Annotated in this window: 113 protein-coding genes, 2 tRNA genes, 3 other RNA genes and 3 pseudogenes; 66 read left to right on the top strand and 55 right to left on the bottom strand. The window is 31.7% G+C overall.

Features of this window, described 5'->3' with window-relative positions; translation table 11 throughout:
- Positions 1–61 precede the first annotated feature (61 nt).
- The gene (locus AACL09_RS01960) at positions 62–1,312 is read left to right on the top strand and encodes a hypothetical protein (protein WP_339048504.1); all 1,251 of its coding nucleotides are present in this window, start codon (positions 62–64) and stop codon (positions 1,310–1,312) included.
- A 147-nt stretch (positions 1,313–1,459) separates the two neighbouring features.
- On the opposite strand, the gene AACL09_RS01955 is transcribed toward AACL09_RS01960, so the two are convergent.
- The gene (locus AACL09_RS01955) at positions 1,460–2,617 is read right to left on the bottom strand and encodes a winged helix-turn-helix domain-containing protein (RefSeq protein ID WP_339048502.1); all 1,158 of its coding nucleotides are present in this window, start codon (positions 2,615–2,617) and stop codon (positions 1,460–1,462) included.
- 313 nt (positions 2,618–2,930) lie between these two features.
- On the opposite strand from AACL09_RS01955, the gene AACL09_RS01950 reads away from it, so the two are divergent.
- From AACL09_RS01950 to AACL09_RS01910, 9 genes are all read left to right on the top strand, one after another.
- Positions 2,931–3,917 carry an NAD(P)H-dependent glycerol-3-phosphate dehydrogenase gene (locus tag AACL09_RS01950; protein WP_339048500.1) on the top strand — a complete coding sequence of 329 codons (987 nt, stop codon included), beginning with the start codon at positions 2,931–2,933 and terminating at the stop codon, positions 3,915–3,917.
- A 46-nt stretch (positions 3,918–3,963) separates the two neighbouring features.
- Positions 3,964–4,398 carry a phosphatidylglycerophosphatase A gene (locus tag AACL09_RS01945; RefSeq protein WP_339048498.1) on the top strand — a complete coding sequence of 145 codons (435 nt, stop codon included), beginning with the start codon at positions 3,964–3,966 and terminating at the stop codon, positions 4,396–4,398.
- Positions 4,395–5,177, top strand: coding sequence for a GNAT family N-acetyltransferase (locus AACL09_RS01940; RefSeq protein WP_339048496.1), 783 nt, complete (start codon positions 4,395–4,397; stop codon positions 5,175–5,177). Before AACL09_RS01945 ends, AACL09_RS01940 begins: the two co-directional genes overlap by 4 nt.
- Before the next feature lie 67 nt (positions 5,178–5,244).
- Positions 5,245–6,408, top strand: coding sequence for a PAS-domain containing protein (locus tag AACL09_RS01935; RefSeq protein WP_339048494.1), 1,164 nt, complete (start codon positions 5,245–5,247; stop codon positions 6,406–6,408).
- Between the two features lie 113 nt (positions 6,409–6,521).
- Positions 6,522–6,613, top strand: an RNA gene (ffs, locus tag AACL09_RS01930) — signal recognition particle sRNA small type.
- A 9-nt stretch (positions 6,614–6,622) separates the two neighbouring features.
- Positions 6,623–8,095 (top strand): DNA polymerase III subunit gamma/tau, encoded by a 1,473-nt coding sequence (gene dnaX, locus AACL09_RS01925; protein WP_339048492.1) that lies wholly within the window; start codon positions 6,623–6,625, stop codon positions 8,093–8,095.
- A 2-nt stretch (positions 8,096–8,097) separates the two neighbouring features.
- Positions 8,098–8,430, top strand: a complete 333-nt coding sequence (locus AACL09_RS01920; protein ID WP_339048489.1) for a YbaB/EbfC family nucleoid-associated protein — start codon at positions 8,098–8,100, stop codon at positions 8,428–8,430.
- Between the two features lie 118 nt (positions 8,431–8,548).
- Positions 8,549–8,983: a helix-turn-helix transcriptional regulator gene (locus AACL09_RS01915; protein WP_339048486.1), complete on the top strand. Its 435-nt coding sequence runs from the start codon at positions 8,549–8,551 to the stop codon at positions 8,981–8,983.
- 146 nt (positions 8,984–9,129) lie between these two features.
- Positions 9,130–10,095: a P44/Msp2 family outer membrane protein gene (locus AACL09_RS01910; RefSeq protein ID WP_339048484.1), complete on the top strand. Its 966-nt coding sequence runs from the start codon at positions 9,130–9,132 to the stop codon at positions 10,093–10,095.
- A 297-nt stretch (positions 10,096–10,392) separates the two neighbouring features.
- Here the strand turns inward: AACL09_RS01910 and AACL09_RS01905 are convergent, their stop codons facing one another.
- The 5 genes from AACL09_RS01905 to AACL09_RS01885 form a co-directional block, all read right to left on the bottom strand.
- A complete protein-coding gene (locus AACL09_RS01905) occupies positions 10,393–11,004 on the bottom strand; it encodes a ribonuclease HII (protein WP_339048973.1) in 612 nt (203 codons plus the stop codon).
- Positions 11,005–11,112: 108 nt separating this feature from the next.
- On the bottom strand, positions 11,113–15,951 hold the full coding sequence (locus AACL09_RS01900) for a hypothetical protein (RefSeq protein WP_339048482.1): 4,839 nt from the start codon (positions 15,949–15,951) through the stop codon (positions 11,113–11,115).
- Positions 15,952–16,077: 126 nt separating this feature from the next.
- Positions 16,078–16,572, bottom strand: a complete 495-nt coding sequence (locus AACL09_RS01895) for an RDD family protein (protein WP_339048480.1) — start codon at positions 16,570–16,572, stop codon at positions 16,078–16,080.
- Positions 16,573–16,633: 61 nt separating this feature from the next.
- On the bottom strand, positions 16,634–17,206 hold the full coding sequence (locus AACL09_RS01890; protein WP_339048478.1) for an RDD family protein: 573 nt from the start codon (positions 17,204–17,206) through the stop codon (positions 16,634–16,636).
- Positions 17,199–17,846 (bottom strand): HAD family hydrolase, encoded by a 648-nt coding sequence (locus AACL09_RS01885; protein ID WP_339048475.1) that lies wholly within the window; start codon positions 17,844–17,846, stop codon positions 17,199–17,201. Before AACL09_RS01885 ends, AACL09_RS01890 begins: the two co-directional genes overlap by 8 nt.
- A gap of 93 nt (positions 17,847–17,939) precedes the next feature.
- On the opposite strand from AACL09_RS01885, the gene dnaN reads away from it, so the two are divergent.
- A complete protein-coding gene (dnaN, locus tag AACL09_RS01880; protein WP_339048472.1) occupies positions 17,940–19,046 on the top strand; it encodes a DNA polymerase III subunit beta in 1,107 nt (368 codons plus the stop codon).
- Between the two features lie 359 nt (positions 19,047–19,405).
- On the opposite strand, the gene AACL09_RS01875 is transcribed toward dnaN, so the two are convergent.
- The 3 genes from AACL09_RS01875 to AACL09_RS01865 form a co-directional block, all read right to left on the bottom strand.
- Complete coding sequence (locus AACL09_RS01875) at positions 19,406–19,453, bottom strand: hypothetical protein (protein WP_339048971.1); 48 nt, start codon at positions 19,451–19,453, stop codon at positions 19,406–19,408.
- A 1,664-nt stretch (positions 19,454–21,117) separates the two neighbouring features.
- Positions 21,118–22,374: an ankyrin repeat domain-containing protein gene (locus AACL09_RS01870; protein ID WP_339048470.1), complete on the bottom strand. Its 1,257-nt coding sequence runs from the start codon at positions 22,372–22,374 to the stop codon at positions 21,118–21,120.
- A 186-nt stretch (positions 22,375–22,560) separates the two neighbouring features.
- Complete coding sequence (locus AACL09_RS01865; protein ID WP_339048468.1) at positions 22,561–24,066, bottom strand: UbiD family decarboxylase; 1,506 nt, start codon at positions 24,064–24,066, stop codon at positions 22,561–22,563.
- Between the two features lie 153 nt (positions 24,067–24,219).
- Between AACL09_RS01865 and purD the strand changes: the two genes are divergently transcribed.
- From purD to rpmG, 3 genes are all read left to right on the top strand, one after another.
- Positions 24,220–25,485 (top strand): phosphoribosylamine--glycine ligase, encoded by a 1,266-nt coding sequence (gene purD / locus AACL09_RS01860; RefSeq protein ID WP_339048969.1) that lies wholly within the window; start codon positions 24,220–24,222, stop codon positions 25,483–25,485.
- Positions 25,486–25,825: 340 nt separating this feature from the next.
- Complete coding sequence (locus AACL09_RS01855; protein ID WP_339048466.1) at positions 25,826–26,686, top strand: hypothetical protein; 861 nt, start codon at positions 25,826–25,828, stop codon at positions 26,684–26,686.
- Between the two features lie 126 nt (positions 26,687–26,812).
- Positions 26,813–27,028 (top strand): 50S ribosomal protein L33, encoded by a 216-nt coding sequence (gene rpmG, locus AACL09_RS01850; protein WP_339048464.1) that lies wholly within the window; start codon positions 26,813–26,815, stop codon positions 27,026–27,028.
- A gap of 16 nt (positions 27,029–27,044) precedes the next feature.
- Here rpmG and AACL09_RS01845 read toward each other — a convergent pair whose 3' ends face one another.
- Positions 27,045–28,766 carry a monovalent cation:proton antiporter-2 (CPA2) family protein gene (locus tag AACL09_RS01845; protein WP_339048462.1) on the bottom strand — a complete coding sequence of 574 codons (1,722 nt, stop codon included), beginning with the start codon at positions 28,764–28,766 and terminating at the stop codon, positions 27,045–27,047.
- A 10-nt stretch (positions 28,767–28,776) separates the two neighbouring features.
- The gene (locus AACL09_RS01840) at positions 28,777–29,337 is read right to left on the bottom strand and encodes a thioredoxin family protein (protein ID WP_339048460.1); all 561 of its coding nucleotides are present in this window, start codon (positions 29,335–29,337) and stop codon (positions 28,777–28,779) included.
- 109 nt (positions 29,338–29,446) lie between these two features.
- Here AACL09_RS01840 and tmk point away from each other — a divergent pair, with 109 nt between their 5' ends.
- Positions 29,447–30,061, top strand: coding sequence for a dTMP kinase (gene tmk, locus AACL09_RS01835; protein WP_339048458.1), 615 nt, complete (start codon positions 29,447–29,449; stop codon positions 30,059–30,061).
- Here tmk and AACL09_RS01830 read toward each other — a convergent pair.
- From AACL09_RS01830 to typA, 3 genes are all read right to left on the bottom strand, one after another.
- Entirely contained in the window at positions 30,032–31,024 is a 993-nt protein-coding gene (locus AACL09_RS01830) for a P44/Msp2 family outer membrane protein (protein ID WP_339048456.1), read from the bottom strand. The two genes, tmk and AACL09_RS01830, sit on opposite strands and share 30 nt — an antisense overlap.
- A 71-nt stretch (positions 31,025–31,095) precedes the next feature.
- A complete protein-coding gene (locus AACL09_RS01825; protein WP_339048454.1) occupies positions 31,096–32,094 on the bottom strand; it encodes a P44/Msp2 family outer membrane protein in 999 nt (332 codons plus the stop codon).
- Positions 32,095–32,210: 116 nt separating this feature from the next.
- The gene (gene typA / locus AACL09_RS01820) at positions 32,211–34,025 is read right to left on the bottom strand and encodes a translational GTPase TypA (protein ID WP_339048452.1); all 1,815 of its coding nucleotides are present in this window, start codon (positions 34,023–34,025) and stop codon (positions 32,211–32,213) included.
- Between the two features lie 350 nt (positions 34,026–34,375).
- Here typA and AACL09_RS01815 point away from each other — a divergent pair, with 350 nt between their 5' ends.
- Entirely contained in the window at positions 34,376–35,233 is an 858-nt protein-coding gene (locus AACL09_RS01815) for a hypothetical protein (RefSeq protein WP_339048450.1), read from the top strand.
- A 24-nt stretch (positions 35,234–35,257) separates the two neighbouring features.
- Here the strand turns inward: AACL09_RS01815 and AACL09_RS01810 are convergent, their stop codons facing one another.
- Positions 35,258–35,890, bottom strand: coding sequence for a heme exporter protein CcmB (locus AACL09_RS01810; RefSeq protein WP_339048448.1), 633 nt, complete (start codon positions 35,888–35,890; stop codon positions 35,258–35,260).
- A 128-nt stretch (positions 35,891–36,018) separates the two neighbouring features.
- On the opposite strand from AACL09_RS01810, the gene AACL09_RS01805 reads away from it, so the two are divergent.
- Complete coding sequence (locus AACL09_RS01805; RefSeq protein ID WP_339048446.1) at positions 36,019–36,285, top strand: hypothetical protein; 267 nt, start codon at positions 36,019–36,021, stop codon at positions 36,283–36,285.
- Positions 36,258–36,422 carry a TraR/DksA family transcriptional regulator gene (locus tag AACL09_RS01800; protein WP_339048967.1) on the top strand — a complete coding sequence of 55 codons (165 nt, stop codon included), beginning with the start codon at positions 36,258–36,260 and terminating at the stop codon, positions 36,420–36,422. The genes AACL09_RS01805 and AACL09_RS01800 overlap by 28 nt, the downstream gene beginning before the upstream one ends.
- A 41-nt stretch (positions 36,423–36,463) precedes the next feature.
- On the opposite strand, the gene AACL09_RS01795 is transcribed toward AACL09_RS01800, so the two are convergent.
- Positions 36,464–36,733: a succinate dehydrogenase assembly factor 2 gene (locus AACL09_RS01795; protein ID WP_339048444.1), complete on the bottom strand. Its 270-nt coding sequence runs from the start codon at positions 36,731–36,733 to the stop codon at positions 36,464–36,466.
- 90 nt (positions 36,734–36,823) lie between these two features.
- Here AACL09_RS01795 and rseP point away from each other — a divergent pair, with 90 nt between their 5' ends.
- The 8 genes from rseP (at position 36,824) to AACL09_RS01755 (ending at position 44,422) form a co-directional block, all read left to right on the top strand.
- A complete protein-coding gene (gene rseP, locus AACL09_RS01790; RefSeq protein WP_339048442.1) occupies positions 36,824–37,939 on the top strand; it encodes an RIP metalloprotease RseP in 1,116 nt (371 codons plus the stop codon).
- Complete coding sequence (gene bamA, locus AACL09_RS01785; RefSeq protein WP_339048440.1) at positions 37,936–40,227, top strand: outer membrane protein assembly factor BamA; 2,292 nt, start codon at positions 37,936–37,938, stop codon at positions 40,225–40,227. Before rseP ends, bamA begins: the two co-directional genes overlap by 4 nt.
- A gap of 1 nt (position 40,228) precedes the next feature.
- The gene (locus AACL09_RS01780) at positions 40,229–40,783 is read left to right on the top strand and encodes an OmpH family outer membrane protein (RefSeq protein WP_339048438.1); all 555 of its coding nucleotides are present in this window, start codon (positions 40,229–40,231) and stop codon (positions 40,781–40,783) included.
- 5 nt (positions 40,784–40,788) lie between these two features.
- The gene (gene fabZ / locus AACL09_RS01775) at positions 40,789–41,241 is read left to right on the top strand and encodes a 3-hydroxyacyl-ACP dehydratase FabZ (protein ID WP_339048965.1); all 453 of its coding nucleotides are present in this window, start codon (positions 40,789–40,791) and stop codon (positions 41,239–41,241) included.
- A complete protein-coding gene (purH, locus tag AACL09_RS01770; protein WP_339048436.1) occupies positions 41,207–42,718 on the top strand; it encodes a bifunctional phosphoribosylaminoimidazolecarboxamide formyltransferase/IMP cyclohydrolase in 1,512 nt (503 codons plus the stop codon). Before fabZ ends, purH begins: the two co-directional genes overlap by 35 nt.
- 291 nt (positions 42,719–43,009) lie before the next feature.
- Positions 43,010–43,321 carry an IS630 transposase-related protein gene (locus AACL09_RS01765; protein WP_339048434.1) on the top strand — a complete coding sequence of 104 codons (312 nt, stop codon included), beginning with the start codon at positions 43,010–43,012 and terminating at the stop codon, positions 43,319–43,321.
- 24 nt (positions 43,322–43,345) lie between these two features.
- On the top strand, positions 43,346–43,885 hold the full coding sequence (locus AACL09_RS01760; RefSeq protein ID WP_339048963.1) for an IS630 family transposase: 540 nt from the start codon (positions 43,346–43,348) through the stop codon (positions 43,883–43,885).
- Between the two features lie 198 nt (positions 43,886–44,083).
- Positions 44,084–44,422, top strand: a complete 339-nt coding sequence (locus tag AACL09_RS01755; protein ID WP_339048433.1) for a hypothetical protein — start codon at positions 44,084–44,086, stop codon at positions 44,420–44,422.
- Between the two features lie 108 nt (positions 44,423–44,530).
- Here AACL09_RS01755 and AACL09_RS01750 read toward each other — a convergent pair whose 3' ends face one another.
- Complete coding sequence (locus AACL09_RS01750; protein WP_339048431.1) at positions 44,531–45,721, bottom strand: dicarboxylate/amino acid:cation symporter; 1,191 nt, start codon at positions 45,719–45,721, stop codon at positions 44,531–44,533.
- Between the two features lie 76 nt (positions 45,722–45,797).
- Here AACL09_RS01750 and AACL09_RS01745 point away from each other — a divergent pair, with 76 nt between their 5' ends.
- The 3 genes from AACL09_RS01745 (at position 45,798) to AACL09_RS01735 (ending at position 48,515) form a co-directional block, all read left to right on the top strand.
- A complete protein-coding gene (locus AACL09_RS01745) occupies positions 45,798–47,177 on the top strand; it encodes a type II secretion system F family protein (RefSeq protein ID WP_339048429.1) in 1,380 nt (459 codons plus the stop codon).
- Positions 47,178–47,347: 170 nt separating this feature from the next.
- The gene (locus AACL09_RS01740; RefSeq protein WP_339048427.1) at positions 47,348–47,710 is read left to right on the top strand and encodes an Mth938-like domain-containing protein; all 363 of its coding nucleotides are present in this window, start codon (positions 47,348–47,350) and stop codon (positions 47,708–47,710) included.
- Positions 47,711–47,714: 4 nt separating this feature from the next.
- A complete protein-coding gene (locus AACL09_RS01735; RefSeq protein ID WP_339048961.1) occupies positions 47,715–48,515 on the top strand; it encodes a metal ABC transporter permease in 801 nt (266 codons plus the stop codon).
- A gap of 552 nt (positions 48,516–49,067) precedes the next feature.
- Here the strand turns inward: AACL09_RS01735 and AACL09_RS01730 are convergent.
- Positions 49,068–50,276 (bottom strand): MFS transporter, encoded by a 1,209-nt coding sequence (locus AACL09_RS01730; protein ID WP_339048425.1) that lies wholly within the window; start codon positions 50,274–50,276, stop codon positions 49,068–49,070.
- Between the two features lie 67 nt (positions 50,277–50,343).
- On the bottom strand, positions 50,344–51,591 hold the full coding sequence (gene hisS / locus AACL09_RS01725) for a histidine--tRNA ligase (RefSeq protein ID WP_339048423.1): 1,248 nt from the start codon (positions 51,589–51,591) through the stop codon (positions 50,344–50,346).
- 136 nt (positions 51,592–51,727) lie between these two features.
- On the opposite strand from hisS, the gene secF reads away from it, so the two are divergent.
- The 4 genes from secF to AACL09_RS01705 all read left to right on the top strand — a co-directional run bounded on the left by secF (position 51,728) and on the right by AACL09_RS01705 (position 57,008).
- Positions 51,728–52,615 carry a protein translocase subunit SecF gene (secF, locus tag AACL09_RS01720; protein ID WP_339048421.1) on the top strand — a complete coding sequence of 296 codons (888 nt, stop codon included), beginning with the start codon at positions 51,728–51,730 and terminating at the stop codon, positions 52,613–52,615.
- Between the two features lie 109 nt (positions 52,616–52,724).
- Positions 52,725–55,028, top strand: a complete 2,304-nt coding sequence (locus tag AACL09_RS01715; RefSeq protein WP_339048419.1) for an ankyrin repeat domain-containing protein — start codon at positions 52,725–52,727, stop codon at positions 55,026–55,028.
- Between the two features lie 70 nt (positions 55,029–55,098).
- Positions 55,099–55,398 carry a preprotein translocase subunit SecG gene (secG, locus tag AACL09_RS01710; RefSeq protein WP_339048417.1) on the top strand — a complete coding sequence of 100 codons (300 nt, stop codon included), beginning with the start codon at positions 55,099–55,101 and terminating at the stop codon, positions 55,396–55,398.
- Positions 55,395–57,008 (top strand): CTP synthase, encoded by a 1,614-nt coding sequence (locus tag AACL09_RS01705; protein ID WP_339048415.1) that lies wholly within the window; start codon positions 55,395–55,397, stop codon positions 57,006–57,008. Before secG ends, AACL09_RS01705 begins: the two co-directional genes overlap by 4 nt.
- A 151-nt stretch (positions 57,009–57,159) precedes the next feature.
- On the opposite strand, the gene AACL09_RS01700 is transcribed toward AACL09_RS01705, so the two are convergent.
- Genes AACL09_RS01700 through AACL09_RS01690 form a run of 3 tightly spaced genes read right to left on the bottom strand, consistent with a single transcriptional unit; the run spans position 57,160 to position 58,306 of the window.
- The gene (locus tag AACL09_RS01700; protein ID WP_339048413.1) at positions 57,160–57,396 is read right to left on the bottom strand and encodes a hypothetical protein; all 237 of its coding nucleotides are present in this window, start codon (positions 57,394–57,396) and stop codon (positions 57,160–57,162) included.
- Positions 57,397–57,456: 60 nt separating this feature from the next.
- Entirely contained in the window at positions 57,457–58,062 is a 606-nt protein-coding gene (locus AACL09_RS01695; RefSeq protein ID WP_339048411.1) for a Maf family nucleotide pyrophosphatase, read from the bottom strand.
- On the bottom strand, positions 58,049–58,306 hold the full coding sequence (locus AACL09_RS01690; RefSeq protein ID WP_339048409.1) for a translation initiation factor IF-1: 258 nt from the start codon (positions 58,304–58,306) through the stop codon (positions 58,049–58,051). Before AACL09_RS01690 ends, AACL09_RS01695 begins: the two co-directional genes overlap by 14 nt.
- A gap of 76 nt (positions 58,307–58,382) precedes the next feature.
- On the opposite strand from AACL09_RS01690, the gene AACL09_RS01685 reads away from it, so the two are divergent.
- Complete coding sequence (locus AACL09_RS01685; RefSeq protein ID WP_339048407.1) at positions 58,383–58,676, top strand: hypothetical protein; 294 nt, start codon at positions 58,383–58,385, stop codon at positions 58,674–58,676.
- Here the strand turns inward: AACL09_RS01685 and AACL09_RS01680 are convergent.
- Positions 58,666–60,486 (bottom strand): hypothetical protein, encoded by a 1,821-nt coding sequence (locus AACL09_RS01680; RefSeq protein WP_339048405.1) that lies wholly within the window; start codon positions 60,484–60,486, stop codon positions 58,666–58,668. The genes AACL09_RS01685 and AACL09_RS01680 overlap by 11 nt on opposite strands.
- 167 nt (positions 60,487–60,653) lie before the next feature.
- Here AACL09_RS01680 and AACL09_RS01675 point away from each other — a divergent pair, with 167 nt between their 5' ends.
- Positions 60,654–61,271 carry a YgjP-like metallopeptidase domain-containing protein gene (locus AACL09_RS01675; RefSeq protein WP_339048403.1) on the top strand — a complete coding sequence of 206 codons (618 nt, stop codon included), beginning with the start codon at positions 60,654–60,656 and terminating at the stop codon, positions 61,269–61,271.
- Positions 61,271–61,981 (top strand): uroporphyrinogen-III synthase, encoded by a 711-nt coding sequence (locus AACL09_RS01670; protein WP_339048401.1) that lies wholly within the window; start codon positions 61,271–61,273, stop codon positions 61,979–61,981. Before AACL09_RS01675 ends, AACL09_RS01670 begins: the two co-directional genes overlap by 1 nt.
- A gap of 51 nt (positions 61,982–62,032) precedes the next feature.
- On the opposite strand, the gene AACL09_RS01665 is transcribed toward AACL09_RS01670, so the two are convergent.
- Positions 62,033–62,935: a hypothetical protein gene (locus AACL09_RS01665; RefSeq protein WP_339048399.1), complete on the bottom strand. Its 903-nt coding sequence runs from the start codon at positions 62,933–62,935 to the stop codon at positions 62,033–62,035.
- 72 nt (positions 62,936–63,007) lie between these two features.
- A complete protein-coding gene (locus AACL09_RS01660) occupies positions 63,008–63,895 on the bottom strand; it encodes an aspartate carbamoyltransferase catalytic subunit (protein WP_339048398.1) in 888 nt (295 codons plus the stop codon).
- A gap of 68 nt (positions 63,896–63,963) precedes the next feature.
- Here AACL09_RS01660 and AACL09_RS01655 point away from each other — a divergent pair, with 68 nt between their 5' ends.
- From AACL09_RS01655 to AACL09_RS01645, 4 genes and pseudogenes are all read left to right on the top strand, one after another.
- A complete protein-coding gene (locus AACL09_RS01655; protein ID WP_339048396.1) occupies positions 63,964–65,646 on the top strand; it encodes a GspE/PulE family protein in 1,683 nt (560 codons plus the stop codon).
- Between the two features lie 111 nt (positions 65,647–65,757).
- Positions 65,758–66,207 carry a hypothetical protein gene (locus AACL09_RS01650; RefSeq protein WP_339048394.1) on the top strand — a complete coding sequence of 150 codons (450 nt, stop codon included), beginning with the start codon at positions 65,758–65,760 and terminating at the stop codon, positions 66,205–66,207.
- Positions 66,208–66,305: 98 nt separating this feature from the next.
- Positions 66,306–67,072 (top strand): annotated as a pseudogene (locus tag AACL09_RS06345) (IS481 family transposase); the annotation flags it as partial.
- 699 nt (positions 67,073–67,771) lie between these two features.
- Positions 67,772–67,891, top strand: a complete 120-nt coding sequence (locus AACL09_RS01645) for a transposase (RefSeq protein ID WP_410519821.1) — start codon at positions 67,772–67,774, stop codon at positions 67,889–67,891.
- Positions 67,892–68,134: 243 nt separating this feature from the next.
- Here the strand turns inward: AACL09_RS01645 and AACL09_RS01640 are convergent, their stop codons facing one another.
- From AACL09_RS01640 to AACL09_RS01605, 8 genes are all read right to left on the bottom strand, one after another.
- On the bottom strand, positions 68,135–69,088 hold the full coding sequence (locus AACL09_RS01640; RefSeq protein ID WP_339048392.1) for a hypothetical protein: 954 nt from the start codon (positions 69,086–69,088) through the stop codon (positions 68,135–68,137).
- A gap of 100 nt (positions 69,089–69,188) precedes the next feature.
- Entirely contained in the window at positions 69,189–69,881 is a 693-nt protein-coding gene (locus AACL09_RS01635) for a 16S rRNA (uracil(1498)-N(3))-methyltransferase (protein WP_339048390.1), read from the bottom strand.
- Complete coding sequence (bcp, locus tag AACL09_RS01630; protein WP_339048388.1) at positions 69,874–70,341, bottom strand: thioredoxin-dependent thiol peroxidase; 468 nt, start codon at positions 70,339–70,341, stop codon at positions 69,874–69,876. Before bcp ends, AACL09_RS01635 begins: the two co-directional genes overlap by 8 nt.
- A 54-nt stretch (positions 70,342–70,395) precedes the next feature.
- A complete protein-coding gene (locus AACL09_RS01625) occupies positions 70,396–71,412 on the bottom strand; it encodes a glycosyltransferase (RefSeq protein WP_339048386.1) in 1,017 nt (338 codons plus the stop codon).
- Between the two features lie 121 nt (positions 71,413–71,533).
- The gene (locus AACL09_RS01620) at positions 71,534–72,070 is read right to left on the bottom strand and encodes a hypothetical protein (protein ID WP_339048384.1); all 537 of its coding nucleotides are present in this window, start codon (positions 72,068–72,070) and stop codon (positions 71,534–71,536) included.
- Between the two features lie 77 nt (positions 72,071–72,147).
- The gene (locus AACL09_RS01615) at positions 72,148–72,741 is read right to left on the bottom strand and encodes a riboflavin synthase (protein WP_339048382.1); all 594 of its coding nucleotides are present in this window, start codon (positions 72,739–72,741) and stop codon (positions 72,148–72,150) included.
- 66 nt (positions 72,742–72,807) lie between these two features.
- Positions 72,808–73,104, bottom strand: coding sequence for a DUF2610 domain-containing protein (locus AACL09_RS01610; protein WP_339048380.1), 297 nt, complete (start codon positions 73,102–73,104; stop codon positions 72,808–72,810).
- 1 nt (position 73,105) lies between these two features.
- A complete protein-coding gene (locus AACL09_RS01605) occupies positions 73,106–73,507 on the bottom strand; it encodes a hypothetical protein (protein ID WP_339048379.1) in 402 nt (133 codons plus the stop codon).
- A 109-nt stretch (positions 73,508–73,616) separates the two neighbouring features.
- Here AACL09_RS01605 and AACL09_RS01600 point away from each other — a divergent pair, with 109 nt between their 5' ends.
- The 3 genes from AACL09_RS01600 (at position 73,617) to AACL09_RS01590 (ending at position 75,544) form a co-directional block, all read left to right on the top strand.
- Positions 73,617–74,603: a class I SAM-dependent methyltransferase gene (locus AACL09_RS01600; protein ID WP_410519808.1), complete on the top strand. Its 987-nt coding sequence runs from the start codon at positions 73,617–73,619 to the stop codon at positions 74,601–74,603.
- Positions 74,604–74,712: 109 nt separating this feature from the next.
- Positions 74,713–75,046: a transfer-messenger RNA gene (gene ssrA, locus AACL09_RS01595) on the top strand.
- A gap of 21 nt (positions 75,047–75,067) precedes the next feature.
- Entirely contained in the window at positions 75,068–75,544 is a 477-nt protein-coding gene (locus AACL09_RS01590) for a ClpXP protease specificity-enhancing factor SspB (RefSeq protein WP_339048377.1), read from the top strand.
- A gap of 193 nt (positions 75,545–75,737) precedes the next feature.
- On the opposite strand, the gene AACL09_RS01585 is transcribed toward AACL09_RS01590, so the two are convergent.
- The 3 genes from AACL09_RS01585 to fabD all read right to left on the bottom strand — a co-directional run bounded on the left by AACL09_RS01585 (position 75,738) and on the right by fabD (position 78,478).
- Entirely contained in the window at positions 75,738–76,646 is a 909-nt protein-coding gene (locus AACL09_RS01585) for a P44/Msp2 family outer membrane protein (protein WP_339048375.1), read from the bottom strand.
- A gap of 86 nt (positions 76,647–76,732) precedes the next feature.
- Entirely contained in the window at positions 76,733–77,461 is a 729-nt protein-coding gene (purC, locus tag AACL09_RS01580; RefSeq protein ID WP_339048373.1) for a phosphoribosylaminoimidazolesuccinocarboxamide synthase, read from the bottom strand.
- A 63-nt stretch (positions 77,462–77,524) separates the two neighbouring features.
- Positions 77,525–78,478: an ACP S-malonyltransferase gene (gene fabD, locus AACL09_RS01575; RefSeq protein WP_339048371.1), complete on the bottom strand. Its 954-nt coding sequence runs from the start codon at positions 78,476–78,478 to the stop codon at positions 77,525–77,527.
- Positions 78,479–78,610: 132 nt separating this feature from the next.
- On the opposite strand from fabD, the gene AACL09_RS01570 reads away from it, so the two are divergent.
- Positions 78,611–78,700 (top strand) — tRNA-Ser (locus AACL09_RS01570).
- Between the two features lie 70 nt (positions 78,701–78,770).
- On the opposite strand, the gene AACL09_RS01565 is transcribed toward AACL09_RS01570, so the two are convergent.
- Positions 78,771–80,807, bottom strand: a complete 2,037-nt coding sequence (locus AACL09_RS01565; RefSeq protein WP_339048369.1) for an aldehyde dehydrogenase family protein — start codon at positions 80,805–80,807, stop codon at positions 78,771–78,773.
- Positions 80,808–81,115: 308 nt separating this feature from the next.
- Between AACL09_RS01565 and AACL09_RS01560 the strand changes: the two are divergent.
- Positions 81,116–81,671, top strand: a pseudogene (locus AACL09_RS01560) (IS630 family transposase); the annotation flags it as partial.
- 157 nt (positions 81,672–81,828) lie between these two features.
- On the opposite strand, the gene pth reads toward AACL09_RS01560, so the two are convergent.
- From pth to AACL09_RS01535, 5 genes are all read right to left on the bottom strand, one after another.
- On the bottom strand, positions 81,829–82,374 hold the full coding sequence (gene pth, locus AACL09_RS01555) for an aminoacyl-tRNA hydrolase (protein WP_339048367.1): 546 nt from the start codon (positions 82,372–82,374) through the stop codon (positions 81,829–81,831).
- A complete protein-coding gene (locus AACL09_RS01550) occupies positions 82,374–82,988 on the bottom strand; it encodes a 50S ribosomal protein L25/general stress protein Ctc (protein WP_339048365.1) in 615 nt (204 codons plus the stop codon). The genes pth and AACL09_RS01550 overlap by 1 nt, the downstream gene beginning before the upstream one ends.
- Positions 82,989–83,216: 228 nt before the next feature.
- A complete protein-coding gene (locus AACL09_RS01545; RefSeq protein ID WP_339048363.1) occupies positions 83,217–83,747 on the bottom strand; it encodes a demethoxyubiquinone hydroxylase family protein in 531 nt (176 codons plus the stop codon).
- Positions 83,722–84,198: a disulfide bond formation protein B gene (locus tag AACL09_RS01540; protein ID WP_339048361.1), complete on the bottom strand. Its 477-nt coding sequence runs from the start codon at positions 84,196–84,198 to the stop codon at positions 83,722–83,724. Before AACL09_RS01540 ends, AACL09_RS01545 begins: the two co-directional genes overlap by 26 nt.
- A gap of 252 nt (positions 84,199–84,450) precedes the next feature.
- Positions 84,451–85,365 (bottom strand): AEC family transporter, encoded by a 915-nt coding sequence (locus AACL09_RS01535; protein ID WP_339048359.1) that lies wholly within the window; start codon positions 85,363–85,365, stop codon positions 84,451–84,453.
- Between the two features lie 405 nt (positions 85,366–85,770).
- Between AACL09_RS01535 and ssrS the strand changes: the two genes are divergently transcribed.
- The 3 genes from ssrS to AACL09_RS01520 all read left to right on the top strand — a co-directional run bounded on the left by ssrS (position 85,771) and on the right by AACL09_RS01520 (position 87,104).
- Positions 85,771–85,930: non-coding RNA, 6S RNA (gene ssrS, locus AACL09_RS01530), on the top strand.
- 84 nt (positions 85,931–86,014) lie between these two features.
- Positions 86,015–86,401, top strand: coding sequence for a type II toxin-antitoxin system RatA family toxin (locus tag AACL09_RS01525; RefSeq protein WP_339048357.1), 387 nt, complete (start codon positions 86,015–86,017; stop codon positions 86,399–86,401).
- Positions 86,402–86,444: 43 nt separating this feature from the next.
- The gene (locus AACL09_RS01520) at positions 86,445–87,104 is read left to right on the top strand and encodes a DsbA family protein (RefSeq protein ID WP_339048355.1); all 660 of its coding nucleotides are present in this window, start codon (positions 86,445–86,447) and stop codon (positions 87,102–87,104) included.
- Positions 87,105–87,138: 34 nt separating this feature from the next.
- Here the strand turns inward: AACL09_RS01520 and AACL09_RS01515 are convergent, their stop codons facing one another.
- Positions 87,139–87,390, bottom strand: a complete 252-nt coding sequence (locus AACL09_RS01515) for a hypothetical protein (protein WP_339048353.1) — start codon at positions 87,388–87,390, stop codon at positions 87,139–87,141.
- A 304-nt stretch (positions 87,391–87,694) separates the two neighbouring features.
- The gene (locus AACL09_RS01510; protein WP_339048958.1) at positions 87,695–88,975 is read right to left on the bottom strand and encodes an adenylosuccinate synthase; all 1,281 of its coding nucleotides are present in this window, start codon (positions 88,973–88,975) and stop codon (positions 87,695–87,697) included.
- 143 nt (positions 88,976–89,118) lie between these two features.
- On the opposite strand from AACL09_RS01510, the gene AACL09_RS01505 reads away from it, so the two are divergent.
- The 3 genes from AACL09_RS01505 (at position 89,119) to AACL09_RS01495 (ending at position 94,317) form a co-directional block, all read left to right on the top strand.
- Entirely contained in the window at positions 89,119–91,461 is a 2,343-nt protein-coding gene (locus tag AACL09_RS01505) for a hypothetical protein (RefSeq protein WP_339048351.1), read from the top strand.
- A gap of 72 nt (positions 91,462–91,533) precedes the next feature.
- Positions 91,534–92,985: an IMP dehydrogenase gene (gene guaB / locus AACL09_RS01500; protein ID WP_339048349.1), complete on the top strand. Its 1,452-nt coding sequence runs from the start codon at positions 91,534–91,536 to the stop codon at positions 92,983–92,985.
- Between the two features lie 147 nt (positions 92,986–93,132).
- Positions 93,133–94,317 carry a hypothetical protein gene (locus AACL09_RS01495; protein WP_339048347.1) on the top strand — a complete coding sequence of 395 codons (1,185 nt, stop codon included), beginning with the start codon at positions 93,133–93,135 and terminating at the stop codon, positions 94,315–94,317.
- A 38-nt stretch (positions 94,318–94,355) separates the two neighbouring features.
- Here the strand turns inward: AACL09_RS01495 and ruvC are convergent, their stop codons facing one another.
- Positions 94,356–94,832, bottom strand: a complete 477-nt coding sequence (gene ruvC / locus AACL09_RS01490) for a crossover junction endodeoxyribonuclease RuvC (protein WP_339048344.1) — start codon at positions 94,830–94,832, stop codon at positions 94,356–94,358.
- A gap of 4 nt (positions 94,833–94,836) precedes the next feature.
- Positions 94,837–95,655, bottom strand: a complete 819-nt coding sequence (locus AACL09_RS01485) for a cytochrome c oxidase subunit 3 (protein ID WP_339048342.1) — start codon at positions 95,653–95,655, stop codon at positions 94,837–94,839.
- Positions 95,656–95,786: 131 nt separating this feature from the next.
- On the opposite strand from AACL09_RS01485, the gene AACL09_RS01480 reads away from it, so the two are divergent.
- The 5 genes and pseudogenes from AACL09_RS01480 to AACL09_RS01460 all read left to right on the top strand — a co-directional run bounded on the left by AACL09_RS01480 (position 95,787) and on the right by AACL09_RS01460 (position 100,333).
- Positions 95,787–96,293, top strand: coding sequence for a hypothetical protein (locus tag AACL09_RS01480; RefSeq protein WP_339048340.1), 507 nt, complete (start codon positions 95,787–95,789; stop codon positions 96,291–96,293).
- A gap of 521 nt (positions 96,294–96,814) precedes the next feature.
- Positions 96,815–98,168 (top strand): annotated as a pseudogene (terL, locus tag AACL09_RS01475) (phage terminase large subunit).
- A 115-nt stretch (positions 98,169–98,283) separates the two neighbouring features.
- On the top strand, positions 98,284–99,174 hold the full coding sequence (locus AACL09_RS01470) for a hypothetical protein (RefSeq protein WP_339048338.1): 891 nt from the start codon (positions 98,284–98,286) through the stop codon (positions 99,172–99,174).
- Positions 99,152–99,361: a hypothetical protein gene (locus AACL09_RS01465; RefSeq protein ID WP_339048336.1), complete on the top strand. Its 210-nt coding sequence runs from the start codon at positions 99,152–99,154 to the stop codon at positions 99,359–99,361. The genes AACL09_RS01470 and AACL09_RS01465 overlap by 23 nt, the downstream gene beginning before the upstream one ends.
- A 105-nt stretch (positions 99,362–99,466) precedes the next feature.
- Positions 99,467–100,333 carry a hypothetical protein gene (locus tag AACL09_RS01460; RefSeq protein WP_339048334.1) on the top strand — a complete coding sequence of 289 codons (867 nt, stop codon included), beginning with the start codon at positions 99,467–99,469 and terminating at the stop codon, positions 100,331–100,333.
- A gap of 26 nt (positions 100,334–100,359) precedes the next feature.
- Here the strand turns inward: AACL09_RS01460 and AACL09_RS01455 are convergent, their stop codons facing one another.
- Positions 100,360–101,151 (bottom strand): enoyl-ACP reductase, encoded by a 792-nt coding sequence (locus AACL09_RS01455; protein ID WP_339048956.1) that lies wholly within the window; start codon positions 101,149–101,151, stop codon positions 100,360–100,362.
- Between the two features lie 173 nt (positions 101,152–101,324).
- Between AACL09_RS01455 and AACL09_RS01450 the strand changes: the two genes are divergently transcribed.
- The 8 genes from AACL09_RS01450 (at position 101,325) to AACL09_RS01415 (ending at position 107,220) form a co-directional block, all read left to right on the top strand.
- Positions 101,325–102,515, top strand: a complete 1,191-nt coding sequence (locus AACL09_RS01450; RefSeq protein WP_339048332.1) for a hypothetical protein — start codon at positions 101,325–101,327, stop codon at positions 102,513–102,515.
- Positions 102,516–102,617: 102 nt separating this feature from the next.
- Positions 102,618–103,340, top strand: coding sequence for a DNA repair protein RecO (recO, locus tag AACL09_RS01445; protein WP_339048330.1), 723 nt, complete (start codon positions 102,618–102,620; stop codon positions 103,338–103,340).
- Between the two features lie 66 nt (positions 103,341–103,406).
- Positions 103,407–105,041, top strand: coding sequence for a hypothetical protein (locus AACL09_RS01440; protein WP_339048328.1), 1,635 nt, complete (start codon positions 103,407–103,409; stop codon positions 105,039–105,041).
- Positions 105,042–105,133: 92 nt separating this feature from the next.
- Positions 105,134–105,205, top strand: a tRNA-Glu gene (locus AACL09_RS01435).
- An 81-nt stretch (positions 105,206–105,286) separates the two neighbouring features.
- Complete coding sequence (locus AACL09_RS01430; RefSeq protein WP_339048326.1) at positions 105,287–105,628, top strand: hypothetical protein; 342 nt, start codon at positions 105,287–105,289, stop codon at positions 105,626–105,628.
- 255 nt (positions 105,629–105,883) lie between these two features.
- Entirely contained in the window at positions 105,884–106,438 is a 555-nt protein-coding gene (locus AACL09_RS01425) for a head-tail connector protein (protein ID WP_339048324.1), read from the top strand.
- Position 106,439: 1 nt separating this feature from the next.
- On the top strand, positions 106,440–106,844 hold the full coding sequence (locus AACL09_RS01420) for a hypothetical protein (RefSeq protein ID WP_339048322.1): 405 nt from the start codon (positions 106,440–106,442) through the stop codon (positions 106,842–106,844).
- On the top strand, positions 106,831–107,220 hold the full coding sequence (locus AACL09_RS01415; protein WP_339048320.1) for a phage tail tube protein: 390 nt from the start codon (positions 106,831–106,833) through the stop codon (positions 107,218–107,220). The genes AACL09_RS01420 and AACL09_RS01415 overlap by 14 nt, the downstream gene beginning before the upstream one ends.
- A gap of 8 nt (positions 107,221–107,228) precedes the next feature.
- On the opposite strand, the gene AACL09_RS01410 is transcribed toward AACL09_RS01415, so the two are convergent.
- Complete coding sequence (locus AACL09_RS01410) at positions 107,229–107,738, bottom strand: hypothetical protein (protein ID WP_339048318.1); 510 nt, start codon at positions 107,736–107,738, stop codon at positions 107,229–107,231.
- A 178-nt stretch (positions 107,739–107,916) separates the two neighbouring features.
- Here AACL09_RS01410 and AACL09_RS01405 point away from each other — a divergent pair, with 178 nt between their 5' ends.
- Positions 107,917–108,594, top strand: a complete 678-nt coding sequence (locus AACL09_RS01405) for a hypothetical protein (RefSeq protein ID WP_339048316.1) — start codon at positions 107,917–107,919, stop codon at positions 108,592–108,594.
- A gap of 101 nt (positions 108,595–108,695) precedes the next feature.
- On the opposite strand, the gene AACL09_RS01400 is transcribed toward AACL09_RS01405, so the two are convergent.
- The 5 genes from AACL09_RS01400 to AACL09_RS01380 form a co-directional block, all read right to left on the bottom strand.
- A complete protein-coding gene (locus tag AACL09_RS01400; RefSeq protein WP_339048314.1) occupies positions 108,696–109,022 on the bottom strand; it encodes a hypothetical protein in 327 nt (108 codons plus the stop codon).
- 63 nt (positions 109,023–109,085) lie between these two features.
- A complete protein-coding gene (gene ffh / locus AACL09_RS01395; RefSeq protein ID WP_339048312.1) occupies positions 109,086–110,429 on the bottom strand; it encodes a signal recognition particle protein in 1,344 nt (447 codons plus the stop codon).
- Positions 110,402–112,003 (bottom strand): proton-conducting transporter membrane subunit, encoded by a 1,602-nt coding sequence (locus AACL09_RS01390; RefSeq protein ID WP_339048310.1) that lies wholly within the window; start codon positions 112,001–112,003, stop codon positions 110,402–110,404. Before AACL09_RS01390 ends, ffh begins: the two co-directional genes overlap by 28 nt.
- Before the next feature lie 11 nt (positions 112,004–112,014).
- A complete protein-coding gene (locus AACL09_RS01385; RefSeq protein WP_339048308.1) occupies positions 112,015–112,626 on the bottom strand; it encodes an AAA family ATPase in 612 nt (203 codons plus the stop codon).
- A 115-nt stretch (positions 112,627–112,741) separates the two neighbouring features.
- Positions 112,742–113,206 carry a hypothetical protein gene (locus AACL09_RS01380; RefSeq protein ID WP_339048306.1) on the bottom strand — a complete coding sequence of 155 codons (465 nt, stop codon included), beginning with the start codon at positions 113,204–113,206 and terminating at the stop codon, positions 112,742–112,744.
- 61 nt (positions 113,207–113,267) lie between these two features.
- Here AACL09_RS01380 and miaA point away from each other — a divergent pair, with 61 nt between their 5' ends.
- Positions 113,268–114,155, top strand: coding sequence for a tRNA (adenosine(37)-N6)-dimethylallyltransferase MiaA (miaA, locus tag AACL09_RS01375; RefSeq protein ID WP_339048304.1), 888 nt, complete (start codon positions 113,268–113,270; stop codon positions 114,153–114,155).
- 38 nt (positions 114,156–114,193) lie between these two features.
- On the opposite strand, the gene AACL09_RS01370 is transcribed toward miaA, so the two are convergent.
- Together AACL09_RS01370 and AACL09_RS01365 are read right to left on the bottom strand one after the other, a co-directional pair.
- Positions 114,194–114,637: a hypothetical protein gene (locus tag AACL09_RS01370; protein WP_339048302.1), complete on the bottom strand. Its 444-nt coding sequence runs from the start codon at positions 114,635–114,637 to the stop codon at positions 114,194–114,196.
- 142 nt (positions 114,638–114,779) lie between these two features.
- Positions 114,780–115,166: a hypothetical protein gene (locus tag AACL09_RS01365; RefSeq protein WP_339048300.1), complete on the bottom strand. Its 387-nt coding sequence runs from the start codon at positions 115,164–115,166 to the stop codon at positions 114,780–114,782.
- Between the last annotated feature and the right edge of the window lie 177 nt (positions 115,167–115,343).

The following is a 115,343-nucleotide window of genomic DNA, read 5'->3' as shown; positions in this document are numbered from 1 at the left end:
GATGATTGATTTTGTTACTAAATAAGTATATTATATAATAATATTAATAGGGGGATTAATAGTGTCAGTATCAGAAGAACGCAAAAAATACCTGCTGGAAAAGTTTATATATGCAGCTAAAAGTTTTGGTAAAGCTGGCACGAGATCAGATTATCCTGGAGTACCTAAAGAACAGCAATTATCTATTGATCTGGGAAATAAGAAATCATTTAGCATTATAGGTAAAATACTTAATTGGATAGAAAATAAACTCAAATTCCTTTTTCCATGCTATAATTTTTTTACAGAAGTAGGAACAGAGGAAAGGAAGGTCATTGCAACTAATACCAAAGTTAAGTATTTTTCTCAAGAGGAGCAATTTGAACATGCTTTATATATCGGTGAAGACAATAAAGATCTAAAACTATATAGCTTAGAAGGTAAGTTATATGATACGCGTGGTAAAATTAGCAAAACAAGAAAGGATGGTGTAGCTTATGTGATAACTCTTGATGGTAGATTAGTGGTGCATGAGCATACTGATGTTGGTAAATCAGAATATGCTTACCGTCATTCAACGCTTGCAGGCGGTAAACCTATTATTTGCTCTGGATTAATGAAAGTAATAGATGGTAAAATTGCGTATATAGACAACAATAGTGGACATTATAAGCCGAAGGAGGCAAACTTATATAATGCAATAAAGAAATTAAAAGGTCTATTTTTACAAGATGCAAAAGTTACTTATTTAGGATCTTTAGAGCTCTTAAGAAAACAAATTCCACTTATATGCAGAATTCCACATACACAAAAATCAGTAAAGAAGTTTTTGAAAACAATGGAGAAAAAAGGAAAAGATGGACTAACTAAATATCAAAGACATTTTGCGCAGGTAAAAGAATATAATGATCGGTATATAGAGCTATATCAGTGTACACCACAATTTAGACAACAGTTATTTAAACCAGTTCCTATTCTAGATGGGGACAGCCATAAAATGGCAGTAGAACACTCAATCAGAAAAATCATCGGAGCGGATTATGGTCATAAGCCGGTAATTCATAAGAACAAGGAAGATCATGTAATCGATTTTAACTACGAAGATGATTGTAAAAGATTAACTGAAATTTTGAGTTCAGAAGGATATGATTATCAAAAAGTAACCTATTGTTTGAGCAAAAAAGAAAATGAGCAAGATAATGAGCAAAATAAAGTCAACAAATATAGAGTCTCTATCAGACACAGTGATATGGATAAATTTATTAAAAACACTTTGCAAATTAACGTAGATAGTATTGAGTTGCTTAATCAACAAAGAGCTATGCAAAGTTAAAATAATAAAGAAATTATTTAAAATCCCCCATGTAAATTAACTCTTAGCTCACTGAATCCTTCATAAGCTTAAAAAGCAACAATCTTATTTTCTTTTATCAAATAATATAATTTATTTTTAGTCATTATGAAGGGTATATAAATTCACCTAAACTATAACTTTACGTATTTCCTTTGTTTTACAAGCTATCATCTCTGCTATATGCTCAGCTCCCTTGTTCCTCGCAAATTCTTCTGCTGTTTTTCCTTCATTATTTCTAATAGAGAAATCTATATCTTTATTTTTGAGTAATTTTTCTACTAATCTTTCATTAGGTAATATAGCAACTATATGTAGAGCGGTATTACCATTTCTTTTATTTTGAATATTAATGTTTAATCTCTTATTATTAAGAAGTAAATTAATCATACTATAATATTGTTCTTCTTTATTATCATTGGTTACCACTGCTATAGAATTAATAATATCCATTAAAATCGTGTTGCCATTATGATTTGTGGAATTTATATCAATATTTTTCTCTTCTAGTAATTTACTGAATTCTACAAGATCTACATTCTCTATTGCTTTTTTAATATTTTGTTGATCATTACCTTCTTCTGGAACTTCAGCAAGCATATATCCCCTACCCCAAATAGTTTTTATATGGTTTTTCCCACTATCAGCTTCCATTAACTTTTGACGTAACTTACATGCAAATACATCTATTATTTTAGAATCTGAAGGCTCATCAGATCCGCTATACAGATGATTTAAAAACATTTCTTTTGAGATAACTGTCCCCTTCCTCATAGCCATTAATTCTAGCATAGAGTACTCTTTATTAGTTAATTTTACATCATATTCACAACCATTTTTTCTAACTATTAATGTACGTCTATCAAAATTAATTTTAAAGCTGCCAAACTGATTAGAAGACTCTGGATGGCCAATAGTACGTCTCATTACAGCGTGAATGCGTGCTAACAGTTCACTTTTTGGTAGAGGTTTAACCATGTAATCATCAGCCCCAAGCTTAAGGCCCTTAGTTTTATGACTAACAGAACTTATACATGACGTTATTAACACTGGGACTGTTATTTTTGCATTTCTCAACTTAAGTAAAATATCAAAACCATTATCATCATCTCCCAAATGTATATCCAGTAGAATCATATCATAATGACTGCAATTACTTGAATAAACCAGATCATTTCTATATTCTTGAGGACAATTTATAATGTCACAGGAATGTCCACCATCTCTTAACATCTTTACAACACTCCTTGCACTGACAGGATCATCTTCAACTAATAACATACGCATATCAAAACCTCATAAAATTTACAACTTAAAATAACAGAACAATTACTATTTATACAAAAATTTTTGAAAAATAATATTAACTAGATACCTTACTTAATTACCTAATTTATTTAGAATTTATAAATTACTTAAGCATAATCCTCAAGTTGAAACTTAATAAATATTAAATATATTCAACATAAATTAATACATTATTAATAAAAACTTAAGCACTAATATCTCACATACAATTAAGTCACTTGTATTTTTTCCTACTATCTATATCTTTTACTATAGTTGCTTCATAAAAAATAATAACTTAAAGGTAAAATTAATGGTAGAATTAATATCAATTTTAGGTGCTGGATCATGGGGAACATCATTAGCAATATCGTTAAGTAGCAATACTAATATCAAATTGTGGACTCGCAATCAAGGCATAATTAAGTCCGTCAAAGATTTTAGTGAAAATAGCCAATATTTACCTGGATGTAAAATTCCTAATAATGTTTTTATCACTTCCGATTTGGAAGAGGCTATCACTTCAAAAATAATAATCTTAGCGGTCCCAACTCAGTCCTTGCGCGACTTATGCATTAATCTTAAAAAACAAAATCTTGTAAATAGTCATTTCATTATAGGATGTAAGGGAATAGAGCAACTAACACTTATGTTTCCTAGTGAAATTGTAAATGAAATGTTTGGCAATAGCCCAGTTGCCGTTTTATCTGGTCCAAGTTTTGCATCAGAAATAGGGCGTAAATTGCCGTGTTTTATGACACTTGCATGTGAAAGTGACAAAGTTAAGTCATTTCTTATGCCAAAGTTAGAAAATAACCATATAACGTTGCTTCCAAGTGCAGATTTGATAGGAATTCAAATTTGTGCTGCAATCAAGAATGTTATAGCTATAGCATGTGGTATAATTTTAGGTAAAGAAATTGGGTGCGGTGCCCATGCAGCAGTTATAACTAAAGGTATGGAAGAAATAAGAAACATGTGCGTAGCAAGAACAGGCAACACTAATATAGACACTTTACTTGGTATCTCATGTTTAGGAGATTTGGTTATGACTTGCAATGCTTTAAACTCAAGAAACATGTCTTTTGGTTTTGCTATAGGAAAAAGCAATGGCAACGTCAAACAGATCTTATCAGAAAGTAAAACTGCAATTGAAGGTGCAGCAACTGCTGAAGCAGTATCACAATTAGCAGCAAAATTAAATATATCAATGCCAGTATGTGAAACTATTCATAAACTTTTGCGTGCAGAGTTAACAGTAGAAGACTCAATATCAAACCTCTTAAGTAAGAAAGATTGAGATGAAATTATTTTCTAAAATAATATCGACTTGGTTTCTACTTGGTATGTTTAAAAAAGCACCTGGAACGATAGGTAGTTTAGCTGCATTGCTACTTTTACCTTTTATTCTGCTAAATAGTATTATAGGTGCAATAATTATTTTTGCCATGTTTCTGCTAGGTTTTTGGTCTATAACTAATTACATGCGTCATTATGGAACTATCAACGATCCGAGCGAGGTTGTCATTGATGAGGTAATAGGGCAGCTATTAACAATCTTCTTAACATTCATTACGCTAGGCAATAATGTAAACGTAAAATATCACTTTAGTTTATATTTCGTATGTTTTATTTTTTTTAGGTTTTTTGATATAGTAAAAATTTGGCCCATTAGCTTCATTGATAGAAAATTAAAGGGTGCATTAGGCATTATTCTAGATGACGTGTTGGCAGCTGTGTTTGCTTATTTTTCTATAATATTATTATACTATTTACTATGAAGCAGAAAAATAGCGTTCTTAGATCATCTCTCGCAACTAAAAACCTAAGAGATTACATAATAGGTACAACTAAATTGTCCAATTGGGAGGTGCATAAGTTTAATAACCTTATTGTTACAATAGGCGGCACTAACCAATCTTTATTCAATTATGTGTTTTACACAGAAGAAGGTGAATTTTGCATCAAGTCTGTCCAAGAAGTTCTGAATTATCTACAAGAAAGAAAGATAGAAGCAACATGGCCTATAGATTCTCATATAAAGGTTAGAACCAAATTAGAAAACCTTGGTATAAAAAGTGCTAGCACTCCTAAAAAAGCTTTCTTAAATATAAGAAATTATTTGCCATCTCAGGATAGAGTACCTAACTTAGTACTAAAAGTAGTCAATAGTCAAGAAGACTTAACAGAGCTGGATAAAATGACATCTGTTATTTTTTATCATGATCTAGGAATTGTAAGTACATTCTTACGTGGAATACTAAATCATGGTAATCAGGCTTCCAAATTAAAGTTTTTTCTTGCAAAATTAAACGGCAAAACAGTCGGCACTTGTGGAATTTACATTGAAGATGAAATAGCAGGTTTCTACAGCGATGGTGTATTACCTATGTATAGAAACCAAGGCATTGCTACTGAAATGGTTATGCAAAGAATTAAAATAGCGCAACAACATTGCTGTAAATACGTTATAGCTCACTGTATGAAATCTTCAGTTAATCTTTATAAAAGAGTAGGATTTAAAATGTTAGGCAATTTGCACTTATACGTTTCTTCATAAGGCTAGGTTCTTTAATTCTTTCTTTTAAAATAAAAGAGCGAGCTTGTTTTTATCTACTTAGGTTAATATGCTTACATACATTTTTATTTTTGTAAATTTATGGCTATCTTTTTTAGTTTCTTATTTTTTAATAAAAATTAACCATAAGTCAAGAAATTTGGAACACGAAAATACGCTATTAAATAATCTAATTGATGCTACAGATGACGGGTTTTATTTATGGGATGCAGAAAAACGAATAGAGAGATTTTCTCCTAATTTGCTACTTTTATTTAACACTATATTCTACTCATTTAATGAATTTGCAAATTTTTTTGAAGAATCAGACCTATTAAAAAGAAATCTAAATGAAGTAAAAGAAATAAACAAATCTTTCACAATAAAATTAAAAGCAAAAGGTGTTGAAATTTATTGTGTATGTCATGGTAGAAGCATAATTGGAAGTACAACTAATATAGTCGGAGCTTTGTTATGGATTAAAAACATCTCGGATTCTGTTACAAAAATTAATAACCTTAATATGGAAAATACAAGGTATACTCAGAAATTAAGAGACTTTACAGATGTTTTAGACATAATACCATATCCTGTATGGAAGCGTGATCACGGTTTTAAAATAAGTGTATATAATACATCATATCCTCAATGTATTAAAAGTTTAAAAAAAATACTAAATAGCAATATGTCAAGAGGCAACGTTTCATCTAAATATTGCACTGGAACTAAGCATGTCATAATTAATAACGAGCGAAAATTATACAATTTTACAGAAGTTAAAGTAGAAAAATCAAATAAATTTATAGGGTATGCAGAAGATATAACTCAAATAGAGCAGCTAAATAACAAACTTAATAAGTATATTACTATACAAAAAACTTTATTAGCAAATTTACCTGTTGCTATAGTTATATATGATGCAAATCAAAGACTGCAGTTTTACAATAGAGCCTTTGCTGAATTTTTTAGCTTCGACTCATTACTGCTATCAGCAAAACCTACTTATGAAGAAATCTTTGGCTTACTAAAAATTAAAGAGACTTTAGAAAGTAATGATCACAATAGCAAACAAAAATTTGAGTTTTTAAACACATTATCAGATCCATATAACTACTTGTTATACTTAGCTGACGGTAGAATATTAAGTGTTTTAATTATACCATATGCCATAGAGGGACTAATTTTCTTATATGAAGACATAACAAACAAAAGTAAAACAGAAACATCACAGTAGCCTAGAAAAAACTGAAAGATTTCCTCTTCTATATATAAGCCCTTAAAGGCATTAGTATATGTTATAATGATAAAATAAATAATTGAAAAGTAAAAGAAACATTACATTATAATGATTAGGCATGTAGGCAAAACTACTATAAATTGGTCAGGTTAGAAATGAAGCAGCCATATTAGAACTGTTTTGGGTTACATGCCCATATTATACTTTTCTTATGAACATAGCAGCTAAATATAGACCAAATACATTTGAGGAATTAGTAGGACAAGATGTATTAGTACATGTTTTACGTAATTCATTTATCTTGAACAAAATTCCTCAATCTATACTCCTTGCCGGAAGTAGCGGTATTGGCAAAACAACAACTGCGAGAATTATAGCTTTGTGTTTAAATTGTTCATCAGGGCCAACACCTTATCCTTGTAAAGTTTGCAACAATTGTGCAGCTATAAAAGATTCAAGACATCCTGACGTTTTAGAAATAGATGCGGCAAGCCATACAAGTGTCGAAGATATTAAAGCTATACTTGAAAGCACGTGCTATCTCCCAATCAGTGCTAAGTTTAAGGTGTATATCATAGACGAAGCCCACATGCTTTCAAATAGCGCATTTAATGCTTTGCTTAAAACATTAGAAGAGCCTTTGTCTAATGTTAAGTTTATTCTTGCAACAACAGAGGTAAGAAAAATTCCAGGTACTGTTATTTCTCGTTGTCAACGTTTTAATTTAGAAAAAGTTCAAGCAAATGATATGACGGCACATCTAAGTAATATAGCAAAGAAAGAAAATCTCTCTTTTGAAACAGATGCTCTAAAATTGATAACACGTAACTCTGAAGGTTCTGTGCGTAATGCTTTGCTTCTGCTTAACCAAGTTACACTATACAGTGGTAAAAACAATATCTCCATTTCTACAGTTGAAAATATATTGTGTTTAACAGATAGAAAAACATTGTTTGATCTTGTAGAATCATTGCTGGAGAGTGACCCTGCTAGAACTTTAATTATTTTCAAAAATGCGAGTAAAAGTGCCAATACCATTTCTATTCTAGAGGAATTATTACAAATAGTTCACTTGCTATGTTGTTTTTTAGTAACTGGGCTAAAAGATGAAACTGCAACAGAGTACGAAATGGCCAGAATAACAAAATTAGATAAAAAGAAAACATTAAGTTTCATGCTTAGGCTTTGGCAGGCTCTTTTTAAAGGAATTCAGAATATAAAGATGTTTTCTTGTAGTGATTTATTTGCTGAAATGATTTTAATTAATTTATGTTATTTAGCAGATTTACCATCACCAGCACAGGTTATAAATAGTGTATTTACAAATAAAGGCAGCTATCAGGATTCACAGATATTATATAATAGAGAGAGAGAAGAAGATTATAACTTTAATAAAATTTTAACATTATTAGATAAGAATAAAGAAATTTTTCTTTACAACCAGTTGTGTAGTAGTGTAGAATTAATTAGCTGTAGTGCAGGTCATCTTAAGCTAAAGGCTAAGGTTTTGTTACATAAAAATTTTGTTACTACGTTGACGCAATGTTTAAATTCTCTGACTCAATTAGAATGGTGTGTAACAATTGATGATTGTATAGAAGTTTTTGAAAATATACCAGCTGTTAAGAAAGTTTTGGACGTTTTCAAAAGCGCAAAGGTAGAAGATATAAAAAATAAGGAGTGATTGTGGACATTAACAAAATAAAAAAACAAGCTGAGTCTATACAAAAGAAGGTTATGGAAGCACAGGCAGGCCATACAATTAAGGAATTCAAAGGTGTTTCTGCTGGTGGTAAAGTTTCTGTAGTTATTACTACAGAAGGGATGGGCAGTTTTAAAGCTAAGGAAGTTAATCTAGATGATGAATTGTTAAAACATGAAGATAAAGATATTATAGGAGATTTAATAGTAGCGGCATTTAACGATGCGCTTAAGGCAGCAGAAGAAGATAAAAAAAATTTATTTTCAAATCTTGCTAGTATGATGGGTCTACCACCTGAATTTAAATTACCATTTTAGTAGAGTAAAAAATCTATTTCTTTTTTTATTATTTTATACTACAATTAGCAAGAAGTTATTTTAGTTGTTTGTGGAGCTTAAATTTAATTAGGTTTCAAGTAGAGGGGTTATTGGTTCCATGTCTAATTCTGGAGATAGGAAAGTAAAAAATAAAGAAGTTGATAAGTATATTGGCAAGAAAATAAAAGAATCTAGGCTTATAAAAAAAATGACTCAAAGCGATCTAGGGCAAGAAATAAGTCTTACTTTCCAACAAGTACAGAAGTATGAGAAAGGAATAAACTGTATTTCAGCTAGCAAGTTATATTATTTAGCAAAAGTGCTAGAAATAGATGTAAATGACTTTTTTCCTAGAGATGTTTTTCAGAAGGAACAAGCTGGACAATCAGATACTCTTCATGAACAAGGCAATTTTGAATATGACGGATGTCCTGAAAGTAAAGAAATTTTGGTATTAGTTAGAGAATATGCTAATGTTAGAAGCAAAAAAGTTCGTAATGCTATATATTCTCTGGTTAAATCTCTATCCGCATTAGCAAATGAAAGTAAGTGAGTTATTTACTAGATAGTATTAAAAAAGGTATAATTTCTTATTAACTAACAAATATATATGCGTAACTTTTACTAGACTTTAGTTGATTTTTAATTATCCTCTATTTTTATTTAGAGTTAAATTTTTATTTTTATAAGGTTAATATTATGGATATCTATTGTAAAAAAATAATCTCAGGAACTGCGTTGATAACGCTGTTAACTTTTTCTCCTGGTTACTCTTCTGCTAGAGTTGCAGGTGACTCCCCAGTTGGTCCAGTTGATGGGGAGATTAGTAATATTTATGGTGCTCTTCATTATCATGGTGAATTTTGGAACAATATAGGCACCTTGAAAGGAAAGGAAGATGCAACAGGTGTTACAACAGGAGCAATTCTTGGATGGGATTCTGAGAGCAAAGCAGCAGGAGAATACAAACCTAAGTATAAAGGTTCACCCTTGCTCGGTGGCTTGTCTTTAGGTTGTGCTCTTATGGAAGGAGTTAGAATTGAATTTCAAGGTTTATATTCACAAATAAATATTGATGATAAAGATTTTGAATCAGAAGAAAAAGCACAATATGTTGAATTGCAACGTGACAACGCTTCTTCTGGAAGCACTTTTAAACTTGATCATGCTACTAATCCATCAAAATGGGCAAGTATAGATGCAGTGGTCAGAAAAAATACGGAAACTTCTCCTCAAGATATACCAGACTCACGCTTGGCTGCATTTAGAATGAAAAATAAAGGCTTCAATAACATTGCGGGAATGGTTAATGCTTATGGTGATTTTAGAATCAGTGAAGAGTTTGAAGCTGACTTATATATTGGAGGTGGTCTTGGTTTAACTAAGATTAACTTCTTAGATAAAAGTAGATTCGCTCCTGCTTATCAATTCAAAGGAGGGATTAGCTTTGCTCTGCCAAATTCACCAGCGAGAATTTTTGCTGGTTATCGTTATTTCGGCGTTTGGGGTGATAAGTTTAAAGAAGTTAAGCCAACAGAGGCAATAACTGATGCTGCTATTGATACTTCTAAGCATGAACCTGCACGCGTTAAATCAACTACTGCAGCCATCGAAAACAGTTTTGCTGTACATGGTGTTGAAGCAGGTATAATGTATAATTTCTAAATTTAAAGTTTACACGGGGGTTTCTCCCCGTGTGAATTTTTCATCAGATTAACCAATAGAAATCAGTAATAGCTGTATCAGTTATATTTTTAGGTCTTTTTTATTATATATTAGCAATGGTTTTAGACTTGGAAAAGTCAGTGGAGTAATTTCATTAGTTACTCATTTAACAACGTATATTCTAATATATCTAATTATAGGATAAGCCATTTAACTAAAGCGAAGAAAATAGTAAATTTTATTAATGCGGCAATCACCTACCCCCCAATTTAAATATTTAGTACATATTATATATTTTTAAAATAAATATTTTACTGTTAATAAACTTACAGGAGCAAAATTTTTACGATGGTGATCACTGACACCGTACCTATTTAAAGCTTGGATATGCTCTTTAGTGCCATATCCTTTATTTTTATACCAGTTATATTCAGGTGCATCATGATGCAGCTGCATCATAAATCTATCACGAGTTACTTTAGCAATAATAGAAGCTGCAGCGATTGATACACTTAGATTATCACCATTTATTACACATTTTACATTCCACGGTACATCAGGTGGTTGATTGCCATCTACCAATACATAATCTAGTTCCATATTTAAATTGATTAATGCTCTTTTCATTGATAGTTTTGTTGCTCCTAAAATATTGTATTGATCAATTTCATCAACGTCTGCAATACCTATGCCATATCTTATATTTATATCTGATGTCATTTTCTCATATAATTCTTCTCTTTTTTGTGGAGTGAGCTTTTTGGAATCATTGATTTCAGTTGTAATATTTATTCTATTTAAAAAAACTACTGCTGCTGAGATAACAGGACCGGCAAGCGCTCCTCTACCAACCTCATCAACGCCTGCAACAATTCCATCTAATTCATTTTCTAATGAGAAATCAGGCATATCTAAAAATAAACTAAGCCAGCTAAGTATACTTGATGCATGCATAGTTGCACGGAGTATTTTACTTAGCTGGCCTTATAACCCTAAACTTGTCAGTTTAAAGTGTTTTTAATGAACATGCCCAAAAATTTGAACTTCCAATCCGTTCATTAAATAAGTATCATATTCATTATGGTGATCTAAAAATTTAAGATCATTATGATGTGTTTCAAGATGACCTAAAACATCTAGATTTAATTGATCTGATGAATCAGAAGATGATAATAACCCATAACTTAAGTTATCTATTTCATGAATATTGCCGATCACTTTACCATCTGCCTTATTTAAAACAACTAATTCAAGATGGTCCTTTCCTTGATGATCTTTAAGATGCATCAGCTGCAACGATATCTCTTTTTCAGGAAGTTTAATACTCTTTCCTTGTTTATCCTGGATAATGAACTTATCACCTTTGAAGTAATATTTCCCTTTTGGTAGATCACCAATCTTAAAGCTATTACTTTTCAATTTATAATAGAAATCCAATACATATTGCTGTTCCTCTGATGATGCTGCTTTCTCATATAGAGATTTAATATCCTCATATTTAACTTTTATCTCTACTTTATGTATTTTTTGCCCATTAGGAAGAGTTACTTCTTCACCTTTACCAACACTAAGGATAGTATTTTTCAAAACAATATCTTCATGTTTTGCATGGTGTTTATCTACCTTATGTGATGCTTGTGGCTGATCACTTTGCATTTGTTCTTTGTGAGCATATTGCTGTTTATGGTTATTTTGCTCTGAACTTAAGAACTTATCGTCAATTTTATCATAATAAGTACACTTATGTTCATGGTCTCCTAAAGACTTAACAAGAGTCTTAAATTTAACTTCATCTTTACCTAAGTTATAGAACCCACTTTTAGAATGGTCGTTTTTATATAGTACATAAAATAATTGATCACCATCTTCTACACCCTCTTGATGTCCAACCTTTTTAATATCAAAATCCCTTGAATCAAGTTTAACACTTTTCATGTACCCGTTATTAGCTTCTGCTTCTTGGCTTTTTTTAATCATTTTAAAGGTTGTAGATGCATGTTTATCATCAGAGTTACTATTTTCTTTCACTCTGTATATGATAACATCGCCTTTCCCTATGGCTTCTTTGAATTCTACGCTGTTACTACTATCATGCTGCTTTTGAGTTTTTTGTGCATTCACTACTGGTTGATCAGACTGAGCTTGTTCTATCTGTGTATGAGAGAGTAATTTGTGATGTAACTCACTATCAAAAGGATACTTAAATTTAGTATCTAAATATTTAGCAGGAGACTTAAACTTATCTTGCCCTAAGTCATAAAAGCCACTTTTAGAAGGGTCATTTTTATCTAAAACATAAAATAATGAGTTACTGTATGGTATGTGATCTATACCATCTTTAACCATATATTTGCCTTCGTGGGAACTATCTTGAAGTTCAGTTATATGCAATTTATTTGTATCCAGCTTTATGCCTTTATTATCCTCATCGCTGATACCTAAGGCTTTTTGGCTCTTCTTAGTCATTTTTAAAATTGCAGATGAACGTTCGTCATCATCAGGATTAGCTTTCTCTCTTACCCTATATATAACAATATCACCTTTATCTATAGACTCTTTTAATTCTATGTTCTTTTTAGTTAATGCTTCTTCTGCTAATTTTTTTTCCTCTTCTGCCTTTTCTTCTTTTTCAGCAATGTTATTAGACACTTGTGTAAATATGTTTTTTTGTTCAATACCGTTACCATTATGACTTAGCAAAGTATTTTTGACATCCTCTAAAAACTTACTACCATCAAGGCCACTAGGCTCCTTATCTTTCTCCTTAGAATCTTTATTATAAAAATCAGGATTATGAATTACAGATGAAGGATAAAAACCATGATCTATAATTTCAGAACCATCAGCTGATATTTCTATCGAAAGACCGTAATGATTAAGTGGAAGATTGCCAACGAGCACACTACCGCTACTACTCTTAACATATAGTTCGTCTCTACTAGCATATTCAGCGTATTTATTATACACGATATAGTAAAGCTCAGGATCTAAATCAAAATAGTCGTCAAGATTATTAAATTGAACATTATCTCCTAATGTTTCACGTAAAAAGTTTTTACTTTCTTCTGTAAGCTTTATACGTACACAGTGATAAAGCTCAAAATCTTTAAGTGTAAGTTTTAGTTTTTCTACTATCTTCGGATCTCTGCTGTTAAGATCTTCTAGGGCTAATTTTGGATCTCTTTTTTCACCTCTTTCGATTTCAAAATTCAGAATAATAGGTTTTTGTGCTCCAGGTTGGATCGCATTGTTATCAACATACTTTTGTTTAGAAGAGTAACCATCTTCATCAGCTGTTCTTTTCCCTCTTGCTCCACTGTTTTGCCCTTTATCGTATTGCACATTATAATCACGGTAATTGTTATTGCTAGATTGCATTTGAGCTTTTTGTGCATAAGCTACTGGCTGATCGCCTTGCATTTGTTCATCGTGAGACTGTGATTTTTGGTTTTCTGAAGTATATATTTTTTGATAATCTGTATACCCCTTATCAGTACCACCTATATCACCTTTGCCTTGATCAAAAGTTATTACTTTAGTCCCATTACTTAACTGTTCGATGTTAACTTGAGGAGCAACAGACGCTAAGAAATCAGTGTAACTGTAGTTGTAGTCAACAGAGAAGAATATCTTATCTGTGTAATTGTGGAAATTATTAGATAACATACCAACTTCCTGACCATGTTCATCGAATAATTTTACTTTTGTAAAGTATGATTGGTGCTTTAGCTTTATTACATTACCACTTGCATCTCTTGGTATTTGATAGTCGTTTGGGTCATATCTCATTTCAAATATAGTGCCAGGTCTATATTTATCAAAATTAATCAGCCCTATATTTACATGTTTGTGTGAATGATCCTCTTTTGCATACTTATGTGCAAATATTGGATCAATATATTTATATTCATTCGGAATAATATTACCTCTTACATCATAATTACATTCATTACCATTGCTAGTAACAGGCATTAATTTATTCACTCCATCTTTTTCTGCTAATTTTAAGTGAGTAATTTCCTTTGGTAATTGGTAACGTATGTTTTTTCCATGATCATGGATAAAGAGTCCCCCTTCTGGCATAATATAAAAACCCTTATTTTGGAATGTATACATAAAATCATCTTGCTCTATTTTTGCTTCATATACATCATCTTCTGTTCTTTCTGTTCCTTTATTATCAAGTAGCACTCCTCTTTTAACTATGGTAGCTTCTTTAGTTCTATCTGATTCCGAATGATCTAAAAACATAGTATTTTTTAATAATAATGAGCTATCTACCTTCTCTTTATCAATATGGTTAATGCTTGGCTCAAGTAATTCATTTCTATGCAAGTGTGGTTTATCATAGTACTCATCTTTACTTACTGCTCTACCATCTATAAGAGAGGCTGTAAATTCACCACTCTCTTTTGTGACAGCAATGTAAGCTCCATCTTCATATCTCGTATATAGACCCATTAAATTATCTGTAAAAATAAATGTCCCTCTATCACTGCCTTCTATTTTGACAAAATAACCACTTTCAGTGAGTAATTCTCCTACCTTATAGTTACCATCATATATTGATACTCCATTCATTTGCTTTGCTGAATTTGCACCATTTGAGTGAATAGAATATATTTTTCCCTGCTCAAAATCCACAGATGACTTACCTATACTCCTTGCTTGGCTTGGGTCAAAATATGTTAACTCTTCAATCACATCTTCCTGTAGTTTTCCCTCATAACGAGCAATGTTTTGAGATATGTAAAATTTATATTCGTTACTATCTTTATACTCATTACCGTATTTATCACAATAAGTTAACTTCTTTTCATCATTGCGATTAACTAATTTTATAAACCTATACTGTTCTGATAAATCTAGACTACATCTAATAGCTGAATTTTCAACACGCAAATAATCTCCAGTAAAGTAATGCGATGTAGTAGAAAATTTCCCTACACTCTCACCATCCATTTTTTCTATATTAGCTTTGTGGTAAGATACGTTTTTTATTTCTCCGTCCACTACTTCTTTTTTAGTTCCTATAAAATCTCCTTGTGTTACTTGCAAAGCATTTATTTCCTTCATTGCAGTTTCAGTATTGTGTTGAGATAGCCATTCTCTAAAATCTTTCTGTTGTACTAATTCTTCTATGCGACCATTATCACTTTTTTTTGCTGCTTCTAAAAGCTCACCCAATATTCCCTTCTCCTTTGAGTACATAATTAAAGCATGACCCATTTTATATACCAAGCTGTTATCTGCATGGTTTTCTGAATATTGTAATTTTAAGATGTTATTTATATTTAAATCTCTTGTACCAATTGCTTTTTCTGCCTCATCAATGCTAAACCCTTCTTGAGTATTAAAGCTTTGGTCTGAGCTATGCTCAATGTAATCAGCAATACCCTCCATTAGTACGGTAGGAAGTGATTTACCTCCCGTAGCAATATAAGTCAATCCGTGAGCTAATTCATGTTTAAAATTATGAATTTCACCTGCTTGGTAAACATACATGTCAGCAAAAACACCTTGTTCTCCCCTGTAGTAAGTCTTACCACCCTCATCTCCAAGGTCAAAGCCAAATTTACTACCAAGATGCTTATAATCAGCTTGATCATCAAAGATGTAGACTTTTAGAATCTTTTCTGAACCGCTGCTTTTCAAATTAGATATATTCTGAAAATTTTTTACTACTTCCCTCGTATCAGATTCCATCTGAGCAATTTTGTTTGGCTTTAAGTTATGAGAATAAACCTCTACCTTAATATTTAACTCCGAAAATCTTACTTCATAAGGCGAACTAAATCCTTTATTATTATTGCTAAAGTATTCTTTAATCATATTATTATACTGTTTTGTACTCATATTAATTTCCCCTTTTGGTTGATAACTGTACTAATAATACAATAATAAATAGATTTTGCTAAAAAGTTATTAATTTAACAATATTTTTATTGTTATGTTAAGAATAAGACACAAACTTTTAGTACACTATATTCTTGTTCTAACTACCACTATAGTTTTAAACAAAATATCATGCACAGTTTGTTTTTTATTGGAAAAGGCAGCTGTTAGGTACCAAGCTGTACTTAGCATTAATATCATAACTTCTAGTATCGATAAAAAATGCAAAATTGTATGATTTTCTACAATCTCACTTAGTTTATATAATATCATCACTATAAGTGGCAGAAAACATTGAGATAAGCTTCTATCTAATGCAAGTTCTACCTTAATTTTAGTATTATCAAGACTTGCAACGTAAATATTCATTATCTGCTGTCCAATAGTTGCCTGACTCGCAGATGAGATAAAGTAAGTATAATACAGACAATTCAGTGACATGTGCATTACGTTTAAAATAACGGGGAATTTTTCAAGTACTATAAAAAGAATACAGCTAGGAAACAAAAGAATAGCTGTATCGATCAAATATGCAGCAAAACGCCTTTGTATTGTTGTAATCTCTACATTTAAATCATTCATTACATATTTCTAACGCAATAAGTCAGAAAGTTTAGCAAATTTTAGAAAAATAATAAATAGATTAATTAGCTTTTTCCAATCTTCCCTTTACAACAACTGTCTTACATAACATGTCATGTATCATCTGATTCTTATTAGAAATAACTGGCAGTACTATATACAAAGCTATAAAAAACACAAATGATATAGCTTCTAAGGTTGATTCATCTAAAAAATTAATAACTATTAGTATAAATGCACCTTCAATTATAGATGGTAAGAATACCCACATCAAAGATCTTATTAGTGCAAAACCAGCTCTGATTTCAATTCGATTAAGACGCACAACATACATATTCATAAACCTTTGTCCTAATGTTGCTTGCCTAAAAGAGGACGTAAGGTAAGTATAGTACAAAATGGGTAATGAAGCTGTTACAATAATCCCAACAAATGCAAGTATACCTGAAACAGAGGAAACTAATTTTGCAAGCAATCCGCTAAACTGCTCAAAAGAAACGATACTCGTAAAGAATAAAATTAATAATGGGAACAACATAAGCAAAGGTATAACTAAAGAAATTATTAAACCATCAACACAAAATGCAATAAAACGCCTTACTAAATCTGCAGGTTCCAAATATATGCTACTCATTATTTCCCTCCAATATAGGCATTACGAGTAACATAAATTGATTAAAATTCTCAAAAGATAATAAGTCTTCATAACCAAGCATGGGTTTACCATATACAATTGGCAAACAGTTTGCATTTATCGCACAATGCACGTCAGTTATACTATCTCCAACAAATAATACTTCATTACTTGATTTTATATTACTACCCTCTAGAGCAAATACAGCAGGGAGTGGAGATGGTTTGTCTTCTGAAGTATCACCAGAACCTATAATTTTTTTGAAGTAATGACTTAACCCTAGGTAGGCAACTTCTTTTCGTAAGTTATTACCTTCTTTATTGCTAACTATCGCTAGATACAAATTATACTGCTTTAGATTTTTCAGCATCTCTACCACTCCTGGGTTAGGATTGAGATCTTTGAAAGGTGATTGCTGATCTAGATACTGTTGATATATTGCACCTGCTTCTTGCCACCTATCACCAAATAAGTTGACTAAAAATTCTTTTCGCGAGACATAACTATGTCTACTTGCCTGTAGACTATTATTTCCCATTTGCTTTAATGTGTGATTTATTGCTGCACTTACACTTTGTTGACTGTCAACTAGTGTATTATCCCAATCAAATAATATTGCTTTTGGTACTTTTTCTAACATTTATTCACAATTTACCTTAGGTAAGCTATAATACTATTTTACTTTTAATAAAATATTAATATCATTTAATTGCAATAGTACTTTATAAAATCAGTGGAAGAAATTTCAGGCTTGAATTTTACTATAAAGAGAGAAAATATTCTAAGTGCGTTATCTTGTATAAGTGGGATAGTTGAGCGACGTAATGTCATAGATGTTTTATCTTGTGTTCAAATCAAAGCATCTCAAAACACTGTAACACTCACAGCATCTGATCTTGATATTTCTATAGTTGCTTTGCTTGAAGCTCAAATCTCTACTGAAGGGGAAGTGAAAGTTTCAGCACACATGGTTTATGATATTATCAGAAGATTGCCAGCTGGCTTAGATGTTGAATTTAAATTGAGTAATGCCAAACTATCTATAGTGTGTGGTAACTCAAGCTTTTCAGTACCGGTTGTTGTAGCAGGAAAGATCTTCCCTATCGAAGAGGATAATTTTATCTTCAATTTTGAGTTGCCAGCTATAGATTTTTTTAACTTCTTAACTAAGATAAGATTTGCAATGTCTTCAGATGATGCTCGTTATAATTTAAACGGTGTTTATATTCATAACCATAAGCAAACCTTATATTGTGTTGCAACTGATGGTCATCGCCTGTCTAATGCGAAAATTGAACAAAAAATTGAGAATGATTTTGGTGTGATAGTCCCACGCAAAGCTGTTACGGAAGTCTTGAAAGTTTTAGATGAAAAACATAATCTAACTATAAAATTATCACAAACAAAAATACAATTTGAATGTTCACAATATATACTAACATCTAAATTGGTGGATGGAACTTTTCCAGACTATGAAAAAATAATCCCAGCTGACGAGGGTATGTCTTTGATGATTGATAGTAGTAAACTTGCTGATGCTATAGATAGAGTGTCTGTTGTTATTTTAGATAAAGTTAAGCCTATAAAATTTTTCTTAAAAAATAATGAGTTAACTTTGCATTCTATATCATCTGACTCTAATTATGCTACTGAAAGTTTGGAGGTTGAATATAATGGTAAAGAGTTAGAAATAGGGTTTAATTCACGTTATTTACTTGAAGTTTTATCTTGTATAAAAGGCAAATGTGAGCTTGTTTTCTATGATGAAAACAGCGCTATGCTAATGAAGGATAGAGATTCAAAAAGCTTTTTACATTTAGTAATGCCCATGAGGCTTTAATTTTTTGCAACAACAATCAGAAGTTTTTGAATTTGCTTATCAGTTCTTGTAAAGCTATACAATGATAATCAGGAAATAGAGTTTCTTTGATAGGAAAATAAAAGAAAGAAGTAGCTTTAACCATGAATTAATATGGAGAAACTACCAAATAGGAACAAGTTTTTGCATTCCTAAAAAGCATAAAAATAAGAAAGATGAAAATCCAAATAAGAAGGTTTGTAGAAGCAGTTTGGTATATGGTAAGAAATGGAGGCTTTTGCCCAAAATCTACGGCAATTACAGGAGCATATAGTCTTTCCTAAACTGAATGATAAACCTCAATAATAGAGTTACCAACAAGAAGAAGAAATGTTGATGCATTAGAGGTAACTTTTGATGGTATGCGAGCAATGTTCAATGGGGTTCAAGTCAGGAGAATATGGAGGAAGATAGAGTAAATTGCCTTTTCAATTAATTCTCTTGTTTTAGCGGTTTTATTGCATTATCGATAACTACAGTTGTATTAACAGGCAGCTCCGGTAGTGTTCTAACCATGTATTAAGTACTTCTTTATCACAACCTCCAGTAAAGGTCAGAGGTGCAACAAATCTTCTTCCATCCTATTATGTTCTCGTCTTTTGCCAGTGCATGTATTTTCTTTCCTCTTGTCCATATTCTCTATATAATCTTTCATCTATATATACGATTGGTCTATTTTGGCAATTTTTTCGATAAATCTTTTTCATCTCTTGATAAATTTTTTTTAATGTGATTTTTAGCTGTTGTACCAAATTGCGCTTATTCCGAACCAATTTCATCTCTGCCAGCTGGATGCTTTTTTACATATTCTTCTAGGGATCTATTTTTCGTATGAAACCACTAGCTTTTGCTGGTTTTATCCGGCAGATTGCTTTTTCAGCCATCTGTATAGTATTGCTATTCCAACAGCTCCACAACCTCAGCTTTCGACTTCCCTTTCTCAACCATAGATACCGCTTTCTCCCGTAAATCTAAGCTATCTCTTTATATATTAAAAATTTCATTATACCTTTATCATTTATTTTGGAAAGTACTATAGTTAGGTGCTCGCCTTCAGCCTTAGTATTTCAGTATTAGATCTACTTTAGTTTATTTATAAACACAGCTCTCACAGTACGTTTGATTTAAATTGTACTAAATACAGATATTTACAGGTGAAATAGCTGTAGAGAAGAGAAACATAAATTACGTAGATATTGTCAGTGGTAATCTGATCATCTACATATTCTACGCCGCCCACTATCCAACAATATATCAAACCAAGAGTTTGAACAATTTAAAAAAGGGATTACTAATATAAAATAGACAAGATATAAATTCTAATTTAAAGAGATGAGATACAAATATTGTAGAAATACCGTAAAAATGATTATACAGGAAGCGCTATAATTGTAAAAAAGTAGATGAGAAAACGCGTGCTAAAACTTCGATAAACGAACTGCTTAGAGAGTAATATAAATTACTAAACTAAGCATAAATTCAAAAAAACATTTTCATCTCATACTCCTATAATTAAAAAGAAAAATTTAAAATTTGTTTCATCTTATAATTGTTTTATAGAGTTCTCTGAATCATTATTTATTTTGATCTTATCTTTCAACCTTTTTCGACCTATTGTTGATTTAGTGCCAATCTGGAGAAAAAGCACGTGTACAACATCAGAGAGAGGACGTTTTTAGCCCTTTTCACGGATTCCCACCATGAGAGGACTACCAATTGATAATTGGAAGCGCTATAGTCGTATGTTTTAAAGCATATGACCACAAAGGTATCAATCTTGTTTTAAGAAAAAATCTTAAAATAGCTAAAACTATTCAGTAGGTCGCCAAAGATCCTATTCAATATATTCAGATCTTTTTTTCCTATACATCTGCCACTTTAAAGGCCGCCTCTACAGCCTCAATCTCTCCAGATTGGCATTCTCTTTATATCATATACATTCACAACCATGGAAGCAGAAAATTGGCGGAATTTTACTGTTTTTTCAAAATTAGTTACGATATTTATTTAAAGCTAATAAAATTTAGGTTTTATACAAAAACTTACGTTAACCCTAGCTGATACAACATCCCTTGTCAGTTGATGTTTGATAAATATTTTTTAATTTACCTAAAAATACATATGCTTTAGCTAATAATGTATCTGGAGTTTGACAGGTGTCTTGTAACTTGCTTAAAAGTACATCTGCTTTTTCACTAAGAGCGAGCATAACATTCTTTTGTTCATTACTATCTAAATAAGAAAATATTTCTTTTAACACTTCTTCAGGGAGATATCTCTGCACATTTGTGCCTTCTTTTGTCACTGTATCTGCATTTATTGAACTGCCAAAATCAGTTATAATTGATTTTTCTCTATCATAAAATTTGAGGAAAGTGAAAATCATATTTTTTATCACATATAACAAGCACCCAGGTATAAAAGATAACTCTCCATTAAAACCATATTTTTCTTTAATTACTTCAAACTCTTCAATTAATTCTTGTCCTTCAGCTTTATTGTTTATGTAGCTAGCAATAACTCTTACGTTTTCTTTTTTATCTCTTTTTATGTTTGCTTCTATTAACTTACCTAAGTGGGGCATTGCTTTGATTTGTTTAAATGCTGTGAGGCAATTTTTTAAGCGAGGTGTGTAGTTTATCCTTTCTCTTGTATCTCTACACTCTTTATTTACATTAGCACCGAAAAGTAGTAGTAGGAAAAAACTCTCTAAAGGTCTCTTCGATGTAATAGCGCTATATAGATCATAATTTTTCATATAATTTCTTAAAGGCGTGTAGCCAGAATGGCCAGTATTATTAACACTTGATCCGTACTCTAAAAGTAGCCTTATTATTTGTGGATCTGTATAATAGTGGGTTGCAACGTGTAAAGGAGTTTCTTCAGAAACATTCCTGGCGTGAATATTTGCACCTATGTTTAAAAACAATTCTACTAATTTTCTTGATTGTTGATAAATAGCGTTGTGTAGAGGTGTTGATCCATTCTGATCGTCATAATGGATATTTGCACCATTTTTTACAAGAAATATTGCAGCTTCTTCTTGATTTAATATAACAGCAGCATTTAAAGGTGTGAAATTCTGTCCTTTTGTGCCTTTTTCACCATTGTCTATATCTGCACCATGCTTTAGAAGTAGTTTCATAATTTCTATGTTGCCTTCTTCAGCAGCAATACACATAATAGTTCTATTACCAGCAATGGGATCAATGACTCCAATATTAGGATTTGCTCCTTTTTCCAATAAGGAGCGTACTTTCTCTATGTTGTTCCCTTCTACTGCATCAACTAATTGTTCTTCAAGTAACATAACTCCCCCCTATAAGTTTTATACTAATTTTAGTATAACAATAATAATATTAAGTTTTATTAATTTAAAAATTAGTATTTTAGTTTTTATGTAAAAGGGGTTATGAGATAGGCTATTAAATACTACATACCTGAAATTGTAGAACAGCTTTTTTTATTGCTTTTTTATTCTTCTTAAACTTACTTTCTATGTTTCTTTGTTTAATCCGAACTTATAAAACCCATATTTTTTCCAATTTTCTGTAACTTTTTCTATTATCTTTTCATCCATAGTGATTATTTCTCCCCACTCTCTTTTTGTTTCAGGTGGCATCTTATTTGTTGCATCAAACCCTATCTTACCTCCTATTCCAACCTCTGGTGAAGCAAAGTCTAAGTAATCAATAGGGGCATTTTCTATAATTGTTATGTCACGCACAGGATCCATCCTTGTTGATATTGCCCATGCTACTTCTTTCCATTCTCTTATATTAATATCATCATCTGTTACTATAACGAATTTCACATACAAAAATTGTTTTAAGTATGAAATTATTCCCATAATTATTCTTTTTGCATGGCCTGGGTAAGATTTTTTAATTGAAGCTATAGCTATTCTATATGAGCATCCTTCCGGCGGTAGCCAAAAATCAACTATTTCAGGAAATTGACCGGTAAGTATCGGTATGAATATCTCATTTAATGCTTCTCCTAAGGTAGATGGTTCATCCGGAGGCTTGCCAGTATAAGTGCTTAAGTAAATAGGATTTCTGCGCATTGTAACTGCAGTTATGTTAAATTCTGGGAATTGATCAACTGAATTATAATATCCGGTATGATCACCATAAGGACCTTCACTTCGGTAGTTATCTAAACTCACATATCCTTCTAAAACGATCTCAGCATTTGCTGGAACTTTAAGAGGAACTGAGACACAATCGACTAATTCAACTGATTTTCCATTAAGTAGCCCTGCAAATTGATATTCAGATAATGTTTCTGGTACTGGAGTTACAGCAGCCAAAATTGTTGCTGGATCTGATCCAATCACTGCAGCAGCTGGAAGTGCGGTTCTATTTGTTTGTTTCCAACGTCTATAATGGCTAGCAGCACCACGATGTGCTAACCATCGCATTAATGTTGTGTTTTTATTTACAACTTGCATGCGATATACACCCAAATTGAAATTGTCCTGCTTGTTACCCGTTGGTCCCTTTGTTATAACAATTGGCCAAGTAATAAGAGGTGCTGGTTCATTTGGCCAGCAAGTTTGAATTGGTAATTTTCTTAAGTCAATTTCTTCTCCTTGCAATATTATTTCTTGGCACGAAGCTTTTTTGATTGTTTTAGGCTTCATTGATAACAAGGTTTTAAGTAATGGTAGCATTTTGAATAGCTCTTTAACATTCTCTGGAGGAGTAGGTGACTTTAAAAATGCTATAAGCTTACCTATATCTTTTAATTTATCAGGTGTTGTTCCCATGCCCAATGCTATTCTTTCCACAGTGCCAAACAAGTTAACTAATACTGGCATTGAGCTCTTACCATTTTCACTAACAACATTTTCAAATATTATAGCTGGTCCTTTTTTAAGTAAGACCCTTCTATGTATTTCTGTTATTTCAAGTATTGTAGAAACTTGCTCTTTTATTCTGATTAACTGATCGCTTTTTTCTAGTTTTTTTAAAAAATCACGTAGGCTATTATAAGACATTTACTGTTCAAAGTTGGTAAAAGAAAAATAGTTGTAAATCATAGTAATTTTATAATATAAGTAATCAATATTTTGTTTACTAGCAGTATATTTACTATAAAATAAACTACTAGACTTTTTAGAGCAAAAATGGCAGTAGAAGAGGAAAATAAAATAAATGTGTTGGTTATTGGTTCTGGCGGACGTGAGCATGCGATTTTATGGTCATTGAAAAAATCACCACTTCTAGGAGAGCTTTACGTATTACCTGGAAGCGATGCAATGAAAGACTTAGCAACGCAGATAGACATAAATATTAATAATTCAATTAATGTAATAAAAGCTTGTAAAGACAGGGATATTAAACTAGTAGTTATAGGACCAGAAGAATATATCATAAATGGTTTAGGAGATGTTTTAAAAGAAGAAGGAATTTATGTCTTTGCTCCAAACGGATCTTCAGCAAAATTAGAATCATCTAAAAGCTTCACAAAGGAGTTATGTAAACAGTATGGGGTACCTACAGCAGAATATGGTTATTTTGTTAATATAAACGAAGCTAGACAATTTGTTGATAAAATGAAAAAGCCAGTAGTTGTAAAAGCAGATGGTCCTACATCAGGAAAAGGAGCAATAGTTTGTAAAACAATCGAAGAAGCATATTCAGCAATAGATTTAATGCTAGTACAGAAAAAGTTTGGTGCAGCTGGTGATTCTATAATAATAGAAGAGTTCTTAGAAGGAGAGGAAGTCAGTTTTTTTACTTTTGTTGATGAGACAAATTTTATAATTTTAGGTTCAGCTCAGGATTATAAAACTGTGAATGAAAATAATGAAGGAGTAAATACAGGTGGAATGGGCGCATATTCACCTGTATCAGTTATTACTGAAGAAGTAAGGCATCAAATTATTAAGCAGATTATCTATCCTACTATCCATGCTATGAAAGAAATAGGTAGACCTTTTACGGGTATATTATTTGCTGGTTTGATGATAACTAAAACTGGACCTAAGCTTTTAGAATATAATGTGAGATTTGGTGATCCAGAAACTCAAGCTATATTACCAAGGTTAGAATCAGATTTACTCGAGTTTATTTGGCTGACAGCAAAAGGAGAATTAGGTACTGAGCAAATACAATTTAACAAAGATGCTACGGTATGTGTGGTAGTAGCAAGTAAAGGTTATCCAGATGAATATCAAAAAAACTCAATTATTAGAGGATTAGATAAAATAGAAAAACTTCCTGATATACTTGTATTCCATGCTGGGACTAAATTAGATACAAATAATAATTGGATATCAAATGGTGGTAGAGTGCTTAATATAGTTGCAAGAGGAAAAAATATTGAAGAAGCAAGGTATAAAGCTTATGCAGCATTAGATATGTTAGATTGGCCTGATGGTTTCTTTAGGTATGATATAGCTAAGCATTCATAAAATATAATATTTATATTTTTAATACATAGTGTTTAATTATTATTATAATAGAAATTATGAACACTAAGTTAATTTCACAAAATTCTTTAAGAAGCAGAAAAAATCAATTGTATCAAAGCAGTATTATATTCAACTAATATTTTACACTATTAGTAGCGCAGCACTGGTAACTTTAAAAGAAGTGGTTAGAATATAACAAAATAACGTATCTTTCTCACTACTTTGTACAGCTTTTAAAGTAATTTTCCTCTTACTAGAAGAAATAAGATATTTTCTAATATAGGAAGAAATTTAATATTCTTGTTGTAAATATTTATTTTGTCTAGGCAGTGAGGAAATTATGAAATATGAGATTACAGAAAAAGGTCGCTTAAAAATTACTGATAGTAAAACTAATAAGTCATTTAAAGTACCAAAAAAGTTTAGTTACTTAAAGTTAGTAGAAGGCGAAGATGAAGAGTATCAATTTACCTTTTGTACTAAAAAGGGTGATGTTCTATCTGATTACAAAAAATATAATAAGGTAGATGATAAATTTAAATACATTGACACAGGAGTTATAAATGATGAAGAGATAGATCTTGAAGAACTATATGATGAAGAGCGTATTTTCTCTGTCAAACCTAGTAAGACTAATAAAGAAATTGCAACAATATTTGACATCGATGATAATATAGAAATAGGTATTTTATCTGACTCTATGTCAATAGGAGATGAAAGAAAAATAATTGCTCACGCTAATGGAGAAGGTAAGGGGTATGTAACTTTATTTGAAATAATAAAACAATCTGTTCCAGATGCTTTTAATGGCGATGGAAAATTTAAGTATTTAAGTAAGATTAATGATATTGAAATCAAAATGGGTGTAGAGCTTAAAGATACCGATATTTATAACCCTTATGAAAAAATTGCGTATAACTGTGATGCTGAATCGTGTTTTTTGCAGTCCTATTACACTGATGATGGAACTTATTTTAAAATTGATAGTGGGCAAAAGTCACAGTGTAACCTTAAAGAACTTTTGACAGGTAGTGCTTCTCATATGAATATCTATCTTAGAGGCATACCAAAAGCTAACGGTGAGCCAATACTATTTATTCATGAAGATGCTCCTTTGCAGATTTTTGAAAGTGATAAACTTATATTCGAAAATCATCCTAGTAACGATATTCCTGTCTATTTTCCAGATTACATGCTTTAATATTAAACAAGTCACTATAGTTTTTTACTATAGTGGTTTTTACTGAAATTTTTTGATATTGACTTTCTTATTTAAAAAAGTAAAATTTTACCTTCTTTAGGTGTATTTTAAACAATAGGATGACAAATGGTTGCAAAGAAAAAAGCTACTTTACTAGTAAAACTTGTCAGTACTGCAAAGGTTGTTAAAACAAAAGCTGATGGAACAAGTGAAGAGAAATCTACTGGTTACTTTTATGTAAAAAAACGTAATCCTAAAAAATTGGTAAATAAATTGTCTTTCCGCAAGTATGATCCAGTAGTTAGAAAGCATGTTATGTTTAAAGAAGAAAAACTAAAATAAATAGATTGTTTTTCATTTATAAATAAGGGTCATCACCATCTAAGTCTTGCAGGATTGCATAATTGCCTTTTCTAAACTTACGTTTTAAAGATGCTATAGTATTTTCACTCACGCCACTTAAGTTCAGTGCTGCTGCACCTAATTGCAGCCCAACTTCGAAAGTTTCTGGTATTATCTTGCTAACACCAAAGTCTTTATATGCTGCTGAATTACTTAAGTCATAGAGCCTGATAACTATATTTAAATCTTGAAACTTTTGTGCAACTAAAGACACAATTTTTTTTATTGTAACTTCATTTCTTATTGAAATTATAAGGGTCTGAGCTCTTGCAATACCAATAGATTGCAGCATTTCAAGCTTTGTAATATCACCAAGATATATAGGAAATCCTTCATTTTTCCCCTCTCTGACTATTTGTGGTTGGACATCTACAATAACATAGCTTAAGTGTTCAGTAGCTAACATTTTTGTTACCATGCGCCCAGCTCTACCAAAACCAGCAACTATTACGTGATTATTAAGGTCTTGGGTGTCCATAATTAATTCCTTGGTATTTAGAATAACTTTTTCGTCACTTGCAATGTTAGCAATCCAGTCGCCTAAACTTGCTAAAAGTGGAGTAAATGCCATGGTAACTGTAGTTAACATCATAAGTATTTGTGCAATGTTACTTGGGAGGACGTTAAATTGATTTGCTAGTCCGAATAATATAAATGCAAATTCTCCACCTTGAGACAGTAATAACCCTGCATGTATTGCAGAAGCTGCTTGAAAGCGAAAAAACCTACACAATACATAGATTATAGATGCTTTCAAAGCTATCAAGCTGATAGATAGTAGCATAATTAATGGTAGCTGACTAAGTAACAACTTAATATCTATCGACATGCCTACAGTCATGAAAAACAGACCAAGAAATAAGTCTTTAAACGGTAATATCGTTTGTTCTACTTCGTACCTATATTCCGTTTCTGCAACAAGTAGCCCAGCCACAAAAGCTCCAAGAGCCATTGATAAATTAAACTTCTCGGTAATAAAAGCTGCTCCTAGTACAATTAGAAGTGTTGTCGCTATGAATATCTCACTGTTTTTCATTGTTGCTATCATAGTAAAGAGTGGTCTTAAAAGTAACCTTCCGACTATAAATATCAAAATCAGTGCAATTGCTGCTTTCGTAAAAGCATATATTAAAGGCTTGATTAAACCCTGATCAGAATGGCCAGCAAGTAAAGGAAGTAACACTATCAGTGGTACAACCGCAAAATCTTGTAGCAGTAACACAGCTATCGATAATCTTCCAACTTGAGTTGCTTGATGACCTCTATCTTGTAGAACTTGCAACACTATTGCTGTTGATGACAATGCAAGTCCACCACCTATTACTACTGCAGTGTTAGAATCTACTCCAAAAGCATATGCAAGACCCCATATTGATAATGTAGTTACAATCACTTGGAGAGAACCAAAGCCAAAAACGTGTACACGCATGGCAATCAGTCGTTCGAAAGTAAGCTCAAGTCCAATAACAAATAATAAAAATACTACCCCAAATTCTGCAAAATTATCTATTACTTCAGGAGCATGTATTAAATTAAATCCGTGAGAGCTAATTAATGCTCCAGCAACAAAGTACCCTAAAACTGGACTAATACGCATTTTCCAGAATGCAACAACAATAAATACAGCTGCAAATAATAAAATTATTATGTCAAATAAATACTCTGTATTGTTATGCATTTTACTTAATTTATCCTTTCCATTTTATTGAACATCCTATACTTGATCTTTGATTTTCTATAGGCTTTCCAGTAGTTACTGTATATACCATAGCGTTAAGTAAATCGCGATCTTTTTGCTCATTATTAATTTCATTCATTCCCGATTTATCAAAACATCCTCGATAACATAATTTTAATTCAGAATTAAAACCGAAAAAATCAGGGGTACAAACCGCACCATATTTTTTAGCAACTTCTTGAGTGTCATCGATTAAATATGGAAAGTTGAATTTATGTTCTTTTGCAAACAAAGCCATATTTTCATAAGAATCCTCAGGATAGCTTTCAGTATCATTAGGCATAATGGCAACAGCACCAACGTTATGTTTTGTGTGCAGTTCTTTCATATCATGTACCAATTTAGTAATAATTGCTTTAACATAAGGACAATGATTACATATAAACATTACAATCAAAGCTTTAAAATTACAAAAATCATTTAAGCTATAATATTTGCCATCGATCCCCATCAAATTAAAATCTTGAGCTGAGAAATTCGTATCCAAATTTGGTGTACTTAAAGCAACCATAACACCCTTATATAAATAGAATGGAGTTAAAATTATGTAAGATTTATAGCTAGATGTCAAATCTATAGATAAAGATGGCAAAATTTGTTTTACATATGTATAAATTTTTATGTTTATAACTATTGAAGGTATAGATGGGTCAGGAAAAACCACTGCATCTAATTTTCTTGCCGGGCATTTGCAATCAATATATGGAAAAGAAAAAGTAATACTCACTCGGGAACCAGGAGGTACTAATTTTGCAGAAGATATAAGGAAGTTGTTACTCAAAAGTGATCAAATTGATCCCATTGCTGAACTTCTGCTATTTACATCAATGCGCAAAGAACATGTGGAAAAGCTAATACGTCCTGCACTTAAAGAGAAAAAAATTGTCATTTGCGACCGTTTTATCCATTCAACAATTGCCTATCAAGGATATGGATATGGTATTGATATTAAAATTATCAAAGAGCTACATGAAATAGCGGAAATCCCATACCCTGATATAACATTTATTCTTGATGTTGAGGTAAGTGTTGGGCTGCAGCGCGCAGCCCATAAAAATAAATATGAAAAAATGGGAATAGATTTTTACAATAAAGTAAAAGATGGCTTTTATGATATTGCCCTAAGTGATCCAAACCGCTGTTATATTATTAAGTCAAATAGCGATCTCAGTTATCAACAAATACTAACCATTCTTAAAAAGAAATTAGAAGTTATAAACCATGCCAACCTCTAAACCGTAAATACCAAACCTGTGATTAATGGTTGCTGTGGTTGAGGCAATACGTGTGGTGTAGTTATAATTGTGATTATTACGTTCATTACCATTAATAATAACTACATTTAAAGTTCCTGCATCACCAGCTGGAATCTTTATTATAGGTAAAACACTTGCAAATTCATCATTAAAGATGCCAAAATAACGCAAACCAGCAAATATTTGAGCTTTTTCAGCTAATCTACAACTTGCACCAAGCTTTAGTTGATAAGCAGGAGCATAATGACTTTTTCCTAAAAATTTGACTTGAGTGAATCCCAAACCACCACCAACATATGGAACAAGATACGGATTTATATTTAAATCATAATATACGCTCATCAGCATAGCTCGATTGTTAAAGCCCTCATTTTTTATTTTAAATGCAGCATTTGTGCCAACAAGATTTGGATATATTCCACGCCTGTTCCAATGCCATTGTATTCCACAAAGTGGACTGGCAATCGTTTTCCATTTTGAATCACACGTCGTTCCAGCAGAAGCTGTGTTATCAAAAAAACCAGTAGGAGATGGTCGACTGAGGCGGATAAGCTCAACATACCCAGCTTTATCTTTATCTCCATATTCTTCATCATCGAGGTTAAGCTGCGAGTATAGACCTTCAATTTCAATTCTAGAGGGCAATAGGCGTGAAAGCATAAGCGGCAGCTGTAGCGTATTTAACTGATAGCCAATTGTGCCGCCACCAGCAAAGCCTGGGGTGTATTTAGGCTTATAACCTTCTACAAATTCTTCATCTGAATTGAAGCTCATAACCTTTTCTGTTACGTTACCGGCCTCTTCCTTGCCAGAGAAATCTCCTATTGCATTGCCAAATGCGCCAAAATAACCACCTCGAACATAGAAGTTCTTTAATTCAGCACAATGCGCAGATGAACAAAAAAGTAAAATTGTTAGTATAAATATATTTCTATATAACATAAATTTCTCCTAAATTGAAAATACACTAATTTTATAATAAATTGCATACTGGCAGGCTTTACTTAAAGATGTTAGAAATTATAAACCATGCCAATCTCTAAACCATAAACACCAAACCTATGATTAATGGTTGCAGTGGTTGAGGCAATACGCGTAGAGTAATTATAATGATAGTCATTACTTTGATGTCTAACATCGTTAACAACCACATTATTTAAAGTTCCTGCATCACCAGCTGGAATTTTAGTTATAGGTAAAACACTTGCAAATTCATCATTAAAGATGCCAAAATAACGCAAACCGGCAAATATTTGAGCTTTTTCAGCTAATCTATAACTTGCACCAAGCTTTAGTTGATAGGCAGGAGCATAATGACTTTTTCCTAAAAATTTGACTTGAGTGAACCCCAAACCACCACCAACGTATGGAACAAGATATGGATTTATATTTAAGTCATAATATACGCTCATCAACATAGCTCGATTGTGAAAGCCTTCATCTTTTATTTTGAATGCAGCATTTGTTCCGACAAGTTTTGAAACTACTGAATCATTTCCAATCAATAGCTTTCTCAGATTACAAGGGGGGCTAGTGATAGTTTTCCATTTCGAATCACATGTTGTACCAGCAGAGGGAGTCATATCACCAGCAGCAAGTGTAGCTGGGCCACTGCGAACAAGTTCAACATATCCAGCCTTATCTTTATCTCCATATTCTTCATCATCGAGGTTAAGCTGCGAGTATAAACCTTCAATTTCAATTCTAGAGGGCAATAGACGTGAAAGCATAAGCAGCAGCTGTAATGCATTTAACTGATAGCCAATTGTGCCGCTACCAGCAAAGCCTGGGGTATATTTAGGCTCATAACCTTCTATAAATTCTTCATCTGAATTGAAGCTCATAACCTTTTCTGTTACGTTACCGGCTTCTTCCTTGCCAGAGAAATCTCCCATTGCATTTCCAAACGCACCAAAATAACCACCTCGAACATAGAAGTTCTTTAATTCAGCACAATGTGCAGATGAACAAAAAAGTAAAATTATAACTGCATATATATTTTTACTTAACATAGTAATATTCCTTCTAAAATTATAGAATATTATCGTTGCAGTAAAAATATATATATGTCAAGAATTTTTAGCGTAAAAATTGAAATATTTTAAATTAATTCAATTTTAAAGATACTTTATTCTTTACGCATTGACCTACTGAAACGTTTGCGTTCGTTAGGATCAAGATGCATCTTGCGCAATCTTATAGACTTAGGTGTGACTTCAACCAGTTCATCGTCACCTATATACGCTATCATTTCCTCAAGCGTCATTAGTTTTGGAGGAGTAAGTTTTATTGCCTCATCCGCTCCTGATGATCTTACATTTGTTAGCTGCTTACCTTTTAAAACATTTATCTCTAAATCATTATCACGATTATGCTGACCAACGATCATGCCGCAGTACACTTTATCTTGCGGCTTTATAAACATTATTCCCCTATCTTGTAGGTTAAAGATAGCATAGGCAACTGCTTCACCTTTATCTGTAGAAATTAAAACGCCATTACGTCTACCTGATATTACGCCCTTATAAGGCTCGTAACTATGGAATAGGCGATTGATAATACCTGTACCACGAGAATCCGTTAGAAACTCTCCTTGATAACCAATAAGTCCACGTGAAGGAGCTAAAAACGCAAGCCTCGTTCTACCATTTCCTGAAGGGCGCATATCTCTCATCTCTCCCTTACGGAAACTTAGTTTTTCCATTATTATGCCACTGAACTCTTCATCGACATCTATAATAACTTCTTCTACAGGCTCAAATTTCTTGCCATCCTCTTCTTTAAATAACACTCTAGGTCTTGACACAGAAAGCTCAAAGCCCTCTCTCCTCATAATTTCAATCAGTACTCCAAGCTGTAGTTCGCCTCGTCCACCAACTTCAAAAGCATCACCTTTTTCTGTCTCCTTTACCGTAATTGCTACATTTGTTTCTGCTTCGCGCAAAAGACGTTCTTTAATGACAGTAGAGGTTAATTTTGTCCCTTCCTGACCTGCAAATGGTGAGCTATTGACACTAATTGTAACAGCCATTGTAGGCGGATCGACGGGAGTTGATTTGATTGGTTCTAATATTTCCGGAGCAGTAATACTATCAGATACTGAAGCTTCCTCCATTCCAGCAATCGCAATTATATCTCCTGCCCTTGCTTCTTCTATACTGATGCGCTTTAACCCAGAAAATGCAAAGAGTTTTGTCAGGCGTCCCTGCTCTACAACTTTGCCATTAAGGCTTAATACTTTTACATTTGAGTTAATTTTAGCCACACCTTGATACACTTTACCAGTGAGTATTCGCCCAAGAAAACGATCTGACTCAAGCAATGTAACCAGCATTGCAAATGGAGCATCATAATCATAATTTGATGGTTTTACGTGTTTTAATATTGTTGTAAATAAAGGTGCTAAATCTTTTCTTTCATCGGATAAATTATTTACGCACCAACCATCTCTTCCTGTAGCATATAAAACTGGGAAATCAAGCTGCTCCTCAGTAGCATCAAGATTTATAAACAAATCAAATATTTCATTTAGTACTTCATCTATTCTACTGTCAGGCCTATCAACCTTATTGATTATAACTATTGGATGCAGGTCTGCTTTTAGGGCTTTGCTAAGCACAAATTTTGTTTGCGGCATAGGTCCTTCTGAAGCGTCCACTAAAAGTAATACCCCATCTGCCATAGACAATACTCTTTCTACTTCTCCACCGAAATCTGCATGCCCTGGAGTGTCTATTATGTTGATCTTTTCATCATTCCACATAACAGCAGTACATTTTGCTAGTATTGTTATTCCACGTTCTCGCTCTTGATCATTGCTATCCATGACGCGTTCGCCAATTTCTTGGTTTTCACGAAACGTGCCACTCTGTTTTAACATGTTATCAAGTAAAGTAGTTTTACCGTGATCAACGTGAGCGATTATTGCTATATTTCGAATCATAATTTAAAAAACTTATTAGAACCTTAAATTTTATTAAAAATTCAAGATAAGTCTATAAGTAAAAAGCTTAAAAATTGCATAAATAGTAGAATATAATTACTGGTTTTTAAAGTTGTAAATAAAATGGCAACATAAATATATACAAAAAATACACTTTATGCGTGTAAATAATATATTATTATCTACTTATAATATATATGTTATCTTTCTTTAAAAGGATTTTTCTCTTTATAAACAAGGTTTATTATTCAGGATTTAATAAAAAAATCTTAAATGGGATAAATAAAAATAAAGATGTGTTCTTGGAGATATTGCAATTTCCAAGAAGAAGCAGAAAATTTGTCTCTAAAGTGTTTGCTAGTCAGGAAAGCTTAAGCTGTTTTCAGCTATTTTTAAGCGCACATGAAAAAAATAAAGAAGTATATAATAAAGATAACATTAAAAATATATTTATTGATCCAAATTTTTCAGAAGACCAAATAAATCTAGTCAAGCTTCTGCTTGATAACGATATTCCGATAGATAAAAAAGATACTACAAAACTGAGTATAAAAAATGTATTACGCATAGATCTTGGTAAGCAAGGTCAGCTGTTTTTGAAACATTTACTATACCTTTACAAGGAAGATGAAATTAAGCTATCTAGAGTTGAGGCAATATTTCCTATTGATAATGCAGGAGATATAATAGAGAAGTTTAATGATTTAGAAAAAATAAAAGAGAACTTCGAATTTATTGACTTTCTATTTACATATTCTGTTAATAAGGAAAACATTGGTAAAATATTTTCTTATGATGATATTACTTTTAATAAGATAAAAAATGAAGACAACAGAGAGCTTTTAAGACTTCTCTTACAACATCAAGCTACCTATAGCGTTGATAAAATAAAAGATATATTCTCTTTTGAGGATGATATCTTTAATAAGATGAAAGAGAATCTAGAACTAACAGAATGTCTTTTAAAGTACAAATTTGATGTATCTGACATAAAGTACTTTTTTTCCAAGGAAAATTCTTGTTTTGAAGCAGTTAAGAAAAATTCTGAGCAAATAATAAAATATGTATCAGATCATAAACTAAACTTTGCTAACATCAAAAAAGTAAATTTTCATGAAGGTGAATTGTTCATAAAACTTATGATTCCAGAGAATCAGTTAAGTAATCCTTCTGTAGAAGGGTTAACAGGACAAAAAATGAGTAAATAGAAATTTGATACTACCAGAGGAAAATTAAGAATGCTGTACAGCAAATTTTATTGCTGTGTGTGTGACAAATCCACTAACGGTTATAAAAGCAATAAAAAGTAATCCTCCTATTAGTAGAACATTTATATCATATACATGAGTAATGAGGTAAAAATGTATAAACATTGGTATTATCGTTGGTAAAATAAGCACTTGTGATATTGCTGCTGAATTATTATGACCTATCGTTAACGAACATCCAACTGCAGAGACAAATACTACCCCTATAGTACTCAATAATAAAGCTAGAATAAGCAAAATTGAATTATATAAATTACTACCTAATGTTATTACATCGATAATGAAAGAAATAACTGCAATAGGCAAACCAAAGCATAACCAATGAGCAAAGATTTTAAGAAAAATTACTAGTTGTGAGGGGTAATTGCATATAAATATCTGTTCTAGAGTGCCATCATTATAATCACTTTCAAACAAATTATGCATGGACATTTGTAGTGCAAAAGTTGCACAAATCCATACAAGTGTTACTTTAACTTCTGGTACATCTTTAGTTGCAAATAAAGCTAAGATTAGCATTGCTATAAATAGAGCAATAACGTTTATAAGATTGCTACTTTTGTTTAATATTAAACTTAATTCCTTTTCAATAATCACTACTTACAAATTTGAGTTTGTGATATAACACCTGGCTTCATTACAAGTGAAAAGACTTAATACTTCATTATAATAACGGATTTTTAACCTACAATATTTTATAATATCTTGCTAAAAACGGAGAATTTATGGAGATAGAATTGCTGCACAATTACAAACCTTCGCAAGATGAAGATTACATGAATCCGATGCATCTAGAATATTTTAAACGCAAGTTATTATCAATGCAGTCTTTGCTCACAAAACAAACAGAAAATAAAATTTCAACAGTTCTTGATTATAAGGATCGAGATAAGGATATAATAGATATGGCATCTAGAGAGCATGAAATTGGTATCGAGCTTGAAACCAGTAAACGTTCTTTGGAATCGATAAAAAAATTAATAATGCCTTAAAAAAAATTGATTCTGGACAATATGGGTATTGCGAAGGAACTGGAGAAGAAATAGGAATCGAAAGGCTTGAGATTGATCCTTTGGCTCTTTACTGTATAGAAGAACAAGAGCGTCAAGAGCAATTAAGTGATAAGTAATTTTTCAATAGGAAATCGTGCTTCTTCACTTAAACAATATTCTAACTATTAAAAAATGAATTATTAAATTTAATAATGGAATTTATAATATTAGAACTTAGTGAAATTGGTATAGCTTGCTTGCCAGTTATATAACAGTATAGCTCATGATCATCAAGATCGACAATTTTCTCGTACTCATCTAATTCATAGTCAGAGAAGTGGTCAATAAACTCTGCAGCAAATCTACCAAGCAATATGTCAGTTTCTTTGCATCCTCTATGCAAACTCCTATACAATAGTTTTTTTCTCAATGATGTTGTATCATTCATTTTAATAGTAAAAAAATTCACATTAATAATTTTATTGTCAAGCTATGTATAGGTCAATATAATAACAGAGTTTTAATCTTTTGCTGAGAAATGATATTTCTTTCTGATTTAGCTAGTCAATTTAGTGGAGTGTTATTTTACTTCTTTTCCTTTCTTCTCATAATCTCAATCATCATTTTCATACATGAATATGGTCATTACATTGCTGCTAAAATCTGTAAAGTAAAAGTTGAATTATTCTCAATAGGATTTGGTCCAGAGGTTATTGGTTTTAACGATAAATCTGGAACTAGATGGAAGTTTAGTGCTATTCCAGCAGGTGGTTACGTTAAAATGCTTGGGGATACAAAAGATAGTGAAAAAACACTCACAGATGAAGAAAAATTACATTCATTTTATAACAAGCCACTATATAAAAAAGCTATAATTGTTTTTGCTGGACCTTTAGCCAATATAATTCTTACAGTATTGATTTTTACTATTTTGTTTTATACGCATGGTAATTATCAAACTTCCCCAATTGTCGGTCAAGTATTGGGTGATAGTGCTGCTGAAAGATCAGGCTTTCTGCCAAAGGATGTGATCTTAAGTGTTAACGGACAAAAGATAAAATACTTTGAGGATGTAAAACGTATAGTAATGCTAAGTCCAGGGATAAAGTTGGAAATAAAATATAAGCGTGATGATCATGAATATAAAACTAATATCACGCCTGAAGTAATTGATAATAAGGATATGTTTGGCAATGAAATTAAAATCGGCTTTATAGGAGTGTTGCCTTATGATCCGCAAAGTTTTGTTAGGCTATCTATTTTTGATGCTACTATAAAATCTCTAACTGAAACTTATAGCTTAACAAAGTTTACGTTATCTGCAATTGGACAGATTATTAAGGGTCATAGAGATATTAAAGAACTAGGAGGGCCAATTAAAATTGCACAGCACTCTGGGCAGTCAATGAAAGGAGGGTTTTTTGTAGTTTTATCATTTATAGCGATGATCTCTATTAATTTAGGTATAATGAATTTACTGCCTATTCCTATGCTTGATGGTGGTTACCTATTTCAGTACATAGTAGAAGCAGTTTTGCGTCGTAGTTTAAATCCAAAAATTCAGACATATGCGGCAGCAATAGGGACAGTATTTTTACTGTCTTTAATGGCCTTTGCTACTTTTAACGATATAAGGCATATTTTAATAAAATGAAGAATATAATAGCTTTTATATCAATTTTGCTTATTCCTTTTTGTGTTATAGCTTCAAGTAATGCTATGCGGCAAAAGGTTAAAGCTGTGGAGATTATTGGTAATGAGCGCCTTGATTACCAGACTATACATTCGTATGCCAAAATAAGTGATGAGGTTGACGACAATGACATTGATGCAATTATAAAAAATCTACATAAAACAGGGCTTTTTAGTAATATTGAGGTAGTAGTTGATGAGAAACAAAATCTGATAATTACACTAAAAGAAAACCCTATAGTTAATAATATAATTATAAGTGGAAATCGTGCATTAAGCAGTAAGGAGATAAAAAACAATATATTAGGGCTTAAACCACTTGCTACTTTCACTGAAGCAAAATTGAAGAATGACATAATAAATCTCACTTCTACTTATAGAAATAGCGCTAGCAAACTTCAAGCTAAGGTGAAGTATGAAATTATGAAGCTTGAAAATAACAGGATTGATATAGTACTAAAAATAGAAGAGGGGCGAACATCTTCAGTTAAACGAATTGGATTTATTGGTAATAAGAAATTCTCTGATAATGAATTAAAGCACGTTATTTACAGCAAAGAATATAAGGCAGCTAGAATTTTTAATAGCAATGCAAAATACCTTCCAGAACGCATCATGCTTGATAAAGCTTTAATTGGTTACTTTTATTCAAACAAAGGATACATTGATGTTATAGTCAATTCAGTTGTTGAATTTGATGATAATTTTGGTGCTTATCTAACACTTTTAATTGAGGAAGGGACAAAATATAACGTTGGTTCCACTCAAGTTAATGTTGACTCACAGCTACAAAATATTGAGCAAGAAATAACAAAAATGTTAAAGATCAAAAGCGGAGAAGTATTTAGTGCTGAAGCAGTAAATGGCACCGCTATGAAAATTAACAAATATTTAAATGATAAAGGTTACATTTTTGCTCAAGTTGAGCCGGAATACAATAAACATGAAGATATTGTTGATATCAGTTACAAAGTATCAATAGGAAAGGAAGAATACATTAATAGAATAGATATCAGTGGCAATAATAAGACATTAGACAAAGTTATTAGGCGTCAATTAAGTATTTCAGAAGGTGATCCATATAATATTCTTCTGGTGCAAAAATCCCGCAGAAAGTTGATTAATACAGGTCTTTTTGAAATAGTGGATATGGAAAGCAATAAATTACAGGATAATGTTGTTAATCTTAATGTCAGCGTAAAAGAAAAAAGTACCAGTAGCTTTCAAATAAGTGGAGGATTTTCTACAGCAAGTGGACTGATGGGAAACATTAATATTAAGGAAAGGAATTTATTTGGTACTGGAAGGGAGTTGTCATTTTCGCTTGAAAAAACAGCATTGTCATTTTCAAATAACATAGATTTTACTGAAAATCATATTTTTGATTCTGATGTTTCTTTAGGAATTGGTGTATTTTTTTCTTCACAAGCTCAAAGTATAGATAGTAACTTTAGTAGTAAGAATTCGGGATTTATAACTAGGTTGTCTTATGATATTACAGATAACTTAAGTCAGTCTTTACGTTATTCTTTTAAATACAATAACATTGTAAATGTTGCAAAAAATGCTTCTCTTTTTATAAAAGAGCAGGAAGGGAAAAACATCGATTCATCAATTGGGTATACGCTAACTTATAATAAACTTGATAGTATATATAGCCCTAAAAATGGTTATTTACTTCGTGCAAGCCAGGACTTATCTGGGTTTGGTGGCACTTTAAATTATCTTAAATCTGAAGCCTCTTTTGCAGTTTTCAAATCTATATTACCTAAAATCAATGATAACATTGTACTACGTTTTAAGGGAAGTATAGGGTATGTTTTTTCTTATAGTGATGAAGAATTAAAAATAGGTCAGCGCTTTTTTATAGGAATGAATGAAATTAGAGGTTTTGACTTAGCTGGAGTAGGGCCAAGAGCGTGGAGTTCAAAATATCAAGATAAGTTAGGTGGGGATGCATTAGGTGGTAAATTTTATTTTGTTGGCACCACTCAAGCAGACTTTCCTATAGGATTGCCTGAGTATGCAGGTGTTAAGGGATCATTATTTGTTGACTATGGCACACTATATGGTCTAGACTATAAAAATAAGGATTATTTTAGTGACAATTCTTTAAGAATCTCAGCAGGTTTTGGGTTTTCTTGGAATTCTCCTTTAGGTCCAATGAGGTTAGATTTTGGGTTTCCTCTAGCAAAGGAGCCATATGATTTACCAAAGATTGTTAGGTTTTCTGTTGATACTGGTATTTAAAATGAAGCGGTTTTTGATTTCTACTATTGTTATTCTTTTATTATTTGCTACTGAAGGGATTTGTAGTAATAAAGATTGTGTAAAATTTGCAATTGTTGATAGAGATAAGATTATCTCTGAATCTTTAGCTTTTCAAAGTATAAAAAAGCAGGTGGATAGCGAACAAGCTACTTTGCAAGAAGATTCTTCTAAGCAAGAGGAGGAGCTGCATAAAATTAAGCAAGAGATATCTAAACAGCAAGATATATTATCTGAAGAAGCTTTTAGTCAAAAGATGAGAGAGTTTAATGAATCAGTGCTAAAAGTACAGCAAGATTTATCACAAAAAAATATGGAACTTAGGGAATCTTATATTGCTACGGTTAAAGAGGTTTTAAGTGAAGTAAAAAATATAGCAAGTAATATAGCAGGGGAAGAAAATATAGGTTTAGTGTTATTTATATCAAAAGAAGAGCAAGTCTTTTATGCAAGAAATGAGGTTGATATATCAGATAAGGCAATAAAGATATTAAATAAGAAGATGCCAAGTATTGATATCAAAGCAGCGCATAAATAATGCAATTGCCGTTTAACATAAATGAGATCATTAAATTATTGCCGCATTCATATCCATTTTTACTAATAGATAGAGTGATAGAATATGAGTCATGTAAGAGTGCAAAAGCAATAAAAAATGTTACATTTAACGAATATTATTTCTCTGGTCATTTTCCAGATCATCCAGTTATGCCTGGGGTACTTATTATTGAAGCTATGGCGCAAACTTCTGCAGTATGTGTTTTAAATCAAGAAGATAAAAAAGTTGTATATTTTATGTCTATTGAAAATGCAAAATTTCGCAAACCAGTTATTCCCGGGGATACATTAGTATTGCATTCACAAGTGATAAATCATCGTCAAAACACATGTAAATTTTCTTGTGGTGCATATGTTGAAGATGACTTAGTTGCAGAAGCAACAATTTTAGCAATGATTCAAAATGATAAAAAGAGCTCTGATTTCAGTTTACAATAAAACAAACATTGTAGATCTTGCATCTTTTTTGCTTGAGCAAGAGGTTGAAATAATATCAACAGGTAACACTCACAAAACATTGCTCGAAGCCGGTATTAATACTCAAGAAGTATCAGACTATACAGGATTTCCAGAGATACTTGATGGCAGAGTAAAGACGTTACATCCTAAAGTGCATGGAGGAATTTTAAATAATCGCAAGCAACATAATGCTGAAATTGATCGATTAAACATTGAGTCGATAGACCTTTTAATTGTCAATCTTTATCCTTTTTTGCGAGCTTCTTCTGATGTTAACCTATCTGAAGAACAAGTAATAGAGCAGATAGATATAGGTGGCGTGGCACTGATGAGAGCAGCGGCCAAGAATTTTCACTTTGTAACTATAATTTCCAAAATTGGTGATTACTCAACCCTTAAAGAGCAAATGAATGGTAATTGTGGTAGTACTACACTTGAATATAGAAAACAACTTGCTGCTAGGGCTTTTGCTATAACGTCTAGCTACGATTCTTATATCTATAATTGGCTAGAGAATAAAAGTGATGATTTACCAAAGTTTTTTATATCTCATGGACAAAAGGTGCAGGATTTAAGGTGTGGTGAAAACCCACACCAAAAGGCTGCTTTTTACAGTGACGAGTTCACTCAATATCCGCTGGAGAAGTGTTATGGTAGCAAAGATTTAAGTTATAATAACATAGTAGATATAGAAGCTGCTATAAAAATAGTAGCTGAATTTGCAGAACCGGCAGCTGCTATAATTAAGCACACAAATCCTTGTGGAGTAGCACTTGGAAGTGATATTTTTAATGCTTATAAAAAAGCTTTGCTTTGTGATGAAGTTAGTAGTTTTGGTGGCGTGATCGCGTTCAATAGAGAGATAGAGTTAGAACTGGCAGAGGAGATAAATAAAATGTTTATAGAGGTAGTAATAGCACCGTCTATAAGCAGAGAAGCACTCGCAGTTTTACAAAAAAAGAAAAACCTGCGCATCATCATTTCTAAATCATATAAGCAAAATAAATATAATATTAAAAATGTTACTGGTGGTTTTCTCGTTCAAGAAAATGACCTGCATCAATTGACAATAAAAGAAATGAAACAAGTAACCAGGCGCTTTGCTACAGAAGTGGAGAAAAATGAATTGCTCTTTGCGTGGAAGGTGTGTAAACATGTAAAATCAAACGCTATTGTTATTGCAAAAAATCACAGTGCAATTGGCATAGGTGCTGGGCAAATGAGTAGAATTGATAGTGTTAAAATTGCAATTGAAAAAGCAGGGAATTGTCAAGGAGCGGTTTTAGCTTCAGATGCATTTTTTCCCTTTTCAGATAGTATAACACAAAGCGCAAATGCTGGAATAACAGCAATAATACAACCAGGAGGGTCTGTAAAAGATAAAGAGGTAATAGAAGAGGCAGATAAAAATAATATAGCAATGCTGTTCACTGGAATTCGCAGCTTCTGTCATTGATATATTTGAAGTTACAATTTAACTGAAGCAAAAAAACATATTTAACCACGTCATAAAAATATGTCACAGCTCCAATAATGCATTACCTCTAGTAGTATTAGTTAACTTGCTAGACATATTTGGTATCGTTAATTCACTAGATGGCTTTATGCATACCTCAACATTTTCTTGAAGTCTACTTTTTTTATGGGAGAGGTTGTTATTAATTTTGTCGTTAGATGCAATTTTTCTTTTTGAATTTGTTTTTGTAGCGAAAGTATAGTACTTTCAAAAACAAATGATAAAGGTATAATGAGCATTTTGGGGAATGAAGGAAATGGCGTACAGCGTGGATTTACGGAAAAAGCAGTATCTTTGGTTAAAAAAGGAAAATCAAAAGCTGAGATTGCGGAGCTTTTTGAGGTGGGGATAGCGACATTATATAGGTGGCTAAAAAAGAAAGCTGCTGGTGAAAGTCTGAAACCAACGAAACCCAGTGGTTTCATACGAAAAATAGACCCACAAATGCTTGCAGAGTATGTAAAAAAGCACCCAGATCATACGCTAGCAGAGATGAAACAGAACCTTGGTTTCGGAATAAGTGCAATTTGGTATAACAGCTAAAAATCACATTAAAAAAAAGTCACAATTTATCGAGAGCGAAGTTATGAGGATAGACAAAAATTTATTAAAAAGATCGCCAAAATAGACCATTCGAGCATTGTGTATGTAGATGAAGCTGGAGTTGACAATAGGTTATATCGGGAATATGGAAGAGCTTTGCGAGGAGAGAAAATTTATGCGGATATTTTAGGTAAAAAACGCCAAAGAATTAGTATGATAGGAGGTTGGATTGAGAAAAGATTTATCGCACCAATGACTTTTACAGGTGGATGTGATAAGGAAGTGTTTAATATGTGGTTAGGGCAAATATTACTGCCACAATTGCAGCGTGGCACCACAATAATTATGGACAATGCTACTTTCCATAAAACTGCCAAAACAAAGGAATTAATAGAAAGCGCATATTGCCATCTGCTCTATCTTCCTACATATTCTCCAGATTTGAATCCCATTGAGCACTGTTGGCATACAATAAAAAGTTGGCTAAGACCTAGAATGTATCAACAAGAAAACTTATTACTTTTTTTTGGTAAAGCCATTACTGAAGCTTATCATTTAGTTTAGAATATACTATAGTTTCGAAAGAAGTCTATTCTCATTTTATAGCTATAGACCTTCCTTTAAAGGTCTGAATGAGATAAGATAAAGATTTATGACAATAATGAGGTTGAATGCCAGCACTGCACATTTAAGGAAAAAGGCACAAGAAGAAAAAAGCTTGAGAAGCAACAGGACAAGTCAAGAAAAGTAGGACAAAGAAAAGTGGCGGCAGAGATAAAGAAAGATACGAAATCTCATTTTATCAGTACAATATTAAATATGGAAGGAAACTGCGGTACAAATAAACTCAAAGATTTTCTCAAAAAAACACTTGAGTGTATAGAACTTTTTTATAGATTGAATAATAGTTCTTTTGCCCAAGAAATGGATAGGAAAGAATTTTGTGAGCAATTTGAATCAGAGCTGCATCTAAATAAGAGAGAATCTCATAGACAAATTGAAAAAATTACGCAAGAAGGTGTTGAAATGCCAGACGAAGATAAGAAAAAAGTAAGTAAAATACTGTTAATAAGGAAGGATCCTTACCAAACAGTAAAATAGAGAATTGCACTTGCCGAGGAGCTTGCGCTTGTAATACAAAATCTCAATAATTTTGTAAGATTGAAGTCATTGAGGTAAAAAGAACTTAAAATTCGAAAAAAAGAGAAACTAAGTTAATCTTCGACTACACTCTTTATGAATTACTCGTGTTATACAGATATCTGACCAGACATTTATAGCCGTTTCAAACATGTCAAGTATTGTATATACTGGTAATATAATTCCCATTATGTTTAAAGGAATTTTCATTGATATAAGGTAGCTTGTTGCCATAAAATAGCAGCCCATTGGCACTCCAGCATTACCTATCGCTGCACCAATAGATAAAAGTATCCATATAAACATCTCACCTAATGAAAAATTGTAACCATTACTTTCTGAAACAAAAAGCACTGTAGTTAAAATAAAGGCAGCACATGCATTCATATTAATTGTTGTGCATATTGGTAATACAAAAGAAGATAATTTTTTAGGTACTTTAAGTTTATTTTGCACACATTCGATGGTAGTTGGTAGTGTTGCACTGGATGATTTAGAAAAAAATGCCAAAACTAGTGCAGGTATAACTCCTTTAAAAGTTTGAATTGGTGATACGCCTTTGTACAACATAAGTAGTGGCAGAATTACAAATGCTTGGATAAGATTTGCTAGTGATATGCACACAAGATACCAAATTATATTGTAAAACTCACTACTACCTTTTACTTCATATAAAAAACATGTAATAAATGCCCAAACGGCAAGTGGCATAAGTTTTAGTATATGTCTAGCTATAATAAGTAAAGTATCAAAAAGTGCGGAAAATATTTGATGCAATATATCTTGCTTCTGCTCGGGTAAGGAAATTACAGCAAAACCAATAAGAAAAGCGAGCAATATACTACCAGCAACATTATTATCAAGAAAGACTTGAATGAAATTAGAAGGGATAAGTGAATACAAGTAAGAGAAATAACTATGATTGTAGTTAGCATTCGCATTCCCTATAGAGCTACTCACCAAATGCTTATTTGCTGGATTGATGAGTAAATAAATAGATAAAGCAATAAGTGCTGCTACAGTGGTAGTAAGTAATGTATAAAATAAAGTTTTCTTTGTCAGAGTTTTAATTTCTATAGAATTCTTCAGTCCTGAAATAGTTGCAGTAATAGAAAAAAAAACCAATGGCAAACTAATAAGTTTAAGTAAACTAATAAAGATATCACTTATAAGTTTAGCTCCACCAAATATAAAATCATTGTGCAAATAATAGGATATTACTGCTAGTACTATAGACAGCAACACTGGAAACTTGTACATATATCAATAAAATTTACAAATATTCAAAAGCCTACTAAATACCTATTTTAACCAATAGTCATTTACAGGCTCTCTTATGCAAGGCCCACTACTTATGCCAATGCATGGACTTTTTAATCTGCGTTCTTTTGACATAAAACAAGAAGATAAACTTCCTACTAAAGTTAGTATAACTAAAATATTAAAAATCTTTCTCAGCATTTCAAATTCATATGTACTTAATAATACTATTATAGTAACTCTATATCTAATATTTGTAAACATGCCTATTTATTATTATAAAGCATTAAACCATGCCTGCCATAAAGTGCGTGATAAGCTTTACGCTACAGATGAAAAAGAGTTGGAAGCTAAACTAAATGAGATAGGATTATACTTAATTGATTACCATGTGCAGAAAAATCGGTCATTTTTGCCTAAGAAAATCAGCACAAAAGATTTAATAAGAGTATGCACTCATATTGAGCAAATGGAAAGAGCAGGGCTGCAACTTATAAATTCCCTTGAGGAACTATGCTGCTCGATAAATAATTCTGCTGCTAAGACAATTTTTAGTGAAGTGTGTGAAGATGTAAGGTCTGGCAGTATGCTATCCTCAGCATTACTTAAACATCCAAAGGTATTTGAAAAATTATTCATTGCCTTAGTAGCAGTTGGAGAAAAGTCTGGAAAGTTAGCAGAAGTATTTTCCTACATTGCAGATCATTTAAAATGGAGTTTAAAGCTGCAAAATAAAATAAAAAGAGCTATAGCTTATCCTCTATTTATGCTTATTGTTATCTGTATTGTTGTGTGCGTTATGACGTTTACTGTAATACCAGCTATTGAAACTTTTTTGACTGAACAAGAGATTGCACTACCTATTTATACTAAACTACTTATCTCAATAGTTAATTTTTGTGCTACAAACAAGAGTATAATCTTAATGGTTGCTGCTCTATTTCCCCTGCTTATTTATATAGCAAAAAAAACTATAAATTACTCCTGCTCTAAGATAACAATTTCACTGCCAATAATAGGAAAATTAATACGCAAAATTGAAATATCAAGGTTTTGTCGATTTTTTACATTATGTTATGGGAGTGGTTTGGATATTTTAAATTCAATCGACAATGCCAAAGATGCAGTAAAAAATCTGGTAATAAAGGAGGCATTAATAAATGCTAAGGTCTCTATATCAAACGGTAAGACTTTAACTTCCGCTATGCAAGAAACAAACCAATTTCCAGGATTTGCCGTTCATATGTTCAACATCGGAGAAAAAAGCAGCAATATTACTGAGGCAATAAGCAACATTAATACTTTTTATGATACAGAGATTAATGATGCAATTGATAGCTTAATTTCAATCATCAAACCAGCATTTGTAATAATATTAGGCCTTTTGATTATGTGGATCATAATGGCAGTTTTCACCCCACTTTACAGCAGTTTTGGTCAATTAGATCTATACTAATTTAGAAATTTTCATTTTAAAGTAGTTGTATGTATTAAAAAAATGATATATTAGATTTTATCTCATAGCTTCCTTGCATTCATCATCTCATCTGAATTATTTTTTTATTTTTATCTAGATTTTACGCAGGATTTAAAATATTTTTCTAATTTAAATAATTGTGTAAAATTATGGACATTACTCCTATTATTTCAGATAATAAAAAAATTATAGATGGATATAAAGAAGGGTGTTTCATTATAAATAATGAGGAATATAAAGGTTCAGTTATAGTATTTCCTGAGCGTGTAGTTCCATTTCCCGAACTTGACATAAATAATATGGATCACCTGTTGCGTTTTTTAAATGTTGAAACTGAAGTTATATTAGTAGGAACTGGCGCTAAGCACATAAGTCCCCACCTATCAGTAAGAGATCATATACGCAAGCAGAGCTTGAGTTTTGAATTTATGTCAACAGGAGCAGCTTGTAGAACTTATAATGTATTGCTATCTGAAGGCAGATATGTCATTGCTATTTTAATGGCTATATAAAATGATACTTGAGCTTCTAATGCAAAGTTTTTTTTTAAATAGCCTAATATCACTGTTGATTATTAGTTTAGCTACTGGAGCTTTAGGATCATTTATGGTGTGGCAAAGGCTATCTTATTTGGGAGATAGTTTATCGCACTCATCATTACTTGGCATTGCTCTAGCTCTCATTTTTAACTTCAATACTTCGGTAACTATAATTATTATCGCAATAACATTTGCAATATTACTTTCAATTAATTTTGATAAATTATATTCACGTGATGCAGCTTTAAACATAATAACCAATGTTGTCTTATCCATAAGTTTAATACTTATGTCTTTTTTATCATCTACGAGCAGTAATATTATACACTCTTTATTTGGTGACATTTTGATGTTAAGTAGCATGGATATCATAACTATTTCAACAATTTCTATACTTGTCATTGTTGCTTTAGTACTCAGATGGCGCAGGTGGCTAATTATTACAGTAAATCAAGATTTAGCTATAGCAGAAGGCATAAATGTCAGTTGGGTTAGATTAGAATTTTTAATTATTTTATCAATATTTATTGCAGTTGCAGCGCAGCTAATTGGAATATTATTGATTACTGCCTTTCTATTAATTCCAGCAGCAGCAGCAAGGCTAATTGCTAAAACTCCAACTCAAATGATCATCATTGCAACAGTCATCTCTGCTATAGCAGCAGTATCAGGTCTTCTATTTTCAGTACAGTTTGATATTCTAACTGGCCCAACTATAATCCTTACATCATTTCTTTATTTTGTACTGCTTTACTTATTTAAAATAATAAAAGAATAGATAATATATTAAGATTTATACTTTTTTAACTACATTCGTGCCAAAATATAATAAGTAAAATAAATAATATCTATAGGAGAAAAGTAATATGTCAGATAACTTTATCGATATTAATATAAATAAAACAAATGTAACTTTGTAGCTTTTAATAAAGCTCTTTAATTTATAATAATTGTTTTAGCTATCATTCAATAGCTATGATTTTAATACTTACGTATATTGCAATAATGAGCAAAACACTTATACAAGTTTCTGTTTTGTAGCAATTGTTGCACGGTAATTAATCGACTTTGCTAAATAAAAAAATTTGCTATAATTCTCTTGTGGGTATACGCTTAAAGAAATAACTTATACTTTCTGTTGCTATTAGCAATTTAGTTATACAACTAAAGATTGGGGGGAATTTCCTGTGTTCAGGAAGTAATGCTAATAGCAACAGAAAGTATAAGTTACATTGATGAATTAAAATCTCAACATATTGTAATTAATATATTAATTATACATTAGATATATTAATTATTTAATAAAAATATTCTAAGTCAAGCAAATATTTTAAGAAGGAATGCTATTTTTTTCTTTATATCTTAGCCATAAAAATCCAATTACCGCTATTATTAAGCCTATAGGTATTATGGAAATTGATTTTATAAGTGCAACAGATTCGCTACCATTACTATAGAATCCTATAATCTCTGACATTAATGTATGGAAAAAATAGCCAAAAAACATAACCACCATATTACTAATAGCTGTAGCAATGGCTACCATACTACTACTTGCATAACTTATAGCTTTGCATGTAGCTACAACTTGGTATGCAGATGCCCCACCAATGAGCAGCAGAAGTATGCCTATAACATAAATATTACAGTAGGTACTCAAAAGTAACGTGAAGCTTATGGCCATTAAGACTGCGCAAGATATTACTATTTCGTAATGTTTTGTTGGCTTCTTTTCCAATATATAAGCAAGTAATGAAAGACCAAAACACATGCCGATAAATATTAATGAAGGCAAAAACGAAGCTAAATCCGCACTAATATTGTAAACTTTAATTAAAAAAGTTGTTGCCCAGCCATCTGCAAATCCCTCTAAAGGACCAACCATCAGTCCTCCAAAGAAACTAACAAGTAAGATATATTTATTACAAATTAAATTTTTCATTTCCCTAAATCCAACATTAGTCTGTTCATTGTTGGAAGTAATTACGTTACTTTTAGGTATAAGGAATAACATAGCACAAGCGAGAAAACAGCCTAAAGCTATAAATGTTATAAATACATAATCCCATCCAAATTTATTAAGTAGTAAATGCAGGGGCAAGCCACCATACATTGCTCCAAGTAGACCGATAGTAATAGAAAAACTTACCATTTTTGCAAATTTTTCCTGACTATAATACATGCTTATTACTTTAAAAAGTCCAATTGCAGAAGCAGAGGAACCTATGCCAACTATAATTCTACCAAAATTGCAATAAGCCCATGATTCAAAGAGTAATGGAACTGTTCCTAAAAATGTTAAAATCACACAAACTGATAATACAAATTTTGGGCCAAATCTATCTAAAAGAATGCCAACTGGTATGTGTGCTAAAGTATATCCTACATAATATAAACCAGAAAATTGACCTATACCAGAAGTGTCTATTTGAAATCTATCTATTAGTTCTGACCCAATTATATTGGGAATTACGCGCAGTATATATTGATATGCATAGAATAATGATACCAATAGCCATATTAAAAAATTTTTCTGCAAAATAAAAACTGAATTAATTACAGTAAGTTAATTTAATATAGTTCAATAATAAGTACAAGATTTTTATCTAAAGCTTAAACTGAGCAAGAGCTTGTTCAATATTACCTAAATCTATTTTTTGTTCTTCTTGCGTATCCATATTCTTTAATTTTATTTTTTTATCTGATAGCTCCTCATCACCAAAAATTAATGAAACGCAAGCATTGATTTTGTTTGCATAACTCATACGCTGCTTTGTCTTATCACCATATTCCCAAACGATGTAATACCCATTTTGACGTAACTTAAAAGCAAGCGAAGCAGCATATTTTTCTGCATAATTTCCAATAGGAATGAGTGCTATTGGTCTTACGTACTTATGTTTGTAATCTATAAGTTCAATAATTCTTTCAACCCCACCAGCAAAACCAATTGCTGGCGTTTTGTTACCGCCCATTGCAGCAATCAGTCCATCGTATCTACCACCTGCCAATACTGCTCCCTGTGCTCCTAAATCTTTGGTAGTAAATTCAAATACAGTGTGACAATAATAATCAAGTCCACGTACTAGTTTAGTATTAATTGAGTATGGTATTTTAAGATTTTCTAGCCCATTTAAAACCTCATCAAAAAACTTGCGTGAGCATTCTGTATAAAAATTGTCAATATTAGGTGCATGCAAGAGTAATTCCTTGTCTTTATCATCTTTAGAATCAAGTATACGCAAAGGGTTAATCTCTAATCTTTTTCTACTAATTTCAGATAAATCATTCTTATATTTATTTAAATATTCTATAAGTGCTGATCTATAGGCTTTGATAGTTTCGTTATCACCTAAAGAATTTATCTCTAACCTTATTTTATCGTTCAGTCCAAGTTTATCTAATATGTGATATCCAAGTGCTATTATTTCCGTGTCTGCTTGTGGTTCTTTGCTACCAAAAGACTCAAAATTAATTTGATGGAATTGCCGCTGCCTACATTTTTGTGGCCTTTCATAGCGGAAAATTGGACCTGTCGAAAATAATTTAATTGGAGGTTGCAGCCTTTTACTTATAAATAATCTCGCTATTGCTGCTGTAAATTCTGGACGTAAAGTTATGCTCTCACCTCCCTTATCATCAAAAGTATACATCTCTTTCATGATAACATCTGAAGTTTCACCCAATGCCTTAGTGAAAATTTCAGTGAATTCAAATATTGGTGTGTCTACCGGTAAAAAACCATACAAATAAGAAATATCTTTTGCTACTTTTTGAACATACCTTAATTTAAAGTATTCATCAGGTAATAAATCTTTGGTACCCCTGACTTTTTGTAGCTTATTATCTTTCATATGTTACAGTAACTTTAAGAATAAGCTAATGCTACTAATATTTTTTTTGTAGGTAAACTCTATAAATCAAATCTCAAAATAAATTGAATTCCTTTTTAAAATTATTAAATATAATAATTTATTTTAGCGTATCTCAATGGCTCTTCGCTTAATTCCAGATAATGTTAACATAAATTTTATTCAGTACGGAAAAGTTACACTTCTATTGAGTGGTATACTCACTATTTTATTACCACTTTTTATCTTTATATACGGTATTAATTTAGGAGTTGATTTTACCGGTGGGATTCTTATGGAAGTAAAATCGGAAGAGAATTTTTCCATTGCTGATGTAAATAAACAATTAATAGAGAAGGGGTTTACTGGCTTTACAGCTCAGAATTTAAAATCCAATCATATGGTAATACGCTTTAAAGATGATCGAGATATAAGTAATGAAGTTCTGATAAAAAAAATAAAGGAAGCATTAGAAGAAAAACTAAAAGGTATAACATATCGAAAAATAGATTATGTTGGTCCACAGGTTAGCTCCAAGCAGATAGTAAAAGGAGTGATATCTATAGTAACAGCCTTAATTGGAATATTTTTTTATATTTGGTTTCGTTTTAATTGGCAATTTAGTTTAGGTAGTACTATTGCTCTAGTTCATGACGTAGTTTTGGTGCTATGGTTTATAAGTATTACAAATATAGAATTTAACCTTTCTTCAATAGCAGCGCTTTTAACAGTAATTGGCTATTCTATTAATGATTCAGTAATAATATATGACAGAATTAGAGAAAATTTGAAGAAGTTAAAAAACAAACCTTTGCAGGAGATCATTAATACTAGCATAAACAGCACGTTATCACGTACGGTTCTAACCTCTGGCACAACACTACTTGCCTCTATTCCACTGATGCTTATCTGCACCGGAACTGTTAAGGATTTTAGCACTATTATATTTTTTGGTGTTTTAGCTGGTACTTACTCTTCAATATTCATATCCGCTCCTGTGTTAATCTATAATAAAAAACCTTGTTAAAATCTTAAATCCTATCTTTATAAGATTTTAAAAACGAAAATTTGTAAAAATTAAGTTGCATTTTTATGCCAATACTGTACTAAAAAAGTGATTTCTATAGGGGGATAAGATGTTGAGATCAGGATGGCAGTTAAATGACGATAGCATAATCCAAAACCTTGAGAACCTAGAAGCGATACTAGATGAAAATGATATTACAATTCCAGATTTTGAGGATCTTAAGGCCATATTAAGTGAGGATAGTTTTATAAATCAAGATCTTGAAGTAAAATCAAATGAAGTAGATAATCAAAGTTCTACATCTTTTGTTAATGACCAGACTACGCAACCTCAAGATAAAGAATCACAAAACAGTATTATAGATAAAGCAGAACCTGGTTCTAGTGATATATTACAACAAGCTCTTGCAGTTGTCTTTGACAGTGATACTGATAACCTCCAAGAAGGCAGTGCCACTCAAGCCTCAAGCAATCTTGCAACAGTACTGGAAGAGAAAGATATTACAAGCCTAGACCCTGAAGCTATATTAGATGAAAATGATATTACAATTCCAGACTTTCAAGACCTTGAGGCGATATTAGGTGAGAATGATATCGTCCAAGCTCCGAATGACTTTAGTGCAATGCCAAATGATGGTAACGCTATAAGCCTTATTACTGAAGCTCTTGATAATGCTAAGGGCATCAATGAAATAGCTAATCAAAGTTCTATACCTTCTACCTGTAATAAATCTATACAGACTCAAAACGAAGAATCACAAGATAGTATTGCAAAGTTTGATTTAAAAAAGAGATTAGAAGAAGTTTCACTATTTACCTGCAGGAGATGCAGTGCAAAAATCAAAACCATTTTGGGCTATGATACTGTAAATTTGCTATCTGCTATTGAGGATGAAAATTTTAAAGTAACACAGAAGCCGCCAAATGCTTCTATCGAGAGTAAAAATTTAAAGAAAACAAAAGGCTCAATATATTCTGCTATTGAAAATGGAGACATAAAAGCAGTAGTAGAGTTGCTACATTGTGGAGTTGATATAGATGAGAAAGATAGTAATGGCTTAATACCATTATATATTGCTGTCAAATACAGTGGTATAGATATAGTAAATGCATTACTAAAATTTAATCCCGATATAGAGTTACGTAATCATTACGGTAGTACACCATTACATGGTGCAATCAGATATAGTAATTCAGATATAGTAGATGCATTATTAAAATTTAATCCTAATGTAGAATCACGTGATAATTACGGTAATACACCATTACATATTGCTGTTAGTAGAATGCATATTAAAGCAGTCAAGTTGTTATTAGCCCATGGGGCCAACTCAAATGCACAAGATAGTAGTGGTAACACAGTGTTACATAAAATTATTAATTCCAAAAACGGCAAGGCAATATTCTGCCTGAAACAATTTTTAGCAAATAAAAACACTAATTTAAACATTAAAAATAATAGAGGAGAAAGCTTTATAAATGCAGTATTAAATAGATTTAAGATACTGAATCAAATTGGTAAAGAAAAATTTAGTCAATGTTTAAGATTAGTGGCGGAGCACTATTATAGACTAAATGATGAAAGCAAATTGATCATTCGCAGCGACAGTGAGTTTAATACTATTATAGAAAGATATAGAGACGAGGCCCAACAAGCATATAATAGTGTCTTTAACAGTCTAAAATCATGTAATGATAGAGCGGGAATGGTTCAAGTATTACAATCACATAAGTTTAAAATAAATAACAAAAATGCGGATGGTTATACATTATTACACATAGCTGTATCAGAGTCTCTTAGTTTAGCAAGAATAAAAATGCTATTAGATATTAATATCGATGTAGATTTGCAAAATAATCGTGGCAATACAGCATTGCATATTGCTGCCAATAGTGACAAAAAATTAGCAATAACAAAAGTATTGTTAAGTTATGGTGCCAATGCAAATTTGCAAAATGTCAGCGGACAAACACCATTACATATTGCGGCTGCCCGTAGTAGCTTAAGTACTTTAGGGGTATTGTTAAATTTCAGCGATATTGATCCTAATAAACAAGATATGCTTGGTAATACAGCACTGCATAATGCACTTAGAAGTAAAATATCGTTCCGTACTGTAGAGTTACTTTTAAAGAATGATAAAGTTAGTTTAAATATTAAAAACAAAGAGGGACAATGTTTTACAAGTATAATACTGGATAAATTCAAAGAACAAAATAAGGAACAAAAAGATTTAGTAAAACTATTAGCAAAATGCTATGATAGATTAAGTGATGAAAGTAAGTTGATTATTAAAAGTGATAGGAAATTTTATGCTGTTGTAGAAGAGCATAGAAAAAAGTTTATTCTGTATAATATTTTAAGTCAACCTAGTTCATCAAGCTTTGCAAATGAATTTTTAAATATAGCTTAAACAAAAAAAGTGGTTTAAATTGACATTATTATACTACTCACTATAGTTAAATAATATCTGTTTTTAAATTATGGTTTTAGAAATATTGCAGATAGTACTGGTTATTATTTTAGTAATATTAGTGCTACTACAATCACCAGGTACCAGTTCATTAAGTGGTTTTGGTGGTTCACAGCAAAACTCCATTTTTTCCGTTAATTCTTCTTCTAGTGTAGCAAGCAAGCTTACAGTTATAGTAGTAGCAGCATTTATGATAAATACATTGTTATTAGCTGGTTTGCGTGTACGGGATGCAAAAAAGCAATCAATTGCAGAAGAAATAGAGAGGGAAAGTCAAGCAGAGTCTGTTATTCCTTTTGAAAATGAATGACTAATTTTATTTTCGTAACTGGTGGAGTTGTATCTTCATTAGGAAAAGGTCTTGCTGCGGCAAGTATAGGGGCTTTGTTACAAGCATATGGCTTTAAGGTTTGTCTTAGGAAGTTTGATCCATATTTAAATATTGATCCAGGTACGATGAATCCAACTCAGCATGGTGAGGTATTTGTTACAGATGATGGGACAGAAGCAGATCTAGATCTTGGCCATTATGAGCGTTTTACCGGGATAAAAACAACAAAAGATGATAGTATTACTACTGGTAAGATATATTGTACCTTATTAAAAAAAGAAAGGCGTGGGGACTATCTTGGTAAAACTGTTCAGGTCATTCCACATGTGACAGATCTAATCAAAGATTTTATTTTAAATAATACAGATGAATTAGATTTTGTTATATGTGAGACAGGGGGGACTGTAGGCGATATAGAAATCCAGCCCTTTTTAGAAGCAATACGTCAAATTAGCTACGAGCTAAGCAAACAGAAAGTGATATGTATACACTTAACATTAGTACCTTATATTTCTGCAGCAAAAGAGCTAAAGACTAAGCCTACTCAACATTCAGTGAAGGAATTGAATTCTGCTGGAATACAGCCTGATATAATATTATGTCGTAGTGAAAAAGTAATTCCAGAAGAACAGCGTAAAAAAATAGCAAACTTTTGCAATGTTAAATTAATAAATGTAATTACTGCTATTGAAGTAAGTAATATATACGAAGTGCCTATAATATATCATAGATATGGATTAGACACGCAAATATTGCGGCATTTTAATATAAAATTCCCTAAGCCAGAACTCAAAAAATGGTATGAAATTCTAGATTTAATTAAGAATACGGTTCAGGTGGTTACCATTGCAATTGTGGGGAAATATACTAATTTTCCAGATGCTTATAAATCATTGATGGAAGCATTGATTCATGGAGCAATCTATCATAAAGTTAAAGTGAGTATTAAATGGGTAAATTCCAGAAAATTAAGCGAACATAGTATCAAGCGTCTACATAACTGTGATGCGGTTTTAGTACCAGGTGGTTTTGGTGATGATGGAATAGAGGGTAAAATTGCAGCCATAAATTTTGCTCGTATAAATAATATACCGTTTTTTGGGATATGCCTTGGTATGCAGCTTGCAATTATTGAATTTGCTCGCAATCTTGCTAAGATAGAAGATGCACATTCTACAGAATTCTTTAATTGTAAGAATCCTATTGTGCATCTTTTTGCAAAACAAGGAAATGAAAAAGAAATAAACAGTGACCTTGGAGGTACTATGAGGCTTGGAGCGTATGGTTGCCATCTGAGACCTGATTCTAAGATAATTGGTATATACAAAAAAGATACAATTGAAGAAAGACGTAGGCATAGATATAGTATCAATCCTGACTATGAAGGCATCTTAGAGAAAAATGGTTTAGTGCTTAGTGGTAGATCAACAGATGAAGGTTTACTGGAGGTTATAGAGCTAAGCAATCATCCATGGTTTATTGGCGTACAATTTCATCCTGAATTTAAATCTAGGCCATTCCTTCCTCATCCTTTATTTACATCTTTTATTAAGGCTGCTATAGATAGGAAACAATCTAAAATTATTTAAGCGATGTATTACAATTAAAGTTAAATCTTATCAAATGAACATTACCTACAATATTAGAGTTATCCACAAGATATTTAAACTTAACTAAAATATCACTTTATAAGAAGGGTATACTCTTAAATTTATGAACATTTTTTCTAAATCTTCTTTTTTACCTTACTTTTTGTAGGCAATCATCGTTGTAGCATATGGTGTTTAATTCTTCAATGGAATTAATTGGACCGTCTTTATTAAAGTTATCTATAATATCTCTTAAACTTAAGTTGTTATAACTAATTAAACTAACTTCATATAAATCTCCATTCTTTGCATGATGAAAATAATTATTGATTGGTAGAGTTGCATAGCCTTCTTCGTTATAATTAATACATTGATCTTCAAAATACATAAGTTCCTCTCATCTTAAAGGATATAGTATAATAAATTATTTACTATATTCTATAAAAATTTAAAGTTTTTGTATATCTACAATGCTATCTTCCAGTAATCCATATTGACTTAATAAACAATAAGTTTCATATAGGGGCAACCCAATAGCAGAAAAGTATGACCCTCGCAGCCATAATATAAACATCCCTGTTATACCTTGTAGGTTGCATCCTCCTGCTTTACCGTTCCATTGACTTGACAGTAAGTAATTGCTTATTTCTTGCTCAGTTAAACGTTTAAATTTTATTATCGTCATAGTACTTTTAACATGCACACTATCATTTGGTGTTAGCAAACAAATAGTAGTGTAGACTCTATGTCTCCTCCCTGATAACAGACGTATACATTTTTCTGCTTCTTGTTTAGTTTCTGTTTTTGGCAATACTCTTCTTCCGCATGAAACAACTGTATCAGCACTTAGTATAAAGTAATCAGAATATGACTTTCTTACTGCATGTACTTTACTTTGCGCCATGCGAATTGAATATTGCTTTGGCAATGCTTTCTTGTTAAGTGACTCATCTATATCTGGCGATACAATTAGTCCAGGAGATACATTTATTTGATTTAGTAAATCTAAACGCTGCTTTGAAGATGACGCAAGTATTAAATTACTTATTTTCACTGACGTTCTTCAACCTCCGCACAATACGTCCTTTTATGTCTTTTATATTACTGCAAGCAGTACTTACTTCAACTAAAACCCTATCACCAACTGAAATATTAATTTTTCTTTGTGATGATTGCCGCATTCTATTTGCAAGAAAAACAGTTAACTCATGGCCATTACTGAGCTTGACTTTAAAATTTGCATCAGGTAATGCAGCAGTGATTACACCTTCAAATTCTATAAGACCTTTCTTTAACACATCTTTACAAACTTAATAAAACACAAAGTTTAGAGAATATACACAATATTACAATAAATTCTTGTTTAAAAGCTCCATGAAACTTTTCATGGAGTTTTTTTATTCCTATATTACCTTTTTATTTTTACTATCACATTCTAATACTTCTATATCATTATCTAAACTAGATGATGGAGATCCAATTGGTGTAATCACTATAAATGACTCATCATTTTCTTCTGGTAGTCGTGAACCATTGAGATTAGCAAAATCTATGTGTCCAGGGTTACCTACTGGACTTGAAGATCTACTTGAGTGTGGCGTTGGTGATGGAGTATTAGGTATGCTCCAGTTTTCTCCTGAACATAGATCTATATTTTTTAAGTTTTGATCTGTATTAAAAAAAATGTATGTTGAGAGGGGCAAGCTGCACCAATCAATGGACTTGCAGGCCTGGTTGAGCACTGTGATTGTGGTGGAGCACTAGGCCTTGGAGAACTAGATAGATTATTTTCTTTCCCTGTAATTCTATTCATCTTTTCCTGCATAGCTTGAATACAAGCTTCAACTGGCTGTGTATCATTTGTTGATACTTGATATAATTTTTTATTTGCTACTAATGCTGACACACGATCAAAGTTGATTGATTGTATTTTAAAAGAACTAGCTTCTAATCTACCTTTAGACAAATTTTGTGCTTCTGAGTTACTTGTGATGTCAATACGAGAATGTGAGCTTTGGCCATCACACTCAACACCATCCTCATCATCTATATCTGCAGAACCCCGTGAGATTAATTGTGGATTTATTGTTTCACCAGTATAAATCCCTTGTGAACTATTAATTGGCACCAAATGCATAGCCATAGTTAAATAGCTTTTCTGGTCAGCTTGCTTTATTATTCTGCCACAAACACTTGACGCTGCCTGCTGATATGTCGATTCTGTTATTTCAGTAACTTGAGTAGTATCATCAGCTGCATATATATAATCACTATCTCTAAATGAAGATTTATAAAATATCATGTTGTGATGATATTCATCACGGCCTTCTTTGGTCATCTTGTATACATAAGGTTCTTCAGTAGCTTTAAAAGCCATTCTGATAAAAAAGTTTTGAGTGTAATTAAAAACGTGTTTTGGTGCTTTACATTCTAATTTTAATCTTGCATGTTCTTTTTGCTCTGGAGATGGGTTAGTATTTTGATGATCTTCTGCTAAAAAAATGTGACTGTGGAATTCAGGTGTATAATTATCACGCATAGTAATTTCTTCTATTCTATGTCTTTCCTTAATTACCTCAAGATACCCTTGCAAAAAATGATCAAGCGTCTTAGTTACTCCATTTTCATCTTTAATCTTTATGTTAGATGAGTTATAATCTTCCTCTTCAGAAAGGCATGCTGGATGTACATGAGAAAAAAAGTTTTTACTAGTTCTATCCGTGTGATCGTTGCCATTCCAATCTATCCCTAATCTATGATCATTATCTCCTAAATCCTCGTTTCTTTCTAATTGCACAGCTCTAAAACGTGATTGTTCAACTTTTAATTTTGAGCTTATCGCCGAAGTAAGAAATTCATAATTATACTTTTGAGCTATTTCTGGGCTTATTATAGACTTAAGCAGCTCAAAGAAAGGCAATTTTTGCTTTTCTTGTGCAGTATAATCTAGTTGTGGTGGATTAGTTATAAATCCATTTATTCTTTCAATTTCTCCACTTATGCTATCTCTTATAGATGGTATGATTTTTTCCAATTCATCACATCCTCGTATAGTGCCATTATCTTTGTGAAAAAGAGGAAGTAGTGTATTATTCTTTAAAAATGAAAAAAGATCCATATTTTTATTAGAATATAAATATAGCTCTCGGTTTTCAAAAGCATCTTTAAAAAATTTAGGAACACCTTTGAGTAAAACATCTAATTTTGAATTGAGAATTTCTAACATTCTTTCACGTCTTTTATTCTCTTTAGGTTCTAAATTAACTGTGTAATGATATAGTTCATACAAAGAATATACATGTAAATTTATACTCTCATCTTTGTTTATTTTGCTCTTTTCTAATGCTTTATTTAATGTTTCTATTAAAGCCTTTAAGCCACAATTATCTTCATATTGATATTGTTTTTGTAAATCAGTCAAGTGCGTTACAAGGTTATATCCTTCATTATTAACGATTTTCACCATTTTATCTCTCATGTATAATTATTAAAAAATTATACATTTATAAAAAAACATTTTCAAGCTTAATTTTACAATAATATATTCTATAATGAGCATTTTATCGATATATGTACATCTTTCACAGGAAAAACATTATTCATTTTTCCTTGTTTTTTTCGTCAAATCAGAAAGAACTATCTATTATGATAGATCATAATATGAAAACTGTTGTTGTTATTGCACCAGCTCAGACTTCTCTTGCACTAATAAAATATAAGATCAAAAAGAATTCAAGATTTATCATAAAGAAACAGAAATATCTACAATTACTCCTATCTCACAATACTAACTCTAATGAAGGCAAATATATATATCTTGGAAAAAGATATGCAGCCTATAGAGTTAAGTCTTGCTTTGAGTTTGTAAAGCTTTATCGTGGAGTAATATACGTCTACACTAAACATCCATTAAATAAGAAGAAAGTTAAAGCCTTGCTAAACACATGGTGCAAAGAGCGTGCTCATATCAAACTTGCTCAAAGATTAAATGATTGCCTGCTTAATTTTAATATTACTCAAGAAGCAAAATTATATCATGTTAACTTAAAGGTATTATATCTAAAAAACAAATTTTTTTATTACAATCCGCAAAACTATATTTTATTACTAAATATTGCATTGATAAAATTACCGACTTTTTTTGTTAATTACGTTATATATTATGCATTATTTACTATTTCTAATGCAGCTCAAAGCTATTGTATAGCTTATCAGTTACTTCAAAATATAATGCCTAGAAATGTAATATTAATGAGGAATTAATGGCCTTACTGCTAACCCGTCCTTTACTAGATTCTAAAAAAACAAAAAGCATACTAGAAAAATATGGTTATAAAGTACATATTGAACCAATGTTTAAAATAAAATACCTAGAAACTAAACTTGCACAAGATTTCGATGTTATAGTATCTACCAGTAGTAATAGCATTAGAGCTTTAAGTAAAATATCTCAGAAAAGAAATTACCCAATTATCACTGTTGGCAACAGTACTATGAAAATTGCAAAAGAGCTTGGATTTGCAAATGTAGCATCAGCAAACGGTAATGTAAGCGATTTAATATTGTATATTAAAGAACATTATTCGCAAGAGCTTAAATTTTTATATGTAAGGGGCAAAGAAATATCGTTCAATTTCAAGAAAGTGCTAACTGAAAAAGGATTTACTGTAGAGGAGACAATATTATATGAATCTATTAGCAGAAAAAAATTAACAGAAAAATGTAAGAAATTTTTATTAACAAATCTTATAAGAGAAGCTCCCTTTTTCTCTGCTAGAACAGCAAAAATATTTTGTTCTTTAGTAGAGAAAAGTAATCTGCTTGATCATATTAGAAATACAACGGCATGTAGTATGAGTGAGAAGATAACAGGAAATTTAGCTCATTACCATTGGAAAAACATTGTTACCTCTAACCAACCAACGCAGGAAAGTATGCTAGATTGTATTATTAAATTAAAAAAAGAACATTAGAACCCGTCTCCAAATTTACCGACCTAGTTTGAAGACAGGTTACTAAATCAATTATATGTAAGCAAAATCTGTAACAAAAGATTCTGGTATTGTATTAAAAGTAGTATTACTGTGTAAGTTTTCACACACGCTTTTTTCTATATTAAAAAGATTTCCTACATTCTGAGTTTTATCGAGGTGCCCAATACCGGCAATTGGATAGGCTCTACCTTCTAAATTAGTTAGACCTAAATAATATGGATATTTATCATTACTATCATTAAATAAAGCCAAAGTTAAATCATTTTTATCTGATATGGAAAAGCTTATATCTGCGGGCCAATAATGATAGTAAAAACTTGAAATGTTACGATCATCAATATCAGCATATATACCATAGCCACAATATAGCTCTCCTATAGGTTTCGTTTGATCATTAATTCTATAAAAATCTGCAGTAAAGAAACTTTTGCCATCAACTTCTACTTCCTTACCTGTTTTATCCTTCATTACGTGTCCTTTTTTGACAATAAAAGATATATTTTCATTTGCATGTTGTTTAAGATCATTGTTTTCCAAAGTAGGAAAATGCTTTTTATCTATTAAAAACGGATTAGCACTAAGCACACCATTTTCATCGCAAATAGCTAAGTTATAGTCATCATTTTCTACTTTAACTACTTTTAAAAATATATCACCATCTTTTCCTAGTGGTATTTGTTCTATATTTTTTATCCCTCTTGAGTAAAAATCATTCATTCCAAATTGATCACCATAATAAAAATACCATTGTGTAGAAAAAGTGCCTATTATCTCGTCGTTTAACTCTATATTTGCTTCATAATTTTTAACCAACTGATCATAAGGATTCTTAGTGGTAGCTATGTACTTTCCTTTTGTGATCTCTAGCGGTATATATTTTTGTATATCTGGGTGTTTTGAAAAAATATTTGCATTGCAACTTGAGGTTTTCATAATACGTTACTGTAATTAATTTTTTTAATTATATCTTTAGAATATTAACTTTATATTAATATTTTAACTATTTTAGACAGCAAAATAATGTAGCACAGCCTTCCTTATAGCAAGCCCAAATTCTACTTGCTTTAAAATGACTTCACTACTATTTGCCAATTGGTAGCTAATTTCCTTTCCTCTATTAACCGGTCCTGGATGCATTATAATCATATCATGTTTTGCGTATGATAACTTTTCTTCATCTAAGCCATATAAGTGAAAATATTCTTGTTCTGAAGGAATAAAAGCACCCTCTTGCATACGTTCCCGTTGAACTCTAAGCAGCATTAGAACATCGATATCTTTTATGCCTTCTTCTAGTGAATGACATATTGATTCTACTTCAGGAAAATTGCTACATATAAGAGTTGGCGGTCCAATTATACTAACTTTTGCCCCTAGTCTACTTAGCAACCTAATGTTTGATCTTGCAACTCTGCTATGCAGAACATCACCACATATTGCAATTTTTAACCCTTCTATTTTAGATTTAAAATGCTTTATTACTAAGTAATCAGCCAGAGCTTGCGTTGGATGTTCATAGCTACCATCACCAGCATTGATTATACTGCATTTTGTGCTTTTTGCCATAGTAGCCATAATACCACTACATCTATGTCTTACAATCATAAAATCTGGCTTCATTGCATTTAGCGTTCTTACTGTATCCACTATAGTTTCTCCTTTGCTTACCGAAGAAGAATCAACTGGAATGGTAATAACGTTTGCACCCAAATCTTTTGTAGCTATTTCAAAGGAAGATAGAGTACGAGTTGAGCTTTCAAAAAACAAGTTAATAATTGTTTTTTGCTTTAATATATTGCTTTTTTTACCATTTATGTACTCCCTTCCCAATTTTATTATTTCATCAATATCCTTTAAAGATAAGTCAGATATTTTAGTTAAACTTCTGTGCATCACAGCCATTTAGGTAAATAGTAACTATTTTATGTTAAATAAAGACAATTGCTAGGGGTACTTTTTTTATGAAAAAAAATAACAATGGGTATTCTTTAATTATTTATGAGCTGTTAGCTCAAGGTCTGATATCACAAGATCAGTTAGACATTGCTATAAGAATTCACAAAGAATCTCAAGATAAAACGCTAGAAAGGATTTTAGTTGAGCTTGGGTTTACCACAGACAATACACTAAATAGCATTTTAGCTCCCTCAGATCTAAAAGATTTCGACCTTAAATCAGTTATAATTGATCCATATCTAATAAAACTAATTACGAAAGAAAAAGCTTTAGAGTACAAAGCTTTGCCAGTTTTTGCCAAAGAAAATAATATATACATTGCTCTACCTGACGTAAATGATATAACAACATTAGATAAAATAAAACGCTGTTTACCTCAAGAATATAACAAAATTACACCAATCTATGCTTCAGAAGCTGAAATAATACAATTAATAGATCAATTTTATGGCTATGAAATGTCTATTAACAGTATACTACAAGAAATAGAGAGTGGTACTGATAAGAGAGAAGAATTAGAATCTTATGAGAATCCCACAGTTAGGCTAGTTGATGCAATACTTATAGATGCGGTTAGAAAAAATGCCTCTGATATTCATCTTGAACCAGAGCAGATGTTTATTAGGCTCCGCTACCGTCTAGATGGTTACCTGCAGCAAATATGTAGTTTTCATAAAGATTATTGGAACGCTATCTTAGTAAGAATTAAGATTTTATCTAACATTAACATAGTAAAAAACAGAACTCCACAAGATGGTAAAATAAGTTGTAATATGTTTGGACGTAATATAGATTTGCGTATTTCAACTCAACCTACTATACATGGAGAAAACGTTGTTTTGCGCATACTAGATAGAGAACAAGCTCTTCTTCCAGTAAATGAACTAGGATTTAGTGAACATAATCAAGATTTAATAACAAAGTTACTGAAAAAACCTGAGGGTGTAATTATTGTAACCGGACCTACAGGTAGCGGCAAAACTACAACTCTTTACTCGCTGCTTAACCAAATAAACTCTACACAAATAAATATCATGACGATAGAGGATCCAGTTGAATACAGCTTGCCTACAATCAGACAATCAAGCATGAGTGAAATTGATAATATGTCTTTTACTGACAGTATTCGCTCAATTATGAGTCAGGATCCAGATGTTATCCTTATTGGTGAGATAAGAGATCAGCAAAGTGCAACTTCCGCACTGCGTGCATCAATCACAGGTCATAGAGTATTTACCACTTTACATGCAAGTGATTCAGTAAGTGCAATACTTCGTTTAAGAGATATCGGTGTACCAGTGTACATGCTGTCTGGGTCAATTACATGCATAATTTCTCAACGTTTAATGCGTAGGTTATGCGTAGATTGTAAGAAACAGTATCCTGCAACAGATGAAGACTGCTCTATTTTAAATATTAGCAAACAAGAAAATATCTATTGTCATACTGGATGTGAAAAGTGCTTTGGTACTGGTTATAAGGGTCGCGTAGCTATATGCGAGGTTTTATCCTTCGATTTGAGTCTTGATGAACTAATTACATCCGGTACTAGTTACAGGTCAGTTGTTCAATACATAGAACAAAGGGGCTTTGTTTCTATTTTGCATGATGCACAACAAAAAGTTCTAACTGGAATATCAGATATAGATGAATTAGTAAATGTGGTTGATGTAACTAAATTGCTTTAGTTTAAAATTTTTATTTTTATATTGACAAAGCTTTACTATTATTAATAACGTAATACATTAATAGTAAAGTAAGTAATATATCCTAAATAATATTATGAATTTCTTAAAACATTGCAAGAAATATTCCTCATTACAAATTCAAAAGAGGTAAAGATAACAAAAATAGACCAAGGAATTATTTGTTTTCAGAATGAAAAAGGTGATAATGTTGAAATATCTACAGCGCATGATGTAGCTCAATATTGCTCTAATGATTATAAAAATCGTAAGCTTTTTACGTATGATGGAGTTAAAATTCAACCAATAGGTAAGGGTAATGATGAAAGCATTAGTAAGGTATCTCTTGTTTATAATCAAGAGGAGATAAACTTTTTTTCTTTTATAATAAATTGCCTAGCTGAAGATTATAAAAACTCTAAAAAGAATGAAGAATTAAAGAAGACTCTTAATGTTACGCAAGTTATTTCTTATTTAGAAAAACTCATTATTGATCCTATCTATACTAGAAAATTATATGATTATATAAACCCTGAAGATTTAGGTGTATTAAATAAAACTTGAACTGACACTTAGAACAAAAAAATAACAAAAAATAAGAGAAATGAATACAATACAAAAAAAATACTAAAACTAGGATTTTAGCAAAACAACTAGGAAATGTGTCACAAGCGTATGGGATATTCAAATTTTATCGCTTCAAGGAGTTATACGAAAATGGAGGAGATTACATAAGATAAGTAAGAAAGTTTGCAAACAGAGTCTCTGAAGATGTAGAAAGATCTGTATAGCAACAGAATTTCCAGCATATAAAAAATGAGCTGAGAAAAAAATAATATCTGAAGGTGGATAGTTGAGACTTTTAAGAAAAGACTTAAAGCACTAGAAGCAAAAAGATGGAATAATTCTAACAGCTTTAGAAAAAGTGAAAGAACAAAGATGATAAAATTGAAACACAGGTTATCTGGGTTCTCAGGATACATATTACGTGGGTAATATAATGGGCGAATTTACCAGCTAGACCTTTATCGATACTTATTCTCGTTTGCTAAGTCGATAAGACAGCAATTACCTCTTGCTAAATGATAGCCATTCTTTGATATTGCGCATTTTGACTGATAGAGGTACAGAATATTGCGGTAAGCCGGAAAACCATGCTTTATTTGGGAATTGAAAACATTGATCATTCCAGAACTAACTCTGCAAACTAATGGCATATGCTTCACAAAACTATGCAAATCATCTTTAGAAATATAGTTCTTTAGAAGACCTACAAATTGATGTTGGTTGCGTTCTTACAACGAAACAATCAGACAAATATTGCTATGATAAAACGCCAATGCAAACTTTTCTTGATATATTGCTTTTTAGAAAAATATTAAATCAGGATTCTGATAGTATATTTAAATTCTTCTGTCAGTTAATTCGTCACTGTCAGATTAAGTGGTGTCTGGTACAGTTTATCGCAATTCTCAGAGAAAATATAACATGAGGTTTAATATTATTTCTGGAACTTGAAGCATGGTTTTTTTGCTTTGGCCTAACTCATACCTCGTTACTATAGTACTTTCCAAAGTAAATGATAAAGGTATAATGAACAATTTTAGAAGAGGGAAAATGGCATACAGTGTAGATTTAAGAGATTATCTTTAGTTGAAAAAGAAAGGCTGAGGTTGCGGAGCTTTTAGAGATAGGAATAGCGACGATGGCTAAAAAAGAAAGCAGATGGTTAAAACCAGCAAAAAATGGTAATTTTATCCGAAAAATAGATCCCTAGAAGAATATGTAAAAAAGCATCCAGCTGGCAGAGATGAAATTGGTTTCGGAATAAGCGCAATTTGGTACAACAGCTAAAAATCACATTAAAAAAAATTTATCAAGAGATGAAAAAGATTTATCGAAAAAATTGCCAAAATAGACCAATCGTATATATAGATGAAGCTGGAATTGATAATAGATTATATAGAGAGTATGGGCGGGCGCCAAGAGGTGAGAAGATACATGCACTGGTAAAAGACGAGAACATAATAGGATGGAGGAAGATTTCAATGACTGTTTACTGGAGGTTGTGACAAAGAGGTGCTTAATCTGTGGTTAGAAGAAATATTATTACCACAATTACAGTGCGATAGTTATCGATAATGCAATAAAACCGCTAAAACAAAATAGAAAACTCTATCTTCCTCCATATTCTCCTGATTTAAACCCCATTGAACATTGCTCGCATACCATCAAAAGTTACCTCTAATGCATCAACATTTCTTCTTCTTGTTGGTAACTCTATTATTTAGGTTTATCGTTTCTTTTAGGAAAGACTATAATTCGTCACTGTCAGATTAAGTCTTGTCTAGTACATATAAATACTCCTTTTCTTACCTTAAATTGAGTTTTGTCAATAAGCCCTTAATATTTAGTACAAAAAATGAAACCACTAATTTTTGTTAACATTACTTTTAAGACTGCGTATCAACTTTTCTGAAGTTGTTTAAAATTAAACAATATTAAGGCCACTCCCTCTGAAAGGTTGTACTACTCGCGCTTCCTCTAAACTTGAATTTACCTTCTGCCTATATATTTCTATCATATCAATATTACACTCACGTAAAGAATTATTAATTTTTTCAAGACGTTCTTCCACTTTGTTTAGTTCGGATTTTTTATTTAAGTCTACACATGCATAACCAAATGATGCACTTTGTGATGAACCTAAGTTAGCTTGCGTCATATCTATAGAAAATGATAGAGCATATTTTGCATCATTACCAAATAAATATGTAGCACCTGTAGGAAAGTTAAATTTAACATTATCTAATTCCTCAGCAAAAAGGTTATTGGGATATTGCCGGATAAGATTTTTAAAAGTCTGCATACCTGGGACTTCATTGTTTTCATTTTTATATACAGAATATAATGTTCCCCCTTTTTCAAGATATTTGCGTATTCCTTCTGCCCTCCTTGTTACTGTTTCTAAACGTTTTGGATCATCTTCTATCTCTTTCGTTACTACTCCTTTCTCTATTTTTTTGGGATCTGGATCAGCTCTTAAAGGTGTAGCAGGGGTTGGTGTATGGATGATGCCAACGGAACATCTGATTTTTCCACTTTTTAGGAATGAGGTGATAGCATTTTCACTCGCTGCTTGCAAATTTACAAATAACGGCCTCAGGTGCTGATCATCGCCTTCATCTTTTATTACTTTTTTCTCAATAACTTGATTCCATAACTCTATGGTATCATCCTCTGCCAATTTTTTTAGCTTCTCTTTCGTCTTATTTTCAAATTCTACAGTCAGACTATATCTTTGAGTTAAACTTTCAGAAAAAGATGCTTCTAATCCTTCAAGATCGCTAAGAGTAGGAGAAGACGCTACATTATCACTTGAAGAAGAATACTCTTGTAATATTTCAAAATCACTTTCTGACTCAGAAGTTTTTCTTGCTAACATATTCCCCCAACTTAAATATTATATTGATAATAACATAAAAAAACTAAATATCAATCTTTTAAAAATTTATAATTTAGTATGAATTAAGCAGCATTTTCTTTTAAAAATGGTAATTAACATATGCTAAAGCTGCAACAACAGCTGTATCTACTCTTAAAATCCTTTTACCTAAGCTCATTTTCGTGCAAAAACTCTCGGCAAAACTAAGCTCTTTTGATGAGAATCCTCCTTCTGGACCAATGATCAAGGCAACGTTTTTTTTATCTTTTAAGATCTCATGCGGATTTTGCCCCCTGCCGGTTTCATCACAAAGTACAAAATATCTATCATTTATAGATTTAAGTTCAGTAAAAGAAATAGGAGGAAATATTTTGGGAACAGTTAGGCGTTCGCATTGCTCTGCAGCCTCAATCAGCTGCAATTTTATTCTTTCAATGTTAATTTTTCTAACCACTGTGTGTTCTGTATATACTGGATGCAGAGAAGTCACTCCCATCTCTGTAGCCTGTCTTACTATATTATGCAAAGCAGTACTTTTTACAGGTGCAAAATATAAAGATAAATCTTGCTCATATTCTTGATTAGCAATAGTTTCTTTCAGCTTTATTATAGATTTATTATTTATAATATCTACTTCACCCAGCCACAAGCCATCTTTGCCATTAAAGAGTAAAACGTTGCTATGCTTTTTAACACGCATTACATTTATGAGATAATGGTTTTGTGCAGGGTTTAAAAATATACTAAAATCTTGACCTAATTTTTCATCAACATAGAGCCTGATTTTACTCATTTTTTATTTCTTTGAGAATTTCCAGCACATGTCCGTTGACTTTTACATTTCTCCAAACCTGCTTAATTCTGCCAGATTTATCAATCAAAAATGTAGCTCTTTCTATCCCCATGTACTTCTTACCAAACATACTCTTCTCTACCCAAACCCCATATTTTTGCAAAACTTCAGTACTTTCATCAGAAATTAAATAAAATGGCAACGAGTATTTTGTTTTAAAATTAATATGAGATCTAACACTATCTTTTGATGCACCAATTACAATCGTATTCAACCTAGAGAATTCTTCTATATTATCTCTAAAATCTTTAGCTTCTATGGTGCAGCCTGGTGTATCATCTTTAGGATAAAAATATAAAACTACATTCTTTTGATCATAAAATTCATCAAGTGATATAACCTTACCATTATCTGCAGGCAACTCAAATTCTAGTGCTTTATCTCCTATTTTTAATATCATATCAAACTTCGTTTATATTTTTTAATTTCTACAGTATATACCTTTTTTACTACTTTATGGCAAATTAGTTAATTTTCTTAATTGTTCTGGATCGTTATAATTGATATCATAACGATCCCCGTGTTTCATCCTAAGCTTTACAGTTGGTGGCACTTCAACACCATAATCAGAAATCATTGGCTTATAAATTTTTGAATGTAACCTTTCGCTGGGAATTTCTCCTCTCATTTCCCATTCTATATGATCTTCTTTTTGTTTAGCGTGCCAAACAAGTTTTGTTTGCATAAGAAATTCCCATATTAAATAAGAATTCATGTAATCTATCATATAACTCTGCAAAATACGAATGCGTATATGATCAACTGGATCTGAATCTACGGCAATGTCTAGTTTACCAGTTATAATGCCTTCTACTTTATTAATCAAAAATTCTTTCATTAACTTATCAAAATAACTATTTTTTCTGTTAGTTTTAGCAAAAAAATTACCTAATGCATGGGCGTTATCATTATAATAATAAATATTGAATCCTTTCTTACTCTTTATATCTCCTATTGCTCCAATGACTTCAGTGTCAATATCAAAGTAAATACCTCCTATAATATTGATCAGTGGAAGCTTCATTAGATCAGCAGCCAGGCAGTATCTACGCGTTCTTTCACCATAATCAAAAAAATTTGCTGTAAATATTTGATCAAGTAGATTGTAGATACGTTCATATTGCTTATCCAGTTCCATATCATACACATCAGTCTTCCAAAGGTTTTCTGTGTTATCATTTCTAACCAACTCAATCCTTGCCTTAATGTCATCAATACTGATAGCTTTTATACTATCAATATTCTTTCTATTATTTTTTGGTAAGTACTTTTTGCTATAAACTAGAATTACATCTCTAGTTTTATTTGTATCTGTAGTTCTCTTAAGGTTGTTAAAGAATTTTGGTGGAATATCACTACCAAGCCAAACAAAATATATTGGCAAATTATCTGAAACGACATGATCATTGTTCTTTAATATAGTTATATCAGTAGTAAGTAATAAAATTGCTATACTTAGTATATTCAACATAGTTATGTATTTTTACTAAAGTATAGCTATGCATTTAAAATTAAAGAAAAGGTAAAATTAAGATTTATTTAAATATATACCTATCTTCTAGCCTTTCTTAACTCAGTTATATAATGTCAATTTAAACATTAACAACGTTATTATTGTATATATGATCAATCCTTTTTTTAATTAGATCTCCAATTTTTAGTTTATATAGGATTGCAGGTTTTCCTTCTGGATCTATATTTTCTTTATTCAGTACTTGCTCATTTGCACTGATTATCTCATGATTTTCTTTACGTAGCACTTGATCTATCGTCCCTGAGTTCACACTCATATCTATACACTCCATCATTTCATCTGCAACTTCCTCTGCAGTTAATTCTTTCATTTCTTGCTTTGTACTACCTATATACTTTTTATCATGCAACTGTTGTTCTGAAAGCAATGTGTGTAATCTCTTTTCTTGTTTTTTTTCTACTTCAATTACTTCTGCTATAAGAAGAGTTTCAAGCACATTAATATGAGTATTGAGCAGCTGTTCATTTGAAAGTAACTTATGCAATTTTTTTTCGGTTTTTTTAATCTTTTCCTTAATTTTACGCTTTAAATCCGTTTGATTTAAAAGGTTATTTAAAAGATTTCCAGAGTAAACTTGTTGTTTTTGTACCTTCATTATTAGATCCCCCTATGTTATAATTATTTTATAATTAACATATATTTTCTAATAAAGCTATAGTAAAATTTACTCTATTATCTACTTTTTAAATATTTATTGATATACTTGGCAATTAAATCGATCTCTAAATTTACCTTACCATTAATATTATTATATTTAAATGTAGTGTTATTCCATGTATGTGGAATAATATTTACGGAAAATTCACGCTCTTTTAGTGAATTGATTGTAAGTGAAACACCATCGAGTGCAATAGAGCCCTTCTCTATTATGAATCCTGATAATCTTTCAGGGTAATCAAATATTATGACATGAGAGTCTAATCTTTTTTCTATTGATAAAATAGTAGCAACATCATCTACATGACCTTGAACAAGATGGCCATCAATCCTATCACTTAGTCTCATTGCCTGCTCTAGATTGACTCTTTTACCTATGTGCCAACTATTAATATTAGTGACTCCAAACGTAGCCTCTGATACATCTACAAAGAAGCTCTTATTATCCATAATATCAACAACTGTTAAGCAAACTCCAGAACATGCTATTGAGTCACCAACTTCAATAGATCTTAAATTTGGAGCTTCAATGCAAAACCGTTTATCTAGATTATCTCTTGCAAAAATGTTAGTGATGATACCTATGTTATATATTATGCCTTTAAACACACGAAACCTTTGAGAGCTATAATGCCCCATATCATAAGATTGTTGGAAAATCAACTATCTCAAAATTTATTTACTGTCTGAATCATTAGGCTTTGCATTATTGTGTGTTGATACAGTTATAGCGTAAACACAAAGGTCAGAAAAAAGTACACCATTTTTTTGGGCCAAATCATATAATTTTTCCAAACTGTTCTTAATCTTAGTTGGTATACTTCCCCCACGTTCCTTTGCTAACCAACTATCTTGGTGATAAATAGGATGAACATCAGGTTTTGGTTCACCTATATATATTGAGAAAGGTATACTTTGGTCACCAAAATTACATGGTACTGTAAATTTTTTTATAAAATCTGGTAGAGACATGCTATCCTCTTCCTCGCTTTCTACTTTTCTTAAGTTTAGTATTATCTTTTTGTATATTAGGTAGCGATTTAATCTCATCAATAGATGTTGACTGATTTTTAAGATTATTGATCATTTTATAAATATCATGTTTACTCAACTGCGATTCTTGAGCTACGTACACACCATAAGCAACCATTTCTTGAGCGTGAAATAATACTTTTTTCACCAAATCTAAATCACCATTGAGCATTGCAATAAGTGTATCATATGCCTCTTGCAGAGTTAAACCATCACCAGTGTTGATGACTTGATTACCATTTTCTATAGTATAACTCACCTTGTTTATACTATCATCCATACCGCTTTTAAGGTTATCATGATAAACGGACCCTTCGATTTTTAACGTAAGTGCATTAACCATACAACGTTCTATTTATAAAATAGGCTAACATAGTTTATTATAAAACTTACAATGAAGTTAGTCTATCGTTTTATTTTACCGTGTAATGCTTATAAAATAATTAATGCTCATGATAAATACATACCTTAAAAATCTGATAAAAGAAAAAGGTGCCATATCGATATATGAATTTATGAATATAGCCTTATATCATAACAAGTATGGGTACTACATAAAGAAGGTGCCACTTGGCAACGATTTCATCACTGCACCTGAAATTAGTCAGTTGTTCAGCGAAGTAATATCAATATGGCTTATGATGTCATGGGAAAAAATAAAAAGTGATTTTATTTTAGTTGAGCTTGGTCCTGGTAGAGGAACGTTAATAAATGACATACTTAGAGTTACACAGAAATTCACAGAGTTTTATAATTCTATGTCGGTACATTTAGTAGAAATTAGCCCAACTTTAAGGCACATTCAAAAACAGAACTTAAAAAATTTTCAGGTGCATTGGCATGATAGTATTCATACTTTGCCGGAAAAACCAACGCTTTTTATTGCCAATGAATTTTTTGATTCTCTACCTGTTAAGCAATTTATCTACAATCAAAATAAGTGGTATGAGAGTAAAGTCACAGTTGAAAATGATATTTTTAAGATCATAAAGCAGAAGGTTAAAGAACAAAAGGAGGAATTGCCTGACAATGCAGTGATAGAAGTATGCCAAGCAGGAATGGAAATAATAAAAGAAATAGAGAGAAAAATAAAAAAAAATAAAGGTTCAGCATTAATAATAGATTATGGTTATTTAAATCCGCCATATAGAAGTACTATACAATCTATAAAAGCACATAAATATAACGATTTTCTTAAAAATATAGGAGATGCAGATATTACAGCGCATGTGAACTTTAAAGCTCTACAAGATTGCCTACAAAACACAGAAACAACAATAATGACTCAAAGAGAATTTTTATATTCCTTTGGTATAAGAGAGAGAATGCATGTGCTGATGCAAAATGCTACTAGTGAACAAAAAGATCAAATTTTAAAAGGATTTTTAAGAATTATTGAAAGTATGGGTACATTATTTAAAGTGATGATTATTCAGTAATGATAGGCAGCTGTTACCAAAACACCATATCATTTATACTAGTAGACTATTTTTTAAGTAAAAAAGTATTAAAATATTATATAATAGAATTTAGCCTTAAGAAGGATCATATATTGACATAAAGAACTAAATAAGATATAATAAGACCGTATTTTATAAGAATACTATAGCAATAAAAGCACTTTATAATAGGTGTAATGGACCCGAGGGCAGTTCTCGGCGTCTCCACCACTTTTATATGGGGACGAGGTAGGATCGACATGCATAGTAAAAAAAGTAGCCATTGCTCGGGAAGACATCTCCGTAAGAATTCACATTTTAAGTGCAAACGATAATTTTGCAAGTGAAGGAAGTGAGTCTGCAGTTGCTGCATAATTCAGCACAATAGACTTATTACTTTGCACGGTTTTAGGGAAAGCACCGGGTAACAGAAGTCTTTCCCTATTTATGTTAAGTAAACGCTAATGAGTAATGTAAATTATAATAAATTAATCAATATTATGATGTACATGATCATTAGGGATGCACTTAATATCATATCACTGAATAAATCAGAGAATTATCATGTTAGAATGTCTTTTTTGACAAATGCAAACAACGTTGTAATACCGGATTATTTAAAGAAGGAATATCCCAACGAAATGCCCATTGTTCTTCAACATCAATTCGATGATTTAGTAGTGAATGATTGTAACTTTAGTATAGTTCTAAGCTTCTATGGTAAAAAAGAAAGAATAGTAGTGCCCTTTGTAGCAATCACTAAATATGTAGATATGAATTGCGATTTTTCAGTGAGCTTTAGTGAAAGGCATGCAGATGAAATTGAAATATTTCTGAGTAAAAATTGTTTTTTAACTACGCAAATACAAAACATTGAAAAGCAAAATACCTCACAAGCTGATAATATTATCTTTTTGAATAACTTTTTAAAAGATAGTTAATATTACTATAGAATTTTTAATTTTCTACATATCTCTTAACAATTGTAGCAAATATCATTAGGCACAGTATTTAATATCATTAATAGGGCAAAAATTACCATTTATAGAAAATTAAAGCTATAAGAAGAAATAAAAAATGACAAGATCACTCATTTAAGTGACCTTGCCAAAAAACTAATGGATTAATTTAATTTTAGAAATGAAGTATTAAACCAGCCTCAACTCCAGCCACAGCAAATTTATTTTTAATTGCTGCAGTGGTTGATTCCATACGTCCAGCATATTGATTAGCACCAGCAGGAATTTGATATAACGGCTTAACTTTGTTAAACTTATCACCTAATCTGTTGAAGAAGCGGTAACCAACAAAAAATTTTGCATTAGGAGCTACTGTGTAACTAACACCGACTTTACCTTGGTAAGCAAAGTCATATTCTACTATTTTTAAATGCTCAATTCTGGTTACACCACAGCCAATACCAACGTATGGAGCAACTTTAGAATTGCCTTGTAAAGGCCAATCATAATAAACGTTAAGCATACCAGCAACATTGTTAAAGCCTTCATTTTTCATCTTGAATGTAGCTCTATATTCTTTGTTACTGCTGTTATCAATATCACTAACCCAATCTAAATTAGCACCAGCACCATTTGAAGTTGCATCATCACGTATTAGCTCAACTTGCTTAGCCATTTCCCTTTTTTTGTTGTCCTTATCATCCTTCTCTACATAGCCATCATCTTTAGTGTTAACTTGAGAATAAAGCACTTCAAATTCACCTCTAAAACTTCCAGAAATATCTGGATGTTCTATCGAGCACCCAAAGGGAATAATACTAGCTGCAAGCCCTGGCTTATATTCAGGACGATATACACCTACCTCACCATTTTTGTTATAGTAACCGATAATTTTCTCTGTTTTAGCTCCATTTGCATCTTCCTTGCCATCAAACTCCCCTATGCTATTGAAGAACTCACCATTATAATGAGCGCTAAAGTACTTTGAAAGAGTAACAGGTGCAGAAAAAGAATGGGTGGGAATAAATGTAAGAAGAGTGACCACCAAACCCTTCGATAAAAAATCTTTATAAGAAATATTCATAATTTTACTTCCATTAGTTTCATAGTTTTTTTACTTTATAATTAGTTAACATCTCCATGTCAATAAATATCTAAAAATTTATAACCTTATTTATGAAATACTACACCTAATCTTTTAGCCACTTCTTCATACATCTCTGTTACTTCACCAAGCTCTAAACGATAACAATCCTTATCAAGCTTTCTGCCAGTTTGTATATCCCATAAGCGACAATTATCAGGGCTTATCTCATCAGCAAGAAGAATTTTACTATCCTTATCACCAGTCATTAATTTACCAAATTCTAACTTTAAATCAACAAGTTTAATACCAGTTGCAAAAAATAAATTTACAAGATAACTATTTACACATAACGCTAAAGATTTTATCTCATTTATTTCTTCCTTAGTTAGCCACTTAAAGTGTAAAATATGATCCTCATTTACCATTGGATCAGCCACACTATCATCCTTATAGAAAAATTCAATTATCGGTAATGGAAATTGCATTCCTTCTGAAGTGTTAAAACGCTTACAAAAACTTCCAGCAATAAAGTTACGCACGACTACTTCTAGTGGAATAATTCTAACTTTTTTTACTAACTGCTCTCTTTCATTTAATATCTTTACAAAGTGCGTACTAATTCCAGCTATCTCAAGCTTTTGCATTAAAGCTGCACTGATATGGTTATTGATTATTCCTTTGCGATAGATAGTATCAAACTTTTGCTTATTAAAAGCAGATATATCATCCTTGAAATGTTGAATTACATAATCAAGATCTGAACTAGCGAATATGATTTTTGCTTTTCCTTCATATATCTTTTCTAGATGCATTGTTTATAGAGAAAAATTCTCTTCATAGTACTATGGCCTTTCCTCAAAGTAAAATTTAAAAGTTTATTCCACTAATAAAAAATCAGAGACAAAATCATGAACATTATTTGAGCTACTAATGCTTCTGGTATCAATGCTGCTGCTGATTCTTTTTACAAGATTAGATAAAACTTGGCCAGGACCGATTTCAACACATTTTTTTATTCCTTTTTGTGCCATATACAATATAGTTTCTCTCCACCTAACTCTACTTACTATTTGTTTTGTTATTAAACTCTTTATTATTTGTGGATCGTCTTCTTCTTTTGCTGTAGCGTTAAAGATTATAGGAATAGATGGTTTATTTATTTGAATATTTTTTGTAAAATCTGCTATAATATCATAAGCAGGATTCATAAATCTAGAGTGAAAAGGACCGCTAACTTGTAGTCTAATCATCCTTTTTATATTTGAATCTTTCATCGCACTAATTAACTGCTTAATAGCTGATGTTGAGCCGCTAACCACTACTTGCCCACCACCATTATCGTTTGCAATTTCACATGCGTCATTTAGCTTAAGAGAATTCAGCAGCCTATCAACTTCATCTGTCTCGGTGCCGAGTAAAGCAAGCATACCACCTTCACATTGAGATGATGCTTCACACATTGCAGTGCTACGCACTTGTAATAACCTTGCAGCAGATGCAAGACTTAATGCTCCAGAAGCACAAAGTGCCGTATATTCACCAACTGAGTGACCACACATATAACTTATTTCTTTGTCATAAGAGAAGGATTTACCAAAAAGATGTTCAATGACACGCAAAGTTGCAATTGATACTGCCATTAGCGCTGGCTGGGCATTTTCTGTGATTGTTAATTCTTCAATAGGACCATCAAAAATTATTTTAGACAATTTCTTTCCTAAGATATCATCAACCTCATGAAAAACTTCTCTAGCAATTGGATAAGCGTTATATATGTCCTTTCCCATGCCTACAACTTGAGAGCCCTGCCCTGGAAATACAAAAATCATAAGTTTTTAAAAATTTATGTTAATTTAATTAAACAGCTATAAACTAAAGTAGTCAATATTTTAAAATTCTAACCTGAAGCTTTTTAAATTTGACTGTAGCAAAATTTACAATTAACATCTAATAAAACAATAGGAAGGGTGGCCGAGAGGCTGAAGGCGACGGTTTGCTAAACCGTTATACGGCTTTAAATCGTATCGAGGGTTCGAATCCCTCTCCTTCCACTGTACCTTAGTTGAATATTTAGGTAGTCATCATAGGTAAAGTGTAGCACTTAATTTAATAGGGCACATTTTAAATTTGTACTGCATTTTCTATATTCTCGATACTTGCCTGACTTAGTTCATTTTTTGTATTAGCCTTACAGCTTACTTTATTACTTGTACTTTCTGGTGCATTAAATTCTATTAAGCTCATTACTTCAGAATATTCATGATTTTCCAATAACTGAATTAATTTTTGTTTTATTTCCTCTTTTCTTAAACCTTTATAGCGTTTTTGTAGAGATATAGAGACTTTTTCACTTTTATCAAATAATCGTATAAACTCTTTTCCCCACTTCTCTGGGTACGATCTACATTTTTTTGCTAAATTAGATAATTTCTCCCCTCCCTCTTTACCACCAACAAAAGCTTGCTTTCTATAGAATGATGGTAGTATGCAAGCCCAGAGTATTTTGTCATAAATTATAGGACTGCTATGAGAAAGAGAAATCTTTACCTTTTTAAGATTTTCTACTGCTGACTGTAAGACTTTATGAGTCATTATCTCACATGGATATTTCAAATCAGGTTTTAGATTCAAACTATATTGAAATGCAACTAGCCATTTCGTAAAGTTAATTGTATTTACTACATCAGCTTCTTTAAGACAAATAAAGGTATCAATATCACTTTCTTTTCTCCTAAAAGTTCTTTTTGCTATGCTACCAAATATAAACGCAAACTCTATATTGTTAGCAAAAATGTTTTTTACCTGCTGTTTAAATTCATATTCTATTTTTAGCATAAAATCTACATCCGAGCCAGGTATCTCTCTTAGCATTAAAAAACTTTGAGCTTGCAAATTGTCTATTGTTTTTTTATTGATCATCAGTTCTGTTATTACTTCTGGAATGAGGATAGGCAAAGCTTTGCTAGATATTTTTCCGTGTGAATTCTTAAATATCACAGCTGAAGCACCTTTGCTATATCCACCGTAAGCTTTAGTACCTATTTCCACATCATGAATAGTTTGGTTATTTAAAGCTATTCCTACACCATTTTTAGTATTAACGTTATCTTTAAAAAGGATTGCATCACAATTCGATCTGATATACCGGCTATTGCCATATAGTGATACGTACATTTTATTATATTGATATCTTCCATTTTCATCCTGAAAATATAATTTTAATTCTTCATCTTCTCCATATTCAATAATAAATGCTATAGGTCCAAATACTTCTTTGAAATTTACTTGTTCTGTAATTTTTGATAATATAATTGTTGGATGCACAATAAGATTATCATAATCTACCTTGCCACCATATATTACATTGTCTTTATTATCACCAATTATCTTTTCCAACCTTTTTAGTTCACTTTTTTGATGTATTGATCCTATAAATGTATTTTTGTTTGAGAATTCACCTACTGCTAATTTAGAATACTCATTTTTAAATTTTTCAATAAACTCATCAGCAATTTTTTTATGTATAAAAATTGAGTCTGGTCCTGCACAATCTTGACCACTGTTGAAGAACTTTACAAATATACTGTCTTTTACAGCTTTATTGATATCAGCATCTTCCGCTACAACTACTGGATTATGTCCTGAACCATTAAAAATTAATATTGAATTTTCTGGCATTACTTTTTCTATTTCTGCCTTTGTTGTGCCTCTACCAGTAAAAATGATTACCCTCGATTTCTTTACATATCTTTCTATAAAATCATCATGTTCATCTGAAGTTATACTTACACTTGGAAAATATTCTTTTATCTTTAAAATATCATATAGGTTTTGCATAATTCCCAACTGACGCAAAGTAGTATTTGGATGTACATATAATTTCTCAGTAATAAATCCAGGAATCAATGCAAATATTACTAGCGAATATAAAGGAAGGTTGGATGGCATGAATACAGAAATAACGTCAACTTTTTCTTTAAAGTATTGCTGATTTCTGTCTATATCATTAAGTATACGTATGCATCGTTCAATTTCATACCGAGCTACATTATAAGGTTCGTATTGAATTAAGATTTTTATTAAATTATTCTCTTTTTCTTTTATAATTTTAGCAATATCTATGCACTGTTTTTTAATTAAGTTAAAATCTACATTCATTATATATCCCCCTTTTTCAACTATAAAGCTATAATCTGGTATTATATTATAATAAAAGTGATATATTTAAAAGCAAAAAAGTAATTATTAAGATAGCTAGCGACATATCTTACAACTTTTAATTGAAAAGCTTTTTGTTCTGTAATGTGAAAGTGCTTTAACTTTTGAAAAAAAGGTAACAATAATGTTTGGTGCAATTTAATTTATAAGTTTTATTTTAAGAGTTCATAGCTAATACCAATTCTCATTATACAAGAAGCTAATAGGGAGTAGTAAAAAAAGCCATTAGACAAAATAGCGAGGTTTAAATGGCATTAAGATCAAAATTATTGGATGATAAAGTAGTGGAATCAGCAAGAAAAATGCTGAGGAAAGTAAGAAACAATGCATATGTTGCAAAAAAACTAAATGCTGTAATTGCTGCAAAAAAGCACAGTATAACAGCCGTAGCAAAAATGTGTTGCATTTCAAGAAAGGCACTTACCGCATGGATAAAGCATTTGAAATTTGGAAGAGAAGAAAAATTGTTTACTCCCCCTCAACGTCGTAGAAAAACTAGATTGAATCAGACAACAAGTTGAAATATGGATACAAGAAAATCCTAATATCACCATTAAAGAAATGAGAACGAGAAAGATTTGGTTTGAATATCAACAAATAATATGCAAAGAATGAAATTCTCATATATCATACTAAGATCAGTGCATAGTGCACAAGATAAAAGTAAACAAGAGGAATTAAAAAAAACCTTAATGAGACTATTAATACGTGTCCTGAAAAAGAGTTATTTTTCTTTGATGTTTTGCACATATTCAAAATGAGTGGTTTAAAAAAGGCATCAGTAAGATAAAACTAGGCAAGCAAATTAAATTGATTAAACTCTAACCCTTCACCTTATAGATGATGGTTGTTAAATTTCTACTGATGTTTTAAATCAAAATTAGTTTTTTGGAAAAATTTCTTATGCATACGTAATATTTCCGCAAATTTGCCAATATTTTTCTGCTTTTTACCGAAGGGGCTATGCAAGAGACTTAATGAATGACAACTTATCATCTAATAGTAGCTTCATATTTATAGCTATTTTACTTGCAAGTGAGTTAATATCTTCAATATTTGAGCACTTTGACAGCACATAATTAGCAAGATCATCTTTATTTTCTGGTTTGCCAATACCAATTCTTAAGCGCCAGTAATTTAGACCGATAAAATTATCTAAGGACTTAATTCCGTTATGCCCTGCTGAACTTCCACCCTTTTTAATTTTTACGCTGTTTGGTTTTAAGTCAGCATCATCATGTATAATAACTATATTATCTAGTGGTATTTTATAAAAGTTTAGGATTTGCTGCAAAGGTTTGCCTGAATTATTCATAAAAGAATAAGGCTTAAGTAACATAACTTTATCTGAACTGACTGTTCTAATTGATAATAGGGAATCAAATTTTTTCAAAAATGTAGGAAAAGACCAAGCTCTAGCAATAACATCAATAATAATAAAACCCACATTGTGATAAGTATATTGATACTCACTACCAGGATTACCAAGCCCAACAAGCAGATGCATTATGGTTGCTGTGTTGCCTCTGTTTTATCAGCATCAGTATCAGTAGAAGAAATTGCTAAAATTGTAGTATCATCTTCCTTTAATTCCAACTTTATATTTTCAGGAAGTTTCATCTCACTTGCATGAATTGATTGACCTATCATCTTCCCTGATAAATCCACTTCTATAAACTCTGGTATGTCTTGAGGAAAGCATTTAACTGTAATTGTGCGATGCAGTATGTTCAGTGCCCCTCCCAATTTAATGCCGGGACATTTACTTTCATTAATAAAATGTAGAGGTACATCCACCTTAATTTCTTTTTCTGTATCAACAAATTGAAAGTCAACATGCTGGACTGTATCTTTGACAACATGCCGTTGGATGTCACGCATTAAAGCGTACTCATCTTTGCCATCTATATTCACTTTTATTAGATGGCCAGAAAGGAACCCAGATTTATATTTTTTTATAAATTCACTCATAGATAGAGCTAAACTTATAGAATCTCGCCCTTTTCCATATATCACTGCTGGTATTTTATCCTGCTTACGTAAACGCCTTACTTCTCGCTTTCCTTTTAAGGAATCATCCCTTGTTTGAGCATTTATTACTGCTATCTCTTGCTGTACCATCTCTTATGCTTAATATAATTACTTATAGTTAATTTCTTTTGTATTTGATTTTTTGTCAATGAATTTATTATTTGTACATGAAATCGTATATTAAGGTCTCTTAAGTATATAATGTTATAACAAAAATTGTGAATGACTGTTTTTACGATTGGTAAAGAAAAAAAATAAGCTCTATCTTTAGGAGAAAAATTTGTTTTTAGAGCGAACAGTATAAAAATAACCAAAAACTTATATTAATTTAGATAGAAAAATTGCAACCTTACATGTTTTTTTAATAAAAGCAGATAGTACATCATAGCAAGGAGCATGTTCAGCACCATGTTCGATAGCAATATCACGATGTTCTAATTCTTCATCACGAAATTTACTAACAGACTCTTTAAATTCACCATCTTCTAAACGTAACACTTGCTCTTTATAATGCTCGCCAATTACTTCTTCAACTGCAGAAGTGCAAGCCATGGCAGCCTTCTCACCCATAAGGGCAGTTACCATGCCAAGCCCTACACCAGCAACATGCCAAAACGGCAAAAACACAGTAGGTCTGACACTCTTTTTTCTCATTTCGTTGTTAAAATAGTAAAAATGTTTTTTTTCCTGCTCCTTCATAGAAGTAATTTTATGGAAAGAAGGAGATTTTGAGAGAATGAATTCCTGACCGGAGTAGATGCAAACAGCACCATACTCACCAGCATGGTTAACTCGTATTGCTTGCTCTAGAAATTTTTCATAACTATTTTTTAAGTTGCTGATTTTCATAAGCGTTATATAGAAATAAATTGATAATTAGCCAAAATACAGAATAAATCAAATTCCACTGTGCAATAGATAACCCTAAAAGAATATGAGGTCTATCACAAGTAGCAACGTAACTAGAGTCTAGCAGGCTACCTTTAATAGCGTCAAAGCTTAGCGTGTCAAATTTTCTTGCGCAACTTAAAATATCAGAAAACCAATGTAATTCTAGCCCTACGTGGTAAAAAGAAATTATAGCACCTACAGAGTAGGAAAAAAACATTATGTAAATTACAATTTTATATGTTCTAAGTAAGGAAAACAGTGATAACATCATAACCACAAAATATGGTATGCGTTCGTATAAACAGAGCTTGCAAGGTATAATACCAAATACAAACTGAAGTAAATACACGGAAGCCAGTGCAAGCAAGCTAGATAGAAAAAAGGTCAATTGTACTTTTTTACTGAACATGAATAATTCCTGCGTAAACCTTCCTTCAGTATAGATCTATAACCTAAATTAGTGAATAGATAATTTATTTTGCAACTTTTAAGATAAAATATAAAAAAAGTTCTAGCCAAACGATAAATAAGCTATATATTTAAAAAAGCTGTAGCTAGCAAACAAATCGTATCCCCCTACTTTATACTAGCTACAGCAACTATATTACAATTATTTAGCATTAGTATTAATTAATATATAATTTAAGAGAAAACTTTTAATCTAATAGAGAAGCAGGGAAATCATAAGTGGTACATAGAATAAACCTATTATGCTACTAATAAGGAGCACAATAGTGATTCTATCAGGTTGATAATTTAAAACATTAGCTATAATTATTCCTGATCCTGATATTGGTACTACTGCAAGTAGTATCAATGCTTTATATATGTTATTGCTATATAATTTTAGAGTTGCTTTATCTAAAAGAATTAAACCAAGTACAACCAAAGGCCAAAATACGTATTTTGTAATTACAGTAACAAAAACAAGCTTCCAATCTATGTTAAAGCTTTTTATATTTGATACACATATGCCAAGCAGCATAGTCCCCAGTATCATAAATGTACTTCTGATATTTGTCATGAAATCGAATAAAAAATCTGGCATAGAGAAATCAAAACAATGCATTACAAGGCCAGCAATCATAGCATATGAAGATGGTATTTTTGCAAGTTTTATTAAGCATTCTTTCGCAGTATATATGCCGTTTGCTGCTATGTAAAAGCCTATACTATTCTCAAAAAGCAACATACCAACATAACATACTATATATATTGCTATTGTCTTCTCATCAAATAAAGCAATAGCTACAGGTAGCCCAAAATACCCCATACTTGTGCTCCCAGAGCTGAAAGCTAGTATATTTCTTGTATTATCTTTATAAAGTAGAGCAGAACCGCAGTAAACTATCAGTGATATTGTGCTGCCTATAAACCATATTAAAATTGGTAGAGAGATAACTTGAATATTTAGTTCGGTTGTTGAGATACCATTTAATACAACAAGCGGGCTCATTACATAAAAAAGTATATGAGATATACTATTTCTATCAGCCTTTAGATACTTTCCTGCTATGTAGCCAATCAGCATTGTAATATATAATGGAAATACTTTAAGTAAAAGAGCAGTAAACATAGTTCTAATCTAGCTTAGTTTTTTAATAAGCTTATTTTCTATAAATTCAATTACTTTATCTTTTTACTAAATTCCATTTCAAGACAGTTCCCATTAAACACAATCATTAACTGCATAAGTTGTTATTTCAGTTTTAATCTTATGTTTATGACAGTTTGACATTTATTTTCACTGGAGTTAAAATCAAAAATAGCAAAACTATTTGATTATAATATGTACTAAATCTGATATCAATTAGTTAATTTTCCTATAAATTCTGTATTTTATAGATAAGTTGGTATTACAGCATACAGATCTGCACTTATTCTTGCGATAGAGCTATTTTCATTTTGCTAAAAATACAAGGTGAAGTTAAAATACACAGAAAAATCGGTAGACATATCCTTATATTCAATGTAGAAAGTAATAGGTCTGTATTGCACGTGAGGTAAAGTGATGTCTCTTGAGCTTTGATGTCTTAAACAGGGAACTGTCGCTGCTAATACCTGTAGGTTTAGTATATAGTGCCCACCTTAATTATAAGGCATAAGAGACCACCAAGGCCAACGGCAAATACGGACCTTCTAAATTGTTGTAAATTAAAGTAAAAGTGATCTACAAATATGAGGATGAGAATACCCTAAACTTTGCTATTCATAAACTATTCGAGGTGATAATTAGCATCGAGAAATATCCTGAATTTATACCGTGGTGTGTAGCAGTAAATGTTATTGAGAAAAGTCACTGTAAGGTTATCGCTGATGTGATTGCAAATTTTAAAGGTATTAAGGCAAGGTATACTTGTGAAATAGTTTTTAACTTGCCGAGCATAGAACAAAGTTGCTTAATAAAGGTTAGAGCCACGCAAGGTTTATTCAAACATTTATATAACGTATGGGAACTTATATCCCAAGATGAGAATAGAACTACAGTTAAATTTTACATTGAATTTGAATTCAAGTCCCCTTTTTTTCAAAAGATGTTTGGTATAGCTTACAAACATGCACAAAAAAAAATTATCTCTGCTTTTAAAAAAAGAGTATATTTATTGACATAATGTGAATTTTAACCCTATAATTAAAGTATTTAAAATTTTGTTAATGTACGGCAAAGTTTTTTTATTTTTATTTTTAGTGCTAATTTCTACTCATTTAAGTGAGGCTCAGGAACAACATTTTAGTAATGATTCTAAATTCTCAACTAATATTTCTGACTTAATAGCAGATGATTTTTTAAAGGTATTGCCAGATGATAGGGTAATTGGTGATAAAAATGCTCCTATTACTATGATAGAATATGCCTCATTTTCTTGTTATCATTGTGCTCTTTTTTATATAAACATTCTCCCAATAATAGAGAAAGAATATATCAAAACTGGTAGAGTGCTTTTTATATTTCGCAGCTTCCCACTAGACTATAAATCGTTGAAAGCATCAATGCTTGGACATTGTTATGACAACACAGCTGACTACTTTGCTTTTAACAAAGCAGTATTCAGCTTAACAGATTTTTGGAATAATAAATCAAATAGTCTCACTGCCCTAGAAAATATAGCAAGATTGAGTAATATTAGTAAAGAAAAATTTGATCAATGCATAAATGACTCAAACGTACTTAATATGATAATAAATCAAACACTTTTAACTACTGAAAAACTTAAAATCACAGGAACACCCGTATTTTTTATAAACGGTAAGAGACATGAAGGTATACATAGCCTGAAATATTTTACTACTTTATTTGATAATATAATAAAATGATTATCTTATGTTGCTAACAAAAAGAACGATATTATTATTCTTTACCTTTTTTAGCACGTTCAAAATCCATTTTTTTTGGATCCCAAGAATAGGTATATAAAGTAGGTTTATCTTTAATAATAACAATATTGCCATCATAATATTGAACTAAATCTGAACTATTCTTTTGCGCTTCAGTAACTCTTTCTATATACTTCTCACGATAAGCAGGATTGCGCAAAATATCAGCTCCGCCATTTTTGTTAGATGATGTTTTTTCTATAGTATTACTAAAGTAAGAACACATAATAACTCCCTCCCCTATAAACAGAAAATTTATTAACCTTTTTCAAGAGTAATATAAATATTTAATTATGTCTATTATTTTTATTTCTATATCTCATTATTAGCATAAAATTTATTTAGTATATTGAGAATAGTTAATATAGTAAAATAACTTAAGATTTTTTCAACTGTATTTAGTTTTTGGCTGAAATAACAATAGTTCATCTATTTGAACTAAAAGAGACTTCATTGTTTCCATATTTTAATCCTCAATAAGCATTTTACTTAGTAATTTAGTAATTCCTGATCTATCTCAAAATTTTGTATTAATTGATAAAATTACTATCAGTAACAATCATATTATCTCTTTTTGGGCTTGTTGAAATCAAACTTATTTTTTTTTCTAGAAGTTCCTCTATTCTTTCAATATATTTCCTAGCATTGGTTGGTAGGCCTGTTAAAGTCGATTGATCACTTGTTTTTTCCTTCCACCCTGGCAATTCTTCATACACTGGTTCTAGTCTTTGTTGCACTGAAGACAGTGCAGGCAAATAATCATAAGTCTTATTGTCAAGTTTATAACCAGTGCAAATCTTAATTGTATCAAAATCATCAAGAATATCTAGTTTAGTTAGAGCAATACTTGATATTCCAGCAAGTGAAATAGCTTGCCTGGCCAAAACTGCATCAAACCAGCCACAGCGCCTTTCCCTACCACTCACTGTACCTACTTCTTTACCTATATTAAATAATAACTTCCCTATTTCATTCTTTTGTTCCGTTGGAAATGGCCCGTTTCCTACTCTTGTTGTATAGGCTTTTGTAACGCCAAGTACATGTAAATCTTTGCAATATATACCAGAACCTACTGCTGCATAAGGAGCAATGGTATTGCTAGAGGTAACAAAAGGATATGTGCCGTGATCGATATCTAACAATATTCCCTGCGCACCTTCAAAGATAATTTTTTTATCTGGCTTTAATTTATCTAATATTTGCCAAGTTGCTTGTGAGTATGGCAATATCTTTTGAGAAATATTTTCCAGTTCATTCATAACTTCTTCCTGCGCTAGGGGTTGAAGCCCTGCACCCTTTCTTAAAGCATTGTGATACTGAAGTAGAATACTAACTTTTCCTTGAAGCGTATTATGATCCTGCAAGTCGCACAGACGAATAGCTCTGCGGCCTACTTTATCTTCATAACACGGCCCTATACCTTTATTTGTTGTATCAATTCTTTGTTGCTTACGTAAGTTTTCAAATAATTCTTCCTTTTGTTTATGTAAATTTAGTATTAAAGGACATCTCTCAGATATAAGTAGATTATGCGGATCTACATTTACGCCTTTAAGGTTTTCTATTTCCATAATCAGTGCACTAGCATCTAACACCACACCATTACCTATAATAGATAATTTATCGCTTCTTAGCACTGAAGAGGGAAGGAGGTTAAGCTTATAAGTAGTATCGCCAATTACTATGGTGTGCCCAGCATTATTTCCCCCTTGAAAACGTAGGGCAACATCTGCTTTATCGCAGAGCCAGTCAACTATCTTGCCTTTCCCTTCATCACCCCACTGCATACCTGTAACTGTTATGTGTTTTATCATCTAGCGTCTTAATATAAAAGTTATAGTTAACAATATAGGTCAGCAATGTCAATTCTCTTAAATTAGTTAAAAAAGTGTTTATTTTATTCTAAAAATAGCATATACAAAATACAGAGTAATTTTATAGAGGGGGGGGGAATTTGCTAGCTCGTTTACTTAAGAGGATTAAAATCCTTTATTTTAAAATTTTAATATTCTTTGGATGGGACTATCAAACTAAAATATTTAAAGTGCTAATGGGGGAATCTCCTAAAAAAGAGTCATTTAGATACCTAGTTGAAGCACTTTCACAGAAACACTTATCTAGGTTGTTAGAATTAGAAATCGATGGGTGTGGGGGTATTTTTCATTTAATAGCAATATATGGTGGTAATTCCGATATACTGTCAATTCTTATAGAAAAAGTGCCCCAAAGAACATTGTTTGAGCTCTTACAAGAGCGGAAAGAGAATGGCTATACGCTTTTTCAGATTTCTGCATTATTTAACTTAGAGATGGTGCTACCCTTAATAAAAAAGATGTCGTCAGATCAACTATATACCCTTTTAACCGTAAAACCTTCAGAGTATTCTATACCATCTATACCATTAAAGAACATCATATTACAATATAAAGCCGGAACAGAAATCAGCAGAAATGTAGTAAATGCTCTTGTAGAAAAGTTATCAGACAGTCAGTTTTTTAGCTTGATCTCTGCTCAACTTAAGTTTGAAAAGGGTTATAATGGAATTGCAGGTGGTGCAGTATTAATTGTAAGGATTGGAAGTAAACTGAGTAATTTTACACGATTACACACAGAAAATGAATTTAAAAAACAAATGCTTGAGCAACTTTGCATTCATATGCAGCAGGGTGAAGATTATTCTTTTCCACATACTGAGCTATATGACGATAGTTCTTTATTGAGAATCTTTTTGATACAGATGAAAAGTGAGGAGTTATATCAAATGAAAGATTACGATGGTTTTATCTCATTAAAAGGTTTGTTGCCCACAATATTAAACTATAACAAATTAGAGTTTGATTCTTCATATGCAGTTTCAAGAGCAAAATATTTTGAACTTATAAACATAGAAAAACGTTATGGATATACGTTTTATCAGATTGAATCATGTGATCACTTCACAGTGCTGGGTTCTATAAAAAAATTGCCTAAAGGAGTGTATAAATATAGTGCGCAGCAGTGCATAAATGATGCTGAGTTCCTTTCAAGTTCTGCTGCAGATAGAAAAGCAGTTGAAGAAAATTTACACTCATTAGTTGCTAATAATACTTGTAAAACAGATCTTCATGTTCTTGCCAACATGTTTATGCAATTAATTAGTAGCAAAAGAGTATACAAGGAGCAGATATTTGTTGATGGGAATTGGATGGAGAATAGGGCGCTGGTAAACGTAGGAGAAGGTAAGAAAATATACACAGGTGGTAAAGAACTAATTAAATATAAAAATAGAATGTATGAATGCCAAGAAATTCCATGCTTGGGCACAGAAACAATAGAGCTATTAATAGGTCAGGGCTTATTTCTTTCCTATATTAAGACTTTATCTAATCTCTATTTGCAATCAATAAATCTAAGTAATCAAGAACACTATGAGCGAAGCAAAGAATTAGCAAAACAGTTCGTTCGCGATGCTAATCGTTTAGTTATTTTTAGAAATTGTGCTACTGACATATTATGTGGAATATTTCATGGAGGCATGAATAAGCAAGCAATGAAGCTGTTAATAAGTAATAACTGGTACTTCATCTACGTTAAAGTGATTAACAACCTTGATTTAGGGCTTGATCCTGTTGCAAAAAAAGATTTTATTGAGTCTCTTATTGAAAATTACAACTATATTATAACTGCTATTGATGCTAGTTTATCATTATATGATAAGCTTATAGATTGCTTTAAAGATAAGATAAACGTTCCAGCAAAGCCACCAATTTCCGATGATGCTTTTAACAGTGTAGTTCATGAGTGCATTGATATAATAGAAAATGAACAATCAAAAGTAAAGAAACAGTTAAAAAGAAAGTCAAAACCTTGTCGTGCTCTTGAGGAGAAGCTAGTTTGGAGTATTATTGATAATATGAACAGAGTTAATTGTGTTATAGAAAGCTGTTCAAATTTACTCAATACTTTTTGTGGTTCAGAAGAAATTATTAAAGAAATAGTACAAGCTTTTTTAGAAGGATTGAGATTGCATGTAAATGATGATACATACGATTATAAAGTGATGGAAGAGTTGTGTCTTTATAATAAAATAGATGCTCCAATTTGTAGGGAAAGACAAACAAGTGATCCACAATTAACAAAATGTGTAGTTACTTATTGTCAGGTATACAATGATTTCCAAAACTCATGTCATGAGATTATACATCAAATAATTAATCAAATTTGTAAGCAACCTAAAAGTGGGCAGTCTGTTAATTCTGAATTAGAAGATTCATCCACTTCGGCTCTATTGCAAAAAGCACTGGAACGTACTCGTTAAATGTGATCAGAAAAAATATTGTTGCAGTGCCTATTAGAAGTGATAGCATTAAGGCAAAGCTAAAAAATAAAAATGGAAGTCTATTACGCATTCGATGATGTTTTACTTGTACCGGCTGAGTCTTGTGTTCTACCTGTGTCGGCAGATGTTACAACCTATTTAACAGACAATATAAAGCTGAATATTCCTCTTGTTTCAGCTGCAATGGATACGGTAACCGAAGCTAAGCTTGCAATAGCAATTGCTCAACATGGAGGAATTGGATGTATTCATAAAAATTTATCTATAGAAAAACAAATAGCTGAAGTAAAAAAAGTCAAAAAATATGAAAGTTGGATAGTATATAACCCCATTACTATATCTCCAGATATAACTATATCTAAAGCTTTATCGATAATGAGTAAATACAATTATTCTGGCATGCCAGTTGTTACTGGTATCAGTAATGAGTTGATTGGTATTTTAACAAATAGAGATGTGAGATTCATCGAAGACAAAGAGCGAAAAGTCTACGAAGTGATGACGAAAAAAGACAAGTTAGTCACAGTGCAAAGAGGGATAAAGCGCAGCGAGGCTATGAAGCTTTTAAATCAATATAAGATAGAAAAACTTTTAGTTGTTGATGATGATTTTAGGTGTATAGGCTTAATTACAGTTAAAGATATAGAAAAATATGATAAATATCCTAATTCTTGTAAAGATGAAAATGGTCGCTTAAGAGTTGCAGCAGCTGTTGGCGCCCAAGATATAGAAAGATGTGAAGCATTGATTGATGAAGAAGTTGATGTACTTATTGTTGATACAGCTCATGGACACTCCGCAAAAGTTATAGATACTATAAAGGATATTAGAGAAAAGTATCCAGAGGCGCAAATTATAGGTGGGAATATAGCAACAGCAGAAGCAGCGCAAGCACTAATTGACGCAGGGGTTGATGCAGTTAAGGTCGGTATAGGGCCTGGTTCAATATGTACAACACGAATTGTGACTGGAGTTGGTATACCACAGTTTTCGGCCATTATGAATGTAGCAAAAAGTTGTAGGGATAAGGGTGTCAGAGTCATTGCTGATGGAGGAGTAAAATATTCCGGAGATATAGCAAAAGCCATAGCTGCTGGTGCAGATGCTGTTATGATAGGCTCTATATTTGCTGGCACTGAGGAAAGTCCAGGTGAAATCATAATATATAAAGGAAGAGCATACAAGGCATATCGTGGTATGGGTTCAATTAGTGCTATGGAAAAAGGATCGGCAGATCGTTATTTTCAAAATCTGCAAGAGAAGCTTGTGCCAGAAGGAATAGAAGGTAGGGTGCCGCTTAAAGGACAGGTAGCAGGCATTATCCATCAACTAATTGGTGGACTCAAATCTGCCATGGGTTATACCGGAAATGAAAATATAAGAAGAATGAAAGAAAATTGCGAATTTGCCATTATAACGTCAGCAGGGCTTAGGGAAAGCCATACTCACGATGTAATTGTCACTCAAGAAGCTCCAAATTACGCCTGCACAATCGAAGAATAGTTCTTTTTACTAGAATTTCTAACAAATTTTTCAATTTAAAGTTGACAATCGATAGTTGTTTTATTATTACTATTTTCTAGTATAAGTAGAAGTTATAGACTAATTTCTAGTAATGCGATTTTTAATAGATTGATTGAGGTGTACTATATGCCAGGAAATGACATATCAACAAAACGTTCTCTAGAACACAAGAATAGTGCTCAGGACGCGGAAAGAGTAGCTAAATGGCTTAGCTCAATAAAAAGTAAAACTCAAAACATCACTGATGCACTAAAGGAAATTGGCACTGTGAGCCCAGGAAGTGGTTTAATGCCTGATCAAATGCCAAAATTTTCTAGAGAAGAATATCTTAGATTTGCTAATTCTACTTTTACGGAAGCTTTAGAGGGGTTTGAGAATGAGTTAAGTCTAATAAAAATAAGCTCAGGACAAGAACATGAATTTGCAACTATTGGTGGCTTTATTATTGCTGAGGCAAATAGTGATAATAACGGAAGGCGTAAGATCCTCGAGCTTTCAACTCATAAGCAAGACTGTGGAAACGATGCAGCTTGCATTAAGATTGGTAGTTTAAAATTAGCTAGTAATAGTTGGGATATTAAAAACGCTACTGATTATCAAGAAACTGAGAAGCTAGAATATCGTAATAATGAAAAGGTGTATTTAAAATCCATAGCTAAATCTACATTTGACAGTATATTTTTAAAAAATAACAATAAAGCTGGAGAGAATGGTGTTTGTCGTTTTAATAAAAAAAAGTTTATAGAATATATACAATCATCGACCGATAGCCTTCACTCTATATGTAGAACTGATGAATCCATTACCTATATTAATTCCACTACAAACAGTGGCACCACCCCAACAATAGGCTGTAATAGTACTAAGACCTCCATCACCAATGCTACCCTTAGCACCACTACTAGTAGACCTAGGCAAGATGCTGATGCAGGCCATATTGCAGCTACTGCAGTGGTAGCATGTCTTGTAGGGTTTTCATTGATAATTATACCTTTTATGATTTACTATTGTTGGAATAAAGTATGTTGTAGTGGCCAGTATTACACTGGTGAAAAAGGACAAGAAGAAGGCACACCTCCTGCAAAAGACACGCAACCTCTATTAAACCAGCCAAGCACTTCTACCAATGGAGGAATAGAAATTTCTGATGGAGATGCGAGTAAGGTAGCAAATGCAGTAAGGGAAAATTCTTCACCTAAGAGAACACAAGCACAGGTACATACACAACCACCTTCAGGTGAGAAAGCAAGTCCATCACTTGAAGCAGCACAGGTTGAAGGTTCTATTCAGCAAGCTTCTGCTATAGGTTAAATAAAACTTGGTAGATCATAAAATAGTTTATAAAAAAACTAGCTCTTACTATAAGCATGGCAAATTGCAACTGCTGTGGCGTCAGAACTATTATGGCATTTTATATCTGAATTTTGTGTTATTTGTTTAACCATATACATTACCTGTGTTTTATCGGCATGGCCATTTCCCGTAATGCTTTTTTTAACAAAGTTTGCTTTATATTCAGTTATACTTAATTTTGCCACTGTTAATGAAAGGAGTGCCACTCCTCTGGCATAACACAAAGTAACTGAAGATTTAGGGTTTTTGTTTATAAAAATTTCCTCAATTGCAGCTTCATTGGGGGAGAAGTCTTGAATTATTTTATTTAACTTGCAGAAGAGCTTAAACAATCGATCATTAGTGTTAAGCCTACTATCTATTGAAATAGAACCATTTCCTATCAGTTTAATATTATAATTTTTTTCTTCTAAAGTTATTACACTCCAGCCTGTATTCCTTATGCCAGGATCTATTCCTATAATTTTTCTCAAAATTTTATATACTAAGCCAGTACAAAAAAACAAATAATAAGATCCACACTATATCAACAAAGTGCCAATACCATGCAGCAAATTCAAAACACACGTGGTGCTGAGATGTAAAATGAGCTTTTTTCGCTCTAAACCAACAAACAATTAAAAAAATAATACCAACTATAACATGCACACAGTGAAAACCTGTCATCATATAGAAATTGGATGAGTATATCAAATGTTCCCCTGCTTCTTTTAATGAAAACTTTGCTTCATAATATTCTATCCCCTGCACAGCAACAAACAACATTCCGAGCAAAATGGTAATACCCAACATTTTTATCATGCTTTTTTGCTCATTTTTTAACAGGTAGTGATGAGAAGCATTGATAGTTGTACCCGAAAGTAAAAGAATTAGAGTATTCATAAATGGTATTGACCATGGATCAGGAGTTACTATTCCTTCCGGCGGCCAGGCTAGCCTTTTTATAGGTGACAGATCGGCAAAAACGTATACTGGATCTAACCATGCTCTAAAGAATGACCAAAAAAATGCCACAAAAAACATTATTTCTGATATAATTAGAACTGCCATACCTATTTTAAAACCCCTCCTTACAGGATCAGTATGGGCTTTATCCACTATTCCTTCTTTAATTACATCTTTCCACCAAAAGTATAAAACTGTTGCTAAAAGCATTAGCCCTACTATTAAAGTAGCTCCACCGAATTGCCACTTATGCAAAGTTGTGGTTAAACCTAGCATAAATATTAGTATTGAACCAGATATGCTCAGTGGCCATGGGCTTGGGTTTAATAAGTGATACTCGTGATGCTTCATTTTTTTCTTGTAAACCGCTTTAAAGTGTAAAGGTTAGTAAGATATTGTCAATTTTAACGAGTTTAAAATTTACTATTGACCAAGTATACCAATTATGGATAACATTTTCTTAAATATACATGGAGGTTGTAATGCATAATTATTATATGTTTGATATACATGAAGATCCTGAAGAGGCAATTAAAAAAATAGAAGCGTTTGAAGAACATAAAACAAAGTTTGCGCATTCGCTACTACAAATAGAGTTATTAATTGTATCTAAATTAAGCGATAAAATTGTAGAAAATTTTAATTCAGACGCATTAGTGGCAATGAGATTTGCTAGAATTTTTTTTGAGAATTCTTCGATTAGTGAAGAGAGTATTGAATCAATGAAAGAGAGGTGCTTGGAAGAATATAAAGAATTTCTTTTAGGGCTAAATGAAGGAAATATTCGTAATAAAATATTAGATATGGATATTGTTAAAAGAATGCAGCATCCTTTTGGAACATGGTATTCTTTTCGTGCGCTTCGTCCATCAGAAGAATCTCTAATTCAAAAATTTACTGGTATACTACTTGCTCAACGTGATCAACTTCAATCATCACAAGTAACTGATCCTCAAGTGAAAAGTTTAACGCAAAAGCATAGCAGGTAGAAAATAAACTTATTTCTAAAATATGGAAAATTAAAAAATATTTGAAATTTTCTGCTTCCATGGTTGTGAATGTATATGATATAAAGAGAATGCCAATCTGGAGAGATTGAGGCTGTAGAGGCGGCCTTTAAAGTGGCAGATGTATAGGAAAAAAAGATCTGAATATACTGAATAGGATCTTTGGCGACCTACTGAATAGTTTTAGCTATTTTAAGATTTTTTCTTAAAACAAGATTGATACCTTTGTGGTCGTATGCTTTAAAACATACGACTATAGCGCTTCCAATTATCAATTGGTAGTCCTCTCATGGTGGGAATCCGTGAAAAGGGCTAAAAACGCTCCTCTCTCTGATGTTGTACACGTGCTTTTTCTCCAGATTGGCACTAAATCAACAATAGGTCGATTAAAAAATCAACACAATATATCTAATCTTATTCTAAAATCTATTTTATAACATCTTTTTTCAATTCCCTTTTATCTTTTAATTCTTTTTCTCATGTTTTATGAAAAATCTAAGTAGGTGCAAAATACCAAATTATTGATCAATTTTATTGAACTGTGCTTTGATACGGTATCGCCAGGGTATAAATATTATAATGCCTGGCATATTAAAATCATTGCTGATGTATTACAAGCTGCCTTTAGTGGTAAAGTAACGCGCATTATTGTCAACATGCCGCCAAGATCAATGAAGTCAATTTGTATTAGCGTTGCTTGGCCTGCGTGGATTTTAGGACTACAGCCCACAGCTAGAATAATCGTTGCTAGTTATTCACAAATTCTCAGCTTAAAACACTCGCTTGATACCAGGTGCATATTGCAATCTGATTGGTATAGCGAGTTATTTCCAGAAACCAAACTCGCACAAGACACTCAATATAAATTTCAAACAACCAAGATGGGGTTTAGATTCGCCACTTCAGTTGGGGGTACTTTAACTGGAGAAGGGGGTGATTTTTTAATAGTCGATGACCCCTTAACTCCAATGCAAGCTACAAGTGAGAGGATGAGAAGCCGTGCTAATGCATGGTTTGATCAGACTTTTGCCACTCGGCTAAATGATAGAAAAACGGGAGTTATAGTTGTAGTGATGCACAGACTCCATCCTGATGATTTAACTGGGCATTTTACTTGAAAAACCAGGCTGGCATCATTTATGCTTGCCAATGATTGCTGAGGAAAAACAAACTATTTACTCACAAATGAGGGATGTTTTATATGTTAGGGAAAAAGGAGAGTTGCTTCTTCCCGTAGAAAAAAAAGATGTTGAGCAGATCAAAGTAGAGCTTGGTACGTATGCCTTTGCGGCACAGTATCAACAACACCCATTATCTGAATGTCAAATCAAACAAGAATGGATAAAACGTTACCGGGATTATCCAAGTGACTTATCTTACGTTACTCAAAGTTGGGATACTGCAAATTCGCAGGATAAAAATTTCAGTGCATGCACTACCTGGGTTAAAGTAGATAATATGTTCTATCTGCTTGATTCATACAGAGCAAAATTAGAATATCCAAGCTTAAAACAGCAAGTGCTATTTTTAGCTAAGCGATGGCAGCCTCATGCAATTTTAATTGAAGCTAAGGCTAGCGGTCAGCAGTTAATACAAGAGCTTAAAGCCTGCAGTATTTTACCTATTATTAAGATAACACCGTCTGCAAATAAAATTACTCGTTTCCATCAAACTGTTCCACTCATAGAAGCTGGTCGTGTTTTTCTTCCCCATAGCGCTGTTTGGCTTAGTGATTTTGAATATGAGCTCTTTATGTTTCCAAAAGTTCGGTATGATGACCAAGTGGATAGTATGACTCAATATCTAAATTGGGTTTGCAGCTCTACGCATAACATTCCAAAAATTGTGTGTTTTTGATTTCTTAGAAAAATTATTATACTAATATTAGTATATTATCGATAATGGTTTTATCATACCTAGAAACAAAAATTATGCACGCTCGATAAGAGGTAAATATTTAAAATCACAAAAATTGAAAAAAAATTACGTAACCATATCTCAAAATGAATATCTAGAACTACAAAAATATAAATTAAAGCACGAGCTAAAAGTAATCAGAGATGGTGATTATGAGAGGGAATATGCTTTTAATAGTCATTGTGCTCAAAACTCGGAAGAACATTTTAAGATAGTAAAAAACTTAATACTTGATGGTATCAAGCATGGAATTATTGATAGTGACATTTATGATCTCATGTTAAGCGAACACTCTCTGTTTTCTGAGATATTAGCAGATAATGAATTAAAAGATGTATGTATTGCTGCTGTAAAAAATGCTCCATATAATCTTTTAACTTACCAAACCGAAGAAACAGAGGTGGGTTCTGCTGTATACAGGGAAGGAATTATTGGTAACATATTTACATACGCGCCAGAGCTCATATCAAATTTTCTTGAGGTAATTTCACATTCATCAAAAGATGGTCTTTTCATATCAAAGACTTATGTTTTTGATGTAGAAGTAGATTTTAAAGACAGCGTAGAAGAGGCTATTAAAAATTATTGTACGATAAATACTAATGGAGATTATGATATTGAACCACACTATCTCTTACCTATAAAAGACAGTCCTGGCTTTAAAGAATTTAAGCAGTATTTTAAAGATATCTATAGTGCAATAAACTCCAACAATCTTGATAAAGTAAAAAATAGCTTGAAACAACTGGAAACAAATATTTTTAAGTATGAGGTAGATATTAATAGTGTTGTTCAAGCATTATGCTGCTTAGCAAAAGAAGCTAGATTTAATCAAGATATTGGAGACGCTATTTGTCATTTAGCAGGAAGTATAACTTATCCTACATGTTTAGAAAAAAGTGTTAGTGTATTTTCAGGTACTAGTGAAGTGCTCAATTTATGTTAGTTTAATAGATAAAAAAACATCAGGTCGTGTTTTTCTTCCCCATAGTGCTGCTTGGCTTAGTGATTTTGAATATGAGCTTTTTATGTTTCCAAAAGTTCAGTATGACGACCAAGTAGATAGCATAACTCAATATCTAAATTGGGGACAAAGTAATATATATAAAAAACCTAAAATAACATGTTTTTGATTGTGCAGATATGTTCAGTTATGAAGCAATAGAAGAATAAATATTGACATTTTAATATAATAATATTATATATTAATATAGTAATTTATAATATATAGAGGAAAGATGCTTTCTACTGAATGTCAGAGTATTGATGAGCTACCAAATAACGAATTGAATAATCAATTAAGAAAAGCTATTAATGACAATGATTATAATAAAGTGAGAGAATTAATTTCTCATGAGAAGTTAAAACCAATCGATAATCAAGTGTACAAATTAATATTTAGTGAATCTGTACTTCGAGATCTATGTCTAAAAAGTGATTTGCATGATATAATAGATTTTTTTATGAAATATGTTCCAAGTAATTTTTTGTATAATAATTACTTTGGCTCTCACCGCATTGTACATAACATTAAAAAATCTTTGCGTGAAGATTTTATATCATTGGCTTTATTGGGTGTATTACCATACTTATTAGAAGCTGTATCAAACTCAGAGAGGTACGATATTTCCATTGAATTTATTAATGTTATACATCTAGAATTGGCATTAAAGAAGGAGAGTGGGCCTGATCGCGTACACTTAGAAGAAGCTATAGAAGCTATTAAGAAGTACTGTACAAGATTAAAAAATGATTGTAATTCAAGTTTAGATATTGAACCATACTACCTTCTACCTATAAAAGACAGTCCTGGCTTTAAAGAATTTAAGCAGCATTTTAAGGATATTTATAGTGCAATAAACTCCAACGATCTTAATAGAGTAAAAAGTAGTTTAGAACAAATAAAAACTAGTGTTTCTGAGCATAAAGTAGATATTAGTAGTGTCGTTCAAGCATTATGCTGCTTAGCAAAAGAAGCTAGATTTAATCAAGATATTGGAGATGCGATTTGTCATTTAGCAGGAAGTATAACTTATCCTACATGTTTAGAAAAAAGTGTTAGTGTATCTTCAGGTATCGATGAAGGAAAAGCTTTTAAACTATGAGTAGGAGATACAAATTTGAAACAAGTTTAATCAATATTAACATCAATAGGTTTCATTCCTACAACATTATAGCCTGAATCTACATGTAAGATCTCTCCGGTAATGCCACTGCTGAGATTTGACAGTAAAAATAAAGCTGCTTTGCCTATCTCTTCTATTGTCACGTTCCGCCTTAGAGGTGAGCTTTTGCTGCTATAGTTTTGAATATAGTGAAAATCTTTTATTCCAGAAGAAGCAAGTGTTCTTATAGGGCCAGCCGAGATGGCGTTAACTCTAATATTTTTTGGACCTAAATCACATGCCAAATAGCGCACGCTTGCCTCAAGTGCAGCTTTACATAAGCCCATAACATTGTAATTTGGCATTACTTTTTCGGCTCCGTAGTATGACAGAGTTAGCAAACTTCCTTCTTGATTTATAATTTTTGCTGCTTCTCGTGCTAGAGCTGTAAATGAGTAACATGAAATATGCATTGCCGAGAGAAAATTTTCCAAGGAGGTATTAATATACGGTCCATTTAGTTCGTTTTTATCAGAAAAGGCGACAGCATGCACAAGAAAATCGATGCTTTCCCATTTTTTTTTCACTTCCGCAAACATATTATCCATTGATTTTTCATCTTTAGCATCATAGTGCAAAATTAATTGGCAATTTATGTCATGTTCTTCTATTAATTTAGATACCTTCTCTTTCACATTATCTGATGGATAAGTTATTATCAACTCTGCACCTTGCTTTGCAAGTTCCTTTGCGATGCCAAACGCTAGCGATCTTTCGTTTATAATTCCAGTTATAATTCCCTTCTTTCCTTGCACAATTCTGTTCACAGCAACTTTAGTGATAAATTATTTACATTTTATCTAAATAATAAAAATAGACAACTTCAATAATAAATTAAAGTTAAATTTAATAAAAAAGTTATTAAGATACTTAAAATCTTGACAATATTAAGCCAATCAACTACTATTTAAAAAGTAGAGGAAAAATATTTATGAAGAATAATACAAAAAGAGATAACCCAATTATAAACATGCTTTCAAAGATAAAGAGTTCTTATTTATCGTTAATTGCAAAGATTAAATCTTTTTTTCAAAAGCAAAATAGTAATAATAAAAATATTACTACAGAAGTGGAAGATGATCAACAGCATAACCAATTAAAAGAGCAATCTGATGGCTCATCTCCTGCAGGTGAGAAATCTCAAATAAACAATGATGCTGCAGATGAACTTAAAACTAAATTAGAAGAGCAACCTGATAGCTTATCTCTTGCAAGTGAGGAACCTCAGGTAAATTATGGTGTTGCAGATAAGCTTGGAGCTGAAAACAAAATTGACGAAGATGAGTTTTTTGATGCTCCAGGCTATGATAAAGATCTTGAAAATGAAAATACAGTTAAAATAGAAGAGGATGAAGGTTATGTATCTTCAAGTTCTCAAGATAAAAATATAGCAGATCAGAACATAATAATAGAGAACGATCGATATTATAGTATCAATGATTTTGAAAAAACGATAAGCCTAAGTAGCTATAGTAATGATACACTTGCTTTGGCCTTTGGTGGTAAAATTTCAGAAAATTCGAAAATTACTAATGCTAAGCATAGTTTAGCTTCCTTATATTATAATGAGCATACTAAACTTATTCAGTTTATACATGATGCAGGTGATGCAAAGTGCGTTAATTTATTTGAATTGAATCTTGACTCTTCCAATATATACATGCCTTCGTACCTTAAAAATAACCAATCAAAGTCTCCTAAGGAAGTTTTTGGTGATAATCAAATTGTAATTCTGCTGCAAAAGCCGGAAAATGTAAATCTACCTCCTAAGAGTACGAAAAACTGGTTAGCATGGAAAGCTGCAGATAGTATGTGGATGAAAACGAAAAATAATCCAATTGAAATTAAGGATAGCTTTCCTTTTGACTTTATCAATTTTAGTTGTTCAAATGGTGTTTCTGTAAGCCAGTCTATTAATAGAAATTCACCAAACGCATTTATGTTATCGCTGATCGATGACATATCAGATAAGCAAAAGAAGATAGATTGGAGTATTAAAGACATTCTAGTTCGCGGAGATTGCATATCATTGACTAAAGAACTTGTTGCTGAGAGAGTATCTAGTCATTTAAATAATACGAATGTTGAGCAAACAAGTGGTAATCATAGAAGCTGCGTTTAGTTGTAGCTATCTTATATTCTTAATTATTGACAGAGTGGAACACTAATTATATCCAATAAATTGATATATCCAAAGATATTGGAGAACTAGGTAACATCAGTAATGCAATGGGAAGATGAAGGCGTTTTAATTGCAGCTAAGAAGTATGGTGATAGTGGATTGATTCTTTCTTTGTTTACAAAAAATAACGGTAAACGTCGGGGGTTCATTAGGACATCAAAAAGCAGCAGTTATAAATTCGGGGTAGGTAATTTATTTGCCGTTCAATGGAGAGCAAGGTCTTTAGATAATTTGGGCTACTTTCAATGTGAACTAATGAAATCGAATATGTATTACCTCATTACAGATAAAGTTAAGGCCATTGCTGTTTCTTCGGCTTCTTCTATTTTAGAAAAGGTACTGCCTGAAGGGGAAAAACAGGCAGCTTTATATGATGATTTAATTTTGCTTATTGATGCCATGGAAAATGATGATTGGCAAAAATATTACCTTAAATTTGAACTAGAGCTTTTATCACAACTTGGTTTTGCTTTAGATTTAACAAGGTGCACTGTAAGTAAAACAAATAAAGATCTAAAATTTATCTCCCCAAAAACTGGTAAAGCCGTATCTGAGAAGATAGGGAAAAATTATGCACACAATCTACTTCCCTTACCGAAAATGTTATATGACGTATATCATAATTGCCAAATTAATTATAAGCTAGAGGAGTTCCAGCTTAGTTTAAAAGTTCTTGGATATTTTCTCAGTAAACATTTATTTTCCCAATTTGCTACTGAGTTACCATTTTATAGAAAATTATTGGTCTCTTTTTATCCATCTTAACTTAATATTAAGATTAGTATAGGTAATTATTTTTTCTTATATTGTAAATTTAAATTTGGGGGATATATGGACGACAAAAAAATAAGAGATGAATATAGAGATAAGTATCGTGATTTTATTAATAATGAAATTATACCTATTGCCAACAAAACGCTTTTTAGTAATGAGACAATTGAGTTATCAGCTTACAACGATGCTGGCAGTGATATTGGAATAAATTCGGTATTGGTTACCGTAAAACAAGCAAAAGGTTATTATGATGAAGAAACAAAAAGAATTCAAAGTATCACTACAACAATAGAATATACACCAGATGAAAGGTACTATAAAGCGTTTGGTGATTTAGTTAATGATAGCATGCATAGAGTTAAGGTTAGCAATCAAAACTCTTTCTTTGATTTCATTGCAGTATGCATTAACAAAGATGGATATGATCATAAAAATTTTGCAACAAAAGAAGATCTATTTAAACATTTAAAAGGGCTTATTGATGATAAGCGATATATAAATCAGCGTAGGGCTGCGTTTGAGCCAAGTAAGCTCCCTGAGATGAGTGTGTGGAGGCAGTCAGAATACTATGATTTTGTTGATAGTAAGTTTAAGAAAAAATTATGCGAAATCGAATCCATTGGTGGTATCTCTGTTGCAAATACGATTGCTATAACAGATATAAATCTTAAACAACAATTTGCTCGTTTTCGCGTAGAGGGAGACGCAAAACCATATATTTATACATCGAATTCCAAGTATTATAAGTCGATTACATCAGAACCAAAGTATGGACGTGTTCTTAACAAGGAAGAAGTTGATGCATCCAAAATAGAAAATAACAACCCTTATTTTATGTTTATATTAAGATGCTTAAATAAGGATAAAAAGGTTTTTGAGCCGGTTTTACGGCCTGGTAGACCAGTGCAATATAAGGAGTTTACACAAAGAGAACTTTCTGCATACCTTGATGGATTTATTAGTAACGAAGAGTACATAAAGGAATATGACGTTACATTTGTACCAATTGAAGTAAATCCTGGTGTGGATGAGTCATCAAAAAAGGAATATGTCGGTTTTGTTGAAAAAGAAATTAAACCACAAATAAAAGGTATGGGAATGGTATCTGCAGATGATGATGCAGTACTTTTTTCCGAGTATGCTAAATTTTCTGATGAACCAAGTAAGAGTAGCGCAGGTGTTGTTTTTGTTTCTAACAGTAAACTTAGCTCTCACGGAAAAAAAAGTGGGCAAGAAGTATACGGGATTTCCGATAATAATCCTAATTTTAAGTTTATGCAAGAGTGTTTAAACCACAATAGTACAGAATCCAAATGGGTTAAGTTTGTTCCTACTAGTCAAGAGTGGGCTTCTAAAGATTATAGGAAGCTAAATCAGTATCTAGAAGGTCTACCTTTTAATCAACAATGCAAAGAAGATTATTTGAACAATTTTATGTCCCTACCTGGTAGTTCTAGTAGTGCAGTATCTATAATGCCGCAACCAATAATGCAGCAAGCGGTCTTTTTTGCATGGCTTGCTTATATGCTAAGCCCAGTTATTAGTCCAGTTTTTAATTACATAAGTAATAAAATTAGTGGACAAGGTCACATTAATGATGGCGGAAAGGAAGAAAGGTATAATAATGAACCATCATCAAACATGACTGAAGTTAGGGGGCAGCAACTAGATAAAAATGGTATTATGAAATAAATTATTAGCGGTTTGCAAAAGCCGCTATATTTAAATTTGAACGGTTTAAATACCGTTGACTGTATTTCTGCTATTAATATACTAATAGCTGTGACTCCTTCGTCTAGTGGTTAGGACACCACCCTTTCACGGTGGTAACACGGGTTCAAATCCCGTAGGAGTCACTTCCTTAATTTACATGAAAAATTGTGCTTCCGCAGTTGCTAGTCAGTAATTACTATGGGTAATTATTAGATGCTGCGCATATGCCTAAAAAATTTACAACATATTCTAAAAACAACGAAATAGAGAAATTTAGCGAGCAAATAGAAGATATAGCTTATAGAACGCAAGTAAAATTCTCAGACAATATTGATGACATTGCTGATAGCAATTTAAATAGGTTTAATGATCTTTTGCGTAAAGAATTAAACTCAGCTATTAAGAGCATTTACTCTCAAAATATTGAACTACTAAAATCATCTTTTGCTAAACAATTTCTAGATTTTGAAGCTCTTAACTTCCTAAGTAGGAAAGGGAAAGTGAGTTTAACACAATTACTTTTCAACATTCTACAAAATATATCAAAAAATCACATCAATTTATAATTATTATAAATAATATAAAATTTTCATATATCTTCGTAAGATTTTTATTAAATAAAGAAAAATATTAGTGCTATGTATGGCGGTAAATAATTATCAAACATTTAATGAATTTAGGAACTGTTCAATGAAAAAAAACACTGGAATTACGGACACTTACTGCAATTAAAGTGCTGTGTATTAAATACTATATTTCAAAAAATGCCATAGAAAAGTAACGTTCTTCTGATGAAAGTTATTTAATTTAAAGGTTTATTTATGTTACAAAATTCAACTATTCATTTAACACGCAAATCTGCATCTATCGCTCATCCTGTGAGTTTATCGATGATAAAATCGTTTTTACGTGTAGAAAATGATCAAGATGACGATTTGATTTTAAATCTAATATCAATTGCAACAGAATATGCAGAATGGTATATGGAAAGGTCACTTATGAAACAAAAATGGCAGATTTCATGCATTGGCTATATACCTAGAAAAATTCAATTAATTTTTGGTCCGTTAATTGCAGTCGAATCAGTAAAAATTGTACTGAGAAATGACAGCGAAATTGTAGTTGATCAAGACCTATACTATATTGATGTAGTTGGTTCATATATTGAGTTTTATAGCCATTTTAACATTCGAAGACTAGATATAACCTATGAAGCAGGGCACCTTAATGCTGATTTAATTCCAGCCCAAATAAAGCATGGAATTGCTCACCATGTTGCAATAGCTTATAAAAATCGTGAAGCAGAAAATAGTAATAGCTTATCAATTGTCAGGGAAATATATTCCCCATTTCGTGAAGTTAAGGTTGTTTTATGATATGAGTTCTATATCTAAAATTCTAAGTGAACTACATAATACAGTGCTGAAGTCGCTGAAAGAGGATAGCAATATAAAAAATTGTATTGCAGGTATTTATGATTACTTACCTAAAAATCCTTCACTGCCATATATCAGTATTCGTATAATTGACTATCAAGAGATATCTTTAATTCCTAAATCTGTGCTCAAAGCAAAATTGGTTTTTGGTATTTATAGTTTTCACATACAGAATTTATTTGAAATAATGGAAAACGTAGGTAAGGTGGTAAATTCTTTAAATTTTAAGCATCTGGATTATAAAGCAGTATTGTTGAACAATGGCACTGCTGGCCAACATGACGACGTCCTATATGCACTGATGAATTTTAATATCTTATTAAAGGAAAAATGTGATAGAATTTAAAGTAAAAGATCAAAATGGTGAATTTATTACGCTAAAAAGCGTAAAAAATCTTCGCCTGACCTTGCGTACAAAAGCGGAAGAAGAGAATAATGTGTTCTCTTTAGGCTGGAAGCAGACTTTAAGCTACTCCGGCACTAAATACATTACAGTTAAAGTTAATGGCATTTTAGATTGCAAAGTTGCTGATAAATTACTATGCAAGTATGCATTTGCAAATGCTGTAAGTGACTATGAAATATCTTTCAGCAGTAGCGGTGAGAAGATATCACTGCAATGTCTTATTGAATTATATGAGAGGTATTACGACCCCAGTAACTTTGATAGCTTTACCTTAATTTTAGTGAGTGCAGGGGTAGTAAATTTAAAGACCATCTAAAGTTCCACTTAATAAAGATGTGTTTCATCCTCATTATTTATTCCATTTTTGGAGTTTACACTTTCGAAACTGTCATTAATGAGCTTTTGAGATTTATGCTCATCTCTATTGAACCACACCCTATGAGTAATAAGACATAACAGTGAAGATAGAAGTAAAGTAAAACCTACCACACCTGTGATAAATTTTGCATTATCATCTAACTGACCACACAAACTAACTCCAGTTAGTATAATACCACCTAGCACAGCAACATTAGAAAATATATTGCCAACTATATCCCTTTTTCTTATATCGGCCTCATTTCTTATTGTATCAATATGGGAAATTGTATCTATTATAACAGGGAAGAACAAAGGTATAAATAAAGTCAGGCCTATAAAGCCAACAGTAGAATTTGTCTCGCCTGATCCAAATAATCCTATTCCACTTAATATAATACCAGTGATAAAAACCCCAGCAAAAATTAGGTCTTTCTGATTTTTCTTTAATACTAATTTCAGGGCTTGATTACTCATTTTTACCTCATAAACGAATATAATATATATTATATGATGATTTTTTGATTTTTACAACTATCTCTCTTAAAGAATTAATAAAATATCTTACTACAGCAAGAATTATAACTCTCTTTTAAGAAGATTTAATATTTTTTAAATTATTAACATGTATAACTTTAAATTGATTCTACTGATTATGGATAATATTTCAAACCACATTCAATATTTACCATCAGAACGAAAATATATTTTGGTAGATGATAATGAATTATATAATAAATTTGAGCAAATTGTCGATGAGGAAGTCAGCAGAATAGATAGCTATGAAAAGCTAATGCAATTAAAAAGAAGTATCGATAGCCTTATTGAAATACTTTATAGTAATGCTTCTTTTTGTGATATCGACACGGAGCTTGAGACAACAAAACATACGCAAGCAAAACTTGAGTCACAAAAAAGAGTACAAGATAAAAAAAGAAAAATTATTGAAAGCATAATTGCACATGTTGCAATGCAACAACAAGAAGCAGATGGTAATGCCAGTAACTTAAATCACACAGAAAAAGAGAATACAGATATAGGTGAAATAAAGGATAAACTTAAGTTACAAGTGAAAGAAGTATTGTTTGCAGTGCTTGCAAATAGAATGGATCCAGAAAAAAGAGCAGGGGAGACAGAATCCAGTAATGCCAAGGATGCAAAACGCTATGGCAGAGAAGATGAAGATCACAAACAGCAGTCTAGTATTTTTAGTTCATTACTTAAATTATTGCTTAATGTGCTGTTTGGTATAAATGTGGATATATCTCCTAGTAGGTCTTTTACAGCAAAGATAAAAACAGAAAATCAAAATAAAAAGGGGATGTCGATTTAAATTAAAACATCTATAAACAAAAAGTATGAAAGAAAAAATTGGATTAAGTATGAGTGGCTACATAAACTCTAGTGAGTTATGTAGCCGCACTTAATAAGCGATTAGATTAAAGTATCAATCTCAATATTATAGCTAGTGTAATGCCCATCAGCATAGCTTACACCTACATTTTTTTCGCTGCCATCAATTTTCTCTAAAGTTAGCACTGCTTTATGTTGATCAGGATCATAAAAGTGCTCTTTATAATGAGTATTGTATATACTAAAACCTCCTCCACATTTTCCTGAATAAGAAAAAATGTCTTCTATATCTTGTTGCATGCCATTAAAATCAGAACCGCTAAACTTTACAGTTTTACCATTTCCTTCATCTCTAATGTTAAAATCTTTTAGATTTTGTAGTTTTATTTGAACTTGTTTATTTGTCATAAACATCTCTCCAGTAAATTATTAATAATGATATAATAAAATGGTTAATTTAGCATTAAATAATTAATACTTTTTATTTAAAAGTTTAGCTACATCATGATCTTTAATCTTATTGTGTTTACTAAAACCGCTCACTAAAGCACTCATTTTGTTATATTGCTTAATTAAAAAATTAATATCACTCACTTTAAGACCTGCACCTTTAGCAATTCTAAGTCTTCTTGAACCGTTTAAAATGTCAGGATTCACTCTCTCTTTTTTAGTCATAGAGTTAATTATAGCTATGTATTTCTTAACATCACCGTCATCGAAGATACTATTATTTACCTGCTGTTTGAGAGATCCAATACTGGGAATAAATTTCATAATACTAGCCATGCCACCCATCTTACTTAAGGTTTTAAGTTGTGATGCTAGATCATTTAAATCAAACTTACCCTTCTGTACTTTCTTTTGTAATTTATCAATTTCTTCCTGCCCTGCAATCTCAGTAGCTCTTTCAACTAATGAAACAACATCTCCCATATCCAATATTCTTTTTGCAATTCTTTCAGGATAAAAGTCTTCTAAATCGTTTAATTTTTCACCATATCCCAAAAACTTAATTGGACAATTTGTAGCAATTTTCATAGATAGGATAGCTCCACCACGTGCATCACCATCAACACGCGTAAAAATTATTCCGGTAAGAGCAATAGAATCATTAAAGCTTTTGGCAATATTTATAGCATCTTGACCAGTCATAGAATCGGCAACTAAAAGGATTTCTTGCGGAGATGATAGCTCTTTAATAACTTTAAGTTCATCCATCATATCTAAATCAAGATGCATTCTACCAGCAGTGTCTAATATTAATATTTCATAGCCTTCGCTTTTTGCAGTTTTTAATGCTCTGGCTGTGATATCCTTTGGTTTTTCTTCTTGTATTATAGGAAGTGTACTTACATTTATCTGCTTACCTAGCATTTCTAATTGCTTTTGTGCAGCTGGCCTATAAATATCTAAAGATGCAAGCATTACCTTTTTATTTTTTTTAAGCTTTAGAGCTAATTTCGCTGCGGTAGTGGTTTTTCCAGCACCTTGAAGGCCAACTAGCATAATTACTACTGGTGATTTTCCTGCAATATTTAATTCGCTTTTTTCTGAGCCAAGGATTTTAACAAGATGATCTTGCACAATCTTGATTATCATCTGCGCTGAAGATATACCTTTGATTATTTTCTTGCCTATCACTTCATTTTTTATCTCCTCAGTGAAGCTTTTTGCTACCTCAAGAGAAACATCAGCCTCAAGCAGAGCTACACGAATTTGGCGAACTGATGCATTGAAATCATCCTCAGAGAGAATAGACTTCCCTCTTAATTTTTGAAATACAGAATTTAAGTTATCAGTAAGTGATTTAAACATAAAAACATCAATAACGTGCTAATTATAACAGTAGCAAGCACTATGGTAACACCTGAAGAATCCTCTACAGTATTGTTGTATAATTTTATAGTTGCCATATTCTTTACTATGTTAACACTACCATTTACTATAAACAATATAAACTTTTCATATAATGAAGTTACATAGGATAAAAAAGACTTAAATTTTAAGTTTATAGCAAATCTTAAGCAAAATAGGTTGCGTAAAAATACGAATAACGTCACGCAGCATGCTATCATGCTAATATTAGTAAAAACCTTCTTACTCTGATAAAAAACTGGTATATCGCTTAAAAAATAGGCTAAATACTGATCATAGAATATACTAGCTAATATGCACATTAACAACAGTATAGACATAGAGATAAAGCTCTCAAAGCTTCCTTTCGCTACAGCTGGCTGCTTGTGCTTACAGATGAATGTAAAATAGAAAAATTTTAGACCTATACTAATAAACAATGTAAAATTTGCCAGTGAAAATAATGCTGCGACCCATGTTGAAGCATTTGAAGTTATTAAAGATTTGCTGATAAAAGTAGGTGTATAAGCAGTGCCAACCATTGTAAATATTGCCACAAAAGAGCACAGTGCTTCTATTGGCATTATTTTTAATAAGCCTCCAATTTCGTTTAAATTATGCTTTTTTGTACGTGTTATGATAGAGTTTACTATGATGAAAAGTAGGCTTTGGTAAATTGTGCAAAATATAATTTGTAATATAACTCCAGCTGCTGCAGCTTCGCCATCAAAACCTGCTCCAGTAATAATAAGGCCCATCTGTCCGACCAGGTTATAACATAAAAGATGGCGCATGTTATTTTCAAATATGGTAAAGCCTGCTGCACAAAAGGCAGTTGTCAGTCCAAAGTAAAATAATATTTCACTACCTTGAAACATAAGAAGTAAAATATAAGATGAGATTTTAGTAGTAAATATAGATAAATATGGTGTACTGTGAAGAGTTGCATTTGGGTAGGAATCAGTTACCCAATACGAGAAAGGAAAAGACGCACAATTTATAAGTAGGCCAATAAGCACCATAATGTGAGAAATACTATTTTGTAACTGAATATTCTGGAAATTTAAGATATTGTGAGAAATTATAGTAGAATTAGCTTCATTGAGCTGCATAGCAACCCCTGATAAAATTAAAGTTCCAGCAAAAAAATGAATTATGGCATAACGTGTTGCTGGACCTATATTGTTTTTCTGGGAATTTGAGGCAATGATGCAAAAAGCACCAAATACCATAAGCTCAAGGAATATTAGCAATAAAATTAAATTGCATGATAAAATAGCTGCAAAACTACTAAAGGTATAAAAAAGAAGAGAAAGCATCTCAAATTTATAGATATCTTTAGCGTGCAATATTACTAAAAACGCAACTATTGAAAAAGAAGCCAAAAGTGACTTAGATTGATTGTTTATGTAAAATAAACTAAATTTATTATATTCTGTAACTAATAGCTTAGGAAGAATTGTAATAGCAAGTATTATAGCTAATGCTAAAAGGAAAACATGCTTCGCAGTTAAGAATTTTAAATTTTTTAGCATTAACTTTAAAATTAAACAAAATCAAGCTGCTTTTCGGTGGAATGATTAGCATACTGTTCTTTAATATGAGCCATTATTATTTTTGCAGCTTCCTTTGGTTTTAAATTTGAATTATCAATTTCTAATGCACCTTTAGGAACAAATAATTTCTTTCCCCTTATTCTGCTTGTAGCAAAATCAACATCGGTAATTTTTTTGTTTTTATGCCTTTCTTTAGATGATATACGTTCCTTCAGTACATCTTCGCTACAATTAAGTATTATAGGTAACATTTTTGTTTTTAGCTTTTCACTTAAACTCACTATTGAATTATATACACGCATATCATATTCATCTCCCTCCAGCAGTTCATTTGTAAAAATATAATTTCCTGATGGAGTCGGATACTGCTCTATAATCTTCAGTGTTACTGCTCTAATTTCAAAGATCTTATCCCATAGTTTTTGCGGCACTTCGCGTCTTGTAAACAACTCATTATCTATAAGATTAAACGCAATATTGTTAAACATGCTATTGTCCATAATTAAAGCATCCAGAGTTTTACTTAACTCCGTTGATATTGATAATTTTCCGCTTCCAGGAAAACCTATTACATATATGAATAACTTACTGACTCTTTGCATATATTTTTATATTGAAATTAATATTATAATACAAATTTCTTTATTTTCAAAATATGTTATATCAATAATAACATAAAAAACAAAAATTCTGGGTCTAAAACAAAAAATTTTTACTTCATCCACCATCAAATTCTTTATTTATTTTGTCAACAATATCTTGTGGTGGATCCTCACCCCAACCTGAGTGTAAAATTTGCCCGTAAAGAGCGACATCTATGGAGCCGGTTCTGCTTTTTGCTAAAAACATCTCTTTTTTATCTTTGTCAACAAGAACATAGTGCCATGCGGGTCTTCCTCTATCCTTACCCCGCACTAAAAATACGCAATCAGCTCTACTACGCTTTGTTGCATCAGCGAAACTGCGCTCATTCATAACTCTACTTTTACTGATTTTGTCTTGAGTAAACGATTTACCATCCTTATGCTGTTTTTTTGTTTCTTCGGTAGTGTTTGTATCTGATTCAGGGCGCGTTTTTGCAAACTTTGATGCAAAACCTACTGTGCTGTTACCGTCTCCTGCAGATTCGTCTTTTTTGAAGCGTTTAGCAAAACGCTCAGTAAAAGAATTTTCTTCTACCATTTAGCACCTTTAAATAAATCTGAATTTAATTATAATTATTACAAATATATAACATAGTAAAGTGAATAAAGCATTAATAATTACTGGTATAACAGCTTCTGGTAAGTCAAAAGTGTGTGTTGAGCTGGCAAAAAAGTACAATGGAGTAATAATCAATTGTGATTCAAAACAGATATATAAAGAAATTCCTATAATTACTGCTCAACCAATAGAGCTCGAATCTATACCTCATAAACTATATGGTTATGTTTCTGCGCAAGTAAATTACTCAGTAGGACTTTGGCTGCAAGATATAGAAAAAGAAGTAAAAAGTGCTTGGAAGAATTTACAATTGCCTATTATAATTGGTGGTAGTGGTTTATATATAAAAAGCCTAATTAATGGTTTGTCGTCAATCCCTAAGGTAGATGATGATATAAGAGTCATGTCCCGTAATTTATATGGAGAATTAGGAAAGCAAGGATTTTATGAGTTAGTATTAAGCAAAGATCGAATGATTCAGGGAAAGATACATGAAAATAATTTTCATCGTCTTCTTAGAGCTTTTGAAGTGATAACCCAAACTGGAAAGTCAATTTTTACGTGGCATAAAGAAACTACTATATCGATATTAGATAATTTTATAATGTACGTCATCTGCCCACCAAGAAATTTCATATACGATGAAATAAATAAGCGCTTTACTAGTATGGTTGGGCTTGGAGTAGTTGATGAAGTAAAACAACTGTTTGATATGAACCTTAATCCATGGCTTCCTGCAATGAAAGCACATGGTGCGCCAGAGATTATAAAGTACTTAAAGAACGAAATAACACTCAACGAAGCAATTAACACGGCTCAAATTAACACTAGGCATTATGCTAAACGTCAGTATACTTGGTTTAAAAATCAGTTTTCTAATGCAAAATTTATCGATGATCCAGCAAGATTAATTGAGTTAGATTTTTAAACTCATTCTTGTGCATTCAATCACTATGAAGAGAGTGTTCAACAAACCATGTCAAACCGAATATAAATAATATAAAAAACGTTTTTTCCACCTAAAAGACAGTTCTTCCCTAAGCTTGACTTATCTTTTAGTCTGCTAAACTTTTCTTGATTTTCTTCATCAAGTTCTACTTTTATTCTACTGCTATTATTCTCATCAGGACAAAGGTAAATGCTAATTTTTCCTACTTCAGTAGTGAAAGACATTTTAAACCTCCCCTTTGGAACATTCATATAACTTCTTTTCTCTCCTACTTTCTCAACTCTAATTATACTCTCTCCAATTTGGAGTATACTAACTTTTAAGTTTAGGTCTTCTACGATCGAATTGTTTACAATTCTTGTCAATTCAATTATGCTATTCTCTTCATATTTATATTCCCCTATATCTCCCCAATATTCCCATTTGCCTGTATATTTTTCATCTACACATTCATCCTTCAAATATTCCCATCCACTTACATATCCCTTATCTTTACCTTCCCACTCATCTGCACATTCTTTTTTACTAATATTATTGTTATAATCAGCATTGCGCTGCGGATCAGGAGTTGCATATGTTATGTCACGAGGATGTACAATTACATCAGCAATGAAATACTAAATTTGTTACTGTACTATTGTTATAATACGAGTTTAGCCTCAGTCCTCTTTTTAAATATTGATCTACTACACTCTCAATACGTTTTAAAGAATTTTCTGTACAATTTACTTTTGTATTATATATATTTTCCTTTCGTTCTTTGTCATTTTGAGCTTCTATATCTTTCATCTTTTGATAAAATTTACCAACCAGCTTCTCTTCATCTTCAGTTAATGATAAATTTGGCTCTATTGGCAATAGACCATCTAAAATAGAATTACCACTAATGTTCAGACCATCACTTGAATCTTCTTCTGAATCCCAACTATTACTAATTTCTGTATCAGAATTATATACACTACTGATGGAAGAAGCTCTACTGTGATTCATATTACCTTTCTACTTAATTTAAAGAGTGTAACTATTATTAACACAAGATATTTTATTTAGCATATTATGCAAATAATAGAATAGACCTCTATCGAAACTAGCCTAAAATCAAAAAAGGGGAAGGCTTCAAAAAAATATAAAATAGTTGGAGGATGAGAAATTTCGCAAGGGCTAAAA

This window comes from Candidatus Mesenet endosymbiont of Phosphuga atrata, from assembly GCF_964020175.1.
Taxonomy (GTDB): Bacteria; Pseudomonadota; Alphaproteobacteria; order Rickettsiales; family Anaplasmataceae; genus Mesenet.
This window is presented reverse-complemented; position numbering and strand designations above follow the sequence as displayed.

What these genes read in the sequence shown, in the direction of transcription:
- AACL09_RS01865 (WP_339048468.1), bottom strand. Translation starts at nt 24,066, where the DNA reads ATGTCTTATAATAGCCTACGTGATTTTTTAAAAAAACTAGAAAAAAGC.
- AACL09_RS01870 (WP_339048470.1), bottom strand. Translation starts at nt 22,374, where the DNA reads ATGTTACTTGAAGAACAATTAGTTGATGCAGTAGAAGGGAACAACATA.
- AACL09_RS01895 (WP_339048480.1), bottom strand. Translation starts at nt 16,572, where the DNA reads ATGAATGATTTAAATGTAGAGATTACAACAATACAAAGGCGTTTTGCT.
- purH (WP_339048436.1), top strand. Translation starts at nt 41,207, where the DNA reads ATGATAAAAAGAGCTCTGATTTCAGTTTACAATAAAACAAACATTGTA.
- AACL09_RS01640 (WP_339048392.1), bottom strand. Translation starts at nt 69,088, where the DNA reads ATGTTAGCAAGAAAAACTTCTGAGTCAGAAAGTGATTTTGAAATATTA.
- AACL09_RS01665 (WP_339048399.1), bottom strand. Translation starts at nt 62,935, where the DNA reads ATGAAAACCTCAAGTTGCAATGCAAATATTTTTTCAAAACACCCAGAT.
- AACL09_RS01625 (WP_339048386.1), bottom strand. Translation starts at nt 71,412, where the DNA reads ATGTTGAATATACTAAGTATAGCAATTTTATTACTTACTACTGATATA.
- AACL09_RS01680 (WP_339048405.1), bottom strand. Translation starts at nt 60,486, where the DNA reads ATGAGAGATAAAATGGTGAAAATCGTTAATAATGAAGGATATAACCTT.
- AACL09_RS01890 (WP_339048478.1), bottom strand. Translation starts at nt 17,206, where the DNA reads ATGAGTAGCATATATTTGGAACCTGCAGATTTAGTAAGGCGTTTTATT.
- rpmG (WP_339048464.1), top strand. Translation starts at nt 26,813, where the DNA reads ATGGTTGCAAAGAAAAAAGCTACTTTACTAGTAAAACTTGTCAGTACT.
- AACL09_RS01515 (WP_339048353.1), bottom strand. Translation starts at nt 87,390, where the DNA reads ATGTGTTCTTACTTTAGTAATACTATAGAAAAAACATCATCTAACAAA.
- bcp (WP_339048388.1), bottom strand. Translation starts at nt 70,341, where the DNA reads ATGATATTAAAAATAGGAGATAAAGCACTAGAATTTGAGTTGCCTGCA.
- AACL09_RS01660 (WP_339048398.1), bottom strand. Translation starts at nt 63,895, where the DNA reads ATGCACAGAAGTTTAACTAAAATATCTGACTTATCTTTAAAGGATATT.
- AACL09_RS01520 (WP_339048355.1), top strand. Translation starts at nt 86,445, where the DNA reads ATGTACGGCAAAGTTTTTTTATTTTTATTTTTAGTGCTAATTTCTACT.
- AACL09_RS01825 (WP_339048454.1), bottom strand. Translation starts at nt 32,094, where the DNA reads ATGTTAAGTAAAAATATATATGCAGTTATAATTTTACTTTTTTGTTCA.
- AACL09_RS01365 (WP_339048300.1), bottom strand. Translation starts at nt 115,166, where the DNA reads ATGAATCACAGTAGAGCTTCTTCCATCAGTAGTGTATATAATTCTGAT.
- AACL09_RS01935 (WP_339048494.1), top strand. Translation starts at nt 5,245, where the DNA reads ATGCTTACATACATTTTTATTTTTGTAAATTTATGGCTATCTTTTTTA.
- AACL09_RS01845 (WP_339048462.1), bottom strand. Translation starts at nt 28,766, where the DNA reads ATGCATAACAATACAGAGTATTTATTTGACATAATAATTTTATTATTT.
- AACL09_RS01900 (WP_339048482.1), bottom strand. Translation starts at nt 15,951, where the DNA reads ATGAGTACAAAACAGTATAATAATATGATTAAAGAATACTTTAGCAAT.
- AACL09_RS01910 (WP_339048484.1), top strand. Translation starts at nt 9,130, where the DNA reads ATGGATATCTATTGTAAAAAAATAATCTCAGGAACTGCGTTGATAACG.
- AACL09_RS01495 (WP_339048347.1), top strand. Translation starts at nt 93,133, where the DNA reads ATGCCAGGAAATGACATATCAACAAAACGTTCTCTAGAACACAAGAAT.
- AACL09_RS01440 (WP_339048328.1), top strand. Translation starts at nt 103,407, where the DNA reads ATGGACGACAAAAAAATAAGAGATGAATATAGAGATAAGTATCGTGAT.
- AACL09_RS01405 (WP_339048316.1), top strand. Translation starts at nt 107,917, where the DNA reads ATGGATAATATTTCAAACCACATTCAATATTTACCATCAGAACGAAAA.
- AACL09_RS01605 (WP_339048379.1), bottom strand. Translation starts at nt 73,507, where the DNA reads ATGGTTAATGCACTTACGTTAAAAATCGAAGGGTCCGTTTATCATGAT.
- tmk (WP_339048458.1), top strand. Translation starts at nt 29,447, where the DNA reads ATGTTTATAACTATTGAAGGTATAGATGGGTCAGGAAAAACCACTGCA.
- AACL09_RS01565 (WP_339048369.1), bottom strand. Translation starts at nt 80,807, where the DNA reads ATGAATGTAGATTTTAACTTAATTAAAAAACAGTGCATAGATATTGCT.
- rseP (WP_339048442.1), top strand. Translation starts at nt 36,824, where the DNA reads ATGATATTTCTTTCTGATTTAGCTAGTCAATTTAGTGGAGTGTTATTT.
- AACL09_RS01585 (WP_339048375.1), bottom strand. Translation starts at nt 76,646, where the DNA reads ATGAATATTTCTTATAAAGATTTTTTATCGAAGGGTTTGGTGGTCACT.
- AACL09_RS01950 (WP_339048500.1), top strand. Translation starts at nt 2,931, where the DNA reads ATGGTAGAATTAATATCAATTTTAGGTGCTGGATCATGGGGAACATCA.
- fabD (WP_339048371.1), bottom strand. Translation starts at nt 78,478, where the DNA reads ATGATTTTTGTATTTCCAGGGCAGGGCTCTCAAGTTGTAGGCATGGGA.
- AACL09_RS01545 (WP_339048363.1), bottom strand. Translation starts at nt 83,747, where the DNA reads ATGAAAATCAGCAACTTAAAAAATAGTTATGAAAAATTTCTAGAGCAA.
- dnaX (WP_339048492.1), top strand. Translation starts at nt 6,623, where the DNA reads ATGAACATAGCAGCTAAATATAGACCAAATACATTTGAGGAATTAGTA.
- AACL09_RS01830 (WP_339048456.1), bottom strand. Translation starts at nt 31,024, where the DNA reads ATGTTATATAGAAATATATTTATACTAACAATTTTACTTTTTTGTTCA.
- AACL09_RS01855 (WP_339048466.1), top strand. Translation starts at nt 25,826, where the DNA reads ATGAAATATGAGATTACAGAAAAAGGTCGCTTAAAAATTACTGATAGT.
- AACL09_RS01780 (WP_339048438.1), top strand. Translation starts at nt 40,229, where the DNA reads ATGAAGCGGTTTTTGATTTCTACTATTGTTATTCTTTTATTATTTGCT.
- AACL09_RS01590 (WP_339048377.1), top strand. Translation starts at nt 75,068, where the DNA reads ATGAGTAATGTAAATTATAATAAATTAATCAATATTATGATGTACATG.
- AACL09_RS01600 (WP_410519808.1), top strand. Translation starts at nt 73,617, where the DNA reads ATGATAAATACATACCTTAAAAATCTGATAAAAGAAAAAGGTGCCATA.
- AACL09_RS01485 (WP_339048342.1), bottom strand. Translation starts at nt 95,655, where the DNA reads ATGAAGCATCACGAGTATCACTTATTAAACCCAAGCCCATGGCCACTG.
- AACL09_RS01750 (WP_339048431.1), bottom strand. Translation starts at nt 45,721, where the DNA reads ATGTACAAGTTTCCAGTGTTGCTGTCTATAGTACTAGCAGTAATATCC.
- AACL09_RS01610 (WP_339048380.1), bottom strand. Translation starts at nt 73,104, where the DNA reads ATGTCTCTACCAGATTTTATAAAAAAATTTACAGTACCATGTAATTTT.
- AACL09_RS01685 (WP_339048407.1), top strand. Translation starts at nt 58,383, where the DNA reads ATGAAACTTTTCATGGAGTTTTTTTATTCCTATATTACCTTTTTATTT.
- AACL09_RS01635 (WP_339048390.1), bottom strand. Translation starts at nt 69,881, where the DNA reads ATGAGTAAAATCAGGCTCTATGTTGATGAAAAATTAGGTCAAGATTTT.
- AACL09_RS01425 (WP_339048324.1), top strand. Translation starts at nt 105,884, where the DNA reads ATGTTACAAAATTCAACTATTCATTTAACACGCAAATCTGCATCTATC.
- secF (WP_339048421.1), top strand. Translation starts at nt 51,728, where the DNA reads ATGGCTCTTCGCTTAATTCCAGATAATGTTAACATAAATTTTATTCAG.
- AACL09_RS01550 (WP_339048365.1), bottom strand. Translation starts at nt 82,988, where the DNA reads ATGGTACAGCAAGAGATAGCAGTAATAAATGCTCAAACAAGGGATGAT.
- AACL09_RS01940 (WP_339048496.1), top strand. Translation starts at nt 4,395, where the DNA reads ATGAAGCAGAAAAATAGCGTTCTTAGATCATCTCTCGCAACTAAAAAC.
- AACL09_RS01410 (WP_339048318.1), bottom strand. Translation starts at nt 107,738, where the DNA reads ATGAGTAATCAAGCCCTGAAATTAGTATTAAAGAAAAATCAGAAAGAC.
- AACL09_RS01540 (WP_339048361.1), bottom strand. Translation starts at nt 84,198, where the DNA reads ATGTTCAGTAAAAAAGTACAATTGACCTTTTTTCTATCTAGCTTGCTT.
- recO (WP_339048330.1), top strand. Translation starts at nt 102,618, where the DNA reads ATGCAATGGGAAGATGAAGGCGTTTTAATTGCAGCTAAGAAGTATGGT.
- AACL09_RS01535 (WP_339048359.1), bottom strand. Translation starts at nt 85,365, where the DNA reads ATGTTTACTGCTCTTTTACTTAAAGTATTTCCATTATATATTACAATG.
- AACL09_RS01840 (WP_339048460.1), bottom strand. Translation starts at nt 29,337, where the DNA reads ATGGTTGCTTTAAGTACACCAAATTTGGATACGAATTTCTCAGCTCAA.
- typA (WP_339048452.1), bottom strand. Translation starts at nt 34,025, where the DNA reads ATGATTCGAAATATAGCAATAATCGCTCACGTTGATCACGGTAAAACT.
- AACL09_RS01885 (WP_339048475.1), bottom strand. Translation starts at nt 17,846, where the DNA reads ATGTTAGAAAAAGTACCAAAAGCAATATTATTTGATTGGGATAATACA.
- AACL09_RS01460 (WP_339048334.1), top strand. Translation starts at nt 99,467, where the DNA reads ATGCTTTCTACTGAATGTCAGAGTATTGATGAGCTACCAAATAACGAA.
- purC (WP_339048373.1), bottom strand. Translation starts at nt 77,461, where the DNA reads ATGCATCTAGAAAAGATATATGAAGGAAAAGCAAAAATCATATTCGCT.
- AACL09_RS01765 (WP_339048434.1), top strand. Translation starts at nt 43,010, where the DNA reads ATGAGCATTTTGGGGAATGAAGGAAATGGCGTACAGCGTGGATTTACG.
- AACL09_RS01705 (WP_339048415.1), top strand. Translation starts at nt 55,395, where the DNA reads ATGACTAATTTTATTTTCGTAACTGGTGGAGTTGTATCTTCATTAGGA.
- AACL09_RS01450 (WP_339048332.1), top strand. Translation starts at nt 101,325, where the DNA reads ATGAAGAATAATACAAAAAGAGATAACCCAATTATAAACATGCTTTCA.
- AACL09_RS01740 (WP_339048427.1), top strand. Translation starts at nt 47,348, where the DNA reads ATGGACATTACTCCTATTATTTCAGATAATAAAAAAATTATAGATGGA.
- AACL09_RS01655 (WP_339048396.1), top strand. Translation starts at nt 63,964, where the DNA reads ATGAAAAAAAATAACAATGGGTATTCTTTAATTATTTATGAGCTGTTA.
- AACL09_RS01385 (WP_339048308.1), bottom strand. Translation starts at nt 112,626, where the DNA reads ATGCAAAGAGTCAGTAAGTTATTCATATATGTAATAGGTTTTCCTGGA.
- AACL09_RS01945 (WP_339048498.1), top strand. Translation starts at nt 3,964, where the DNA reads ATGTTTAAAAAAGCACCTGGAACGATAGGTAGTTTAGCTGCATTGCTA.
- AACL09_RS01620 (WP_339048384.1), bottom strand. Translation starts at nt 72,070, where the DNA reads ATGAAGGTACAAAAACAACAAGTTTACTCTGGAAATCTTTTAAATAAC.
- AACL09_RS01905 (WP_339048973.1), bottom strand. Translation starts at nt 11,004, where the DNA reads ATGCCTGATTTCTCATTAGAAAATGAATTAGATGGAATTGTTGCAGGC.
- AACL09_RS01390 (WP_339048310.1), bottom strand. Translation starts at nt 112,003, where the DNA reads ATGCTAAAAAATTTAAAATTCTTAACTGCGAAGCATGTTTTCCTTTTA.
- AACL09_RS01915 (WP_339048486.1), top strand. Translation starts at nt 8,549, where the DNA reads ATGTCTAATTCTGGAGATAGGAAAGTAAAAAATAAAGAAGTTGATAAG.
- AACL09_RS01430 (WP_339048326.1), top strand. Translation starts at nt 105,287, where the DNA reads ATGCCTAAAAAATTTACAACATATTCTAAAAACAACGAAATAGAGAAA.
- pth (WP_339048367.1), bottom strand. Translation starts at nt 82,374, where the DNA reads ATGCATCTGCTTGTTGGGCTTGGTAATCCTGGTAGTGAGTATCAATAT.
- ffh (WP_339048312.1), bottom strand. Translation starts at nt 110,429, where the DNA reads ATGTTTAAATCACTTACTGATAACTTAAATTCTGTATTTCAAAAATTA.
- secG (WP_339048417.1), top strand. Translation starts at nt 55,099, where the DNA reads ATGGTTTTAGAAATATTGCAGATAGTACTGGTTATTATTTTAGTAATA.
- bamA (WP_339048440.1), top strand. Translation starts at nt 37,936, where the DNA reads ATGAAGAATATAATAGCTTTTATATCAATTTTGCTTATTCCTTTTTGT.
- AACL09_RS01675 (WP_339048403.1), top strand. Translation starts at nt 60,654, where the DNA reads ATGATAGATCATAATATGAAAACTGTTGTTGTTATTGCACCAGCTCAG.
- guaB (WP_339048349.1), top strand. Translation starts at nt 91,534, where the DNA reads ATGGAAGTCTATTACGCATTCGATGATGTTTTACTTGTACCGGCTGAG.
- AACL09_RS01400 (WP_339048314.1), bottom strand. Translation starts at nt 109,022, where the DNA reads ATGACAAATAAACAAGTTCAAATAAAACTACAAAATCTAAAAGATTTT.
- AACL09_RS01700 (WP_339048413.1), bottom strand. Translation starts at nt 57,396, where the DNA reads ATGTATTTTGAAGATCAATGTATTAATTATAACGAAGAAGGCTATGCA.
- AACL09_RS01805 (WP_339048446.1), top strand. Translation starts at nt 36,019, where the DNA reads ATGGAGATAGAATTGCTGCACAATTACAAACCTTCGCAAGATGAAGAT.
- hisS (WP_339048423.1), bottom strand. Translation starts at nt 51,591, where the DNA reads ATGAAAGATAATAAGCTACAAAAAGTCAGGGGTACCAAAGATTTATTA.
- AACL09_RS01745 (WP_339048429.1), top strand. Translation starts at nt 45,798, where the DNA reads ATGCAAGGCCCACTACTTATGCCAATGCATGGACTTTTTAATCTGCGT.
- AACL09_RS01480 (WP_339048340.1), top strand. Translation starts at nt 95,787, where the DNA reads ATGCATAATTATTATATGTTTGATATACATGAAGATCCTGAAGAGGCA.
- AACL09_RS01955 (WP_339048502.1), bottom strand. Translation starts at nt 2,617, where the DNA reads ATGCGTATGTTATTAGTTGAAGATGATCCTGTCAGTGCAAGGAGTGTT.
- AACL09_RS01795 (WP_339048444.1), bottom strand. Translation starts at nt 36,733, where the DNA reads ATGAATGATACAACATCATTGAGAAAAAAACTATTGTATAGGAGTTTG.
- AACL09_RS01715 (WP_339048419.1), top strand. Translation starts at nt 52,725, where the DNA reads ATGTTGAGATCAGGATGGCAGTTAAATGACGATAGCATAATCCAAAAC.
- AACL09_RS01670 (WP_339048401.1), top strand. Translation starts at nt 61,271, where the DNA reads ATGGCCTTACTGCTAACCCGTCCTTTACTAGATTCTAAAAAAACAAAA.
- AACL09_RS01380 (WP_339048306.1), bottom strand. Translation starts at nt 113,206, where the DNA reads ATGGTAGAAGAAAATTCTTTTACTGAGCGTTTTGCTAAACGCTTCAAA.
- AACL09_RS01420 (WP_339048322.1), top strand. Translation starts at nt 106,440, where the DNA reads ATGAGTTCTATATCTAAAATTCTAAGTGAACTACATAATACAGTGCTG.